Raw genomic sequence first — 115343 nt, 5'->3', positions numbered from 1 at the left:
CCATAAACGAAAAAAGGGTGCGTTCGCACCCTTTTTTATTCTCTACTAAACAAAGCCTATCTACAGGCTTTTCCGTCTATTTCATATTTGCTTTTAGAACCAGTCACTTCAAAAGAAAACGTCTGGCTGATTACTTCCATCACCTCGTTGATCGGTTTACCATCAAAAGTAGCAGTCAATCGGCAATCACCAATATCCTTATTTGCCAGCCTGATATCAGCTTTGTAAACTTCGTTGAGCGTATTCACTACCTCCTTCATGCTTGTCTGCTTAAACACCATCTTATTGGTCTTCCATGCCAGGTAGTTTTGGTTCATGTTCTTCGACTTCGACACGCCCTGGCCTTCCCTTCTAACCACACCTGTTTCGCCCGGAAACAGTTCGACCTTTACCGGCCTCTCGGCTACATTAGGCTGTGGTTTCTTAGTCAGGCTCACTACGCCAGTTTCAACAATCACCTCCGAATACTTCGCTTCACTTTCGGTCTTCACCTGAAACGATGTACCTACAACAGTTACCAGCGCCTCTACAGTTTCCACTTTGAAAGCATGGTCAGGATCAGGCGTTATGTCAAAAAATGCCTTCCCATTGAATACCACTCTTCTTTCATCTGCAAATTGAGTGGGGTAACTAAGCCGTGACATCTCGCTCATAGCAACCACAGACCCATCAGACAGCTTAACATCCTTAGACTCACCAGCATCGGTTTCTACTACCACCCATCCGTCAACGGTTATTTCGTCACTGGTGTTAGCACCGCTACCTACAAAAAGAAAGTATCCTATACCCAGCAGCACAACAATAGATGCTGCTACAGCCCATATCTTCCCGGAGAAGCCGCTAGCTGGCTCTCTTACCTGAGCAAAATTCTTTTGGGTGGAAATTCTCCCCATAACGGAGCCCCTTGCCTTCTCAACATCAAAGGACTTTACATCGGTAGCAGACCATGCTTCTGAGAACGAAAGAAACTCCTCTTGATTTTCGTTTCTCCATTCTTCAACTTGCTGCTGCTCTTCTAAACTGGCATTACCTGAGAGGTATTTAGCCAACAATTCTATCATTTTCGACCTATTAGAAATATCTAGTCTTGTAACACTATCTGCTTACCCGACCCTTATTCAATAATACAACAAAGGTGCAAAGATACACAGAAAACTTATTTGCGAGGTCGGGTTTCGGGCTCATATTCAATCGGCAGACTCTCCGCCAACCTTTCCCATGACCAGTACCCCAAAGTTGTAACGGCCAATGGGTCGTAAATAAAGCCTCGTCTATCTACCGACACCGTTGGAATGTTCAACTGCAAGTAGGACACCTGCCTGCTTCCTCCTGACTCTCCAGCCATCCTGTAATTAAGTCCTGCCGGTGAGGCCAGGTTATTACTAAGAAGCTTCTGCTTTTCCTCAAGGTACGACATTGGCTCTGTTTCCCGAAGGTACATTACCTGGAGGTAGTCCTTAAACGACAACTTTTTCTCATATGAATGTGATCCATTTTTCAGTATGCTATTGATAGTAACCTCGTAAAATGGCACAGGATCGGAAGTCGGCAAATCGTATACTTTATAAACAAGAAACCCTTCTTTTCGCAACCTGTTAGCCGTTAGGGATCGGATAAAGTGTTCTAGCGAACCACGGTAGGCTCGCAAACGGTTCTTGTTCCACCGCTTTAGCTCTCCCTCGTCAGAAGGGGTCAGCTCTTCAAACCGGGATTTTCCTACATACCTCGTCGTTCCTCCCCGTTGCTCAAACAACTCCAGCACATAGTAAATCCTATAACCCAGGGCCCAGTTCTCTATGATCAATGGCTCACTGGCGTAGCCTATGAGCAGGTCGTCGTTTCCGTAGTATTGAAAGTCCAGCACATGGTCGTTTGTTATCACACAGCGGGAAGCATTAGGTGTAGAGCCCAGAAAGGCTGTTTGAAAAGCTCGCAAGTGCCTCTCCCAGCTTTTGTCTCTGGTGGAGATAACCTCAATGCTTTCAAGTTGACCCAGCTTCGAAATCAAAGCTATCCGCAGCGCAATGTCTGTAGTATCCTGAATGTTGATTTTCTTTACTCCCAGCTGATAGGCCACATGTGAAAAAGTGACCTCATAGGTACCCAAAGGCAGATGGTCAATACTAAAAAAGCCATTCTGATCAGTGCCGTCTCCCAACATTGACTTTGCAACAAAAACATTCACCCCTTCAATAGGAAGGCCGGTGGCGTCGTCGGTTACCGTACCAAAAAGCATCACATGCTCCTTAAACTTGGCCTCCTCAACAGTTACCTGAGGCTTGAATATAATGACCTGATCGCCGATGAGCTTGTATTCCAGGCCCGTGCCGGTAAGAAGCTTGCTCAGCACATACTTGACTGACTTATTGGACTCAGCTAATGTGAACTTCTGTTTGACTGGAACTATATCAGCGTTGTAAGAGAAAAAAATGCCCGAGACCTCTGACACCCTGATAATTGCTGAGTCCAGATTTACCTCCCATACCTGAACGTCAATTACCCTGTCCAACACAGACTTCTGACTTTGCGCACTCACAGTACAGCAATAGCCTAACAGCAGTATTGAAAACAAAAAATGAAATCTATGCGATTTCATATGTGCATGCGGTTCATTAGCAGTGGATCAAGCTATGTATCAATAGCTTCCTAAGTTCTGAAATTTGGCGGGCTAATTCAAAAAAACAACTGTCAATTGTCTTTCAAAAAATCTTTCAGCTTTTCACGCAGCAGTCTAAGTGCCTTACCCATCTGCACTTCAACGGTCTTCACGGAAATACCAATATGGTCGGCTATTTCCTGGTACTTCAGCCCGTCAAACCTGCTCATTCTAAAAATTCGCTGACATTGTGGGGGCAGCGAGCTTATTGCCAACTCAATTTTCTGTTCCAAATCCGGCTCTTCGTGAATCCCATAGGCGTAGGTTGATTCTTTTTCGAGGTAGTTGACAACATATTGCTTATAGGCATCCCTTACCTTCAAATGCTTCAGGTGATTAAGGCAAGTGTTGTGTACTGACCTGAACAAGTAAGATTTAACTGATGAGTCGGGCGCCAGTGACTCACACTTCTCCCAAAACTTAACAAATACATCCTGCACAATTTCCTCTGCCGACTCCGGGTCATTCAGGTATTTGTTAGCATAGCTGCAAAGAATCGAGTAGAACGAGTTGAAAACAATCTCAAATGCCCCTTCTTCCTTATTGCGTAACCGCTCAACCAGTAAAAAATCAGACTCTGCCAAGTTCTAGTATTGTTATCAACTTATATTTGATGGAAAATCAAAAATATAAATTCAGTCCAACAAATCTATTATTTGCCCTCATTTGATCATTAACATTAAATACTGTCCACTGATTGACCTACAATAGCACCATCTGGTTAAACGACAAAAATGTTGATTTGACGTCAGCTAACAACCTGAGTACATTCGACAACTACGAACAGGGAATTCTCCTATTCATCAAACAATGGCTGTCAGGCGCAAATAGTTTCACCCTCCACACATCTGGATCCACTGGCATTCCAAAGGAAATTCAAGTGACCAGAAACCAGATGATTGCCAGCGCCAAGGCAACTATAAATTTTCTGAAGATTGCACCGGGAACGCCGGTCACGGTTTGCATAGATGCCCGATATATAGGAGGAAAAATGCAACTGGTGCGAGCGCTTATCCATGACCTGCCCTTGCAGATCATTAGCCCAACAACACAATTAATGAATCACCTTGAGGCGCTGCCTTCTTTGGGCTTAATGTCGTTGGTTCCCCTTCAATTGTACAGTTCACTCGACAACAGTCCAGAAATGCTGGACAAAGCCAGTGCCATCCTCATTGGGGGAGCGCCTGTTCAGCTAAGCTATCTACCCAAGTTAAAATCGATTGCTCCGCCAGTGTACCATACTTATGGCATGACAGAGACTATCTCGCACGTAGCTTTGAGGAAACTAAATCATGAAGACACCCCGGATGAGTTTACACTGCTGCCCGGCATTGAAATATCAACTGACGAGCGTGAATGCCTTGTAGTTAGTGGGGAGGTGACGGGCAACCAACCCGTGACCACCAACGACATTGTGGAGCTAACAAGCGCTACCACCTTCATTTGGAAAGGCCGCTACGACAACGTCGTGAATTCAGGGGGCGTTAAAATATTCCCTGAAGAAGTGGACAAACTCATCGCCCCCGAACTCGAAACCATGTTTCCTGGTGCACAGTTCTTCACTTCCGGAATGCCAGACGAAAAATTGGGACAAAGGTTGATTCTCTGTATTGAATCAGCTCAAAGCATAGAAATTAGTGGCTTAATCGAAAGCCTAAGGGCTGCCCTCCCGCCCTATCATGCCCCAAAGCACATTTACTTTTTGGAGCACTTTATAAAAACATCGTCGGGCAAAGTCGATAAATTGAAAACAGTTGAATCAGTTTTATCTTAAATTTGCACTTTGAAGCGCAACTACATGACCAACACGATCTCCATTGACTATTTCACACAGAACATTCCTGCTCCATATTCTTTTCATATTCATGCAGAGCTAGTGCCCTCCGACAGTGTAGCTATTTCTTTTAGCCTCACATATACAGACAGAGAAGCGCTTGAGGAAGATGAAATACTAAACGAAGGATTCACCGGAGATGATGACATCAACTGGTCGGGCTCACTTCCTGGTGTGTGGAACGAGTCGTTGGAAGACCTAATCAAAAAAACTACCTGGAGTGGCAAGGCTGACAAGTTGAGCCGGTGCAAAATAAAAGTGACCCTTGCGGGAGATGAGGCAAAATACCCCGCCAACACAGGCAGCTGGGAGTATTGGCTTCAGGAGTTGCAGCAAGCCTGTATTGAAACTGCTAAGGTTGAAAAGCCACTTGAGATGGACTTTGTGAAGGGCGAAAGAAAGCTTTCATTGAAGGGGTCGTTTGAAAAAAGAGAGGCCTTCATTGAAGAGCGGCTTGGTGGATTGGTTGTCAATAAAAAAATCCCCTGGGAAAAGCTTGGAAAGGTGTTAAAGCAAATTTACATCGCCGAATACTATCCAGAGGACGTGCAACCAAACTATAATACCAAGGGAGATACCTTCCTGAATATTGGGGGTGGTCAATGGTTTAACCTGTCAAAGACCAACCTCCATATCAGCAAAAAGAAAGAGTGGCTCAGCAAATTGGAAGCCTCATTTGAAGACCTTATTACCGGTCCTTCAGCTTAACAACTTCCTGTTGTAACTCCAATACTATTTGGGTAAGCTTTTCCAGGCTCAGCTCTGATGACTTTCCATCATCAGGAAACTTGAAGCTAATAAAAGCCTTCGCCTCCCAAATCTCCAGCACATCACTTCCCTGAATTTCATAAGGTGTGTAAACGGCATTGTCGGACACCAGGTATAGCTTGCCGTTGTCCTTCAGGTAATTAAATACCCTTTTGTATACAACGCCCTCTTTGCTAGTTACAAGCACATAGGTTTTCCCATTCTTTATGTGATCGGAACTCTCCAGGTATTGGCCTATGATAATCGTGCCGCTTTCAAGGGGCAACATGGAATCACCGCTAATCTCAAATGCCCTGTAAGTAGCATTTTTTGGAAGCACCGGCAATTGAAAACGTGGCAGTTCTTCGATATACTCCGGATCAGCAAATCCATTCAGATAGCCGGCAGAAGCTTTTTGTGGCACGAGTTCTATGTTCTCATTGTCATCTTTGTCCACAGTAATGGACAACACCTTGAACTGTGGTGAACTTCCACCAGTTCCAATTGGCGATGCCGTCTCTCCCTTACTCAGGTTTTTGCTGATAAAATCGTCCGCTGTGATTTGAAAAAGCTCAGCCATCTTAAGCAACGTTTCAAGTGGTGGCGATGCCCTCCCCTCCTCGTACGCTCCTACCACAGACCGCTTGATACCTACTTTCTCAGCAAACTGTTCTTGTGTCAGCCCTTTCTGCTTTCTCAAAAACCGTATGTTCTCGTTTATATTAACCATGTCAATAGCGTTATCAGGCGTCAAAAATAATAAAGTTAAGATCGTCAGCATCCTTTTTGCCGATGCTGTACAAATTAATGTGGTGAAATGAATCACTGGTATTCATCCGATCAAGCCGCATACGGATTCTCTCCATCACTTTCTTCAGTGTTTCCTCAGCATTCACCAGCACATAGCCATACAGTTGTTTGCGATCAGCAATACTTGCATAAAATTTAACCTGGCATCTTCCCGAATGAAGCTTCTTCGAAGTGATCTTTATCTTATATTGGTCATCAAAATGGCTCGAATCATAAGAAGAGACACTGCTCATACTAACATTATTGTCGATTAAAGCTCTTAACTCCATAATATTTAGCTTTTATGACAATAAATTTAGTAAAAAGTATTTTTACGTGAAAGGGATATTAAAAAAATTTAAATAATGATAATTTCAGGGAATTCTATGAACCACTTAAACTACACTACACATGTCTGAAACAGATAACAAGAACAGGCTATTTTATGGCAGTTGCTTTGCGCTGATCACTACTGCCTTCACCTTTTCGATTCGGGCTGGAATTTTGCCCCAGCTGGGCCAGGAATTCAACCTGACTGCCGAACAACTTGGCTTCATCAATTCAATGTGGTTTTTGGGCTTTCCCATCTCCATGATCATTGGTGGGCTGGTTTACTACTCAGTAGGCCCTAAAGTTATCATGCAGGTGGCCCTCTTGTCACATGCCATAGGTATTCTGCTCACCATCTATGCAGGTGGTTACTGGACCCTGATCATCTCGACACTTTTCATTGGCTTTGGTAACGGCTGTACTGAAGCAGCGTGTAACCCGATGATTGCTGACTCTTATTCGGGTACAACCATGAATAAAATGCTAAACAGGTTCCATATGTGGTTCCCTGGTGGCATTGTGATTGGTAGCCTTATTTCAAAGTTCATGACCGACGCAGGCATGACCTGGCAGTCTCAAATTTGGGTGCTTATCATCCCTACCCTTGTGTATGCCTATTTGTTCTGGGGACAAACATTCCCTAAGCCTAAGATAGAAGGTCAGTCTTCATTGGCTGAAAACTTCAAGGCGATGATCTCACCAGTTTACATTTTCCTCTTTGTATTCATGGCCTTTACAGCCATTTCAGAATTTGGCCCTCAGCAGTGGGTAAACATTGTACTCAATAGCAGTGGTGTTAGCGGAATGGTACTATTGGCGTTAACCACAGGTGTAATGGCAGTAGGCCGATTCTTCGCCGGTCCGGTTGTTAAAGCTCTCGGCCAAACTGGTGTTTTACTCGGAGGAGCTATTTTTACTTTCATTGGAATCTATCTATTCAGCACAGTTACCGGCCCTATGGCCTACGCTGCAGCCGTTATATTTGCCATTGGCGTTTGCTACTTCTGGCCAGTTATGGTTGGAGCCGTTGCGCAAAGAGCTCCCCTTAGTGGTGCTCTCGGTATGTCTATCGTCGGTGGTGTGGGTATGTTTTCTACTTCTATCTGGCAGCCAATTATTGGCGGATGGATTGACGATGCCAGAGCTGAAGCGCTGTCGCAGGGACTTACCGGAGATGCACTGGAATTAGCTGCAGGACAAGAGACGTTGACTACCATGTTATTCTTCCCAGGCATCCTGATAGTGGCATTCACCATCTTCTTCTTCTGGCAGAAAGGCAAGAAGCCTGCCGTTGAGGCCGCACACTAACAAAGTCAAAACCGAATTTATAAAAGCCACTTCCAACGAGGTGGCTTTTTTTGTTATCCATTGAATCGTAATTTCATGTGTATATAGTTTATTTCTCAGCGGCCACCGGTTCGCCGGTGCGATGGAATAGCTTTTACCAATGAGAATGAATATTTAGCTTTTCGATCCACTTATTCATTTCCGTTGGGTATGGTATTCCCTATGACTATTTCATCTATCCAAAGAAAATTTAGTGCCATGGAGCCTATCAATATCATGCACGAATATGTGCTGCCAAAGCAATTCAGGTTCTTTGGCATTCTTGCTTTAATCTTTGCCATTATATTTTTCACACAACACATCAACCTGTTTGGCTTTCTGGTTTCTTCTGCTTCTGTTTTTTTAGGAGCACTTATGCTTACTGCCAGATATGGGCTGTCTCTTGACACCTCTCAAAAGCAATACAAAGAATTCGTATCGCTGCTTTGGTTTCAAAGCGGTACCTGGAAGAACTATACTGGCATCGAGAAGATTTTCATCAACAAAATATTGGAGTCAGAAAGGATGGTGAGCCGGAGCGGAGCAAAATTTGATTTCCAGTCGCAGAGCTGCCAGGCGTACATCAAGTTTGACGATGGTCAAAAAATAGAGCTGGACAGCGACAAATCGAAAGAAAGACTGCTCTCCCGACTAAACGAGTATAACGAGCAACTTCAGACTATCATTCAAGACAATACCATATGAAGGCCAGGTCGGCTTCCTTTCACACGATAAGGTTGGTGCCCGGGCAAAAGCTTAGAGAATCGCTTGCGGCCTGGGCTCAAACACATGCGATTGATGCTGCCGCAATCACTACCTGTGTTGGAAGCCTTAAAAAAGCAGCGATACGGTATGCCAATAGCAATGCAGCCACAATTACCGAAGGCAAATACGAAATAGTATCGCTGACGGGCACGCTCTCCCGGCATGGCATTCATTTGCACATCTCCTTGTCGGATGGCGATGGGAAAACCACCGGCGGCCACCTGATGGACGGCTGCGAAATTTACACGACCGCTGAAATTGTTTTGGCAGAGCTCGAAGGAGTCGTTTTCAGGCGACTCCCCGATGCCGGTACCGGCTACCTTGAACTCAATGTAGAAAAGAAAAGCTGACCTAAAAAAGGCTGGCATTCTCAATCATGTCCCTCGTTACCCGGTAAAACTCTTTATGGATGTTGAAGATCGGTTCATTTTCTCCGGGCTGCACCGCTTCATAGCTGCCATCTTCCTGCATCACATATTTGTTGTAGTTATCCTTCTGGTTGAATTTCAAAATATTGATTGCCTGCTTCTTAAGGAACGGGTCATTAATCAGAAAAAGTGATTCCAGGCGGCGATCAAAACTCCTTACCATGATGTCGGCGCTTCCGGCGTACACTTTTGGCTCCCCATTGTTGTGGAAGTAGAAGATACGTGAATGCTCCAGGTACTCACCCACAATCGAGCCTACTGTGATATTCTCACTCAGTCCGGCTCTGCCAGGGCGAAGACAACAAATACCTCTCACTGTAAGCTTAATCTGAACACCAGCCTGCGAAGCCTGGTAAAGCGCATTGATGACATCGATGTCTTGCAACGAATTGATTTTGATAACTATGCCACTGGGTAACCCTGAGGTGGCATTCTTCGCTTCATTGAGAATGAGTTCGATCAATGAGTTTCTCATTTCCCTGGGTGCTGTGATCAGGTTCTCGTATTTCTCAGGATAAGAATGTCCGGTGATTGCGTTAAAGAACTCCGACACATCGCTGGCGTACACCTCGTTGGTGCTTAGGATACCTACATCAGTATATAGTCTTGCAGTTGCCTCATTGTAGTTGCCGCTGGCGAGGTGAACATAGCGGGTAACCTTCTCGCCCTCCTTGCGCACGATCAGCATCAGCTTTGTATGGGTCTTGAGTAACCCAACGCCGTAGATGACAAAGCACCCAGCCTTTTGCAGCCGCTTGGCCTCCCGCATGTTGTTCTCTTCGTCAAATCGGGCCTTCACCTCAAAAAGCACCGAAACGTGCTTCCCGTTTTCAGCAGCATTTAACAGAGCTTCTATAATCCGGCTATTTTTGGCCAACCGGTAAATGGTAAGCTTGATTGACAAAACATGGGGATCCTCTGCTGCCTTTTCAAGCAGGTTCATCAGCGGCTCAAACGAATTGTAAGGGTGATGAAGCATGATATCCCTGCGCTTCAGTATCTTAAAGATGTTTTCGTCAGCATCCTGACTAATACTGACCGGCTGAACCGGAGCAGGAATAGGCGTGCAAAGATGGGAGAACTCTGAATGCTTAACAATCTGCCAGAGGCCTGTGTAATCCATCAAACCAGGTTTGTGCACGGTGATGACGTTTTCTTCGTCCAGTTCCCATCTCAGCTTGAGCTGCTTTATGAGCCACTTATCGTACTTGTCTTCCACCTCAATCCGGACCACTCGTCCGGTCTTTCTTGTCCTCAGTTTACTCTTGAGCTCATCTATAAAGTTGGCTTCCAGGTCTTCCGACTCCTCCAAAGTAAAATCACCATTTCTTGTTACCCGGAACAAAGTCTCAGAAATAATTTCGACGTTCTTGAAAAATGAGTCGATATATGTTCTAACAATGTCTTCTATCGGCACGAAATAAAAAGTGTCGTTTCGCTCGATCTCATAAAACCTGGGTAGGTTGGTGGGGATCTGAATAAAAGACATCTTCCTTTTCTCCTCATGCTCTTCCCTGCTCCTGGTTACCACGCCGAAAATAAGCACGTTGTTGACCAGGATAGGAAACGTGTGAAAGGAGTCAAATACCATTGGAGTGAGCATGGGGTGTACCACTTTTTGAAAGTAGTTTCTCACTCTTTCCTGCTCCTTTTTCTGTAGGCTTTCTACCTGGGTAATCTTTATCCCATTCTTTGGGAGCTCTGGTAAAAGGTGCTCAACAAAATAGTCGGTCTGCTCTTTGGTAAATATCTTGAACTCACTCAGAAGCCTGCGTTTGAACGGAATTGCCTTTAGCCCGGAGAGGTCAACCCTTTCCTTGCCATAGTCAAGGTAGTTATAGAGCGACCCCATTCTGATCATAAAAAATTCATCAGCATTGGAAGCCGTAATGGCAAGGAACTTCAGCCTATCTAGCAAGGGTCTTCCCTCCTTTTTGGCCTGATCAAGCACCCGATGATTAAACTTCAGCCAGCTCAAATCCCGGCTAATGTATTGACTATTGTCTATTTGCGTTGAATAGCGGTCTTTAAGGATCAGGTCGCTCATGTAAGTATATATTTGTAAACAAAAAAGGGTTCGACAATGTCGAACCCTAAATTAGCTTTTCCGATTCGATTATTTAAACATCTACCTTAGCATACTTGGCATTCTTTTCAATGAATTCACGCCTTGGAGCCACTTCATCGCCCATAAGCATGCTGAAAAGGTGATCGGCCTCCGCAGCCGACTCTATGGTCACCTGTTTCAAGCTCCTGAACTCAGGATTCATCGTAGTAGACCATAGCTGCTCAGGGTTCATTTCACCGAGACCTTTGTAACGCTGCAAGCCAATAGAATCTTCTTTGCCATCACCTGCCATTTCCTTGGCTGTTCTTATCCTGTCGTCTTCCGACCAGGCATAACGCTCTTCCTTGCCCTTTTTCAAAAGGTACAAAGGCGGTAGTGCGATGTAGAGGTAGCCCTTTTCAATCAAGGCTCTCATGTAACGGAAGAAGAATGTCAGGATCAGCGTGCGTATATGACTTCCGTCAATGTCCGCATCCGTCATAATGATCACCTTGTGATAGCGAAGCTTCTCCATGTTGAGGCCTTTCTCATCGTCCTCAGTGCCAAAGCTCACGCCAAGCGCTGTGATCATATTTTTGATCTCCTCGTTGTCGTATATCCTATGCTCTTGTGCTTTTTCAACGTTTAGAATCTTACCTCTTAAAGGCAAAATGGCTTGGAATTTCCTGTCTCTGCCTTGCTTGGCCGAACCACCGGCAGAGTCACCTTCCACTAGATACAGCTCACATGCTGCGGGATCTTTGTCCGAGCAGTCGGCCAGCTTGCCAGGAAGGCCTGTTCCTGACAATACATTCTTGCGCTGCACCATTTCACGGGCCTTGCGAGCTGCGTGACGTGCCTGAGCAGCAAGAATCACCTTAGAAACGATCATTTTCGCTTCCTTCGGATGCTCTTCGAGGTAATATTGAAGCATCTCCGAAACAGTGGTATCAACAGCGCCCATTACGTCGGAGTTGCCAAGTTTAGTCTTGGTTTGTCCTTCAAACTGAGGCTCAGCTACTTTCACTGAAATGACGGCCGTAAGTCCTTCTCTGAAGTCATCACCAGCAATTTCCATCTTCACCTTGTCAAGAAGCCCTGACTTGTCGGCATAAGCCTTCAATGTACGTGTCAGTGCCCTTCTGAAGCCGGCCACATGGGTACCTCCTTCAATGGTATTGATGTTGTTCACGTACGACACCACATTCTCAGAATAAGAGGTATTATAGTTCATTGCCACCTGAACAGGGATATCTCCCTTTTCACCATCGATATAGATAGGTGCTGGAATGAGCTTCTCCCGGGTGGAATCAAGGTATTCAACAAATTCGGCAAGCCCTCCTTCCGAATGAAAATCGTCAGTGGTGGGAAGACCATTGTCGTCGAGGTTCCGCTTGTCTGTCAACGTGATGTGTATACCGGCGTTGAGGTAAGACAGCTCCCTTAACCGGCTGGCAACTGTCTCATAGTTGTACTCCAGCGAAGTGAAGATACTTCCGTCGGGTTTGAAATGAATCGTAGTACCACGCTGATCGGTTTCGCCAATTTCGCTTACCTTGGTTTGAGGTATACCCTTAGCGAACTCCTGCTGATAAATCTTACCATTTCTATGAACAGTGGCAATCAATTGCGTCGATAACGCATTCACACAAGAAACACCCACTCCGTGGAGACCTCCCGATACTTTGTAAGTGTCTTTGTCAAACTTACCGCCGGCATGAAGTACAGTCATTACTACCTCCAGGGCAGACTTCTGTTCTTTCTCCATGATATCGGTGGGAATACCCCTACCGTTGTCTTCGACAAGAATGGAATTATCAGTTTCAATTGTCACCTTGATAAGGTCACAATAGCCTGCCAGCGCTTCGTCAATGGAGTTGTCTACTACTTCCCAAACCATGTGGTGAAGGCCTCTGATGCCCACGTCACCTATATACATGGCCGGCCTCTTTCTTACGGCCTCTAGTCCTTCAAGGACCTGGATATTTTGTGCTGAATAATTGTTGCTTTTGCTACTTCCTTTTTCGTCACTCATCTTTCAGTTTTAAGCTCGTCAAAAATAGTATAATTATCACTCTTATACATGTTTAACAGTAGGAAATAATTAACTAAGTTCTTAGTTTTAAGGTATGAAAAGCAAATATGCAGCGTTATCGTTTTTAATCATTATTTTCCCTGTTTTTTTGTTGGCTCAACAGTCATCTGAAGTAAAAAGGGGCAACGAAATGAGGAGCAAGTTCTCCATTGAAATGGGGGAATTTAATTGGCGAAACGCTGTTGCTAACAGTCGAAAAGACACAATTAAATTTCTCAATCTTTCGCACTGTAGAACAGATAGTTTAGGCATCATCCTGAATAGCTATCCTCATATTACCAGTTTAAGTCTAAACAGCACGCTTTTTAATCCCGATGAGCTGGCTGGTATTCAGCTCGATTCTCTGAAAAGACTTGATTTGTCAGGCAATAGTCTGCGGGAAATACCGGCTTTTGTTTTCCGGTTAAAGCAACTAGAGTCTCTTGACCTGAGAAGCAACTATATCTTCAAGCTCCCTGGTAAATTGCGAAAGCTCAAACAACTGGAGGTAGTGGACCTCTCGTCCAATCGGTTGGACAGCCTGGGATTGACCACAGGATGGAACTGGCAGATCAGTAAGGTTTATTTGAATCGAAACAACCTTACTGAAGTGCCGAAGCAGATAAACAGGCTTCGGAGAATTGAAGAACTGGTAATGATGAACAATGAATTAACGAGCCTCCCATCGAGAACCGGCCGCATCAGAACACTTAGGGCCCTGAAGCTGGAGAACAACTGCATTCAGACAGACGGACAGAACCTGCGCCCCCTCCGACGTCTGCAGCTATTAAATTTGGACAACAACGACATCAACTACCTCACACCAAATCTGCTGGCACTGAAAGAACTTAATAACCTGCAGTTCAATAATAATGCGATTCTTGATATTCCAGACTGGATCGATGGCTTTGAACAACTGGAGGCTTTTTCAATGTACAAAAACAGGATCAGCCAACTACCTGCAAGTTTCTACAACCTGAAAAAGCTCAAGGTGATCGACATTTATCACAATGAGCTTGAGGTGATTGATCCCGCTATCAACAATTTTAGTGAGTTGGAAATACTGTATACTTCTTACAACAAGCTCTATTCTGTTCCTGCCGAAATTGCAGACCTGGCTCATCTAAAAGCCCTGTACCTTCACCACAACCGGCTTAGCTACCTGCCGGAAGAATTTGGGAAACTGAATAATCTGGAAATATTCCACGTCAACAACAATTATCTCAGTGCGTTTCCTTTGTTTGTTCTGACTTTGAAAAAATTAAGAGAGCTAAAAGTATCTAACAACGACATCAGGGATTTTCCCAGGGAGGTGACAAAACTCGATAAGCTCAAGGTTTTCTTTTTTAACAATGAGCTCATAAGGGATTTCACAGGTAAAGAAGCGGACACGGTGGAATTCCTAAAAAACTACATGACGGCCAATGACATCCTTATTGATTATAAAGCAATGGCCAACTAGATGGTGCGCTTCAACGCTCGAACAACAGCCAGCTAAGGGGTTAGCTGCATAATACGCACCGATCAGTCAATTACTACGTCGAATTGCTCGTCGTAGTCGCCAATATCAAACTTCACTGAGTATTGACCCGGAGCGAGAGACGAGACATCAAAGAGAACTCCGTTTGATTCTTGCGTCATACTAAATTCAACGGGAGCGCCATTGTGATCAAGCACAGTTGTTGCGTATCCCAGATCGTACAAAGGATCTTCCAGCCTGATTTCGAATGCTTTTTGTTCTTTGGCTTTGTGAACGGCAGGTTTGTGGTCAGCAAAATCAACTGTTACTTTTCGCACGTCAAACATTTCCCTTACTCCCTCACTGCTTGTCTGCGACAGTCGATAATAAGTATCAACCGGCAATGGGTTTTTATCCTCAAACTTGTATTGCGTTTCACTGGATTTTGTACAAGCTGCCTTTACGATGCCTAAAACAGTCCAGTTACGAGCATCAGCCGACTTTTCTATGGTAAAGTACTTGTTGTTGTTTTCGCTGGTTGTTACCCACGAAAGCTCCACCTGCTCATTCGTTGCATTGGCTGTCCAGCCACGTAAGCTCAATTTAGAGACCTCTGGAAATAAGGCATGGGCACCTTTGCTAATGTTATCACCCACAATGGCCTCTGTCTCATCGTCTGCAATTGGCCAATGCTCCGGGCTAACTTCGAACATAATATCCAGCAATTCACCCTCAAAATCCAACCGCCAATTGTCTTGAGACCCGCCATGATTGATGGCCTCCAGATTGAGAACCTCAGTCTCGTTATTAACTATTTTCGTTCCATCAGTAGTGGCTTTTCCTTCGGCACTTAGAAGTGCTACAGATAAAAAGGCGAGAACAATTAGCGTTGACTTCATGGCACTGTTATTTAGGTGAAATGAATGTAGGTATCAATAAGATGTGAAATGGAAAGTGTCGACTAACTCCCGGAAAAATTCGTCGAACATTATCATTTCTCAGACCAAATTTTAGCGGCTGCCCGTCGTGCCCGGTACGATCCAACCAGCGGCCGGTAACGGGAATCGAGAGCCAACTTGCATACAGTCCAGAATTTCGATCGTTGGTAAGACACCTTACTTTTAAACTTTCCATCGTAGCAACCACCGAACAAGTAGAGCTTTTATAATCAGGCATAACTAGCTGATATTCAAATATAACTAAGCTATCAATCGATAATTACTTTGATGTTTTGGATATAGCTGCCGACGGCCACTTTTACAAAGTAGTATCCAGTTGACAACGAGGTTGCGTCCACAACAACTTCTCCCCACTCCTGGCTTACGTTGGCCTCAACCGCCCTTCCATTCACATCAAACATCTGTATGGCATAGTCGGCCTCCAGCAATACGTCGGGTAGCTTGATTTTGAACAATCCGTTGCTTGGATTGGGGTATAGCAGCAAGTTCGTAGCAAAAAGGTCGAGCTTCACCGACACTATTTCAAACACTTCTGTGGTTCCATCATAGTCAGTTTGCGACAGCCTGTAATAGTTGGTTGAAGGCATTGGCTCTTCATCCATCAGGTCGTAATACATTTTGCGGTCAGTGGTGCCTGCGCCTTCAACTATTTCAAAGACTTCCCAATTTTTGGCATCAGAAGATCTTTCAATAGTGAAGTAATGATTGTTCTTTTCAGCGGCGGTAGTCCAGGTTAGTAAAACCTGATTGTCAACTTCCTTTCCATTCCAGTTAAGCAGCTCAACCGGCAACACACCTGAAGAAGACTCCATAACACCATCAGCATCGGCCGATGCACTCGAAGGAGTTGTGCCTCCGGCAACGGCAGTTCCAGCGCCTCCGTTGGTTCCATTGGCACCACCAATACCCTGCGAATTGCTTGTAGAAAAATTGGTTGCCGGCACTGTTCCGGAGAAAATAATCACTCCCTTACCACCACCGCCACCACCGCCGTGCGTATTACCGTCGTTGACAGAACTTCCGTTTCCTCCTTTGGCCTCTGTAGCAACAGCACAGCTCAGGCTCCAGTTGTTTACCTGGAAGACGATCGATCCTCCGGCACCAGCACCAGCGCCTCCGTCGTTTCCGGTAAGACCTTTACTTGCACCGTTTGCCGTGATTGACAAGCCGCCACAGCCTCCATTGGTTTGAATGGTTGAAGCCCTGATGATGATGATTCCTCCGCCTGCTCCACCTGTGAGAGACACACCGTTGTTTTGCTGACCACCGCCACCGCCACCGCCCATAAACACTCTTGAGGCAGAGATATAAGAGCTAAGATCCAACCCACCAAGACCACCGGATGTAGGGGTGCACCCACCTGTAGAACCGTCCCAACCCGGGCCGCCGGCACCACCTGTGGTGTAGTTGCCTCCACCGCCGCCGCCGGCATTGTGGAAGTTGCCGCCTCCGCCGCCGTTGGCAACCTTTCCTCTTGCAGCACGATAGTTAGTAGATGTTACTTTATAAATACTCTCGCCCTTTCTGGCGTAGCTATTCGAGTTAGTAATATAAGTAGCCGCATCGCAGCCACTTCCATCGCCTGTTGGGTTTGGAAGCCCACCGGTGAAACCCTGAGCGTTCACAGAAATGTTATTTGCAAGGGTCAGGGTATTATTAACGTCAATGGCAAAAACACCGCCTACGTTTCCATCCCATGGAAGGGCGGTAAGATTGGCAGTTGTGGTGTAGTTGACATACTCAGGGAATGAGATAATCTGCAGGGAAGAATTAGCACCTGTGTTGTAAGTATTGGCTAGTGACGATGTCAGAGTGATTGAAGAAGGTGTTCCGGGAGTGCCCGTAACCAGTACATCATCGAACCCACCGAAGTCGTTGGTGGCGTTGTTCATAATGTATACGAATAGTTGCAGCGTTGAGCCTGAGACACCAGAGGCAGTAGCACTTACAGCACCAAAATTGCCAGACCTGTTCCCGTTTGTCAGGATTTGCTCAGCCGAGCCATCTACAGAATAATATGCTCTTACATAATCACTTCCATTATCGTATCCGGCCTGAGCGAGAAGCATTGAAATGCTTACACTTGTGTACCTGGAAATATCCAACACTTCTGAACTCCACTTAACAGGGTTAGAGACGTTGTTTCCAACTATAAGTCTTGAGTAGCCTGCTCCAGAGCCGTCGTAAACATTGGCTGACCTTCCTCCGCCGGCAGGAACACCACAAGGTGTCGCTCCGCTACAACCCAATGACCAGGCCGTAATGCCGTTATCGGTCGTCGTGCCATAAGCCTGATCCTCGAAAGTCTCCGACCAAATGGTTTGCAAAGCACCAGCAGTTTCTGTCACGCTTTGTATGGTAGCTTCTTCGTAAAGCCCGGCACTACCTATTGTTGATATGTTTCCGAAGTTTGCATTGTTACCAGTGTTAGAGCCTATAACATTGTCCTGCATTTGCATAATGAGAACTTTTTCACCCGCTTCGAACGTGGCGTAAGTCTCATTTACATTGGATAGTGAAAGATTGGCACCAGAAACGTTGCTGACTTTAGCATAGGCATTGATTACTGACTGGCCCTGCGCTGCGGTAAATATTCCCGATAAAATGGTAAAATAAACTAATACATTCTTCATAGCTGTACTCTTAGAAATTCTTAAATCTTCCTAAAAGTACGGCACCAAATCACGCAGGTGTTGAAGACTCGACTAAGCAGGAGACGGTTTCGCCCAACTATGCGTATCCTTGGACGAACCGAAATCCCGGAAATCCGAAATCAGCCTTTTTCAGTATTGATTGGTGGAAAGCATAACGAGTGTACATCCTTCAACTACCTCTACTCCTTCACTACGAAGCAACTCCTCAAGCTCAGGGTTCTCACTGCCAGGGTTGAACACCACTCTTTTTGGGTGCAGTTGGGTAATATAGTCGTAAAGGCTCTTCTGATGCTGAGGGCCGACGTACATTGTAATTGTGTCTAGCTCATCTACCATTGGCGAGGATGTCACATCTAAAATTTTATGGCCAAAGACCTGTCCCTTTTTGATGCCTACGGGAACAATTTCGTGGCCTGCCTTCAAAAGTCTGTCAGCTGCGATATAGGCATACCGCTCAGGATTGGTGGTAGCGCCTAGTATTACTGTCTTTTTACTCATTTAGTTAACAAAAAAACCGGGGCCATTTTTGGGCCCAACTAAGAACCCAATATTCACCCCAATAATTATTGGAAATGAAATATTGCTCTGGTTTAAATCAGAAAACACATTATTTCGTTCCGCCGTCTCCTGATAATTCTTTCTCAGGAGCCTATAGCCGATGCCCGCTCCAATATAAGCATCCACGGTGAACCCACTGCCTCCCGGGTCGCTCAGCCACCGGTTGCCAATAAATAGTCCGTATTCAATTTTCTGCTCCTGTGTGCCTATTGTCATGCGGCGGTTGTTCACTCCCGTCGAATCGATGATATGCGCCCGGTGGTCAATAGAGGTAAATGCCACCTCCTGGCCAAAGTAGAACATCCCAAACAGGTTATCGCTATCGTAGAACTTTTGGCGCAGCTTAATTCTGCTTCCTTGCAGAAAGAGTTTATTGTCTCGCACAGAGGAGAATCCTTTGAAAAATGGTTGCTTCAGATAAATAAACTGAAATTCGTAGCCCAGCCGCTCCTGTGAATAGTGTTCGACGGACACCGGCAAGCCACCAAGCAGGGGTGCCAGTGGGTTTGTGGCAAATATCCACCCTTTGTATTCGCCGACTCTTGGCGTAAAATACCGGGAGTTTCGGTTCTTAAATTTATACTCTGGCTTGTTATAAGGCACCCTGTCTGGCACCAGGTCTTCGGTTTCGGAGAGCCTGAAGACCGGCTTATCATCCTCGTAAATAGGTCGGTAAAGTCCTGCCAGGCTGCCATCCTCGTGGTAAAGCTTCCACTCGCCCACCCTATCACCATTTCGAACTTCTCCTTCCATTTTCAGGGTGCCATTTTCATAATAGCCCCGAAAGACACCTACACCGTCGATGAAAAAGCATTCCCCCTCCAGTACCCCGCTTTCAAAATAATAGTACCACTGTCCAACTTTCACATCATCCTTCAGGTCGCCTTTCACTTTAATTTTACCGCTTTCAAAGTACTCTGTGTATGTACCAAAGCCGTCACGGTAAAGAACACTTCCCTTCGTCTGCCCATCTCTTTCGAACAGCTTCCAAGAGCCATCCTTTTTGCCATCTGCCAAGTTGCCCTCAGCACTGACAGTACCATCCTCATGATAATACTTCCAGTTGCCTTCCTTAGTCCCAGCTTCAAACGCCCCCTCTGCTGAAATCTCACCATTGGTGTGGAAATACTTCCAACCTCCTATCCGTTCACCCTCCCTGAACATGCCTTCAGCCTGCTTGCTTCCGTCTTCAAAATAGTACACCCACTTGCCTTCGCTTTTACCACCTTTGTTCAAGCCCTGTGCCTTTAGCTGCCCCGACGGGTAAAACTCTTTATAGATACCTGTCCCGTTTTCATAGAACGCCTGAGCTTTCAATGTTCCATCTTCGTAGAAGTAATTCCAAATTCCCTGGCGCTCGCCATTATTGAACGCCCCCTCACTCTTTATGTCTCCATGCTCAAAATAAAACGTCCAGTTGCCTCCCCGCACTTCGCCATAGAGGCTCCCCTGCATGCTCTTTTTGCCACTTTCGTAGAAGTATTCCCATTTCCCGAAGGGGATTCCATTTTCAAGGTATCCCTTCATTTTTATCCCACCACTCTCATAATAGTACTCCCACAGCCCTGATGCTGTGCCCCGGCTGTAGTTGCCCATCATTTGCTTGTTGCCAGTCACGTAGTAGGATTCGTAAAGCCCCTGCAACTCTCTGGGGTTGGCATAAGAAACGTGGTATTTTTCCTTCAGGTACTTTTTTTCCTGGTCATAGTAAACAGATTTCTCCTCCTGCGCCTTCAACGACTGAACGACACATAAAAGGCCAAAGGCCAGCAAGAACACCTGTTTAAAGACCGTCGCTACCATTTAGTTATTGACTTGGCGCTGCAACTACATCGGTTGACTTCCCCCATTGATGCAGCTCGGTTTCACTCCAAAGACCGGGAAAGAATGTAACCATTTGAAAGCGTGGCGGCAAGTATTTTTGCCAGTTGGTACCACCTGTGGCAGCAATTACGTCAGGCTCTCTTTGCAGGTATCTGGTGGCGGACTTAAAGTGAGACAGCGGCCATTTGACGTTGGCCTCCATATCTAATGCCCTCATTAGTTCAATAAGTTCCTCTTCCCCGTGCTTTTCGTACCGTTGTCGATATACATCCCAAATCGTCCGATGTTTTATCTCTTCGCCAAATTGAATAAACTCACGATGATATTTATCCTCAAACTGGCGAAGTGTCAGCGTCTTTTTCGACGTAGCCAGCTCCGTTGCCCCTCTTTTCCAATACAGGTTGTCGATCAGAAATTCCACTGAAGGTTCTCCGTGCACACTCTCCCGGTAGGCCTTATCGGTCAGGTTGATCAATGGTGTTGACCCGATTTCTATCAGTCGGTATTGGGCAGACTGAAAGCCGCTGGCAGGCAGCAGTGCCATTCTGAACTTCAGAAACTGCGAAGGCTCCATGCCGTCGATCATTACTTCAAAGGAATCCACCAGGTGTTTCCAGTAGCGATGGATCCTTTTGATCCTCATTTTAAAAAGGCCAATATCATCAGCGTCGTCGAACGACAGCTGCTTCATTTCGTTTCTTATCAGCTGAAAATAGAGTTCCGTGATTTGGTGATAAAGGATAAATATCTTTTCGTCAGGAAAACCGGTTCTCGGCGTCTGCAGACTCAGCAGGGTATCGAGGTGAATATAGTCCCAGTAGGTAAGGTAGTCAGCATGCAAAAGACCATCGAGATAGGATGACAAATCTTGCCCCATCGCCTCATACTTCTCCTCCAATTTTCTAATCTGAGACACGATCTTCTGATCTTTTTCCGAATTGCTCATCAAACAAAGGAATTAATTGTTTTAGTTGTAAATTTGAACGTTTAAAGGGATTTAACCAAAAAATAGCATGTCCGTAAATACATTAACCCCAGGCACCCAAGCCATTAAAAATCAAAAACAAGATCTATTCGAATCTCCCGACTTTTATGAAATAGATGACCTGCTAACTGAGGAGCATCTACTGATCAGGAGTTCAGTGAGGGATTTTGTTAAGAAAGAAATCACTCCCTATATCGAACATTGGGCCGAAAATAACCATTTTCCCTATGAGATCGTTCGGAAATTCGGAGAAGTTGGCGCCTTTGGCCCCACCATTCCCGCAGAGTATGGCGGAGGTGGGCTGGATTACATTTCTTATGGCCTGATTATGCAGGAGATAGAAAGAGGTGACTCGGGCATGCGCTCTACTGCCTCTGTACAAGGCTCCCTGGTGATGTATCCCATTTACAGTTATGGCAATGAGGAGCAAAAAATGAAGTATTTGCCCAAACTGGCGAGTGGCGAAATGCTCGGTTGTTTTGGTCTGACGGAACCTGATTTTGGCTCGAATCCTTCCGGCATGACAACCAATTTCAAAGACATGGGCGACCACTACCTCCTCAATGGAGCCAAGATGTGGATTTCGAATGCACCGAAAGCAGACATCGCCGTGGTGTGGGCCAAAAACGAAGAAGGCCGCATCCATGGCCTGGTAGTAGAGCGGGGCATGGAAGGCTTTTCCACACCGGAAACTCACGGAAAATGGTCGTTGCGAGCCAGCTGCACAGGCGAACTGGTTTTTGACAACGTAAAAGTGCCCAAGGACAACTTGCTGCCTGGTAAAAGCGGTCTTGGTGCTCCCATGAAATGCCTAGACAGCGCACGCTACGGCATTGCCTGGGGAGCGATTGGCGCAGCAATGGACTGCTACGATGCAGCCCGCCGGTACTCATTGGAGCGTATTCAGTTCGATAAGCCAATCGGAAGCTTCCAGCTTATTCAGAAAAAACTGGCCGAAATGCTTACGGAAATCACAAAAGCACAACTGGTTAACTGGAAGCTTGGTAAAATGATGAACGAAGGCAAGGCCACCACACCACAGATTTCGATGGCCAAGAGAAACAGCGTAGCGACGGCCCTGGACATCGCAAGAGAAGCCAGACAAATACACGGCGGCATGGGCATTACCGGAGAGTACCCTATGATGCGCCACATGATGAACCTCGAGTCGGTTTTGACTTATGAGGGTACGCATGATATTCACCTGTTGATTTTGGGCAATCACATCACAGGTATTCCTGCCTTCAAGTAACAGTCAGCCTGAGTGACTTTACAAAAGGAGGTTCCTGGTGATGGAACCTCCTTTTTTTATTCCCGGGCGTCGTTTGCAATGCTGTCGAAATCATCATCAAACCGCTGTGCACAAACCAAAGTCACTGCCCGGCCAATTTCTCTCTTTCAAGTTGGAGCAGGGGGATTTTTAGCAGAAATGAGCTGCGTATTTCCTTCTTGACCAAATTTTCATTAACCTTTGCGCTCGCTTAGATAAACATTCAATTAACAGACGCTTTATGAAGATTTCGATAATAGGTGGTGGCAACCTTGGGGTGGCAATTGCCGAAGGGATAATTAAAAAGAAGTACGCCAAAGCGGAAGACATTACCGTTACCCGTCGAAACGTCCAGTTGCTGGATCACCTGGCCGAAAAGGGTGTGAACATCAGCGCCGACAATGTGCAGGCCACCGAATCGGCCGACATGGTGATTCTTGCCATCAAGCCCAAGCAAACCAAAGAGGTGTTGCAGCAAATCAAGTTCGCAGTAGAAAAGAAGGGGCCTATCGTTGTGTCGGTGGTTACTGGTGTACTTATTCAGGACATGAAGGCCATACTGGGAGCACAGGCCTTGGTTTACAGGGCCATGCCCAATACCGCCATCGCCATTTGTGAGTCGATGACCTGCCTGGCCGGAGACGAGAGCAACAAAGACGCCTCGGAGGCAGTTTTGAAGCTTTTTTCGCAGCTTGGCTCTGCTATCTATATTCAGGAGGAGCTGATGAATGCATCTACTATCCTTGGTGCCTGCGGCATTGCCTATGCGCTCAGGTTCATCAGAGCAGCTTCTCAGGGCGGCATCGAAATTGGATTTAGTGCCAAAGTAGCGCAGCTAATTGCCACGCAAACAGTAAAGGGAGCGGCTAGTTTATTGCTTGAAGGCGGGCGGCATCCCGAATATGAGATTGACAAAGTAACTACACCGCAGGGATGTACTATTGCTGGCTTGAATGAAATGGAACATCAGGGCTTCAGTTCGGCGCTGATCAAAGGAATCATAACGTCGTACAACAAAATTTAAAGCTTGAGTGCCCACATGCCAAACGGATGTGGGCCATTCTCCCTTATCTCATCAATACCCCAACGGCCTCGAAGGATAATTCCTGAACGGGCTCAATGATAGCGGCGATTTCTTCGGCTGTCTTTCCGGCATCTTTGGCATAGTGTTGCAGTTCTTCAACAGGCGTCAGCGATTTCAATGCCACTCCTTCTATTACTACCTCCCTGCCTTTGGCGTCTTTTGGTACAAAGAAGCCATAGTCTTTAAATGTTACCCTCATGGTTTCGTTGTTGCCAAGATCCAGCTTCATCCAACATCCCTTAGCCTGGCACACCTCAACAATAGTCCCTCTCACTTTGGTGTAAGCTGAATCACCCGGCATCGCTGTAAGTTCGGCTACCGGTGCGGCCTGATCGTCGGATATAGTGGCACCAAAGCTTTCGTAGACCGCCTCTTCAGCAACAACAGCTTGCTCATTTTTCACTTCCTTTTGCTGGCAGGCAGTCAGCAGCAATGCTGAAATACCTATATAGAATAGTTTACGCATGATTGTCTATTTTTCGCATGAAGATACGAAACACGAGGTTAGGTTATCAACAAAATTCTGATCGGATTGTGGAAAACTTCTGATTAACAATCGTCTATGAAAGGTGAAGAATTGTTAATATTGAAATAGAAACCTACTTCCCCTAAGTTCAATGAAAATTGGAAAGACCTGGAGCAAAGTCCTTTTAATCGTTGAGGTAACATTGTTTTTCTCCCTCCTGGTGGTTATCGTCATCAATAAATTTTTCATCTCTATTTTTTGAGGTACGCATAACATTTCGTTTATCACATTTTTTCTAAAAACGCCGCTTCTTTTTTGCAAATTGTGTAAATGAAGGGTTGGACAAACTACCACAGCCATACGCACTACTGCGACGGCAAGGGCACAGCAGAAGAGTATATCAGCCGGGCGGTTGGGCTTGGCATGATTTCTTATGGCATTTCATCGCACGCACCCACGCCATTTACCTGGCCGTGGACGATGAAAAAGGAGGCCATGTCCGACTATTTCACTGAGATACAAGACTGCAAAGCGAAATACCTTGGGATTATTGATGTATACAGCAGTCTTGAGGTTGACTTTATACCTGGCGTTGTGTCGGTAAACAGCGACTGGATCATAGACGCCGATCTGGACTACAGCATAGGCTCGGTTCATTTTGTCGATTCCTTTGAGGATGGCACGCCGTGGGAGATAGATGGTGCATCGAAAGTTTTTGAAAAGGGCCTACAGGCCATTTTTGGTGGTGATGCAAAAGGTGCCATTCAAAGGTACTTCGCACTAACAAGACAAATGATTGCAGAAGCCCCTCCTACCATTGTTGGCCACCTCGATAAAATCAAAATGCAGAATGCCAACGGGCTTCTCTTCAATGAAAACGACAGGTGGTACCAAAAGGAGATTGTTGAAACACTTGAATCTGTGAAAGAGAAAGGCCTGATGTTGGAAATCAACACCCGGGGTTTATATAAAAAGAAGGCCAGCGAAAGCTACCCGTCGCCTTGGGTCTTCCGCTATCTGAAGGACATGTCGATTCCCATCATGATGAACTCCGACAGCCATCATACGCAAGAAATGACAGGATTTTTCAGCGAAACAGCCGAGCAGTTGATCGGTGCCGGCCTTACGCAAGTGATGGTCCTTCTCAACAATGACTGGCAGGAAGGTCGCCTTACTGTCGACGGGATTGAGATTTGATCTGTTGAGAATATGCGTCTTTTGCATTAGATTGATGTGACGCTAGTTTGATTTTTTAATAGCTATGCTGAACGCCCGAAGAGCAAATGGTTTGATGGGCATTTTGCATAACAACAACACACACATGAGCGAAGCAATGGATGCCCTCAGCTGGCAAAAGAAGATTTACCTTGACGGTATGGCTGGTATTTTACCGAAGGTACCTGTCGACTTCGCTAAACTTCAGAAGAAGGCCAAAAAGAACATGAGCAAAGAGGCCTGGGCCTACATCGCTGGCGGAGCAGGCCAGGAAACGACTATGCAGCACAATGTTTCCGGGTTCGACCGCTGGAAGATCGTTCCCCGCATGCTCAACGACGTTTCGGTAAGAGACACTTCTACTACCCTCTTTGGCCAAAAGCTTCCGCTACCACTGCTGCTCTCCCCAGTCGGCGTGCTTGAAATGGTGCACAAAAAGGCCGACCTGGCGGTGGGGAAGGCCGCCGCTAAAGCGGGCATCCCTTTTATCTTTTCCAATCAGGCATCGATACAAATGGAAAAAGTAGCGACGACCATGGGAGACAGCCCCAGGTGGTTTCAACTGTATTGGAGTAAATCGAATGAGCTGGTAGAAAGCCTGGTAAAAAGGGCCGAGAACTGTGGCTGTTCAGCTATCGTGGTGACGCTAGACACGTCGATGCTGGGCTGGAGAACCAGGGACCTGGATTTGGCCTTTCTCCCCTTCCTGAAAGGAAAGGGCATTGCACAATACACCAGTGATCCGGTGTTTATGCGCCTACTGAAAGAGAAAGCCATTGGTGAGGAAACGCCAGTTGAAAGAAAAATCAGGCCGACCACCTTTCTTTCACTGATCCAACTGCTCAACAACTACCCGGGCAGTTTCTTTAAAAACGCATTTTCGGGTGAACCCCTGGCAGCGGTCAGACAGTTTATTAACATCTATTCGAGGCCGTCGCTTACCTGGAAGGATCTTGAATTTCTCAGAAAAAGAACCAAACTACCCATCCTGCTAAAGGGCATTCTGCATCCTGACGATGCGAAAATGGCTATGGAGCATGGCATGGATGGTATCATCCTGTCAAACCACGGAGGCCGCCAGGTGGACGGCTCTGTCAGCACCATTGAGATGCTGCCAGAGGTAAAAAAAGCCGTTGGCAACGATTTCCCGATTCTGCTGGACTCCGGTGTCCGCTCCGGGGCGGACATGATGAAGGCGCTGGCGCTGGGCGCTTCAACCGTGTGCATTGCCAGAAGTTACGCTTTCGGGCTGGCCATTGCCGGAGAACAGGGTGTGTATGATGTGATACGAAACATGGCGGCCGATTTTGAACTCAATATGAGGTTGGCTGGTTGCAAAAATATTGAGGAAGTTAAAGCGCTGAAGCTGAGAGGATAGCGCTTTTCACGTGACCAAAACCCGAGCAGCAAATCTGAAAGAACAAATAGCAAGCGCCAAAAGGCAAATAAATATCAAATTCGAATAAGAGAAATTCGAAACTTGGAGCTCTGCCTGATATGCCTCCCCCAGGGCTGTCCCCTGACAGCCCAAACGCATCGCAAAAGACTTTCGTCAAGGTCTGTCGGGGGACCATAGCCGTCAACCTAAGACAAATTTTGATAGGAAAAGAAACGAAAATTCATTTTGGAGCGAAAAATCAAGGATTTTTCAGCTTACGTTAGTCAGTTTCTTTCTAGTGAAAGTCTTGACTTAGTTGCCAGGCAGACGGGTTTTAAGCAAAGATCCTCCACCATTACTCCGGATTCCTTCCTCAATACGGTCTTCTTTTCAAATGCCCAAAGCTGCCCAAGTCTGAGTGAATACAGTGTAGGATTAGCCTATGACGCTTCGATAAACGTCTCAAAGCAAGCTATCGACAAGAGGTTTAATCATAAGACTGAAGCGCTGTTGTCACAAATTCTGAAGCATATCATTTCAAAGCAACTGAAAAGGACTTCTACGCTCAAACACAACTTTTTCAGTGAGATAAGGATACAAGACAGCTCAAAATTCATAGCTCCTAAGAACCTTGCAGGTACTTTTCCTGGCTATGGAGGAGCCGGAAGGGAGGCTATTGCGCAGATACAATTGGAATATGAGCTTCTTGGCGGGAAAGTGACAGAATTATCCTTTGGCTCAGCCCTGGATACTGATGCGAAAGAAGGTATGGAAAACATCGAGCACATCCCCAGAAAGGCCTTACTTATCAGAGATTTAGGCTATTCGTCACCAAAAGCCTTCGAGGAAATCAGAAAACGAGACCTCTACTTCGTTAGCAGAGCTAAACCTCAGTGGTCAATGTATACAAAGCATAATGGAGAACTGGTAGTACTTACCATAGAGGATATTAAGGAAAAACTGCTGGCACAGAAAGAGCCATTTATTGATTTGGATATTTATATAGGCAGTAAGTTCCTTTCACCAGTCAGATTGATTGCCAGCTTAATATCAGAGGAACAAGCACAAAAACGGATCAAAAGGAAAACGGACAATAAGGCAAAAGTATCCAAACTGACTAAGGAAAGTGCCTGTTTGAACCTGTTCGTCACCAATGTGGGAAGAGAAGTGTGTGATGCAATTCAAGTCTACAAATTATATACGCTACGCTGGCAGATAGAACTTGTTTTTAAAACCTGGAAAAGCATTATGCGACTGCATAAAATACATGCGATGAATGCAACAAGATTCAAATGTGTGCTACTCATTAAACTCATATGGGTGATGCTGAATTGGACTTTATTGCGGCTGGTTGAGGAGAAGGAAGCCTGTGAAATGAGTCTTCATAGGCTAAGCAGAACCATGGTTAGTCCGTCTCAGAAACTAACATTAAAGCTCATCCAGGACAAAGAATCCTTCTACCATTGGCTAGAGCAACTAATCCAAATAAGCCGAAGACATCATCAAAAAGAGTATAAAAAAGGAGACGAGAGTACACAAGACATACTTTCCAGAAAATTCATTTAATTAATTTGTAATCAGTATATTATCACAACAAAACAAGGTCAGGCCTCCTCTAAAAAGGCCTTTCAAAAAAACATGGAAAATAAAACTTGGCCATGCAGAATGGCCTTGCCATGTTCAGCAATTATTTCTTAGGTTGACGGCTATGGTCGGGGGACAGACCATGGAGTTGGAGGTTGGTTTTTGGCATTTCAACAGATGTCTGGCAACACCACCCGTCATTTTACATCAAGCATCCAATGGAAATTCAAACGTAAAAACGGCTCCTTTACCCGGAGCTGTGTCAACGGTGAACTGCCCTCCGAACTTCTTCACCCGGTTTTCAATATTCTGTAAGCCAATACCGCCTCTTCTTCTGGTTTCTTTGTAGTCGAAGCCTATTCCGTCGTCCTCCGCAGTCAGTATCACGCTGTTCTCTGTCTTATTCAGCTGAACGATGAACTCGCTGGCATGCGCATGCTTGAGCACATTGGCCAGCATTTCCTGGGTGATACGGTAGATGCCTGTTTCCATTTCTACAGGCAGCCGTTCTTCCAGGTTAAAGTGCATCACTTTCATGGCCACGCTGTCCGACTGATTGATCCTGGCGGCCAGGTCATCCATGGAGCTGACCAGCCCATAGCGAGACACCTGTCCGGTAGATAGGTTATGGGAAATGCGCCTCACTTCGGTCACCGCCTCATCCAGCATTTGGGTGGTTTTGACTGTCTCGTTTTCAGTGCTTTTTTGTTCTACGTCTTTTTTGACAGTGCTGCCAATGAAATTGAGTTTAATCGCCGACAGCATACTTCCCAGCCTGTCGTGCAGCTCCTCGGCAATACGCATGCGTTCTTTTTCCTGTCCTTCTATCAGGGCATTCAGTGAGCTCACCTCTTGTTCCTTCAAAAGGGCGTCGATACGGACATTGCGTTCTGTTAGCGCATGTTGACTTCTTAGCTGGCTTGCCTTTTGCCGTTGCGCAAAAAAGGCAGAGACTGCAATGGCCAAGGCGACTGCCAACACAATGCCCACCCGGTAGGCGTTCTTTTCTGACGTGGCCAGCAGCACTTCCTGCTCCTGCGCCTTCTTTTCTGATGTGAGCTTCTCAATTTCCTTTTCCTTGAGCTCGGTTTCGTACTTGATGGTGAGTTCCTTTACCACCTTTTCCTTTTCGATATTCTGCAGCGAGTCGGAGAGTTTATGGAAGAGCTGAAGGCTTGTGTAGGCTTTGGATAAATCTCCTTGGGCATCATATACTTGTCGAAAAAGAACTTGGGCATCTATGCTAAACCTAAGAACTCCAACATCATTAGCCACTCTCTCCATCTTTTCTGCATAGTCCAACGCCGACCTATAATTCTTAAGCCTGTATTCTGTGCGTGACAAGGACGCTAGATTATAACAGTAACTGTAGGCGCTACTTGCTGTTGAGAGCTCCTGCTCTGCCTTTAAATAGTAACTTTTGGCTTTAACAAATTTTCCCTGGACATAAAAGTTGTACCCAATAGCTGTCCAGACTTTTGGATAACTGGCTTCGTCGCCGAGTGCTTGATATAAACTAAGAGACTTTTCATAGAAACCTGAAGACTCATCTATCCTTTTTTTAACCACAGATAGAACTCCCATGTTGAAGTACATGTCGGCGAGTTTACCAGGGGAATCCGCACCTTCAAGAATCGTTAAAGCTTCTAAATAATAAGCCTCGCACTTATCGTACTCCTTAGTTTCCATATAGTAATTACCCAATGCATAGAGAGAGGTTGCATAATCAGTCGGTTTTCCATATTGTTTCATTAATTCAACCGAATGTAAGTTGTATTCAAGGGCCTCTTTTCTATGTCCCAGATATTTATGAGCGCTGCCCAGAGTGGTGTAATTATCAGCAACCCGTAAGGAATCCCCTAATTCCCGAAAGATCTCTATCGACTTGACCCCATAGTCAATAACATTTAAATACTCATTCTTATAAAAATACGCTGTTGACATATTCCAGTATAGTTCCCCAAGTTGACTATCTCCGTCAATGTTCTCAAGCAATGGTAAGAGATGTTTCGCTGCTACTAGTGAAGAATCAGGGCTTCTTATTCGGTGTTTAATGACTAGCGAAAAAAGGCTGTCGATTTTCGAATCTTCTTTTGACACTTGACTAAAAGCAAATTGAGAAAAAAAGAAAGTGATTGTAAGAACTAAATACTTCAGGTTCATTTAAATCAATTGGTTTCCTGCTGGAGCATATGCACCATTTATATACTCTGTTTTAACAGAAATAACTGGCAACACTAAAACTAGTAAAAATAGTGATAGTTAGAACTGAGAACGACAAATCGCAAGTTCCATACCGGAGTTTCGTCAGGTCTGTCGGGGGACAGGCCACGGAGTTGGGAGTCCTTTTTGAGCTTTCTCCTTTTGTACCTTGGTGCTTATTTGAGATTTGTCTTTTGCTATTTGGGATTTCCTTGCTTCAGCCTTGGAGCTTATTTGAGATTTGCTTTTTGTTGTTTGGAGTTTCAACCCCCTAGTTCTGCAAATCAAAGTACCCATTCTCGTAAGCATAACGAATCAGGCCGGCGGTATTTTTCACCCCCAGCTTGTTGATGATATTACGGCGGTGGGTGTCTACCGTAAAGTGGCTGAGGAACAGCTTGTCGGCAATTTCCTGTGAGGTGAGCTCCTGGGCGATTAGCTTGATAATCTCAATTTCCCGGGTAGTGAGGAAGGTATTTTCATCTTTCTCCTTCCGGAAACTATCGTAAAAAATACCGGAAACCTCTTTACTGAAAAATTTCTCACCATTATTCACGGTTTTGATGCCCTCTACCAACTCCTCCTTGCCGGTGTTTTTCAGCACATAGCCATCCACGCCCGACTCCAGCAGCTCACGGATAAAGCCAGGCTTGTCGTACATGGTCAGCACAAGAATCCGAATTTTCGGGTACTTCTTTTTGATCTGTTCTGCCACCTGAAAGCCATTCATCTTTGGCATTTGCAGATCGAGCAATATTACATCGACTGGCTTTCTGGAAACAAACACCATGGTTTCCTCTCCATCGTTGGCCACACCAACAATCTCCAGCCCCTCTACATCGTCCAGCAACGACTTGATGCCATCTACCATCAAATGATGGTCATCTGCTATCAACACCTTAATATCACTCATGCCTCTAATGGAAATTCAAATGTGAAAATTGTCCCTTTTCCCGGTGAGGAGTCCACGCTGAACTGCCCGCCGAATTTCTTTACCCTATTGTCAATATTATGAAGGCCAATGCCTCCCCGCTTTCTGGCTTCCTTGTAGTCAAATCCTTTGCCATCATCCTCGGCTGTCAGGATAACGCTATTATCTGTCTTACTCAACTGAACGGTGAATTCTTTGGCGTTAGCATGCTTCAGCACGTTAGCCAGCATTTCCTGAACAATGCGGTAGATGCCAGTCTCCAGCTCAATGGGCAGGCGCTCGCCAAGGTTGAAATGCAATACTTTCATTTTGATGCTATCCGAGCGATTGACAGTGGCCGCCAGGTCTTCCATGGATCCGACCAGGCCGTAACGAGACACCTGCCCGGTGGAGAGGTTGTGCGACACCCGCCTTACCTCCGTAACGGCTTCATCGAGCAGACCGCTGGTTTTGGCAGAGTAGTCCTCCACCTCGTCCTGACTTAGGTCCCGCTTCCCTATCCAGCCGTTAAAGTTGAGCTTAATGGCCGAAAGCAGGCTCCCCAGCCTGTCGTGCAGTTCTTCGGCAATGCGCAGGCGTTCTTTCTCCTGCCCCTCCAGCAAGGCGTTCAATGTGCTGACCTCCTGCTCCCGAAGTAGGGTGTTGATCTGTGTGTTTCGTTCCGACAGGGCCTTCTCACTCCGTAGCTGTATGGCCTTCTGCCGCTGTGTAAAAAAAGCCAGGATGGCCAACGCCAGGGCAATGGCAAACACCACGGCAATCATGTAGGCATTCTTTTCTGTGGTGGCGAGAAGTATTTCTTTTTCCTGAAGCTCCTTCTCGGAGGAGAGCTTTTCTATTTCTTGCTCTTTGAGTTCGGTTTCGTATTTGATAGTGAGCTCCTTTATGGTTTTCTCCTTTTCCAGACTATAAAGAGAGTCAGAAAGATCATCATACCGATCAAGGCTAGCAAACGCCATTTCAAAATCACCTTTTGCAAGATAAATTAGTTTGAAAAGGAGCTGGGCTTCCATACTGTATCTAAGAGCACCAATTTCATTTGCCAATTGATTCACTTTCTCCGCATATATTAGAGCTACATCATAATTCTCAAGATTGTATTCTGTTCTAGAAAGTAAAGCTTGATTATGACAATAGTTGAATTTATCTTCAAATTCCTCAAAACCCTTTTCCGCTTTCAAAAAATAGGTTTTTGCTTTGGACATATCACCACGGTTGTAAAAATTCCGTCCAATAGTGCCCCATATTCTTGGAAACATATATTCATCACCCAGGCTCTCATAGTATATCAAGGATTTCTCATAAAAATCTAGTGACCTGTCCAACTCATTTTTGACATTCAACAAGTTCCCCATATTGAAATACATATCAGCGAGTCTACTTGTGTCTTTATCCTGTTCAAAGAAACTGAGTGCTTGGAGGTAATACGACTCGCATTTAGCGTAATCTGCTAGCTCATAATAAGAATTCCCAAGAGCGTAGAGAGCTGTTGCATAATCAGATGAAGTCCCAAACTTCTTTCTGAGCTCTGCAGACTTAATATAGAATTCTAATGATTCCTTCTTTTTTCCAATAAATTTGTATGCATTGCCAAGGGTTGTAAAATTGAGAGCGACTCCCATCGAGTCTCCGAGCGGTCTAAAAAGCTTAATCGATTTCTGGCTATATTCAATAACCTTGTCATAGTTAGCCTTTTGTTCAAAAGTCTGGGCAACATATCGATAAAGCGTTGCTAATCCTCTGCTGTTTTCACCCAATAACAGAATGCTCTCCAAAGAAGATGCAGCTACCAAGCCAGAGTCCGGGCGGTTGTTTATTGAATTGTAAACAACAGAAAAAAGGCTGTCAATCTCAGCCTTTTCTTGTAGTGTCTGACTATTTGCATTAAAGGTAAAAATTAATAACGATAGTATAAGTAAAACTCTAAATCTCATCTAAATTCATTTTTCTTGAGGGTTTTTGGGAGGATCTGGTGGCGGTGGCGGCGGGTCATTTGGTGGATCTCCTTGTCGAAATTCAGCATTGTAAACAAATGAATCATTGATCGGCAGCTTTTTCATAATAATAAGGGTTAGTAAGTGAAAAATTCATCTACGCTTAAATATACCGGTTTACCGTCACCACGACATACCGACTTTTAGGTATTTTCAACAAACTTCGCCAGCAAACTATGGAAATGATGCACGCCTTTCTCTCGTGTTGGTGAGAACCGGCCTCCCGGGTAAAACCGGGATCGAATGCCCTTCTGCACTGCTTCCACTACAAACTCATCTTCCCGTTCTACCTTGTCGGTCATCACGTCCGCTCCCTGCTTGTAGCGCTCCTCATCCAATATATAGGTAAGGAAACTCACCCTGGTTCTGCCTATTGCGAGTGGCTTCACTATGTTGACAGACAGCCCCCATGGATAAAAGTTAAACATCATATTGGGGAAAACCCAGTAGTACCATGCTGAAACGATCTTGCCTGCGTCGGGGTGGCCATTGGGCAGTTCAAAGCAGTCGCTGCCGGGCTTACCATAGCCAATCTGTAGGTTACAGTGGTCGTAAACCACGGTCTTGTATGTGCCGTAGTCGAGCACAGCATTCAGGTCTTTGTGCACAAACGGGATGTGAAAGCCTTCGAGGTAGTTGTCGCAATACAGGGCCCAGTGGCTATTGACCAGGTAGTCCCGGCTGAATTCCGGCGCAAAGCGAAACTTCGTGTGGTCAAGAAACCCTACCCGCTCTTGCATCACATCAATCACCTGCTGAAAATCAAAAGCCGGAGCCAGCGAGGTGAAAAGGAAGCCGAACCACTTCCTCACATCTAAGGCAGGCAGGTTATCGCAGTCTCTGGGAAAATTTTCTGCTTCACCAAACTCCGGCATGTGCTCAAACTTGCCATCGAGGGCAAACCTCCGACCATGGTACTGGCAAACGAGTTTTTTTGCCCTACCGGGGTTCATGCAAAGCAACGCCCCCCGGTGGGTACACACATTGCTCAGGCAGCGTACTTGCTCATCGCTGTCTTTTGTTAGCAATAGCGGCTCATCCAGGTAACCGTCGAGCAAAGTAAGCGGGTAGACACTCTCCGAAAGGCTTACCTGACTCTCCTGCCCTATCCACTGCCACGACCGGGCAAAAACTTTCTCCCTGAGGCTTTCGAACACATCGCTGTCTCGGTAAAAGGAAGCGGGAAGCGTTGTAGCTCTTTTGATATTTGGGTCAATGTTCAATGGGCTCATGATAGGTTTCGATGGATAAACGACCAAGATAAGGATAACCCCAAATGAATGCATGAAACGCATTGAAATTCTGGCACCCGCCGAGCCGCTCTACTCGCTTTCCATCGCCATAGCCCCGGGTTTAAACCCGGGGCTATGGCGATGGAAAGCCAATGACCCCGTTTCTCAATCGTAAAAAAATGTCATCATTGTGCTACCTTAGTTCGAAACTTGCGTATCTCCCAATTGACATCGCTCTATGAGGACATCTTTTGCTAAAATATCATTTATCCTGGTGCTGGTCATTGTGCTGCCCATCAGTGTGCTGGTGATATTCGAAGTCCGCAGCCTCAATCAGAGCGTGGCCATGATGCAGGCCATTTACGACAAGCAGATCGACACCTTCCTGTTCTCCATCAATCAATATTCAGACGACGTGGTCAACAGCATGACCACCCGCATTGATGATGCCTGGGCAAGAAAAGGGGCCGGCGAGTTCCCAAAAGAGATCCTTGAAGGTTACCCGGGGGTGTCGGCTATCTTTTTCTTTCCGTTGGAAAAAAACCAAAAGCTGGCCTTTTACGCCAAAGACGAAATCCCACAACAACAACTCATAACCCTGCTTGAAAACCATATCCGGGAGGACTCAGCGCTGGTTAAAAAAATGACTGGCTACCGGTCGGCTGGCTTTCGGAAAATTGAGCCCTACAAGGTGCTGGCTGCAGAAGGTGAACGATTCAACACCCTGCTGATGGTGCTCGGCGAAAGTCCTGACACTTATTCGCTCTGCGTGATGATCATTCGCCCCTCCGACTTCATCGAAGAGCTGATTGCGCCAAAAATGGAGCAGGTAGCTGGCGAAGAGTTTGTGCTGGCGGCATCCAACAAGGTAACCGGCGAGCTTATTTACACCACCGACTCACTGATGAATAACAAGGCACGCTCCAAAACCATCTGGTTGCTGCCTGAGTACGAGCTGGAGATCTACATTCCCGGCAACTCCATTGAGATGGTGATGCAGGAGCGATCCAACACCAACATGATCATGATAGGCATGGTGTCGCTGGTGCTGCTATTGGGTTTTGCGATGGTTTTCAGGAACATCAGGGCAGAAATGCAGCTGGCGCAAACCAAGTCGGACTTTGTCAGCAACGTGTCTCATGAAATCAGAACGCCCCTATCGCTCATCAGCATGTTTGCCGAAACCCTGCTGCTGGGGCGGGTAACTACTGAGACAAGAAAGAAAGAGTACTACGAGATCATTGTAAAGGAAACCGGCAGGCTGACCAATATTGTGAATAAGATCCTGAATTTCTCTCAGATAGAGGCCAATAAAAAGACGTATCACCTGGAGTCGGTTTTGCTCAACGACATTGTGAGAGAGGTGCTCCACACCTATTCGTTTCATTTGGAAAACAAGGGATTTACCTACAAGGTCCACTTCACGGATGACTTACCCAACATGATGGCGGACACGGAGTCGGTGATGGAAGCCATTATTAACCTGCTGGACAATGCCATCAAATACAGCCCCGACACCAAACACCTTGACATATCTACGGAAAAGATGGATCAATGGGTCGTGGTGGCCGTCAAAGACCAGGGCGTGGGCATTGAAGAAAAAAAGTTAAAACAGATCTTCGACAAGTTTTACCGGGTGACGCAGGGCGATATCTACAACACGCAGGGAGCGGGACTCGGTCTGTCGATAGTGAAACACATTATGGAAGCCCACGGAGGGCAGATTATCGTGGAAAGCAAGCCCGGAAAAGGCAGCACCTTTAAACTGATGTTTCCTATTTTAGCAAAGAAATAACAACACCATGGCCAAGATATTGATAGTAGAAGATGAACTGCACATGCGCATGGGGCTGAAGGACAACCTTGAATTTGAGGGCTACGGCGTGGAGCTGGCAGAAGATGGAGAAAAGGGCTTGCAGAAGATTCAGCAGGCTTCGTATGACCTGATTGTGCTTGATGCGATGATGCCCAAAATGTCGGGATTTGATGTATGCCGACAGACAAGGAAGCTTGGCATCAAAACGCCGATCATCTTCCTCACGGCCAAAGGAGAGGAAATCGACAAAGTATTAGGGCTTGAGATAGGCGCCGACGATTATATGACGAAGCCGTTCAGTCTGAGGGAGCTCATTGCCAGGATAAAGGCCATATTGAGAAGAACCGATGGGCAATCAGGAGCGGGGGCGGCAGGAAACGCAGATACTATTGAGAAAGCCACCATTGGCAGGCTAACTATCGACTTTAAGCACTACCTGGCCCACGAGGGGAGCGAGCAGGTAAAGCTATCGCACAAAGAGTTTGATATCCTGAAGTTTCTTTTGGTCAACAAAAACGACATTGTAAGCCGCTATAAGCTACTGGAAGACGTTTGGGGTTACGAAGCCCAGCCCACTACCCGAACGGTCGACAATTTTATACTGAAGCTCCGCCAGAAGGTGGAAGACAACCCAAATGAACCTAAGATTATCCTGACAGTGCACGGCATAGGGTATAAGATGATTATTGATTGAGGAGTTGAGGAGTTGGTGATTTGAAGATTTGAAGATTTGAAGTTGTTGCGTGTCGGGCCTATGCTGTAGTATCGGGCCTAGAGGCTGCTCCTGTCGTATGCGCCTATAATCAAACAAACTAAGAATCATCGATCATCAGAATGGGGGCTTCACCGCCATCCTTTAGGTATATCACTCCGTCCGGGCCCTTTCAGGGGTGCCCGGCTCAGGGGTGCCCGGCTTAGGGCTTGACCGTAGGTGTCGGTACGGCCACTGACCCCAATGAAAGAGCCGTCAGACACCAGATTGCATAACATCCAACGGTTAAACCTTCCGGCGGCTGACGGCCCCACCGCAGTAAGCCCGCTGGCCGTACCGACGCCCGCTAGCAATCTCCGGTCTCCCGACTTCGGTCTTCAAACTCTTCTCGCCCCCCTTTTTACATCTCTCAACAACTTTATGACATTTCGTGACACCCCTTGACTGGGCCGTGACAAACCCGGCGCAGGTTGCCCGTATTTATGTATAACTAATTCAACAACAAGTCAATTAAATTCAGAAACTCATGAAAAGAACTATCATTTTAAGCGCAATGCTCGTAGCAGCTATGAGCACAGCCACATTGGCAGAAGGCAATGGTGACAAGTCATCCAAAGCCGCTCTTATTCCTTCACAAGTTGAGGGCAGGTACAACCTGATTTACGCTGACGCCACTCCCGGCATGGTCAAAGTAAAAATACTGGACGAAGCAGGTCACGTACTAAGAGTGGATCGCATCGATAATAAAACAGGCTTCAAGCGCCCCTACAACATGAAGGATCTCGGCCCCGGCACTTACCAGGTCGTGGTGTCGGATAAAGATGGTGAATTTACTCTTTTGGCCCGGGTTCAGGAACTTGAAGAGATGGGTGTTAACCAACTTGGCAATAGCAAATACCAGCTAGTGTATAAAGACCCTAAAAGCCACGGAGCCACCATCGGCATATTTGATCAAACCGGAGAGTTGGTGCATAGCGAAAGTATCACCTTCAAAGATGGCTTCAGCAAGGTGTTCGACCTTTCTGGTATTGGCTCCAAGGGCTTCACTTTCGAAGTGTCGTCCAGCAACAGCTCCAAGAGGGTGTCGATGTAACAATTTCTAAAAATTTAGTTTAATAGTTGTTTGGAGAAAGTCCCGCTAGTCTCAAGCGGGATTTTTTAAATGACAAAGTTTTACAACAATCAATTGAAAGCCAGGGTTAATTTCTTTGAAAAAAAGAAAAACGCATAGATATTGCTCGTCCTGGGTGAGAAAAATGAACATCTGGTATGTTCGTGAACCGTAAACAGATCACCTGATGCATAGCGCTAGATACATTTCTACTATTTGCCTTCTGCTATTTTCTGCTTCAGTTTTTTCACAAGGAAGAAACATGCAAAAAGTGGTGTCGCTGAGAGGTAGCTGGAAGTTCCATATTGGCGACAATATGGACTGGGCCAAGTCCAGGTACGATGACAGTCAATGGGAAACTATCTATGCGCCGTCAGAATGGGAGTCGGAAGGCTTTAACGGCTATGATGGCTACGCCTGGTATAGAAAGAAATTCGATGGTACCGAAGTAGCCAAGTTCAACAATATTTACCTCAACCTAGGTTATATCGACGATGTAGATCAGGTATATATCAATGGCCATCTTGTCGGCTTTTTCGGGAGCTTTCCCCCTCATTTCAGCACAGCCTATAATGCCAAACGGTGGTATTGCATTCCATCAGAGTTTTTAAACCTCAAAGGAGACAACGTCATTTCGGTACGGATATTTGACACCATCCATAGTGGCGGCATCGTGGGTGGCGACATTGGCCTTTTTGCGTCGTGGAGTCCGCTCGATCAGGGCATGATGCTGGAAGGAGTATGGAAGTTTGCAGAAGGATACGAGTCGCAATGGAAGTTTGCTAATTTCAATGATGAAAAGTGGGGTGTGATTATGGTACCTGGCTTCCTGCACACCAAAGGCAAAAAACACTGGGAAAGCACCTTCTACTACCGCAAGCACTTCAGAATGGATGCTAAGCTGAAGGGCAAGCCACTGGTGCTGCTGCTTGGCAAAATCGACGACTTCGATAAAGTGTATTTGAATGGAAAGCTGGTTGGCGCAACAAATGACGGCAGGCCATTGGGGCAATCGCACTCATGGGAAACCTACCGGGACTACCCCATCCCACCAGAGTTTATCAACTGGGAAGGCGAGAACGTCATTTCGGTGGAGGTCACTGACATTGGAGGGAACGCTGGCATCTATGAAGGCCCGGTAGGCATCTTCCCGGCGGAGATCATTGATAAGTTTTTGAGATAGCTTAAGCATGAACAGCTAAATCGCACCGATCCCCATATCCATCCTCCTCGAGTCTTAAAACTTTTGCTTAATTTCATAACAACCAATGCTCGTTGCTATGAAATTAAAATACCTCTTCCTGCTCCTCGTTTTCTCATTCTCTGTTGCGAAAGCACAGCCGAAGGTTTCTGACCTTGATAAGTACATCGCCAAAGCACAAAAAGAATGGAACGTACCCGGCATTGCCGTGGCCATTGTTAAGGATGGAAAGGTCGTGCTTTCGAAAGGTTACGGAGTAAAGGAAGCCGGAGGTACCGAAGCGGTAGATAACGAAACACTTTTCGCCATTGCCTCCAATACCAAAGCATTTGTGGCAACGGCCATCGGGCAACTGGTTGCCGAAGGCAAGCTCAATTGGGATGATAAAGTGATTGACCACCTCCCCTACTTTGAATTGTACGACGACTACACCACCCGGCATGCTACAGTAGAAGATCTGCTTTGCCACAGGCTAGGCCTCGGCACATTCAGCGGTGACCTGATGTGGTACAAGTCGAACCTTTCAGCCGAAGATGTGGTCAAAAAGGTAAAATATGTACCGCAGGCTTATGAGTTCCGCAACGGATATGGTTACTCCAACCTGATGTTCATTGCAGCTGGCGAGGTCATCAGAAGCGTTTCAGGTCTACCATGGGATGAGTATGTAAGGAAGCAAATCATTACACCACTGGGCATGAATCGCACTGTAACATCCACCAATGATTTAGAAGCCAAAGGCAACTACGCCTCCCCACATAAACCGGATGCCATGGGGAACAACGAACCTATTCCCTGGGTGAACTGGGACAATATGGGCGCAGCCGGTGGCATCATTTCCAGCGCCGACGACATGGCCAAATGGGTAATTATGAACTTAAATGGGGGCAAAATGAATCAGCAAACCATCATAGCCAAAGAGCAACAAAACAGGCTGTGGACTCCGCACAACAACTTCGTTGTGTCGGAGCAGGCAAAAGCAGCCACACCAGGCAGGCACTTTTCGGCCTATGGCCTTGGTTACGGCGTGAGTGACTACTATGGCCGACAATTGGTAGCCCACAGTGGGGGCTACGATGGCATGTACTCTTACGTGATGATGGTGCCCGATGAAAACCTGGGGGTGGTGGTGCTCACCAACAGCATGAAAAGCATCGCTTCTCCACTGAGCTACTACATCATCAACCAATATATCAAAGAAGAAACAAAGGACTTCTCCGTTGAAGCCCTGGCCGGGAACGACAACAACAAAAGCCATGTTGATGACGTAGCCAAAAGAAGACAAGCCCTGGTGAGCGGCACAAAACCCAGCCTGTCGCTGGAAAAATATGCAGGCACCTACTGGGCGGGCATGCATGGCAATGTGGTAGTGGTAAAACAGGGCGATAAACTCTGGTTTTATGTGGAGGACAACCCGGGTTTAACTGCCGACCTGGTGCACTGGCACTACGACACCTGGGAGATCAAATGGCGGGAGCCACAAGCCTGGTTTGACTTCGGCACACTACAATTCAAGATCGACAACAACATGAAGGTAACCGGCCTACGCTTCGACGTACCCAATGGAGACATTTTCTTTGATGAGGTGGATTTAGTGAGGAAGGAATAAGGGAATGCGTGTATTTTAGGCTTGGTGAGGATTAGCCCTGAGCAATTTAGGAATATGCCTAATGCTATATGATGACGCTTCCTGTAAAAATTATGGACTGATCGGTGCCCGGCATGCCTTAGCGAAAAGGAACATGGGTGACTTTCGAAGGGCGGACGCCTGATATAATTACGCTAATAGGCTCATCAGGATCGGAATCGGTGAAGCGGAAGAACTTACCTAGACTTGAGGTGCGACCATGGCGGTTAAGACAAAATTGGCCGGCGTATCATCTGTTGGAATGGCAAAAAGTTTCGGTGGTGTCAGCAGTGGGGATTGAAATGTGCCTAATCCACCGTTTTTAGATATAACCTGGATGATATATGCAGTAATTGCTGGCGTTGGCTTTGTTATCAGAATACCAGCAATAAAAGAAAAATTGATTGCATTTCGAAAAGAAAGAAGCGCAAGCAAAGCTTAGCTAATTTATAAAATGAAAAAAAATAAAATGAAAATAGCAGTAACATCGGCCAGCGGCCAATTGGGGTCAGCCATCGTGAAACAACTGATAAAAGAAATTGGGGGAAAAAATGTAGTTGGCATCGCACGAACTCCTGAGAAGGCCAAACACCTTGGGGTTGACATCCGAAAAGGAGATTACAACAGTCGCCAGCAATTTGATGAGGCGTTGCAAGGCATGGATGCGGTTCTTCTACTTTCTGGCATGGACGATCCTCAAAAAAGAATTCAGCAACATCGAAATGTCATTGAAGCAGCGAAAGCCAATGGTGTCAAAAAGATCGTTTACACCAGCATTGTTGGAGATGAGACTAAAACGGCCTTTAGTCCTGTTGTTCAAAGCAATCGCCAAACCGAGGCTGATGTTCGGGAATCCGGACTTCAATGGGCAATTGGCCGCAACGGCATCTACATTGAGCCGGATCTGGAGTATTTAGACCATTACTTCGAAGCGGGAGAGATCAGAAATTGCGCAAGTGATGGGAGTTGTGCCTACACAAGCAGAGAAGAGCTGGCTTATGCTTACGCTCAAATGATAACAGGTGAACAGCATAATGGAAAGACGTATAATTTGGTAGGCGAGCCGATTACCCAAACGGAGTTGGTAAATTTGATCAATCAAGTATATGGAACCGACCTCAAATACAATGCTGTATCAGTTGACGACTATGCCAGGGAAAGAAAAGCAGAACTAGGAGAGTTTATCGGAACCATCATCGCCGGGATCTACGAAGGGATTAAAAATGGTGCAAATGCGGTACCCTCCGATTTTGAAAAGGCTACTGGCCGACCCCATATGACACCACTGGCGATGATTGCGGCTTTTAAGAATGAAGACTGAAACCCGGGGAAGGCGGTAAAACGAACGACAACGGAAATCCGAAAACTACCACATGGGTATTATTGAAAATTTGTTAAAAAAGGTGGTGCTTCAAGAGGCAACCATAGAGGAGAAAACGAAGCTTTCATCAGCTGTCTATAAGATTCGTTTAAAAAGTGAAAGTATAGCTAAAGCCAATTTTACCCCGGGTTACTTTTTACGTTTGGGAATTGGTATCGATAATGAAGACATCGCTATCAAGGACAAGGTACGAAGTTACAGTGTTTGGGATATCAACAAACCTAAAGGATACCTGGATGTTGCCATAGCCACCCATAGCACCGGCATTGGAACCGCATGGGCAGCACAGTGTAAATCAGGTGACAAAGTTTACTTCAAGTGGAAAAAAGGCAACTTCCTGGTGGATGAATCGGCAGATAGTTATTTGATGATTGGCGATTTATCGGCATTGTCTCATCTGTACATGATCAATAGAAGTCTCACAAAACAACAGCAAGTAGCAGGCATTGTATATAGTCAGGCCGTAAACGAGCTTTTTCCAGATGTGGATGGTGCCACGCCTTTTACTTTTTATGAGATGCCTCCAAATCCCGTCCCTGAAATTGTGGAGAAGGTCAAAAAACTTGTCCCTGAAATGAAGGGTAGAACGATGGTTTATCTGGCTGGAGATAGCCGGGTATGTGTTGCACTCAATCAATATTTTAGAAAAGAGCTAGATTGGAGCGCCAAACAGGTGAAAACCAAGCCGTTTTGGAACCCGACAAAAAAAGGACTAGAATGAAGGACGACAAGCTGGCAGTACTCATTGACGCAGACAATGTGCCCTATGCGCATATCAAAGAGATGCTCGACGAAATTGCCAAATACGGCAACCCCACTATCAAGCGTATCTATGCCGACTGGACAAAACCCACGGTATCGGGTTGGAAAAATGTCTTGCTGGAGAATGCCATCACTCCCATCCAGCAGTACAGCTATACCCAGGGCAAAAATTCGAGTGATAGTGCCCTGATCATCGATGCCATGGATTTGCTTTACTCTCAAAAAGTCAATGGGTTTTGCATCGTGTCCAGCGACAGCGACTTCACTAGGCTCGCCACACGTTTGCGGGAAGCCGGCATGTTCGTGATCGGCATTGGTGAGAAGAAAACGCCCCGGCCATTCATCACGGCTTGCGACAAATTCATTTACATAGAGATATTGAGAAAAGAGCAGGAAGCCGAATCACATGAAAAGCCCAATCAAAAGACTCAACCAAAAGCTAAACCCTCTTCTGTAAGCAACATTGATAAAGAGTTGATAAAGCTGATCAAAGAAAGTGTTGACGAGATTTCTGACGATGATGGCTGGGCCTTCCTGGGGTCACTGGGAAGTTACTTAATCAAAAAGAAAACAGATTTTGATCCCAGAAATTATGGGTTTTCAAAGCTATCTCCCCTTATCAAAAGCACCAACGCCTTCATCATCGAAGCAAGAGAATCAGGCGAGAAAAACATTAGGCATATCTATTTGAAAAACAAGTAACGAGCGCCTCTTAGGTGAAACACAGCAAGCAGAATTGTAGTTACCTGGGTACTCTCACAAGCAAGGAGCATACGCTGCCAACAGATAGGCTATTTTGAAAGAGTTTAATGGGCTGTTTTGAGGCTCGCATTAAAAATAGTAATGGGCGGTATATGCTCAAAAGCCGAATTCAATTGTTAAACGAACCCATTGCCCCAAAACACGAACCCCTGCAACTCCGTCGAAAAACCTCAAAGAAACGGTTCAAATACAGTTTCTCTTCCGCTCTCCATTGCAGCCTCAATGAACTCCCGATGAAGCTTCAACGCCCATCGCTGAAGTTTTTGCTGCACTTGTCTGCCGAAACTGCTATCTTTCTATCCGTGTATCGGGCCATTTTTTCTTCCTTTAAAGTCTTTTCTGTTTTTCAGGAGATACTACCTGGCGTATAGCTTCGAAAAAGACGTAGAACATTGTAGCAACCATTATGAATCGTAAAATCCTCACCTCTTTTGCCTGGGTTGTCTTGTGTGGCATAGCGCTATCGGGGTGCAATCAACCATCTCACCAGAACCCACTCAATGTCCTTCTCATCTGCGTCGACGACCTGCGGCCGGAGCTAAAAAGCTTCGGTGCCTCCTATATTAGCTCGCCCCATATCGACGAGCTGGCCAGGTCGGGCGTATCGTTTCAAAGACATTATGTGAATGCCCCTAGCTGTGGCCCCTCCCGCTATACTTTGCTCACTGGAAAATATGGCCCAGCCGGCAACAATGCACTTTTCCTTCGGGCCGAAAAAATCAAACAAGCCAACGAGGCAGTGGATCCCAGTATGCCTGAATGGTTCAAAACCCACGGCTACACCACCGTGTCGGTGGGGAAAGTATCCCACCACCCGGGTGGCAGGGGCGGCAACGACTGGAACGATTCCACCGTCATTGAAATGCCCCGGGCCTGGGACCAGCACCTGATGCCCGTGGCGGAATGGGAGCACCCCCGTGGGGCCATGCATGGCCTCGCCCACGGAGAAATCCGAGTGAAGTCGGGCGACATGGATGTTTTTCAGTCGGCAGAAGGGGACGATGCCAGCTATCCGGACGCCGCCATTGCCAATGAGGCATTGAAGCAACTGAGGGCACTTTCGGCCGATAACCAAAAGCCCTTCTTTCTGGCCGTGGGCATCATCAAGCCCCACCTGCCCTTTGGTGCCCCAAAGGCCTATTACGATCAGTACGAAGGCGTTGCTTTACCACCCATTGTCCACCCTGAAAAACCAGAAGGACAAACCACCTGGCATGCTTCCGGTGAATTCAATCAGTACAACCTGTGGGGGAAAAACCCCAATGAGGACGCTGCCTTTGCGGAGGAAGTGCGTCGGCACTATGCGGCCTGCGTGAGTTATGCCGATGCGCAAGTGGGCAAAATAATGGATGAACTGAAACGCACTGGTGCCGACAAAAACACCATCGTTGTACTGTGGGGCGACCATGGCTGGCACCTGGGCGAGCATGCCATTTGGGGCAAGCACAGCTTGTTCGAGGAGTCGCTGCGCTCGCCTTTGATCGTCCACTATCCGGGCATGAAAAATACAAATACCTCCACCCAGGCCATAGTCGAAACCCTCGACATCTTCCCCACCTTGTGTGAATTAACGGGCATTGACACTCCTCCATTTGCGCAGGGAGTATCCCTGCAACCCCTGCTCGAAAACCCGGAGAGTGAAGGGCACGATGCAGTGGGTTATTTTAACAGCGCTTCTACCTTAAGAACCAAGACCCATCGGCTCACACTGCACAAAGATGGTTTTGTGGAGTTGTATGACCATACTTCGCCGGAGAAGGAGTCTAAAAATGTAGCCGACAGTGATCCAGCTTTGGTGGAAGAGTTGAAGAGATTATTGTTGAATAGGCTACCTGAAAATGACGCCCCTTCCCAATGATCGATCAAGTATTAATCCATCAGGCAGTGTCGGCAAGGGAGAATAAGTCGGCACCTAAGCTAATTGTAAAATAATGTAATGTAGCATGAATTTCATTGCCTGCTGTTCCATCAGCAGGCAATTTTGGCTATATTTATTGCCATTACCCGAGCGGTAGCTTTTGTGCAACGTCCATTTTTTAAGCGATGACAAGTAAATTTTTCTATCTGGCGCTCTTTGCAGCGCTCTGCTTTTCCTGTACCACGCAGCAGCCATCGGTGCCACATCAAGATCCAAAAGAGCTAAAAACACAGGTCAGTCAGCTGAATGAACGTTTGGTGGAGGCCGCCAAAGACAAGAATATCAATGCCGTGATCGACCGATATGCCGCCGATGCCGTGCTTATGGCAGAATACCAGCCGGTAATCAAAGGAAGAAAAAGTATTGCAGCCTATTATACCGCTCTCTTCGCACAGCAGCAGGTGACTAGCTATCGAAAAGTGACCACAGAACTCCTTGACTTCGACTCTACGGTGCTTGAAATGGGCACGTTCACGAAAAAACTTGCCAACGAGCGTGGTTTTCAGGGTAAATACTGGAATGTTTGGCGCAAGACGGCAGAAGGTGACTTGTTGTTGCAAGCGGAAACGTTTGGGTTCTTTCATCCAGTGGACGACCCCTCGGAGTGGGTAGTAGAAGGCTTACCCATGGAACCCAGCAGCGTAAGAACTACAGTTGAACTGGATGCCTATAATGCCTTGATGGAGAATATCGTCAGAGACCGGGACACCGAAACTATCATTGGCCTGTTTTCAGAAGATGCCGCCTACTACCCTTTTGCTGACACCACCAAAACCGGCCGAACCGGCCTTCATCAGCACTACACCGACTACCACCGTCCGCCAGTCACCATCGACAGTATAGAGGTTTGGTCGTACGACTACCTGGAGGTGGCAGAGGGCATTATCGAATTATCGCAATTTTATGTCGAGTGGAGTGTACCTAACCTGTCGGGCCATACACAGGGCACTGGCATGAGATATTGGAAACGCCAACCCGATCACTCGCTCAGGCTGCACAGGATGATTGGATTGCATGAATACGCAGGCAATTGATAGTCGCTAGATGAAGATTTTTAGAGAAAGATTCGTCGAAACCAACAGAACTTCCTTTCCTTTGTCTCGATTCAGTACGCAACCTTTCTAAATGAAAATAGAACACATCGCCCTGTGGACAACAAAGCTTGAGGCTCTGAAAGACTTTTACGCTACCTATTTTGGTGCGACGGCCGGAGAAAAATACCACAATCCCACCAAGCAATTCACTTCTTATTTCCTCAGTTTTGACTCAGGTGCCCGGCTCGAGATCATGGCGAGGCCGGAGGTGGAGCAACACCCCGGAGATGCCTACCGAAAGGGTTTGATACACTGGGCCATGAGTGTAGGGTCGAAGGAAAAGGTGGATCAACTCACTGAACAACTGAGAACCGACGGCTTCGAAATCATTGGCGAGCCCCGCACCACTGGCGATGGGTATTACGAAAGTGTGGTAGCCGACCCTGATGGCAATTTGGTAGAAATTACGACGTAAGATGGGCGGGAAGATGCTGCCCGAGTCATTACCAGGTGTGAAGTTACCTGGCGACAACTGGTTTTTCGTCGCCGTGACGGCCGAAAGTCATAGGCCGTAAAATCTTTCTGTTATTTCACATCCTGAATGCATCGCTAAAAGCAACCACTGGTCTTTAGACAAAAACAGATCGAATGACCAAAACGCTCACAACTATTGCCCTCCTTTTTTCCCTCCAACTATCGGCACAGTCAAAAAAAGACTACCTGAAGGAAAATCGGTTTGACCTAATGACCAATGAAGTCAATTTCCCACAAACCGACTTCAAAATCCTAGGCTTTGGTGCTTACCATGGAAGCGCAAAGACAGAAACCGCTGAAATGGCCCTGCTTCAGTCGCTCACAAATACCGGCACCATTAGCTACTACCTGCCCGAAACCGACTTCGCTATTGCCCACTATTTCAACAGCTACCTGACCTCGGGCGACACCGTTTTACTGAAGGATTTGGTCAATCACTACGGCGTGAGAGTGCCGCAGGACAAAACGGTGGAAACTTACAACAAGTGGAAAGCCCTAAAGCAGCTCAACGACCAACTCCCGGCAGAAGACAAACTGACCGTGGTGGGTGTCGATTTGCTGGTCACCTACAAATACACCTGCCAACTCCTGCTGGAAATCATTGACCGGCAGGCTGTCGAAAGCCCCGCTCTGGATCGGGTAGCTGACATGCTGGCGGCCGACACCACCGACTACTCTCCCTATTATGACAGCGACTCGAAGGCAGTCCTGAGGGAGCTCGTTGCAGCCTATGAAGCAGCCCCGGACGATTTCAGCAAGGGTATCAATGATCCATTCATTTTCAACCACCTGATCAGCAACCTGAAGGTGACTTTTGAGGTCTTTTCATCAAAGAGAGAAGAAACGATCTACAACAACTATGTCGGGCTAAGCGAGTTGTACAACTTCAAAAACAAGCCGCAATTCCTGCGTTTTGGTTTCTTTCATCTGGAAAAAGAACGGGAAGACGGCAATGCCTCATTTTTCACTATGCTTATCGAAAACGGCATTTATCCACGTGAACAAGTTATTGCTGTTATCGGGTACCTAACCAAAAGCCGGGTGCTTTGGGATGTGGTGTATGACGATAACAACCAGTATAAAAGCCACACCACAGAAGGCGGCTTTGGCATTGGCGACTACAAAAAAGAGTACTTCCTGGGGATAGCCAACCTCAAAAAAACGAAAGTGTCGGACATCACCCTTTTCAGGCTCAACAACACCAACACTCCCTATGCCGACGGCGAACCCGATTTGATAGAAGTGGTGATGAAGGACGAACCCTCCAGTGGAGAGGCGGTAAAAGGAAAATCTACTACCGACTTTGTCGACTATGCTGTGCTGATCTCGCATTCAAAAGCCAGTAGGCCCATTGAGGAAATGAGGTGAATTGCAGCTCCCAATAGCTGATGAAGATCAGTTCTTTAGCTGACATCAGCACAACTCGTTTAGCCTACTGAAGTGTACCTTGGATCAACCAACAGGCCCATGAAGGGCTTGAATTGAAGTTGTTTCCAAAACACACTCCTATGAGAACGATAATACTCATGGTCATTGTCGCAACGGCGATGGTGGCCTGCAACCAACCCGACAATTCCTCCACCTCTTCGTCAAAACCTTCCAGCGCAGTAGACCAGCGAGTCGATAGCCTGATGGCGCTAATGACCCTGGAAGAGAAAATAGGGCAAATGAACCAGTACAATGGCTTTTGGGACGTCACTGGGCCAGTGCCCGCCCAAGGCGACGCCGCCATGAAATACGAGAATCTCAGAAAAGGTCTAGTCGGTTCCATGCTGAATGTGCGTGGCGTGGCGGAAGTGAGGAAAGTGCAAAAGATAGCAGTGGAAGAAACCCGGCTGGGCATTCCACTCATCATCGGCTTCGACATGATTCACGGCTACAAAACCATGAGCCCCATACCACTGGCTGAGGCTGCGAGCTGGGACTTAGCGGCCATCGAAAAAGCGGCCCACATCGGCGCCGTAGAGGCAGCGGCGGCTGGTATTAACTGGACTTTCGCACCGATGGTGGACGTCGGCAGAGATGCCCGTTGGGGTAGGGTGATGGAAGGTGCAGGCGAAGACCCCTACCTGGGGAGCAAAATAGCGGTGGCACGTGTCAATGGTTTCCAGGGTAATGACCTGGCCGATCCGCTCACGATAGCGGCGTGCGTAAAGCACTTTGCCGGCTATGGTTTCTCCGAAAGCGGCCGTGACTACAACACGGTTGACATTGGCACCTCCACGCTCTACAACATGGTGCTACCGCCGTTCAAGGCAGCTTCCGATGCGGGGGCACGCACTTTCATGAATGCCTTCAACGTACTCAACGGCGTTCCGGCTACCGGCAACAGCCTGCTTCAGAGAGACATCCTCAAAGGCAAGTGGGGCTTCGACGGCTTTGTTGTCTCCGACTGGGGCTCCATTGGCGAAATGATCGTTCACGGCTATGCCGCCAACGGCACGGAAGCGGCCAGGCTGGCTGTCACGGCCGGATCCGACATGGACATGGAGTCGTACCTGTATGTTAAAGAATTGAAAGGGTTGGTTGATGCCGGCAAAGTAGATGCGGCACTGATCAACGATGCGGCACGGAGGATATTGAAAGTGAAATTTGAATTGGGACTGTTCGACAATCCTTACCTGTATTGCGATGAGCAAAGAGAAAAAGACCTGACGGGCCACCCCGACCATGTGGCCGGCGTGCTCGACATGGCCAAAAAATCCATCGTGATGCTCAAAAATGAAAGCAACCTGCTGCCCCTGAAAAAGACTGGTCAAAAAATCGCCGTGATTGGGGCACTGGCAACCGACAAAGACAGCCCTATTGGTAGCTGGAGAGGTGGTGCCGATGCCAACACCGCTGTGTCGGTGCTGGAAGGCCTGCAGCAATATGCCGGCAACCAGTACAACTACAGCAAAGGCGCAGACCTGGTGACCGAGCCAGCCACCTTTCTACTAGAGGTCAAAATCAACGAGACAGACAAAAGTGGATTTCCGGCCGCAGTGCAGGCAGCCAAAACTGCCGACGTGGTGATTATCGTACTAGGCGAAAATGGCTTTCAAACAGGTGAAGGCCGCAGCCGGACAGACATTACCCTGCCTGGAGTACAAACCGAGCTACTGGAAGCGGTTGTAAAAGCAAATAAGAACGTAGTGCTCGTTTCCATGAGCGGCCGCCCTCTCGACCTCAGCAGAGAATCGAAGTTAGTGCCCTCACTTGTACAGGCATGGCACCTGGGCAGCCAAAGCGGCAATGCCATCGCTCAGGTGCTTTATGGCGACTACAACCCCAGCGGAAAATTGCCCATGTCATTCCCCCGCAGCGTGGGGCAGGTACCCATTTACTATAATCACAAGAGTACCGGCCGACCCAATGATGCCGGTAATGGCATCGTATTCTGGTCGCATTATTCCGATGAAGCCAATGATCCGCTTTACCCATTCGGCCATGGTTTGAGCTACACCACCTTTGACTATGCCGATCTCACTGTGACTGTGGAGGGAAAAGAGAAAGTAACGGCCAGTGTGAAAGTAACCAACATTGGCGCTTTGGATGGCGAAGAAGTGGTGCAACTCTATCTCCACGACGTGGCTGCCAGTGTAACACGTCCGGTAAATGAGTTGAAAGGTTTCGAGAAAATAATGCTCAAGGCTGGCGAAAGCCGCAGTATAAGTTTTACTCTTATGGTAGAAGAATTAGGCTTCTACGACAATGAAGGGAACCTGATAGTGGAGTCTGGCGACTTCGAGGTGATGGTAGGCGGAAGCTCGGTAGGTGGGCTGTCTGCAAAGTTCACTATGAAGTAGCCAACTCCCTCTCTCTGTTACCCAGCCGGGATGCCTTCTTGTTCAGTAACAGGCATTCCGGCTTCTTTTTTGGTACTCAACATTTCTTTTACCTGGTAAGTGCCAAACTATTTAAGGTAGCTGGAAGGACTAGCCAATAAATTATGCCTATCTTTCAGGGTATCATTTATTAAAAAGGCAGTCGGCTAATAGTTGCCACCGCTCAACCCCATCTATCAACTCAAATGCCTGTTCAACTACTCATTACCATTGGTGTTATCATTGTAGGCCTCTGGTTAGTTCTATACATCTTTCCGATAAGCTTGTGGATCACTGCACAGTTTTCGGGTGTCAGAGTTAATCTGATGACGCTTGTTTTCATGAGATTCCGGAAGGTGCCGCCGGGGCTTATCGTCAAGTCGATGATATTGGCAGCCAAGGCAGGCATTCCTGATATTTCAGTCGAAATGCTCGAAACCCACTACCTGGCCAAAGGCAATCTGGTGGCTGTTATAAAAGCGCTTATCATGGCCGACAAAGCCAACCTCAAACTCGACTTTAAGCAAGCTACTGCCATCGACCTGGCCGGCAGAGACGTGCTGGATGCGGTAAAGGTATCCGTAACGCCCTATATGGTGCTAGTGCCGGCCATCACTGCCGTTTCAATGGATGGTATCCAGCTGATTGCCGTGGCCCGTGTGACCGTGCGAAGCAATCTGCAGCAACTCGTGGGTGGGGCTGGTGAAGAAACCATTAAGGCAAGAGTGGCCCAGGGAATTATCTCAAGAATTGGTATGGCCACCAGCTATAAGTTCATTCTTGAAAACCCAGAAAGCATATCCAGACAAGTACTGGAAAACGGTCTTGACGCTGGCACAGCCTTCCAAATCCTTTCCATCGACATTGCCGATATTGATATCGGGCAAAACATCGGTTCTATGCTGCAAATCGACCAGGCCTCGGCTGACCTTAGCATTGCCAAGGCCAAGGCTGAAGAGCGCAGGGCCATGGCTGTGGCCAACGAGCAGGAAATGATTGCCCGCATACAGGAAGCCCGTGCAAAGGTGATTTTGGCAGAAGCACAAATTCCGGCAGCCCTTTCAGGAGCATTTAGAACCGGAAACCTTGTGGCTGGAATTGACTTTAAGAAAGACGCCCCTGCAAAGAAGACCACGGCAGCTAAGAAATAGAACGTCAGTATTGGTGTTCTATTAATCTAATCATCAGTGTCCCTTTCAGGAGACACTGATGCTATTAAGTTAAGAGCATTTCACCCTTAATCCCTAAAGGGTCGTGCTAATGGTAATCCATACGCCCTTTAGGGTTTGGGGTAAAAATAGAATTGAGACAATCTAACCTCTTAACTTAATAGCATTGCAAAAGACAGTGATGGGCCAAAAAAAGAGGTGCAACCCGCACCTCTTTCTAAAATCAATTTTCTATTAAAAAAAGCTAATACTTCAAGCTCTTCAGATAAGCAATGCTTTGAGGCACTTGCAACATTGGATTGGGACTCTCATCTTCAATGAACATATGCTTGATGCCTATTTTGTTAGCTTCTTTGAGTATTCCCGGAATATCGAGTTCTCCTTGTCCAAGAGTTACGTCATTCTCCTGACCCGTACCACCTGTCAAGTCTTTCGGCGTTCCTTTTTTCAGGTCCTTCACGTGGAGCAGCTTCCAGCGGTCGCCGTATTTCTTCAGCAGCTTCACCGGATCGCCCCCGCCAAAATGCGTCCACATAATGTCCATTTCGAAAGACACGTACTCAGGATTAGTGTTCTCAATGATGTAGTTCATCAAAGTTCCTTTGCCGTAAGGCTGAAACTCATAGCCATGCACATGGTAGCAGAAAGTAAGCCCATTTTCCTTCAACACCTTACCGGCTTTGTTAAAGTCCTCGACAGCCTTTTGGGCATTTTCAAGATTGAATTCAGCCCTTTTGTGAGGGATCCAGGCACACATCACAAACTTGGCGCCCAGCGCCTTGGCATTGTCGGCCACGGCCTGTGGGTCTTTCACCAGCTGATCGTACCCAGTGCCAGTGCCCGGAATGCTAATACCCCTCGCTTCGCACAACTTTCTATACTGCTCGCCTGTCATGCCCTGGGGCGCACCGCCCTCCAGTTCAGTAAACCCAAGCGAAGCAATGGTGTCCAGCGTAGCCTCCACGCCTTTAGGGAAGCTCTTGCGAAACGTGTAAGCCTGCACGCCGAGCGGAGCTGTGTACAATGGGTCGCCTTTTTTCTGGGCTTGCGTTGGGTGCGGCAGTTGCCAGGCCACAAACAGAATAATGAATGCTATCAGGTGTTTTTTCATTTCAAGGTTGTTTTTAGTGTGTTGTAAGTTTTTTTCTAATTGAGATGTGGTGCCACCACCTGCCAGTGTGTACCAGCAATTGATGAATTTATGCGACCTACTCAATCCCTTGGCTCATCCAGCGTAAACAAGTATGGTGTGGGCACCACGAGAACCACAAATGTTTTGAATCTTATTCTATGCCTTGTGGTGCCACCACCTGCCGCTGCGCTTTCTGTTGAAAACCTCCGTGGGCAGCGTTTGCTCTAACGTCTTCGGCCGCATAGCCACGGTGTGGGCACCACTACCAGCTTTGCTACAAATTCAGCTTGTTCAGTTCATCTACTGCATGGTTAGCAGCACGGGCGGTTAGCATCATGAAAGTCAGTGTGGGGTTCTGCGTTCCTGTAGAGGTCATGCAGGCGCCGTCTGACACAAACACGTTCTTGCATTCATGCAGCTGATTCCACTCATTCAGCAGCGATGTTTTGGGGTCACGTCCCATGCGCACGCCGCCCACTTCATGAATATCGGAACCGGGAAGTGAATGGCTGTCATTCACCCTCACGTTGATAAATCCAGCTTTCTCAAACATCTCCTGCTGCTGCTCCAGATAGTCCAGAACCATCTTTTCGTCATTTTCCTGCCATTCACAAGACACAATGAGCTGCGGAATGCCATATTTGTCTTTCATGTCCGGGCTTAGCCGTACGTGGTTGCTTTCAACGGGCACTGTCTCACCCATCATCCAGCTGCTGATGTTCCAGTTGCCATATTCCCGGTCGAGCAGGTTGTCCCGCAGCTCATCGCCAATCATGCTGGTGTCGGAACGCTGGCCTCTGCCACCACCAATGCCGATGGCATAACCACGAAGGAAGTCGGTTTCTTGTTTGAGCACGTTCCTGAACCTCGGGATGTAAGAGTGATCGGGATTCCGTCCGTCGGTACGCTTGTCCTGAAAACCTTCATACTCAGCATTGCCCTTGCCCCGGTAATTGTGCCATGCAATGTGTGTGCCCATCAGCCCGTTGTCGTTGCCCAGCCCCGTCGGAAACCTCGACGATGTAGAGTTCAGCAGAATAGCATTGCTGTTTAATGTGGAAGCATTCACAAAAATGATACGGGCGTAAAATTCTATAATGTCCTTCGATTCAGCGTCGATCACACGCACACCTGTGGCCTTGCCCTGAGCTTCGTCGTAAATAACTGAGTGCACCACAGCATTGGGCCTCATGGTCATGTTGCCGGTTTTCATCGCCCAGGGAATAGTGGACGCATTGCTGCTAAAGTAGCCTCCATAAATGCAGCCCCTGTTGCACATGGTTTGGTTTTGGCACTTGCCCCTACCCTGATCAATATGAATTTGCTGAGGATCGGTGAGATGAGCACATCGTCCCTGGATCATCACCCTGTCGCTATAGTTTTTCTTAATGCTTTCCTGAAAGTACTGCTCTATGCAGCTTTGCTCGAAAGCTGGCATCACCTCACTATCGGGCAGCACGGCCAGGCCATCTCTATTGCCGGAAACACCTGCAAATTTCTCCACATAGGTATACCACTCCTCCACGTCCTTGTACCTAATGGGCCAGTCGACCGCAAAGCCATCCCGGGCCGGCCCTTCATAGTCATAGTCGCTCCAGCGCTGGGTTTGGCGGGCCCATAGCAGCGACTTACCACCGACATGATACCCCCTGAACCAACGGAAAGGCTTTTCCTGAATAAAAGGTTGCTCGTCCTCCTTCAGGGCAAATGGCAGTGATGATTCTCTGAGGAAACGTGAATTACCATAGCCGATTCGCTTCTCAATCGGTACACTGTCACGGAATTCGAAGTCCCAGGGGGCTTTGGAAGCTGTGGGATAGTCTTTGATGTGTTTTACGTCACGGCCTCTTTCGAGCACCAGTGTCTTTAGTCCTTTTTCACATAGCTCTTTAGCCGCCCAGCCTCCGCTGGCTCCTGAGCCAATCACTATGGCGTCGTAGGTACGTTTATCTTTAGAATCCTGTAGCATAACTCTTTATTAAATCACAATAGACAAATCACAAAATTCAAATAAGCACCAAATACGAAAGCCCTAAATCTCAATCAGCTGCGCCCCTGGTGTTTGCGATTTCCCTATTGGATATTGTTTGTCTTTTGTTGTTTGATTTTTGGTGCTTGCGTCATCAGACGCTGGCGCATCCATAGAAGTGACCAGGCGCTACCTGATAGTCCCTGTAGTTGGTCATTACTACCTGAGTGGTGGTAAAGCCCCGAACTGTTTGGTCTTTCATAAAGTCGAAAAACGCTTTCTCTTCTTCCACTTCCGAATGAGCCCTTGCCATCAGCAGTTCAACCCGTTGCTGCTGTGTGCAGTCAGCGAACGATTCTCCATAGGTCTCTTCAGCTGACTTTTCGAGCGCTGCCATCTGAAGCCGCAGCTTGTCCTGCTCCTCTTTCTCATAGCACTTTTCGAGAAGCTTCATAAGGAATTTATCGGTGCCGGTTGAAAGCGCCCCAATGGGCTCGGTTGGGCCACCTGGTACTGAAGGAGGGGCACCGGCTGGGATGATGGTATCGGCAATTGAGCTAAAAAGCTCCTCCTCTTTGCGGGTGTAGAACCTGGGGTGGAGGGCGTCCTCCACAATGTGCCACTTCCATTCCACAAGAGAAAGGCCTGCAATAGCACCGCCAGCAGCAAGCAGACCCTTGAGGGTGCTTCGTCTGTTCATAAGTAGGTATCTTAAAGGGAAATACAATAAACCATACAATTTCAAAAACCGCACATAAGTGCTACTCAGGCGAGCAAGTTGTCTGCTCCCGGAAAAGACCTAACTCTTCCGGGAACAGCAACAGCATTTTTGAAAAACCATAAATCAAGTAAGCTAATCTACCCAGATATTATCTCTTTGAAGAATTTTTGTCCGTCAAATATTCGAAAGGTAGATAGTGGCTGATAAAAGGTCTCAAAGCAAGCGCAAGCCTCCACAGAAAGAAAACTGGTCATCGGCACTCACCATGGTCGTAGGTTCGGAAATAGCGATAGCCATTCAGGTAGGTCTTGGTTTCTTTGTATTCCAGTTCAAAGTCCGACACATCACCATTATCGTATTGAAGGTGCAGTAGCGGCACTCCGGAAGCGTTGGTAGTTACCGTCCAGTTACCAGCGTTATTACTTTTGTCCAAACTACTAGCGTAAGCGCCACCTGTATCGATGGACATTCTGCTGTTTTTATAAAATGTGAATCTTGTGCCACATAGCAAAATCTCCTCATGATCGCTGTAGCCGCCGTAAGAGTCGAAGCCGCTGCTTGAATAGGAGTCAAGGTAAGTGAGTTTGGCACCCTGGAGCGTTTGTCGCCACTCTTCAGTGACGGGGGGCTCTTTGGGCTGAGAAAATTGCAGGCTTCCCGCAACTTCCATTGCCAGTTGCTTGTAAAGAGAAGAATAGTTGGGCACATCAGTAGCAGCCACCACCGTCACCCCCGTACCAAAAGGATTGACCACAGCAGCAATATAGGCCTTGGCCTGAGTGCCCTGAATATTGCCGGAAAACTCCGCTCCTATTCCTTCCGAACCTACTTTTTCAAAGTCTCCTGATTTCTGTAGACTGATGCCGTCATCTACCAGGCCGGCTTCGGCTTGCGTCTTAAGGTTTTGAATTTGCGACTCCTGATGGGTCATCAGTATGATGAGGCCCGGCTGCGTATCCGACCCCATGAGAAAAACCTCTCCTGATTCCGCTCCCTTCCAGCCATCAGGAATGGTAAACCTGATGCCGAGTGTTGGGTAGTCGACCACGCCCGTTTGCTGGGCACACGCACAATAGGATGCAAGCACCAGACAAGGGGTTATTAAGATGAACTTAAGGCGTTCCATACTTCTAAAATAGCCGCAGGTTGCCTAAAGTAAAAATTTTTATCGAACGAATTGTGATTGAGCGAGTTACTGCTAAACAGCTGGCAAGTAGTTTTTCAAGTTGAAGCATTGCCAAACTTATCCTTATTAAACTCTTCCGATCTATTTTTGGCAATAGAAAGGCTTGTCCATTTACCGCCTGCCTGCATCCTGGCCAGGTAAACAATTTGTCCCACGTGGTAAGGATAATGCGCCAACTGCCTGTTGATGGCTTCCATCACAGTATGCGCCTCTGCTCTGATGTATACAGTACGACTAAGGTCTTCCTCCTTCAATGCATCCAGAGCTGCAAAAAGGCAGGCCCAGCCTTCCTCCCACCTGGCCAGCACCTCGGCCCTGGTGGTTTTGTCCTCTTCGAACTCCTGATCACGCTGCCGCCACTCCTTTTCTCCGTCTTCGGTTAAGAAGTTCGTCCAGCGGGAAAGCATGTTGCCTGATATATGCTTCACTGTGGTGGCAATGCTATTGCTTTCTTCGTTGTATTGCCAATGCAGCGCTTCGTCGGGCACCTGGGCCAAGGCTTTGTCGCCGAGGCTTTTGTAGCGAAGGAATTCCTTTCTTACGGAAACTAAGTAGCTCATAATGAGTAAAGTTTAAGTGGCATTGGCCAGGCTAAGCCTTCCAAAAATAGTGATAAACCCCCTCTTCTTTCTTAAACCCGGTGCTGTCATACAGCCGCTGTGCCGACAGGTTGCTATCCTGCGTCTCCAGCGTAAGTCCTTTGGCCCTCGTTTCTTTGGCGAAGACCTGAGCGGCTTTTAGCAGCCCCTCGCCTATGCCCATGCGCCGGAATTTCTTATCTACGTACAAATCGTTGAGCAGCCATAGGCGCTCCATAGTGACTGAGCTAAACAACGGGTAAAGCTGTGTAAACCCTGCACATATGCCTTCCACATAGGCTATGAAAATAACGCTTTCCCCATTCAGTAATCGTTCTTCCAGGAAGTGCCCCGCTCCTTCAAGGGCAGCCTCCTGTCCATACCACTGGCGGTAGCCATCAAAAAGTGGAGTGAGATGCTGAAGGTCGTTCAGTTTCGCTTTTCTTATTTCCATATCGGTGTGTTCTCTTTGTCTCAAAGTAGCAAATTAATCAACCTGAGATTCTTTTCCAGCCGAAGTGACGATTTGACCTACTACCCTAAGTGGCCGCTGGTTTTGAAAGCGCTTTGTATGCCTTTACTTTATAGCCTTTGTTCACCATAAAAATGCCAACAACTGTTATCACGAACGCCAAAGCAATAAGGGCATTCAGCTTTTCATCCAATATCCACCAGCCAAGCAATACGGCCACTAGTGGATTGACGTACGCATAGATGGAAGCCAGGCCAACGGGAAGATGTTGTAACACATAGAGGTAACAGACAAAAGCACCAAGCGACCCAAATACTGTCGCATACAAAAGGGCTGACATGCCCTGCCAATCGACAGTGGCAAATCGGGCATAGTCGTCGAACAGGAAGCTAAGCAGCCAAATACCAATTCCGCCGAAAAACAATTGGAAACCAGCGTTCATCAGGGGGCTTTCAGGTTTGCCATACCGCCTGATAGTCACGCTTCCATAAGACCAGCCAATGATGGCTGCAAATGTCAGCAAAATACCCATCCGATAGTCAGGGTTCACGAGGTCGGCGACATGCTCTCTGAAAACGAGCATCAGCCCCGCCACACCAAATGCCAGGCCGGCATAAATCAGTGCATTGGGCTTTTCTTCCGCCTTGCTGGCCAGGTTGATCAGCACCACGCACACCGGCATCATGGCGCAAATAAGTGCCGCCAGGCCGCTGGGAATAAACATTTCGGCCCAGCCCACCAGACCGTTGCCAATGGTGATCATCATCAATCCGATAAATGCGTGCTTCTTTAGGTAAGCAGCATTGATAGTGCCGCCTTTGCCTGACAACCAGACAAACAGCAGTAATCCGCCACCAGCAATGGTTTGCCTGATGGCTGAGAAAGCAAACGCTGGAAATTGTGACACACCCACCCGCATGGCCAGGTAGGTAGTGCCCCATACGATGCAGATAAAGGCAAGGGCCAGGTATGCTTTGGTCTGTGTTTTCATTAGTGTGGCTACAGCCTGAAAAAATAAGAGAGCGATTTACGAATAATCGGCAAATAAAAGAGAGAATGCAGATAGGTAATTTCAAGAGCCAGTCGATAATCCGCTACTGCCGCCCTCACAACAAAAAGGCATGAAGTGCAGCTAAGTACCCCCGGGATTACATCTCGTTCGTCAAGCTGGTGCAAAAAGCCTTTGCGGTGCAGTGTAGTACCACGGGATTTTATCCCGGGCAAAAGGCTGCTAAGAAAAAGTGATTTCCATCCAGTGTAGTACCCCGGGTTACATCCCGGCCCTCAGGTTACAAACCTGGTGAACGGCGCTACATAGTACAAGCCATTGGAGCGCAGCCTCAATGCACAGGCGCTCCCTTGCCATCCCTTAACACCGGCAGCCACACCTTGTCCCGCTCACTCTTGAAGGGCTCCTGCGAACCATTGCGATCCTGGTGCCCAGAGGTGGGCAGGATCATCACCTGCCTGGGTGTGGTGAGCTGATTGACGCCAGCCAGAATCCCCTCCGGCGGACAGGTTTCGTCAAGCAGCCCGATCCCCACCAGCACCGGGCATTTGATATTCGTTACGAAGTTGGCCACATCGTAGTAGCGGCTGGCTTCGTGCACTTTTGCCGCATCCTTGCCTTCGGTGCTGCCATACCACTGAGGCCATCCCCCTTTTCTTCCAACCTCCGGGCCCAGCATATCGAAGCCAGCAGGCACCAATGCAATGGCAGCGGTAACAGCAGGATGGAACCCGGCCGTCATTAGTGTTTGCTGCCCTCCCTGACTGTCGCCCATCACCACCAGCGTTTCTCCGTTCCAGTCGGGGCGCTCGGTGAGGTACTGCGCAGCCCGATAGCAGGAAAGGTACATGCGCAGGAAGTAGCTCGTTTCACGGCTGTCGTTGCCAATGGCTGGGTAGTTTTTTAGCGGCCCGTCGGCCTGCGCTTTGTAAAATTCTTTGGGCTCATCGATGGGCAGGTCATGGGCTTCTATGTTCAACGTTAACCAACCCTCCTTCGCCCGGTTCACTGCCCAGCCTTTGTCGAGCGGATACACACCCGCCCACTGCACAATAAGCAATGCAGGAAACTTCTCTCCTGTCGATGGTTTGGCTAGCTGCCCCTGGATATGGCTGCCGTTGATGTTGTCCATCGAAATCTTCCAATAGTCGACATTCTCAATGCCACTCTCTCCTTTTTCAAGCGCAGGGTTTGCAGGCACCTTTTTAAGTTCTTTCACCTTTTTCTTCCAGAAACTATCGAAGTCCTTTGGCTTTTGTGCCGACAGGGCAATTTGATCCGGATTGGCCACAGCCCCTCCCACGCTCTTGTTTCCCCAGCCGCCTTTTCCCCAGCTTACTTCCAGCAGCATGGTGCCTGGCGCATCAAAAGTATAGCTCACCTGCGGAGTTCCCTTATCAAAGGAGACATCGTCATGCTGGATATCGGTCAGGCCTCCCTTTTTCAGCACGTATCGAACGGAGTCACAATCCTCGGCGCAGCCAAGATTCCAGGTAACGGTTTCACCAACCTTGTAAACACCGTCAGCTCTATCGGGCGTAATGACAACCTTCTGTGCTATGGCGGCGGTGCCCCACAAAAATATCAGGCCGGTAAGGCCAATACGAAGCTGCTTGAAAAGTGACATAGGATGTGTTTTAGGTCAGGGCAAACGCATTTAAAACAAATTAGATAAATTCTTCTCAAAGCTGTTTTTCTACCCCAGCCCAGGCACCCTTAATGCTATTAAGTTAAGAGGTTCAGTCTCCCAATTTCGTTTTCACCCCTTACCCTAAGCCGGGCGCCCCTAAAGGGCGTATGGATTACCATTAGTAGGCCCCTTTAGGGATTAAGGGTGAAATGCTCTTAACTAATAGCATTACCCCAGCTCCTAAGGGTGAGCCCGACCGGCCGTAACAGCTTTAAAATTCCCCTTTTCCACCAATCGGCTGATCAGGGTAAAAAAGAAGAATTCAAAGTTAAATAGTTCTAAGTGCCTTTGCCCCGCTTTTTATGTGAAGAAACGGTAAAAACAGAAAGTTTGCAACCTGACTTCTTTGAGACAAACCTTGCAGTTGCGGCTCACCAATGCTGGGCAAAATCGAAGAGCGCAAGAATCGGATTGCCGCATGCACCCGGCCCCGGTAGTTTTGAATCGTAAAAACGAACTAACTTTTTTATCCGATTTCGTATGCCCGTGATGAATTTAGCTGACAATGCCGAAAACCTACAGGCTACCCTGCTTTCGCAGGGATTTGTACACCTCGAAAGTGTGCTAACCCAGGAGCAGTGTGAGGCAATAATGGCCTGGTACACCGAGCCAAGTCTTTTCAGAACCACCATCAACATGGCCCGCTACAGGTTTGGAGAGGGCGAGTACAAGTATTTCAACTATCCTTTGCCTGACCAGCTACAGTCACTTCGGCAACAGCTCTACGAAATACTGGTACCTGCGGCCAACCTGTGGAGCAAAGCTTTGCGACTCAACCTGATATTCCCTGACTCGCATGCCGACTTCCTAAAGCTTTGTCACGACAAAGGGCAGCGCCGCCCCACTCCCCTGCTGCTCACTTACGGCGATGGCGGCTACAACACCCTTCATCAGGACTTGTATGGCGATGTGTACTTCCCCTTTCAGCCTGTCTTTTTCCTGAAGCAGCCCGGCTGGGACTATGAGGGAGGTGAGTTCATTTTGGCGGAGCAAAGGCCCAGGGCGCAATCGAAAGCCGTGTCGCTCACGCCAAAGCAGGGCGACCTAATCATATTTGCGACCAGCCAGCGACCGGTGATGGGCAGCAAAGGCTACTACAGGGTGCAGATGCGGCACGGGGTGAGCACGGTGCACTCCGGCCACCGCATGACGTTGGGTATTCCCTTGCACGACGCCAAATGATCCGGCATACAGACCTGGGCAGCACCCGCTTTGCCCGGAGCCGGCGGCTTTTCGCCCTCCTCAGCGCCAGCAAAGTCACCCTGGGTGGCAATGCCCGGCTGAAAATCTACGGACGCCTCAACTGCTCCTCCGGCAAAAGGATGAAACCGGAAAACAGAGTATTCTTTGCGGATGAAACGGAAGCCATCCTTCACGGCTTCCGCCCCTGCGGGCATTGTATGCGGGAGGAGTATGGGAGGTGGGAGGGGAATGGCAAGTGCAGAAATCCATTAATAATGTCCAAAAACCCCAGGTAGGGCCCAAGTATTGCATCACCGTTCTGCGCTGGGACTGGCCGGGAAAACCTTTCCAAATTAGGAATTGAGATGCCTCAAGAATTAATCAAGCTACTCAAAGAAAATATTAGTCCTAAGGCTTTGATTCAGCGGTTCTTTAAAAATAAAGACAAGGACGAGTTGTAGAACTATCGAATATATTTGTCGTATGTTACCTCGAAGACCTCATTTTCTATACCTGTTAGCCTTGTGAAGGATACATTAGCCGTTAGCCTGTTTATTAGTCTTCGGCTGCCGTCTAGACCTATATCAATATCAATAAATTTGTCATTTAGGTATTTGACAAAAAAAACTTCGTTTTTTTTGTAGTTAAAATGATAGTGCTCGATAGAACCGGCTTTTTGTGGGGACGAGTTTTTTGAAATGCTAAGCTCTTTTCCTGAAATGAAAATATGGTACCGTTCGTATTTCGAAGAAGCAACGTGTTTCCGAGTTAACGTCCAATCCCCTTGCATCATAGAGCTATCAAATGGGTCGGGTCTAGTTAAAACCTCTGGGGAAAGCATTTCTTGAATCTTTTTCGTTTCAGCCTCCCTAAACTTGATAACCTTACCTAGGTTTGATACCTGCTCTGTAAGCTTTCTGTTTTTTAATTCAAGTTCATTTGATAGTATCTGGAATTTGGAAAGGTCAGTTTGAACTTCGGACAGTTTTATACTCAATTTGGTATTTGTATCTGTCGTTTCGGCTAGTTGCTCTTGTGTTACATTTTCTGCATTGATGATTTTTTCAAGGTTTTGAAGGCTCGTATCAAGGCGTTCCCTGTCACGCAAGTACTTATTCATTTTTACGCTTCGCTCTTTGGAAATGCTGATATTTAAGTTGTCACTATGTTTATCAAACCAAGTAACTATTGCACTTGCAACTAGCTTGAAAAACAGATATACAAAGGCTGACATAACCGGGAGCAAAAATGAATGAACCCAATCCGTATTACATCCGATATATTCAAGCAAGCTAAACAAACCTCCTTCCCAATAAAAAAGGGCCAGTGTGATTTCCCAGTTCCAAAGAAACCAAGACAAGATAAATGAGAAAAAGAAAGGGTTGTTTAGTCGTTCTTTGGCGTTGCCGAAAAACTCTTTGATTTGATCCATTCTAGGCAGATTAGTTATTACAATATAGATCTTTTTGAAATCCACCTTCCAATTCTTTTAAAGTTTCGCTCAAATTTGGCCTGAGCCGAGCAATAATTGAATCTTGGTAAACTAGGTCTTCTTCTCTTGCGTTCGCCTACGGGCTTCTATTGTGGCTTAAATGAAAAAAAACATTTAGTTGACGGGGCTTTCAATGTAGATATTGAATCAGTATCTATTGTCTGAATTTAAAAAGTCTGTCTATGCTTCCTTTCTTCTCTGCTTCTTCCATATCCAACGAGATATAACTTTCAAGCGCTGTCAATGAAGGTTGGGTGAACTTAATAATATGATTAATGGGAACCCCTTGATTGAAGACCACCCGTCCTTGTTCGGGATTTCAATTCGCTAAGCGAGAAGCCCGCCCCATGTCGTAGGATCAGTCACCCGCCACTGCGTCTATGTGCTAAGCCCCTATCCGGCTACCTGTTAACCGCTTATCCAGGTGGTAGACAAGCGCTTATACCCATAGCTGACAAGCGCTTACCACATGGGTAGTAAAGGCGTTATTTCGTTCGAGATAAGCGCTATACCGGAGTGAGATAACAGCTTAACAGGAGGCTATGGTGCGCACCATAGGTAGTCAGTGGTGGGCAGCGTAGGTAGTGAGTGCCGGGCACCATGAGGGGGTTTGGTGCGCACCAAACTGAAGAGTTTGGCGTGAAAGAGGCGAAAAATGGGGTAAATGCCCCTATATGTATGAATATACGAAAATCAGGCCAGTTTTGGGGAGGAGGGGCGTGTTTTTTACCCTGTCAGGCAGGCAACCCCGGCGATGCACAGACTACAAAAGTTTTGTCTGCTAATAGTAAAGCTGATCGGCTGGCAGTCGCTCTGGGAAAGTGTGCATTGGCTGAGGTGCCAAACTTTTGCAGTCTCGCCCTCGTGGCTAACTCAGCCTGCTGCTAGTGGCTGTTCTTTCCTGGCAATAAAGTGAGCGAAGCCAATAAATATCACTACGAGATACCAGAGGGCAAAAACGCTGACAGTGTTTAAGGTGCCTGCTCCCATAAAAACCAAATAGCCCATGGCGACACCAGCAGTGAAAAATGCGGCTAATTTCAGGGTTCCCTGTCCATCCAGCGCATGGGAATAGAGCAAAAAGCGCAAGAGCAAAGCCACCGTAAATGCCAAAACGATAAATGTTAAGCCACATGAAAGGAAATACAACAAGAAGGTCTCAGTCTTCGATGCATGACCGAAAGTCAACCCGGTAACGACTGATAGCACAGCGGCAAGCAGCAAGAGCGCCCCTCCTGCTACAAGGGCTTTGTTTGTCAGTGACTTTACCCTAATAAAAAGACTGGGAATGATCGCCAGTAAAGCGACGGGGAAAATAAATCGGTTGAAGTCCGATGCCTCGCCTGGGCTTTCATACATGATGTGAAGAGCACTTTGGAAAAGAAGGAAGATCAGTGACGCCGATATTCCAGCAACTAAAATCAATATTGAATGCAGTCTGTAGTTGGGATTCATATCCTTTCGCCATTATTCCAGTTATCAATCTACCAAAAAGGCGAGTATAAAACAAAAAACAGGCTACGCCTAGGGCAAACGCATTTAAAACAAATTGGACAAATTATTATCAAAGCTGTTTTTCTACCCCTGCCCTTAAGGGTGAAACAGCTTTGAAATTCTCTTTCCCTTTAGGGTCAGGGTAAAAAAGAAGAATTTCAAAGCTAAATAGTTTTAAATGCGTTTGCCCTGGCTACGCCAGCGACCTCCAGATATAGAAGACGATGTAAGCTTCCCACCCTGGAAATCGCCGGAAAAAATCTTCCAGCTCTTTTCTTGTTGGCTTTCTATCGAGACCTTTCAGCTGCTTGTACCCATTGAGCAGTCCGGCATCGCCATAGGTGATGGCGTCGGGCCTGCGCAGGCACTTCATGGCTACGTAATTGGCTGTCCACTCGCCTACACCTTTCAGGTTCATCAGGCTTTTCAGCATTTCCGGCGTGCTCTCCATCAAAGAAAGCTTTTCAACGGAGATCTCTCCTGCCAAAAAGGCCTCGGCCACAATGTGCAGGTACCTGGCCTTCTGGGTAGAGTACTGCATGGCCTTCAGGTCTTCGAAAGAAAGCCGGAGCACTTGCTCAGGGGTCGGGAAAACATGGTAGGTGTCTCCCTCGTAAGTTTCGCTTTCTCCTACCGCCTCCACAAGTGCTCGCTTCAGCTTGTAGGCAAATGTCAGGTTGATCTGCTGGCCAATGATGCTCCAGCAAAGCACTTCAAAAAGATCGGGGATGGAGATCAAACGAAGCCCCCAGTACTTTTCAACAAGCTGATGGAGGTGCGGATCCCGGCTGGCGATGGTCTTCAATGGGCCTACATTTCTTCCAAAATCAAACCATTCGGTGATGTAGTTGACAATCTCAGGCTCGCTGGCCTCTCCTCTTAGCAAATCAACCCGAAGAGCTCCAACCGTTTCACTAATTCTTAAAAGAGAATGCCCATGACTTCCAATTCTCAAAAGCTTGGTCACCGATCCGCCCTGCACCTTGTGCAGGCAGTCGTCGAAGCCCCTGTCGAGAAACCACAGGCATTCTTTAAAACTAAAATTATCGGGTGTTGGGATAGAAAGGCTAAGCGGCATGCATCTCCTCTTCCTCCATGGTTCGCACTTTTTCCCAGGCAATCAGGCTCAACTTGCGGTCGTTGCCCCAATGGTAGCCGCCAATGCCACCGTCTCTTCTGATCACACGGTGGCAGGGTATCAGCACGGCCACAGGGTTACTGCCAATAGCCGACCCCACCGCTCTGGAAGCTTTGGGATGGCCGATATAGTCGGCAATTTGCTGGTAGGTACTTAGCTGTCCTTCGGGAATTCGCAGCAGCGCCTCCCATACTTTGACCTGAAAGGGTGTGCCCTTCAAATTCAGCTGAATGGGTTGCTGGCTTGCCTCACCCACTCCGAAAATTTGCTCCACAGCCGCCTGGTTAGCATCGGCATTTTCCGTCAACACGGCCTCGGGCCACTCTGCTTGCAGCAATGCCCGCCCCTCTTCAATGGAGGCGACAAACTCCAGCTTGCAGATGCCCAGGTCGGTGGAAGCAATCACCACACCTCCGAACGGAGTCTCGTGAAAGCTGTAGTTGATCTTCAGGCTGTTTCCTTTGCTTTTGTAAGCGCCTGGCGTCATGGCTTCGATGGTAACGAAGAGGTCGTGCAATCGGCTGGAACCCGAAAAACCAGCCTCATACGCCACTTCACTCAGGGACACATCGCCCGTTTTCATCAATTCCTTCGACAGGTTGAGGCTGAGAAACTGCTGAAACTTTTTGGGGCTGATGCCAGCCCAGCTGGTAAACATGCGTTGAAAATGAAAGGGACTCAAATGCACGGCGTCTGCTACTGCTTCGAGCTTAGGCTGCTCTTTGAAATGCTCACTGATGAACTCAATGGCTTTGGCAATTCTTTGGTAATCGTTCATGGCTTCAAAATTTACTCAAAAAAACGGCAAAGCCATATGTATTGAAACCCGAAACTTGCTGAATTAAAATTGGATGCCCGATTCAAGGTTTTCTATTGAAAAATCGATTTCCACTTTTGTTCCCTTTCCATATTCACTGCTGAGTTTGATGTCGCCACCCAGCTTAGTCACCATCTGCTTCACGATGTAGAGGCCCAGTCCTGAGCCCTCCACCCTATCGGTGGCCCGCTGAAACATTTGGAACATTTTTGGCAGATATTCCTTCTTAATTCCAATACCGTTGTCTTCAAAAATAATTCTAAGAAAGCCTCCTCCCGATAAAACTGAAATTATCAGATAGTTGTCTTCCAATTGCGTGTTCTGAAATTTAACAGCATTGTTCAGTAGATTTTGAAAAATTTGACTGATCCTCAATTTGTCAAGTATCACCACGGGATTTTCCAATGAAAAATGCTTCTCAATCCGCAAATTTCTATAAAGCGGATCACCTTTCAGACTAACCAAACATTCCTCCACAAGCTCAGCGACCTCTACTTTTTCGGCCTGCACCGGCGTTCGGTCGTTTCTGGTAAACATGATCATTTGGTGGATAAATTTATCCAGCCGCTTACCCCTGTTTTCGATAACCGTGATGTATTCCTTCATTTTCTCGCCATCACTTTCGGTCATGGCAATGCTGGCAATACCTAAAATGCTTGCCAAAGGTGCTCTTATATCATGCGAAGTATGGTAAGTGAAAAGATCAAGCTCTTTGTTGCGGATATACAACCTCTCCACGGTGCGCACCAACTCTTCATTTTTCTGTTTTAATTGATTTTGCGCCTCGTTTAGTGCCTGGTTTAGGATCTGAAGATCGTCATTGACCTTTTCCTTTTCATAAAGCAATGCCTGGTTGGCAACATCAAATTGCTCAATTACCCGAGCCTTCCTAAATAGAAACCAGGTAGTAAAAATGGACGAAAAAGCAGCAAGCAAGACAAAGGCAAAACCAAGGTCGTAATACCCTAAGGCAGTGCCTGTGATAAGTATTCCACTGACAATTGCTGGTGTCAAAACAGTAAAAAGCCAACGTCTCAAAATTATTCTGCCACCCATATTGTCCGAGTGCACCAAATTAAACACACTGTAACGGCTTTTGATCAGAGTAAGAAATAAGTTGGAAAAAAGTACGGCAAAGCAAAAAGCTGTATGAAGGGCCATTGAAGAAAAAAACGAAATACTATTGAAGGACTTGTAGTCGAGCAGGAAGCCCAAAAGAGCCGTAAAACAAACGAATAACGCCCCTATGACGATTATCTCCAGCATTCGCACCTGGGCTCTGGTGACGTGCCCCTTTGAGAGTCCGATTGTGACAGAGATAGCTACAAACAAAAAAACCGTAGCGCCCGACATTCTTAGCGTAAGACTGGAGCTTTCAGGAAAAAAAAGCTGGCCTGTCAGGGTTTCGTACACATGCATGAGGGAAACAATTAAGACGACCCCAAGTCCCGCAGCGGACACAAAACCTGAATAGTGAATTGCCCCCACACACAAAAGAAAGCAAAGTGCTGTAGCAGGCTTCATCGTCTCAAGCCCCGGAAGCACACTTTGGAAAACCTCCAGGTCAAAGACCCACCCTGAAAGCACGAGGGCTGTTACGGCAACAACTATCAGGTAAGACCGCTTTAAAAGAATCAAATTGTATGGGGTTAGTAGACCAATTTACTGCACAAATAACTGGTTCAGGCAAGAGCTCTTTTGTCAGATTAGTATCAACTATCCAAATAAAATGGTATAATAATCAACCCTAATTAGTAATAATATAGCAAAAAACCATGCCTGTCCTGTAAAATAAGACCCATAGAAAAGTATTGCTGGCAAAAAACTGCTGCTGATCTGATCAGGACAACCGGCTCACGTCCACCGTCACTACCATCTTTTGACCACCATTGCTGTAGACAATTCCTTTCAACGGCACCACGTCGGCAAAGTCACGACCAAAGGCTACCCGGATATGCTGATCTTTCACCAGTAGGTTATTTGTGGCATCGAACTCCACCCATCCGATGCTGGGGATATAAATAGCATTCCAGGCGTGAGAGGCGTCGGCGCCCACCATCTTTGGTTTGCCCGGAGGGGGTATCGTTTCTATGTAGCCGCTTACATATTTGGCCGCCAGGCCGAGCGACCTGACACAGGCAAGGGAAAAATGGGCGAAATCCTGACAAACACCTTTTCTGTGTTTGAATACTTCTTCCAAAGGTGTGCTGATATCAGTAAAGCCCGGCGTGAATTTGAAATCTTTATTGATCCGCTTGTTGAGGTCAAGCATGGCATCCATCACAGGCCTGCCCGGCGTAAACGACTCAAGCGTATATTCCTTTACCCCAGGAATAAAGCTCACGTACGTCGACTCCAGGTAAAACTGGCGAATGTCGTTCATAGCGTCCGTGGTTTGCAACCAGCTTACAACGTCCTCCCAGGGCTCTGTTTGCTTTGGGTCAAGGTTCGCCCAATCAGGCAGCCCTATTTCTACTTCACTTTTCGACTCTACCAGCAGCTTCTGATGAGTTTTTTGCACCGAAAAATAGATGAACTCATTGTCAAAAAAGTCCTTTCGTGTGGCCAGATAATTCGGCTCCGGGAATATATTATACTTATACGATTTTACCTGCTGAAAAGGAAGCCGGGCCGGCGTTTGCACCACAATATTGTGGCACAATGCTGTGGGCGTTTGGTAGTCGTATTTCGTAATATGGGTGACTCTGTATTTCATGTGTATAAAATTTGTTTTTCAGCGGCCACCGGTTCGCCGGTGCGATGGAATAGCCCCAGTTCCTTTGAAAATGAAAATCGATTGCTCTACGACGTTATTCATTCTCGTTGGGTGTGGCTCTCCTTATGGCTATTTCATGTGTATAAAATTTGTTTTTCAGCGGCCACATGGAATAGCCTGTACCATTACGGAATAGATCGTAGTCTGTTGACTGGTTATTCATCGTTCCACGCCGGTCCGTTGGGTAGGGTATTCCTTATGGCTATTTCATCTCAGTAGTTGGAAATGTGCTGCCTTAAATCTCAGGCAATCTGTTGGCCTTTACAAAACCATACTGGCTTTGCGTGTGGCTGAAATAGCTTTCGTATATCAGCGTGGAAGCTTGCTGCAAGAGCTGAATGATATCGCCCAGGAACTGTTTTAATTCCTTGCGTGTGTCAGCGTCAGGCTTCAGCTCGGCCAACTCATTGAGGTCAACAAGTCTGACCTTAGAAAGGGCCTCCAACAGCTTTTTCCGGGCTGGGCTCAAGCCAGTGCCTATACCCAAAGACGGCAATTGCTTCAAGTGATCGTCGATGCGCTCGATCATGTAAACGATAGCCCGGGGGTTTCTGTCGTCGGCAAGTAAAAGGTTCAGGACACCCAGCACTTCCAGGTTGGAACGATAGCGGTACCGGTAGGTCACCAGGCTTTCGTTGCTCATCAGAATCAGCTCGATGAGCGATTTTTCCTGGTCAGAAGTGGATTTGGCCGACAAAGTGGCCTGCAGCATCAGGCAAGTGCCAATAGACGACTCAATGAAACGCCCAATGTTCAGCAGCCTCCAGGTCGACTCCCTCGTCATGTTGTCGATATTCAGCCCGTTGAACGCCATCATATGCACAATCAAATGATCCAAACGATGGTAGATCCCTCTCAGGTTGGTGCCGTTCATTTTCATGATTTCCCATTCTTCGGAAATCAAGTCAAGGATACGCCAGGTATCCAGGCTAAGTCGGTCCCTGATGGCATAGCCGTTAGACAAGAAAGACTTGAGCGAATGACCGAGCGACCCAAAGCGATTTTGATCGATGGCCAATGAATAAAGCTCCTTTTCAGGATCTTTGAGTACCCTCTTGTCGTGAAAGCCCGGCTGAGTGCTTGTAAGGGAAGTTAGCCCCTTCAGCAGCGTCACCAGGGTTTGATCATGCTCAATATTGATCTCATCATCCGTTTCATTGAACTTCCGCAGCACAATCCGCATCAGCCTGATGGTGCTTACCGTTCGCTCCAAATAGCGCCCCAGCCAAAATAGGTTTTCCCCGGTTCGGCTTGGAAGTATATTCTCGGTTTGCTGCACAATGACCGGTGGTCTATTCACTTGCACCTGCTCTTTGGCATGGCCCAGCACCCAGGTGTCTTTGCTGATGCCGCCGGATTGGTTAGACACTATAAACACTCCTTTTTTGGGAGAACTGCGGGATAGCCCTCCGGGCATCACGTGGTAGGTTTCGTTTTCAGAATCGGCCACCACATAGCTCCTGAATACAGCATTCCTGGCTTCCAGCTTTCCGTCTATCAGTGAAGGTGTCGTCGAAAAGTCGACCATCTCCTGTCCAACAAAAAGATAAGGTCTGACATTAATTTCCGCTTTCAACTGCTTTATTTCTTCCTTGCTCAGCTCTCCACCATACACCGATTTGTTTTTATCATTTCGGTAGATCATCCTGATGATCAGCTTTTCAATATTTTCGAGGACGTACTTCTTTTCCTTTTCCTGCCCACACCACCAGGTGGCCACCGACGGCAGTATCAACTCCTGTTGCAATACGTGCCTGCTTAGCTTAGGTAAAAATGCCATCAAGCCTGGGTTTTCGAGAATGCGGCACCCAAGGGGGTTGATTACCATTACGTTTTTCTGTCTCACCGCCTCCATAAGGCCGACGACTCCCAGGTGAGAGTCAGCCCTGAATTCAAGCGGGTCACAAAAGACGTCGTCTACCCTTCTTACAATCACATCCACTTTTTCAAGGCCTTTGAGTGTTTTCAGCCAGATATAGCCATCGCTCATGGTTAAGTCCTGGGCAAAAACGAGGGTAAAGCCCATGAAAGAGGAAAGGTAGGCGTGTTCAAAGAAAGTCTCATTCGACGGCCCGGGAGAAATCATCACAATCCTCGGATTCTCTTTGTTCTTCCATGAAAGCGTTGAAAGGGTGTTCTTAAGGGTTTGATAGTAGGAAGAGATTTTCCTGACTTGATTTTCCCTTATCATGTCGGGGAACACCCTGGTCATGGCAGCCCTGTTCTCCAGCGAGTAGCCCGCTCCGGATGGAGCGTCGGTTCTGTCGTGCAACACCCACATTTTACCGTTGGGGCCACGGGCAAGGTCGGCAGAATATTGCACCAACTGCTGCGGACCTGGTATGCGAATTTTGTCGGCCTGGCGGAGAAAGCCCTGATGATTATAGATCATTTCGAAGGGAATCAGGCCCTCTCTGATCAGTTTTCTTTCGCCATAGATATCCGAAAGGATAATATTGAGTAGCTCGGTCCTTTGAGAAAGGCCCTTTTCTATGACCTCCCATTCGCTCTGACTGAAGACCATCGGAACCGGATCGAGGTTCCACGGGCGGTTCATTCCGTTGGGGTCGCCATATACGTTGTAGGTCACCCCGTTTTCCCTGAGCTGCTGCCCCACCTCCTTGTTCCGCTGCTCCATTCTCTCAATGCCCAGCTTTTCATAGGCATTGGCCAGTTTTTCCCAGTGAGGCCACACCTTACCGTCCGGAGTGGTCATCTCATCAAAGAACGGCTCATTGGAATTCGTTCTGTCTGCCAGGTACGATTTAATCATCGCCAAATCTCACTAATTTTTTGTGATTCCATCATTGAATCGACAAGATATTATAGCGGTGGATAGCAGGGTTCTACTTTCGCCCCTTGTACCTCCTGAGGTCCATGGTGTTAGGATAATCCTGATTAACTTCCTCTATTTTAATGTCATAAGTGGGCAGGATATTGATTTTGGTTACAAACCGACCAGCTGCCTGAGGCTGCATCACTGTCGGCTCCACCATGTTGATGGAATGGCCAAAGTCGAAGAAGCGTGAAACCCGCCTGGCTTCTGCTTCATAGCTATTGACCGGGAAGGTCGCATAGTTTCTGCCACCAGGATGAGCCACGTGGTACTGACAAGCAGCTACCGATTTTTTCGTCCATGTGTCGTAGATGTCAATCACTAAAGGTGTATCCACTCCCAAAGTGGGGTGCAATGCCGATGGAGGAGCCCAGGCACGATAGCGGATACCTGCTACATATTCACCCTGAGTACCCGTGTTTTTCAACGGAATGGCAAAGCCGTTGCAAAGCAGTTTGTAGCGAGACTCAGTCAATCCGGTAATTTTCACCTGAAGGCGTTCAAGCGAAGAATCGACAAAGCGGGCCGTGCCGGAGCTTGACATTTCCTCACCCAGGACGTGCCAGGGTTCAATACCCATTTTCAACTCCACATGGATGTCGTCCACCTGTAGCTCGCCAAGGAAAGGGAAACGGAAAGCAAAAAACGGATCGAACCAGGCTACATCAAAAGCGTAGCCGGCATTCTTTAAGTCACTCACCACCTCGGTCATGTCTTTATAACAATAGTGAGGTAGCATGAACTTGTCGTGCAGCGATGTGCCCCAGCGCACCAGCTTGTGGTTGTACGGCGTTTTCCAGAACCAGCTCAGCAGCGTTCTGATTAACAGAAACTGCACCATGCTCATGCGGTAGTGGGGTGGCATATCGAAGCCACGGAATTCCAGGATGCCCAGGCGACCTGTGGACGAGTCGGGAGAGTAGAGCTTGTCGATGCAGAACTCCGCCCGGTGGGTATTGCCGGTAATGTCCACCAAAAGATTGCGGAAGATGCGGTCGACCAACCAGTAGGGCACGTCATTTTCTTTCATGTCGGGCACTTGTTGGAAGGCGAGTTCCAGCTCATAAAGAATCTCGTCTCTGCCTTCATCTACCCTCGGTGCCTGGCTGGTAGGGCCAATAAACTGCGTAGAAAACAAATAAGAAAGCGCCGGATGGTGCTGCCAATAAGCAATAAAGCTCTTCAGTACATCAGGCCTGCGAAGCAATGGGCTGTCTGCGGGTGTGACACCACCAAGGGTGACGTGGTTGCCCCCGCCGGTACCGGTATGGCGGCCATCCAAATTGAATTTCTCTGTAACCAGCTTGGTTTCGGCGGCCTTTTGGTACAGGATGTCGTAATTGTCTTTGAGCTCCTTCCACGAAGCCGCTGGATGAATATTCACTTCGATTACTCCCGGATCGGGCGTAATCATCAGCTTTTGAATTCGATTGTCGGACGGTGGGTCGTATCCCTCGATCAGCACCGGTAGCTGCAACTTTTCCGCCGTCTGCTCTATGGCCGACACCAGCAGCATGTAATGTTCAAAATGCGTCACCGGAGGCAGAAACACAAACAGTTTTCCCTGCCTGATTTCAACACCCAGTGCTGTCTTGAATATTATGTTGTCATTATTAAAACCCTTTCCTTCTTTTACAAATTCAGCCTTCACATCGCCTATGGCCGGTAGCGCATTTACTTCCTCGAAAAGGCTTCTTTCAGGTCTCACTTCCAGCTTGTCCTCATCGAAATGCTGAATCGATTTTAGCGGCAGCCGCAGCCCTGCGGGCGAATTGCCCGGGATAAGGAACAAATGCTTTCTTCTGAACTCCCAGCGGCAACTCTGCCAGTTTTCACTCTCAAAGTCCCACTGAAGCGGCACGGTGAAGGCCACTGGACTGTCCATGCCCTGGCTAAGCAGCTCAGCCAGCTTCTGTCTTTCCAGCGAAGACTTCAGGTCTTTTTTCAACGGATCCACATTCACAGGCACCTGGCTTTCTTCCCATGCGAAGTAAAAGGGATCCTCATAGCCCGGATGAATATTCTCAGGATCGAGGTGGAGCGACTCCGTCAGGGTATTCATGAATTTGGCGGCATCCTCGTGGGTGAGCTTATAGTCCTTGCTAAGGTCAGCCATGAGTTTGTCGTTGTGCCAGAGCGGAAGCCCATCCTTCCTCCAGAAGCAAGCCAGCTTCCAGCGGGGCAAAGGTTCGCCAGGGTACCACTTGCCCTGGCCATACTGCATAAGCGCACCATTGCCAAACTGGTCTTTGAGCTTATGGAAAAGTTCGTTGGACAGCTTGCGCTTGTGCTCCCCATCGGCATCGGTGTTCCACTCAGGTGCCTCGTTGTTGCCCATGGCCACAAAGGTGGGCTCCCCTCCCATGGTCAGCCGCACGTCATTGGCTACAAATTCCGCATCTACCTGATCGCCAATGGCCAGTATTTGGCTCCACTGCTCATCGGAATATGGCTTGGTCACCCTGGGGCTTTCGTGAATACGTGTAACCTTGTTTTCGAAGTAAAACTCCGTTTTTACCGACTCAGCTGCCCCGGAAATAGGTGCTGCACTCTGTGGGTCGGGAGTGCAGGCAAGCGGAATATGACCTTCACCAGCAAACAGGCCGGAAGTAGGATCGAGCCCTACCCAGCCAGCACCGGGTATGTACACTTCTGTCCATGCATGTAAATCGGTAAAATCCTCCTCAGGCCCGGACGGCCCCTCCAACGATTTCTGATCAGCCTTCAACTGCACCAGATAACCCGACGCAAAACGTGAAGCCAGCCCCAGGTGGCGTAAAATCTGAACCAGTAGCCAGGCGGAATCCCTGCAGGAACCAGACTTCAGCGTAAGGGTTTGCTGGCAGCTTTGCACGCCGGGCTCCATCCTGATCCGGTAGGCTATGTCCTGGCTAAGCATTTGGTTGAGCATCACCAGCACGTCCACGGTGATCATGTCCTTGGTGATCTTCTGCCTGGCCCTCTCAATCCATTCATTCAGGATAGCGTCGTTCTCAGTCACTTCCAGGTAAGGTTGAAGCTGCTTTTGAAGCGACGCCTCATATTGAAAAGGAAACTTCTCAGCATATTCTTCAACAAAGAAATCGAAAGGATTAATGACGACCATCTCGGCGATCACCTCCACGTCGACAATGAAATGATCGACCTTTTCAGGAAAAACAATCCTGGCCAGGTAGTTGCCAAAAGGGTCTTGCTGCCAGTTGATAAAGTGGTTTTTGGGCTCAATGTTCAGGGAGTACCCTTTGATCATTGTGCGGGAATGAGGAGCAGGCCTAAGCCTGATCACCTGTGCGGAAAGTTCGATCTCTCTTTCGTACTTATAACTAGTATAGTGGCGGATGGCTACTCTTACGGACATATTTTACACCTAAGTTTGGCTCAATTTAGTGGCTGAAACCATTAATAAAAGGCAAATCTCTCATTTAATGTTTTGCTGAGCACCTGCGTATTTACAGGCCCTGGCAGAAGAAGAAAAAGGGGATTGCAAATTTTTAAATTTATCACTAAAAATAGTCATATAATACGACAATAAATAGCCATAATATGATTTTATTGAAAACTTCATAAACATGGACGTGCTTAAGTGCGAGCAATCACAATTGATGCTCATCACAATATTTTGCTATCGCTTACCATATTTTACCATCCTTAAAATTTCGTAACAAACTGGCACCAATTTCTCGTCTATTTGTGTTCAAGTTGTTTTAATCGGGGTAATGAAGAAAATTCTAATAATCGCAGTTATTGTAGTGGCCGGAGGGTTGGTATTCTTTCTCACACGCAACGGAAATGGAGAGGCACCAGCGCCTGTTACCGCCACCTCGCCAGGCAAAGGATTGGTAGCTGAGGTAATTCTTGTGAAAGACACCACGCTGGAAGAAATGGTCAACGTGTTGGGAACCATATATGCCAATGAAGAAGTAGAGGTTGCCAGTGAAGTGGCTGGTCGGTTGGTGAGGATCAACTTTTCAGAAGGCCAGTTGGTCAGAAAAGGACAACTCCTTTTCAAACTCGACGACTCGGAGTTACAGGGGCGTTTGAAAATACTGGAAGCTCGTAAGAACTTTGTAAGCTCATCTGTAAAGCGGATGGAAGCGCTTTACGAAGCAGAAGCAGTGAGCCGTGAGGAATACGAAAACGAATTGAACTCCCAGGAAGTGCTTGATGCTGAAATTGATCTGATTCAAATTCAAATTAGCAAAACAGGCATTCTGGCACCTTTTGACGGCAAAACAGGGATAAGAAGAATTAGCCCGGGCGCCTACGTGAACCCAAACACAACACTCGTTCACCTGGGGGATATGGGAAAAGTGAAAATAGAGTTTCCGCTTCCTGAAAAATATGCAAGCAAGATCAAATCGGGCGATAAGGTCACATTTACTGTGGAGAATGATAGCCGTACATACGAGGCCACCGTCAACGTGGTCGATCCAAAAATTGACCAGACGACCAGAAGTTTGTTTGTAAGAGCGCTTTCCGACAACAAGGATTTCAAACTGGTGCCTGGCTCGTCAGCTTCGGTGACCGTGCCTATTGGCGGCGAAGAAAACACACTTTTGGTGCCTTCTCAGGCGCTTATCCCAGATTTATCGGGGTATACGGTGTATACAGTTAGAAACGGGAAATCGGTTCAAACCACAGTTACTGTCGGTTTGAGAACCAGCAATTCGGTGCAAATCACTTCCGGCCTCAGCAAAGGAGACACTGTGATGACAACCAACTTGCTAAGAGTGAAAGAAGGTTTAGTGATTGATCCTGTTGTTGCTAACGACTAAGTAAATGAGCAGTATTTCTGAAACCAGTATTCGTAAACCCGTACTAGCGGTAGTGCTCTCCATCCTGCTTTTGCTCTTTGGAGTAGTTGGCTTCTCATTTTTGGGCACAAGGGAATTTCCCGCAGTCGATCCGCCGATTGTGACCGTTACCAGCACCTACGCAGGTGCCAGCCCTGACGTGATTGAATCTCAAATTACCGAGCCCCTGGAGCAAGCCATCAATGGTATCGCAGGTGTACGCACTATTTCATCGGTTTCAAGAGAGCAGGCAAGTATTATCACGGTTGAGTTCAACCTCGATGTAGACATAGAAGCAGCGGCCAACGACGTCCGCAGCAAGGTATCGAGGGCTGTAAGGAGTCTTCCGCCGGAAGCCGATCCTCCGATTATAGACAAAGCCGACGCCAACTCACAGTCGGTGATGTTTCTTACCATCATCAGCAACAGCCGCAACATGCTGGAGCTGACCGATTTTGCAGAGAATGTACTGAAAGAAAGAATCCAGACCGTTCCGGGCGTGAGTGGCGCCTATGTGAGGGGTGCCAGAAAGTACTCTATGCGGCTTTGGATTGATCCGGTAAAAATGTCGGCCTACCGAATTGTGCCTCAGGACATTGAGTTGGCATTGAAAAGGGAAAATATTGACTTGCCTACTGGCCGGATTGAGGGAGATAAAACAGAGCTCACCATCCGCACCGACAGCAGGCTGGTGACACCGGAAGAGTTCAACAACATGATCGTCAAATCGGAAGGTGGCCGACAGATCAGGTTCAGAGACCTTGGGTTTGCTGAGCTTGGTAGCGAGGATGACCGCACCAACTTCCGGGGCAATGGAGCCAAGGGCTTGCTTTTGAGTATTCAGCCGCAACCAAATGCCAACGAAATTGAGATCGCTGACGAAATCTACCGCAGGCTTGATGCCATGAAAGATGAGGTGCCCGCCGACATAGAAATTAGAGTAGCCAACGACTATACCAAACCCATCAGAAAGTCCATCGAAGAGGTCGAAGAAACCTTGCTGATCGCCTTCATACTGGTGACCATGGTGATCTTTGCCTTTCTGCGTGACTGGCGATCCACCTTCATCCCTGTCATTGCCATCCCTATCTCGATTATTTCGTCGTTCTTCATCATGTACATTGCAGGGTTCTCTATCAATGTACTTACGTTGGTAGCCATCGTGCTGGCCATAGGCCTTGTGTGCGACGACGCCATTGTGGTACTGGAGAACATCTTTGCAAAGGTAGAACAAGGCATCCCTCCTTTCCAGGCGGCCATACAGGGTTCTAAAGAAATCTACTTCGCCATCATTTCCACCACTATCACGCTGGTATCCGTGTTCATCCCCATCATTTTCATGCAGGGTTTAACAGGCCGTTTGTTCCTGGAATTTGGCGTGGTGCTGGCTGGTTCCATTCTGGTGTCGGCACTGGTGGCACTCACACTGTCGCCGATGATGTGTGCCGTTTTACTGAAAAAGCACACAAAGCCTTCCCGCTTCTATGCTGTTACTGAGAAATTTTATGAGGGCTTGGGTGCTGGTTATGCCAAAAGTCTGGCTGCATTTATGAAGTATCGCTGGCTATCGTTCGTCGTTGTGGCGTTGATGTTTGGAATGATCGCATTCTTTGGGACACAACTAAAGTCAGAGTTGGCTCCTTTGGAAGACAGGGGTATCATTCGTGCCTCGGTGAAGGCGCCTGAGGGGGTTTCGTTTGAGTACATGGACAAGTACATGGAAGAGCTGGATGCCTGGGTGCTGGACAACGTGCCGGAAGTGAGAACTACTGTGGCGTTGACGGCCGTGATCCCTGGTGGTGGTGCGTTCAGTCCGGTAAATAGCGGCGCTGAAAACATCTTCCTCGTTGATGCCAGCGAAAGAGAGCGGTCGCAAGACGAAATCTTCAAACAGATATCGAAGGGATTTGAGCAGTTCACAGCCGTAAGGGCGTTTCCGGCTCAGCCTCCTACCATCGGAGCACGTTTCGGGGGGCTTCCGGTGCAATATGTCATTCAGGCACCTGACGTAGAAAGCCTGATTGATATACTACCCAAATTCCTTAATGTTGCCCAGGAACATCCTGACTTGAAGTTTGTGGACAGCGACTTCAAAGTAAACAAGCCTGAGTTGAAGCTCCGCATCAACCGTGAGAAGGCCAATGAGCTGCATGTGCCTGTGTTTGATATTGCCAGAGCCATCCAATTGGCCTATAGCGGGCAGCGCTATGGCTACTTCATCATGGGAGGCAAGCAATACCAGGTGATCGGGCAGCTCTCAAGAGAGAACAGAAACGAGCCGGTCGACCTAAAGGCTATCAATGTACGAAACAGCCTGGGCGAAATGGTATCGCTCGACAACCTGATTTACTACGAAGAGTCGGTGAGTTCTGCCGCCATTTACCGGTACAACCGTTATGTGTCTGCCACTGTATCGGCCGGCATCATCGACGGAAAAACGCTTGGCGATGGCATAAAAGCCATGGATGAAGTGGCCGCTGAAATATTACCAGCCAACTTCAAAACAGAGCTTGCCGGGCAATCGAAAGAATATGCCGATAGCTCATCAAGCTTGCTATTCGCCTTCATGCTGGCACTGGTGCTTATTTATCTCGTACTTTCTGCACAATTCGAAAGCTTTGTTGATCCACTGATCATCCTTTTCACTGTGCCCATGTCCATGGCGGGGGCCTTGCTCAGCCTTTACATCATGGATCTTACCCTGAACATCTTCAGCCAGATTGGCATCATTATGCTGGTGGGACTGGTGACCAAAAACGGCATCCTGATTGTGGAGTTCGCTAACCAGCGAAAAGCTGAGGGCGTCACCAGGCTCGATTCGGTGATAGAGGCGGCTCATGCCCGTTTCAGGCCCATTCTGATGACAACGTTTGCCACCATCCTCGGCATTCTACCCATCGCTCTTTCTATCGGATCAGCTGCGGGCAGCCGCCAGAGTCTGGGGGTGGCCGTGGTAGGGGGAATGATTATTTCCAGCTTCCTTACGTTATATATTATCCCGGCCATCTACTCCTATATTTCCAGCAAACGGACATTTGACCCCGAGGTAAAAGCTGCCGAAAGAATGGAGAGACATCGCAAGGTTGCGGCTAATTTATAATGTAAAGTTTGCCCTCTCCGATGGCTCTTTTCTCAATGAAGAGCCACCTACTTAATTGAGTAAAAGTCATAGTAGGATGAGTAATTCCCGCAGTTAGTTGAATACCCATAGGTGTGGGCAATGGAACTGTGTTTCAAAGCGTATAAAGTTCAAGTCATTTAAAGAACCATACGCCATGAAAAAGCTCTTATTCTATTCAATCCAAATCTTTTCTTTGTTCGCCATCGCCGGCTGTTCCAAAGACGATGACCTTATCAGCACCAGCACAGAAATAGCTGACACCACCAGCGTCGCCTCTGAATCCTATTCTATGGTGAATGACTGGATATCGGAAAACATGAGTTTGTATTACTACTGGAACACCTCATTGCCGGCCTCCGCCGACATCAACGACTATCCGGAAGATTTCTTCTATAACCTTCTGCATTCCTCCGATTATTTCTCTTTCATCACCGACGATGCAGCTAGCTTGATCGACGAGTTGAGTGGCACCACCCTGGCGCTGGGCTTTTCGCCTGCTTTTGGAAAGTTCAATGACTCGGATCAGGTGTTCATGATTGTGGAATACGTATACAATGGCTCTTCTGCTTTTGAGCAAGGGCTCAAACGAGGCGATATTATCCTGAAAATCAACGGCGAACACCTGGATACCGACAACTACTATGACCTTTACAGCCAAAGTGGTGGTTATAGCGTAACTCTTGGCTCCTACATCGACGGGGCGATTTATGAAACCAGTACCACCTACGACATTACGGCCACCTACCTGGTGCTCGACCCAATTATTGATTACGAGATAAAGGAGATAAACGGGATTAAGATCGGGTACATGGTGTATGTAGAGTTTATTGCCGGAGACAATGACCAGTTTTTGAGTAGCATGGATCAGGTAATAGGCGAGTTGAAAAGCCAGGGCATTACGGAACTTGTGGTAGACCTGAGGTACAATCCGGGTGGTGAGCTAACAGCGGCACAGCACCTCGCAAGCCTGCTGGCGCCGGCCAGTGCTGCATCTTCCGGAGAGGCGTTCGTGACCTTCAACTACAACGATGACCTTCAGAATTACTTTCTCAGAACGGAAGGCAGTAATTCTGACAACCTAAAAATGACGCTGGAAACCAATAGCAATAATCTCAACTTAAGCAGAATTTTCTTCCTTACGACTAATGGCTCTGCATCGGCCAGCGAGTTGATCATCAACGGGTTGGAACCTTACATGAACGTAGTGGTTATTGGTGAACCCACATATGGCAAGTATTATGGCTCTTATGTGATCTATAACACCGACACCCCACCCACACACAACTGGGCCATTGTTCCGGTAGTAATGAAGTATGCAAATTCACTGGGAGTAACGGACTTTGTTAACGGACTAACGCCCGATGTTTATATCGAAGATGACCTTTTCTCTGCAAAGGAATTTGGAAACATTACAGACCCGATGCTGGCCAGCGCCATCGAACAAATAACCGGTTTATCAGTCGGCAACGCAAGAGCGCTTTCACCACAAAAGAGCTACAGCACGCTCCACAACAAGGCAAAAATGACAAAGGGAAATGTAATGGGCGTGCTTAGCCCAGCCGATATTTTGAACTGACATTAATAATAAGATTGTAAGTAGGTAGTAGAATCCTTTGGATGATAGGCCGGCCTGGTAAGTTATTTTACCCAGTTGCCGGCCTTTCTCTTTCTTACCGTTATGCCCCATTGTTTGTGAAGCTGTAGAAGAATATCCTATCTTCATATTTTGGAACCTACCTACATAAAATGAAACAAGTTAAACTACTTCTACTGGCAGTAATTGCCCTTTCCTGCTCTCAGGAACCCCCTGTGCTTGAATTGACGCCCCTGTTCTCCGACCACATGGTCTTGCAACAGGAGAAGGAAAACGCCATTTGGGGCATAGCCAATCCAGCGTCAGAAGTAGAGGTATCCGGTAGCTGGGGAGCAAAAGCTACTGCCATGGCAGACATGGATGGAAAATGGATGGCCAAGCTGGCTACTCCAAAAGCCGGTGGTCCGTTTCAGCTTACCATCTCCAGAGGAGATTCAGTGATTACCCTGAACGATGTTTACTCAGGCGAGGTTTGGGTGGCATCCGGGCAGTCCAATATGGAAATGCCGTTAAAGGGTTGGACAAACAACCCTATAGACAACAGTGAAGCCGAAATTGCAGCGGCAGATTACCCGGAAATAAGAATGTTCACTGTGAAGAGAAACGTGTCATTTACACCTCTTGATACTGTGTCAGGCTCCTGGAAAATTGCCACGCCAAAGAATTCTGGCGACTTTTCAGCCACTGCCTGGTTCTTCGCCAAAAAGCTTTACCAGGAAACCAAGGTTCCCATTGGCATCATCCACACCAGCTGGGGCGGCACACCCGCTCAAGCCTGGACTACAGCGGCTTACCTCGACAAGGTGCCAACCTATGAAGGCACATCGAAAACGCTGCAAGGTTATGCTGCTTACTATGATTCTGTAAAAACGGCATACGACAAGCTGGAAAAGACAAGTGTTGACCTTACGGCTGGCAAACCATTTGCGAACGTGTCATTTGATGACAGTGGATTTGAAACGGCCGACTTCGATGACAGTGCATGGAAGAGTCTCCAGGTGCCGGGCCTCTGGGAGAGCCAGTGGATGGGTAACTTTGATGGCGTGGCCTGGCTGAGAAAGTCGTTTGTGCTAACAGCAGAGCAAGCTTCAAGCAAGTCGCTTGAACTCTACCTTGGGAGCATTGACGACATGGACATTACGTATGTCAATGGCACTAAGGTTGGAGCGATTGAAGAAACTGGCAAGTACCAGGAAGCAAGAGTCTACGCCATCCCGGATGGCCTTTTGAAAGAGGGAACAAACGTAGTGGCTGTAAAAGTGTTTGACACAGCAGGCGGCGGCGGTATATATGGTTCTGACGACATTGGTGTAAGGCCAACAGTATCCGACAAGTTGCTGGTTAGTTTGAAAGGTGAATGGAAAGCCAAGCCCGTGGCTGAGAGCATTTTTAGTGGCAGTGTTATCCCGATTGCCAAAGACGTACTCACTCCGTCAGAAAAACCTAAAATGCAGCTGACGGCCTACTCTCCTACTACCCTCTACAATGCCATGATCAATCCGCTGGTCCCATATGGCATCAAAGGAGCTATTTGGTACCAGGGGGAATCGAACGTAGGTGCAGCGGAAGTATATCGTACCCTCTTCCCTACTATGATCAAAAACTGGCGGGATGCCTGGGGACTGGGCAACTTTCCTTTCTATTTCGTGCAAATTGCTCCCTACAAATACGGCAGAAATGATGACATGGCAGCTCAACTCAGAGATGCACAAACCAGTACACTTTCACTGGAAAATACCGGTATGGCGGTCATTATGGATGTGGGCAACCCTACAGACATCCACCCAGCGAACAAAAAGGATGTTGGGGAGCGGCTGGCTCTATGGGCATTGGCCAAAGACTATGGCGTGGACACTGAATATTCCGGTCCAATGTATGAGTCGATGACAATTGAAGGAAACAAAGTGAGTGTGAGTTTCACCCATGTCGACGGTCTTCAGTTTAAAGGAGAGCCGGGGTTTGTAGAGGTAGCAGGCTCAGATGGTAATTTCGTTGAAGCAAAGGCCGAAATTTCAGAAGGTAAACTAGTTGCCTCGAGTGCCAAAGTTACCAGTCCAACAGCCATTCGTTACGGTTGGTGCGAGGCTTGCGAACCGAATTTATTCAATGGAGCAGGTCTGCCTGCCGTTCCCTTTAACTCTAAAACAAAGTAACGTGAAGTTGAAAAAAGAAATTTACCTACTGCTGACGTTTGTACTGGTGAGCTTCGCAGGGCAAGCCGAAGACGGCTACGATTTGTGGCTGCGATACAAAACCATAGAGAACCAAGCTGTGCTGGACAAGTACCGGGCACAAATCAGCGGCTATGTAGTGGAGGGCTACTCCCCCACCCTTGAAGCCATCAAAACCGAACTCAACAACGGGCTATCGGGACTTCTCGATAAGCCAATCGCTTTTGGTAGTCCCTTTGGAAAAACAGGCTGGATCATCGCTGGCACACCAGAAGGTTCCAGCATTGTGGCTGGGCTCAACCTGACCGGGGAGCTGAAAGACCTGGGTAAGGAAGGCTACCTGATCTCTAACAGGAAGGTTAGAGGGGTTAATGCGCTGGTGATCGCTGCCAACACAGAAGTCGGGGTACTCTACGGTACGTTTCACTTACTAAGGTTGATCCAGACTCATCAGCCGCTTGACAATGATTTCACGATCACTGACTCGCCAAAAATCCAGCACCGCATTCTCAATCATTGGGACAATCTGGATCAGACTGTGGAACGTGGCTATGCCGGGTTTTCGCTCTGGAAATGGCATCTGTTGCCTGGTTACATCGACCCGAGATACGTTGACTACGCCCGTGCTTGTGCTTCTATTGGCATCAATGGCACAGCCATTACCAACGTCAACGCCAAAGCACTGGTGCTCACCCCTATGTACCTCGAAAAGGTAAAGGCGCTGGCAGATGTATTTCGACCATACGGGCTAAAGGTTTATCTCACGGCCCGCTTCAGTGCCCCCATAGAAATTGGTGGGCTCGAAACTGCCGATCCGCTGGACCCTAAAGTGCAGCAGTGGTGGAAGGACAAGGTAACAGAAATTATGACCTATGTCCCCGACTTTGGTGGTTTTACAGTGAAAGCCAATTCCGAAGGGCAGCCAGGACCTCAAAATTATGGTCGCAGCCATGCAGACGGCGCCAATATGCTGGCGGATGCGGTGGCACCTCATGGTGGCATTGTGATGTGGCGGGCGTTTGTTTACAGCAATGAGCAGCCAGTGGATCGGGCCAAGCAGGCGTACGACGAGTTCAAGCCACTGGATGGTACTTTCAGAAAGAACGTAATGGTGCAGGTGAAAAATGGTGCTATCGACTTTCAGCCAAGAGAGCCATTCCATCCCTTGTTTGGTGCCATGCCCAAAACCCCTATCATGGCTGAGTTTCAAATCACTCAGGAATACCTTGGTCAGGCTACTAACCTCTGCTACCTCGCCCCCCTTTTTAAAGAAACACTAGATGCAGACACCTACGCCAGGGGTGCCAATCCAACCCAGCCCCGTGCATTGAATAACCCTGACCTGAGAAACCCTAGTCCCACTGAGAGACCCCCTGTTCCACAAAGCCCACTCCCAATCAACCGATTGGCCACAGTAGCCAAAGTGGTAGATGGCTCGCTTGACGGGCAGCCTATCTCAGGCATTGCCGGCGTCACCAATATTGGTAACGACCGCAACTGGACAGGACATCCTTTCGGGCAGGCCAACTGGTTTGCCTTTGGCCGCCTTGCCTGGAACCACGAGCTTAGTTCGGCCCACATTGCCAACGAGTGGCTCAAAATGACATTCACCAATGACCCTACATTCGTAGAGCCCATGAGAGAAATGATGTTGACTTCAAGAGAGACCGTGGTTAACTACAGCACACCGCTTGGACTTCACCATATTATGGGTGCTGGTCATCACTATGGCCCTGGCCCCTGGGTAAGCAAAATGTCCCGTGCCGACTGGACGTCTGTTTATTACCATAAGGCCGACTCAGCAGGCATCGGCTTCGACCGTACGGCTACCGGCAGCAATGCGCTGGAGCAGTATGCGCCTTTAGCAGCCAGGCTTTGGGCGGATGCAAAGACATGCCCCGACATAGACCTCCTTTGGTTTCATCATTTACCCTGGGACTTCAAAATGAAGTCGGGTAAAACGTTGTGGGACGAAATTGCTCTTCACTATCAGCAAGGTGTTGACGAGGTGCGTGCCATGCAGCAAAAGTGGAAAGAGCAGCAGGCTATTGTCGATAAAGAACGCTGGGAGCATGTAAATATGCTGCTGTCCATTCAGGAACAAGAAGCGGTGTGGTGGAGAAATTCCTGCCTGCTGTACTTTCAGACATTCTCGAAAAGGCCTTTGCCAAAAGGTGTTGAAAAAAGTGACAAAACGCTGGAATACTACATGGATCTAAAGTTTCCTTATGCGCCAGGGAGGGGGTAAATAGTAAATCGCAAAATACAAATATTAAATAACAGCTTATGTGTTAACATCAGAAAGCGCCAACGTCTCAAAAAAAAGGTCGGCACCCTCCGACGAGATCAGGTTACCTGTTTGAAATTTGTGTTTTGATTTTGGATTTTCTTCTTTTTTGGAGCTTGTTATTTGTTATTTTATCATCTTCACACCCTAATACATTTGAACTCTAAAATACTGTTATGGCCTACTTAATGGAACAAACGATGCGCTGGTACGGGCCCAAAGATCCGGTTAGCTTATCAGATATCAGACAATCCGGATGTACCGGCGTAGTGACAGCCCTGCATCATATACCGGTTGGGGATATCTGGACTGTAGAAGAAATTACCAAGCGCCGCAAAGAAGTAGAATCGGCCGGGCTTACCTGGACGGTGATTGAAAGTCTGCCTGTTTCAGAAGACATAAAAAAACAGACCGGAGATTTCAAACAACACATCGAGAACTACAAAGTAAGCCTTAAGAACGTTGCCAAATGCGGGCTGAAAGTTGTCACTTACAACTTCATGCCCATTCTGGACTGGATGCGCACCGACCTGGCCTATACTATGCCAGATGGCAGCAAGGCACTAAGGTTCGAGAAATCAGCCTTCATCGCTTTCGATCTTTGTATGCTGAAAAGACCAAACGCTGAAAAAGACTACACCACTGACGAGATAAGCAAAGCTAAAAAGCGCTTCAGCTCCATGACCGAGAGTGAAAAAGACATGCTTTTCAGCAATGCACTTCAGGGTTTGCCAGGTAGTGAGGAAAGCTTCACGGTTCCACAGATTCTGAATGCGCTCAAAACCTACGAGGGAATTGACAGGGCAAAACTCAAGCAGCACCTGTTCTATTTCCTGCAGCAGGTAGTTCCTGTGGCCGAAGCCGAAGGATTAAAAATGGCCATTCATCCCGATGATCCCCCATACCCAATTTTGAGCCTGCCAAGGATTGTGAGCACGGAACAAGATGCCAAAGACCTGATCGCCGCTGCTCCTTCTCCTGCGAACGGACTATGCTTCTGCACCGGCTCGTATGGTGTGCGCCCCGACAATGACCTGCCCGGCATGGTGCAACGACTTGGCGACCATATTCACTTCCTGCACCTGCGTAGTACCAGAAGAGATGCCGAAGGCAACTTCTTTGAAGCAGATCACCTCGATGGCGATGTGGACATGTATGCTGTGGTGAAGGAAATCGTTCAGGTGATGAGAAAACGCAAGGTATCCATCCCGATGCGCCCTGACCACGGTCACCAGATGCTGGATGATCTTCATAAAAGAACCAACCCTGGTTATACAGGCATTGGTAGGTTAAGAGGATTGGCGGAGCTGAGGGGGTTGGAATTGGGCATCGACAGAGCCATGTAAGTAAGAAAACAAAAAGTATCAACTAATAGCCCTCATGAGTAGAAAGGAGACGGATTACCGTCTCCTTTTTTAAACTAAAGCCTATTGCGCCAGGTAGCCGCCATCAACGGCGTAATATGATCCATTGATAAAGGAAGCATTGTCACTTACCAGAAACAGGACGAGTTGCGCCACCTCTTCAGGCTCACCCAGCCTTCCTATGGGATGTTTAGTTTTGAGGAACTCCAGCACCTCCGGCGTAAGGTTATTGTCCAATAGCGGCGTTTTAATAAACCCGGGGCCAACAGCATTAACTCTGATTCCCATGGCCGCATACTCAAGTGCACCGTTTTTGGTAAGCCCCACAACACCATGTTTGGCAGCTACATAAGCTGGACTGGTAGCAAAACCGACCTGACCAAGAATAGACGCCATATTCACAATGGCTCCGCCGCCGCTTTTAAGCATGGCAGGCACCTGATACCGCATGCCATAAAAGACACCGGAAAGGTTCACGGCAATCACCTTGTTCCATCCCTCAATATCATACTCGCCAATGGGAGCGGCGGGCCCGCCAATGCCGGCATTGTTGACGGCAATATCGAGTTTGCCAAATGCTTTCACCGCCTCATCTACACTCTTCCTGGCATCAGCGGGATTGGATGCGTCAACATTTACAAATATTGCCTTTCCTCCTCTTTGCTTGATCTCGTCGGCTACTTGCTTACCGTGGGCCTCATTGATGTCGGCAACCACTATGCTTGCGCCATTTTCGGCGAACAGAAAAGCGGTGCTCTTCCCTATACCAGACCCTGCGCCGGTAATTAGCGCTACCTTATTTTTTAGTGACTTATCCATAACTTTAGGTGTTTAGTTCATTATTCCTTCTACCTAATAAACAGAAAAGACGGCCTATCGTTGGCGATATGGTGGTGAGCTTTATCAAGCCGGAACATGATTTTTGGCATCAACGAATTGGTCGAAAAAACCATTTCGTTCAGCGACATAGTAGCAAATGAGATAAGAACAACATAGAAAGTTATGCTGCGAAAAAACATCGTTCAGTTGGTGGGAAAACGCAAAGCATACATACCCATGCGGACGGAGTATGGTCTCCAAATATCCGATGGCCTGGATAGGAGAACGAACCCTGGCTATACTTGTGTTGGTAGACTCACAGGATTGGAATTGCGAGTTTGCAGAAATAGAAGTCCGTTTTGACCACGCAGAGGAAACTGGCGAGAAAGCTAGTTTCCATTTCTACGCCACTTTAAGTTCTTTCAAATCCAACTCAAACCCAGGCAATACCTCTCCCCCACTTACACTTTGATCAAAACCCTTCACTACTTCCGGTTCCCTGGCGGGAGAGTAGATTGTCACCGTATCATTAAAGGGATCAATCAGCCAACCAAGGCGGCAGCCATTGTTTATCCACTCCTTCATCTTGGCGTCGAGGTTCTTCGGATAATCACTCTTTGACACCAGCTCTATGATAAAATCTGGCACGAGGTGAGGAAATTTCTCCAGTTCAGCTTTGGGAATTGACTTCAATCGATCATTGCTTGTCCAAGCCGCATCCGGGTTTCTCATTGCACCATTAGGCAAATAAAAACCCGTGTCAGAATCGCTAACTATTCCTAAACGCCGCTCTTTGTTCCAAATACCAAGCTGCATGATGATTTCGGAATTCCGATCTCCGGTGTTGAATCCTGTAGGTGACATAATAACAATTTGGCCATCGGGCTCACGCTCAAATTTAATATTCTCGTTTTCCACACAGAAGGTATAAAACTCATCGTCTGTCATGGATTCAACCCATCTTCCCCCTATGATATACTCGCTTAGCATAAAGCCATATCTGATTTATATTGTAAGTTAACAAAAAGCAGGAAAACTTCATTCAACAAGTAAAGTCCAGGCTTCCTCGTTTTTTCTTTACGATCTTGTAATGATCAAACCTTTCGCTCGTCTTTAATTACGAATGACCCGGGAAGAATTTAAATCAGCTATTGTCCCACTACAGCAGCCCTTTTACAGGCTTGCCAGGTGGCTTATGAATAACGATGAAGATGCCGAGGACATTTCGCAGGAAATCATTCTGCGACTATGGAAAATGCGTGATCGAGTCTCCGACTACAACAACATAAAAGCTTTTGGGTTGAAGATGACCCGCAATTTGTGTCTGGATCACTTGAAAAAAAAGAGTCGCAACTCGGTGGAGTTTCAGGCGTCTCACGACAACGGACATTCCACTGATGAAAATCGAATAGAGGCCTCCGATCATCTGAATCTTGTGAAACAACTTATCCGGCAGCTACCTGAGAGCCAGCAGCTTGTGCTTCAGCTAAGGGGTGTGGAAGAGTTGGAAATTGACGAAATTGCCGAGGTAGCCGACATGACTCCCAACAATGTGCGTGTGGTGCTTTCCAGGGCAAGGAAAAAACTGAAAGAGCAGTATGAAAAATATCAATAAAACCGACCAGAAAGAATTGCTCGACAAATTCTACAACGGCGAGACTTCGCTGGATGAAGAAAAGTTGCTGGAAACTGGCGATGATCAGTTAAGTCCCGAAAAGGATTTATTTAGGTTCTTTGAGTCCGAAAGAAAAGTGGCGCCTCCCTCCTTTCCTCTGGAAAAGCTGGAGGGAAGGCACTCCTTTCTTTTTGCCGCCAAAATTGCGGCCTCACTGGCTCTGCTTGTGTTGTTCGGCTACATGTTTTTCAACTACTTTTCGAAAGACGCTGAACCTGTTCGGTGGGTAGAAGTCAAAACTGAAACTGATCAAAAAATTATCAACCTCAGCGACGGCAGCATTGTCACACTGAACAAAAACGGCAGTCTGAAATATCAGGGGGGGTTTGCAGACCGATTAGTCTACCTCGAAGGAGAAGCTTTTTTTGACGTAAAACGGGATGAAGCACGTCCCTTCAAAGTGCTTACCGGTAAGGCAACCACAGAAGTGCTGGGCACGTCTTTTTACCTCAGGTGGCTACCTGGCTCAGCCAAAGTCGAGCTGGAAGTGAGCGAAGGGAAAGTCGCCTTCTCATCTCATGACCGCAATTTGAATGAAAGGGTTTTTGTAGTGGCTGGGGAAAGGGCTGTATACGATGAGCAGTCAAATACCATTCGGCGATTTGAGTCGTTTGACCCCAACCTGATCGCCTGGAAAACGAAGCAACTCCAGTTCGAAGATGCACCTTTGAAAAAGCTTTTGGAGGATGCAGAAGGATACTTTGGTGTTGAGTTTGCCTTCGAAGAGGCAGTCATCTCCAATTGCCGGTTTAGCGGCACATTTGACGACCCAACCCTGGAACAGCTGCTGGATGCTTTAAAATACGTGTTTAAGATTACCCATGAAATGCAAAATAGTAAAGTGATTCTTAAAGGCAGTGGTTGCTAAAAGGCTAATCGACTGGGCTCTCATTTTTCTCGCTCTGATGCTATTTCAATTCAGAGCCATGGCGCAGTCTGTCCCAATAGATTCCGCACTTACGCACATCAGCCAGAGGTTTCATGTGCATTTCCTCTACAGCAAAAACTTCCTGCCCACCCGCCAAATAAGCACCGTAGAAACAGCAGGCACCCTCACAGAAGCACTGGACAAATTGAGCGTTGAAACTTCCCTGGAATACACAATAAGTGGCAGCACTGTGCTGCTAAGGCCAAAGTCGGAGAACAAGGCGAAAGCTGTGACAGCGGGCAAACCAAAAACGCAACCAGCTCCGAGTCCTTATAATTGGCCATTTGGCTACAAAAAGCTCAACTTCAGAAAAAAGAGCATCCCCTCCCACTCACTGTTTGACAAGCACACATATTCAGTACTTAGGTTAAGCCCCGATTCCTTTCCAATCGAAAAACCAAGTGAATCCAATGAAAGCATTACCGACGAAAGAAGACCAATGCAACTGACTCCGGTTTATGCGGACGAACCAATGCCCTACGCTTTTATGGGACAACCGGAAGCTTCCAAAGACTCAACTAATACGCTGCTGGCCAGTGGTGAGCCGTCGCAGCAATTGGAAAGTGAAGCCTTGTTTAAATACCGGCTTTTCAACGTGTCGTTAGCACCAGGGCTCGGCACCAATGGGCTCAATCCTGGAAATTCTTACAACGGCATTTCCATCAACCTGACCGTCGACTATTCTGCCGGTAGTAATATTTTCGGATTGGCAGGATTCTCCAACTTCAGCAAGCGCAACACCTATGGCTTTCAAATGGCTGGCGTGCTAAATGTGGTAGGTGGCGACATGCAGCAGCAAAAACGCTATACCAGGGCAGAGCTCGAAGCACTTAAGTCCCCGTTTCTTGGCATACAAGCGGCAGGACTTGCCAACCTGGTTACCGGGTCAGTCACCGGCTTCCAGGCATCCTCTCTCATCAACATGGCTGGCAGTGGCACCGTTGGCTGGCAGCTAAGTGGTGTGGCGAATATGACAGCTAACAATTTGCACGGGCTGCAAATAGCAGGCTTTTTCAATTACACAGGCCGCTTCGTCACCGGCGTGCAGTTGGCAGGAGTTAATTATGCCAGAGGCGACCTTTTCGGAGCGCAGATTGGCGTGGTGAACAGGAACAAAAGCATGAATGGCCCCAATTCAGTGGACTCCGAAACCCATGGGCTACAGTTGGGTGCTGTTAATTTTTCAAACAGAATGGGCGGCTACCAAATCGGGCTTTTTAACAAGGCTCAAAACTCCAATGGCTTGCAGTTTGGTCTCGTCAATATGTCGAAAGAATCAAGTGGCCATCAATTTGCGTTAGTCAACGTTTTTAGACAAAATAGCGGATGGGCCCTTGGACTGGTCAATATTGGCCCACGCTTGTCAGGTAGGGTCTGGGCTAACGAAACCTTTCAAACAAACGTGGGAATCACGACCGGCTCTGATCAAATAGCCAACACCGTTTTCTATAGCCGCAACTTATTTATTCCAGACAACCAGTCGATTTGGCCGAAGCAAGCCTGGGGTTATGGCGTGAGCAAAGGTTCCTTGTTCGACCCACACGACTTTCAGCAATTGGCATTTAAAGACTACCGGATCAATGTGTCGTGGGTTAACTTCGATGGAGTAGACAAACAGCCTTTCAATCTGATGCTAAACCCTCACATGGTATATGGGCGTCGAATGGATTGGTCGATGTACTTTGTGATTGGTGCAGGCGTGAATGCCTGGTGGACGCCCAACTATAATAGCTACAAACTCTCCTACCTGGAAGTGGCCACCATCAGCGAGCCTAACTATGTGTGGAAATTCTGGCCGAGCTTGACGATGAGTTTGGAGTTTTATTAAAGGTATTGCCTCCCGACAAATGCTGGAGGCAATACCTATACATTCTAAGCCGGTACCGGCACCATTCCCAGCCCTTCCTCAGGTGCTTGCTTCTTCTCCACCACAATACTCGGTGGCAGCAATTTGTAGAGCACTGGCGTTACTATTCTTGACAAGATCGTTGAGCTGATCAATCCGCCTATCAATACAATGGCCAATGGCGAGTACAAGGGATTACCTTCCAATGCCAGCGGAGTCAAGCCACCAATGGCTGTGAGTGACGTCAGCACTATGGGCACAAACCTCACTTCTCCCGCCTCCCGAATCGCCTTATTTAGCTCCATGCCTTCTCGCCTCAGCTGATTGGTGAAATCCACCAACAGTATTGAGTTTTTTACCTCGATGCCAACCAGGGCTATCAACCCAACGGTAGCGGTAAAAGAGAAAGTGTATCCGGTGATCAGTAGCATCAAAATGGCTCCGATAATTCCCAAAGGAATTACTGACAGCACAATCAGTGAGCTTTTGAAGGTACCAAACTCCAGCACCAAAATGCCCATAAAGCCGAAGGCTGTGATAAGAATAATGGTACCGAGCCCTCCAAAGCTTTCCTCTTTGCTCTCCTGCTCACCGGCGGCTTTGTAAGAGTAGCCTTGAGGAAAATCAAACTGATCCATATCGGCAACCACCTTCTGCGTTACGGCCTCCACCAGGTAGTTGCTTTCCACAAAGGCTGTCACGGTGGCAAACCGCTCCTTGTCATAGTGTTTCACCAGGTTGGTGCTCGTTTCAAACTCCAGCGAAGCCAGCTGACTGAGCGGCACCGATGCTCCCTTGTAGCTATTGACATACACCTTGTCGAACACCGACATATCAGTGATGCTCCCTTTCGGCACGGTCACCAGCAAGTTATATTCCTTGCCATTGGCGTCCGTAAAGTCACCAATAGTCAGGCCAGCTACCGCCATCCGGATAGCCTTGTCCACTTCGGCCAGGGGCACTCCCAGCATGCCTGCCTTGTCTTTGTTAATACGGAAGCGCAGGTCAGTTTTCAGCGTGGCCAGAGGATTATTGACATAAATGGTACCCGGAGTGTCTTTGAGAATTTTCTCCACCTGTAGCGTCAGGCTCCTTAAGGTATCCAGGTTTTCTCCAAATACCCTGATGGCAATGGGCGCCTCTATTGGAGGGCCTTGTTCGAAGTCCTTCACTTCAATTTTAGCATTGGGGTAGTACAGAAAGCGTTCTCTCAATTCGTCGATGGTTTTGATTTTCTCTTCGGGCCTGATATCGCTTTCAAGCTGTATATAAAACTGTGCGAAATTGGAAGCTTCGGCCTTTGGCACCACATTGTAGTAGATCATAGGATTACCCTTGCCCACATTGGTGGTGTAGTAGGTAATGGTCGGCTCCTCAGCCAATGCCTTTTCTACATACTTTGCCACGTTGTCAGTTTCCTGCAAGCTGGTACCCACCGGTGTCTCAATGTTCACGAGGAACTGAGGTTTCTCTGACGCCGGGAATAAGCTAAAGCCAACTGACGGCACCAAAGCCAACGCACCCAAAAAGATAAGAAATGCGATACCCAGGGTAGCCCATGGTCGGATTAGTGCTTTGTCCAGCAACTTTGAGTAAGAGCCGCTGATCAATCTTTTTAAAGCACGGAAAAAGATGTTTCCTTCTGACGAAGTGTGTGTTTTTAGAACCCGGCTGGATAGGAAGGGCACAATGGTGAGCGAAACGAAAAGGGATGCAATCACCGTAGTAACCACGGCCATGGGCAGGTTACGGATAAAGTCGCCAGCAGCTTCCGGCAAAAACAGCAATGGCAAAAAGGCAAAAATCAATGTAGCTGTACAGCCAACCACAGCCAGACCGATCTGTTTGGTGGCTTCAATAGCAGCCTCTTTCTTACCATATCCTTCACGAAGATACCGTTCGATGTTTTCCACCACCACAATACTGTCGTCAACCAAAATGCCCAAAGCCACAATCAGTCCGACGATGCTCAGCTGATTGATGGTGTAGCCCAGCATATCGAGCATGAAAAGGCCAATGGCGAGAGAAAGAGGAATAGAAACCATCACCACTATGGCCGCTCTGTAACCAAGTGGCAGCAAAGTGATTGATACCAAAAGAATAGCAATGATGAAGTCCTTCACAAACCGACTGAGACGACGATCAACACTGCTTGCCTGGTCAAAGTTTTGCACCAGCTCCATGTTGGATGGAAGTTCCGCTTTGAACTGATCCACCACAGGCTGGTAGACCTCCTGCACTTTGAAAATGTTTTGTCCCTCCTTCTGGGCCGCCGTCACCAGCACTGCCCTCTTGCCGTTCAGGCGGGTCAGGTGGTTTTCTTCTTCATAGTCAAAAGCCACGTCGGCGATGTCCTTCAGGTACACCACCTTGTCGGCCGCAGAGTACACAATGGTGTTTTGCACCTCCTCCAGGCTGGTATAGCTCCCGCTTGTTTTGATATTGAACCTTCTCGTACCAGCATTGACGCTCCCTCCAGGCATGTTCACATTTTCACTTTGAATGGCTCCGAGGACAGCATTCAATGGAATATGAGCTGCTGCCATTTTCTCCAAATTCAACGATATCTTCACTGCTGTTTCGGGGAAACCCCAATCTTCGACCTTCTTCAGGGCTTTCACCTCCTCTAGCCGCTCCTTTAATTCGTCAGCCTGGGTTTCCAGTTGTCGGTATGTAGCCGTTTCGGATACCAAAGCGATCTGCAGAATATTAACATCTGTAGGCGTAAACCTGCGAATTTCTATGCTGAATATGTCTGCTGGCAACTCCTGCTGCACGGTGTTCATCTCCCTGATTACTTCCTGATAGGCATCGTCGGGGTCAATTTCGTACTTGTAGTCGATACGCATCACTACCAGGCCATCGTCTACATTACTGACGATTTTCTTCACATCCTCCAGCTCGCTTATCTTCTTTTCGATGGGGTCAACCACCAGCTCCTCCATATCCACAGGGCTTGTGCCAGGATAAACCACTACTACTGCGAAACTAGGCGACTCAAACTCGGGGTCCTCACCTCTGGGCATGTTGAACAGGGAGTTCAGGCCCAACCCGATGACCATGGCAAACACGATAAGAGTGAACTGGTAATTCTTTACTGAAAATTCTGATATCTTCATCTTCGTTGTTCTTTTTTATTCAGTAAAAAATTATTGCACTACCATGATGGTTGACTCCTCATTGAGGTAGGCAGACCCAGCCGAAACTACCTGAGCAGTATGCTCCAGACCGCTGCTGATAGCCACATCCTTTTCAGTAAAATAGGCGACGCTCACTGGTTGCTTTTTCACAGTATTTCCCTTAGCAGGCACATAAACAAAAGCCTGGCTGCCGTTGCCCTCAATAATCGATTCGATAGGTATCAGATTTACCTGACGGGTTTTTGAAGGCGAAATAACAACACTACCTACAAGCCCATTGGCTAGTAGCTGATCTTTCCCAATCTCCAGTTGGAGCTCCGCCTGGTAGGTGCCATTCATAGGATCGGCCCCTTGTGCCAACCTGATGACAACAGCATCAATGACCTGCTCTCCGAGATGGTCGAAATGCACAACGGCTTTATCTCCGATATTTAGTCTGGCCCAATCCCTGTCGGCCACGCCTGCCTTTAGCACCCACGTTGATTGGTTTCGAGCGCTCAGCGAAAAGACTGGATTGCCGCCACTGATCATCTCGCCTTCGTTGGCCCATTTTTTTAGCACTACGCCATCAAAGCCAGCCCTGATTTGGGAGTTAGTAAGGTTGTAAGAGGCGATGCTGTAGCTCTCCTTTGCATTTTCATAAACCGTGGTGATGTTTTGGAATTGCTCCAGCGTTGCCGCTGAGCCCGCTAAAAGTCCTTTGAAACGCTCAAGGTCTCTGGTGGCTTTGTCCAGACCATTTTTAGCCTGCACCACCTGGGCCTGGATTTCAGTGAGGTTAAGTGAAGCCAGAAGCTGGTCCTTTTTTACCCGATCACCCACTTTTACATAGGTTCTCTGAATGATGCCTCCTGTTTTAAATGACAACGTGCTTTCCGTTTCGGAGGAAACCAAACCACTGGTGCGAACCGGCTTGGCCACCTTCTCTGACTTAACACTGTCGAGGCGAACCGCCACCACATTTTTGTCTATCTGCATCTCAGATGCTTTGTTCTGCGTGCAGGCAGACAGCACCCATGCAGACAGAATAATGATTGTTGGAGTAATGAAATTCTTCATGGTATTGATGATTGAGTCTCTTTCTTAAAAAATGGATTGACTATAAGCTGTTAATTACTTTATCGACTTCATTGACGCTCTTGAGCAGGTTGTATTTGGCGATGCTGTAGCTCAAGCGAGCGTTTGTGTAGTTCAGTTGCGATTGCTGGAACTCCAGCGGCAGCACCTGGTTCTGCTGAAACCTCGACTGTGTGATTTTAAAAGCGCTTTCCGAGGTCTTCAATGCGTATTCAGCACTGGAAAGGTTGTTAGCTGCCGAGCGGGCCTCCTCGTAGGCTTGAATCACCTGTAGTTCTATTTGCTTTTTTAGCTGCTCTTCCTGGGTTTCGAGCGTTGTTTTCTGCAACACTGCCGACTGGTATTTTGCCTTGCGGGCTCCCCCCTTAAAAAGATCCCACTGCAGGCTGAAAATTAGCATACTGAACTGCTGGTCGCCGTTGAATTTGTAGTCAAATCCCTGGTAGCCCAAGTCGCCAATCACTGCAAGGTTGGGCATGATCCGGTTGGCTTCGTTCAGCTTGATGAGGTAACTAGTCGCCTCCTGGGCCTGCTGTACCTGCTGCAGTTCGTTTCGCTGTTGCAAAGCGAGCTCTGTAAGATTGCCGGTATTGTCGGCTATTGCCTGAGGTAATGCAAAATCGCCGGAAAATTGAGGGTCAACTTCAATCGCTGCATCAAGCTCTTTGTTGAGTAAAAAATTGAAGTAGGCCCTTGCCAAATGCTCATTTTTTCGGGCATCGTTTAACTGAGTGTCCATTTTGCTTCTTTCCAGCTGGGCATTGTAAACCGCATCTTTGGTCACAAGCTGTGCATCAAAAAAGCTTTGCGTTACACGCACCTGTTCATCGAGTAGGTTCATTGAGCTTTCATAAATCCTGATTGCCTCCATCGACTGCAGGTAGCTGAAGTAGGCCTCTCTGACCATGCCCTTTAACTGTGTTTCATAGGCCTGTCTTTTGGCCTGCTGCACGGTGACCATTTGCTGCTGCGCCTTGTAACCATACCAGATGTCGGAATTGAAAAGCGGCTGAACCACCCGTAGCTTGGTTTCATGAAAGCGGTTGGGCAGGAACTGAATCTCCTCATTGTTCACCTGCGGAAACTGCTGCGAATCGGTCAACTGGTTCAGCGTTGTGTAGACTGGGTTCAGCAGGTCTCCAATGGGAAAGCTGATCTTCCTACCCCCTTGTGCCAGCGAATAAGTAGCACTTATGCCGGCAGAAGGCATAAAAAGTGCCTTCGACTGGGCCAGACTCTGAAGGCTCTGCTCATACGCCAGGTTCTCCTGTTTCAATGTCAGATTGGCGGCCAGGGCTTCAGCCACATACTGATCCAGGACTCCCCCTGAAGCAGTCGCTTCGATCTGACGTGCATAACTACCTATGCCCGAAAAAAGTAGAAAAACGGTTAATAGTGTCACTTTGGTGTACATACATTATTTAATTAACAGTGTTAACTTACAGTTCAAAAAAAGGTCAGGACAAGGCCTGACCGTCATCTTTTATATTTAAGTCGTCTATTTTTCGACTGACTTAAAATTTCTTATCATTAATTGAAAAGCTTCAAAAGCATCGGTGACGTACTGTTCACGGTCAACCTCCTGATAAAGTTTCATTCTATCGCAAATTTGTAACGACACAAGGCCATGGACAAAACTCCAGATCATAAGTGCGGCTGATCGCATGCTTACACCCTCCAGGTACCCTTCCGCCTGGCAGTCCATAACCACCTTTTCCAAAAAAGCATGGGCATTGTGACCTGCTTCCCAAGTGTCGTCCGTTTCGGAGGTGCACAAAGGATCCTTCACCAGAAACATAAGCCTGTAATAGTCAGGATTCTCGAAAGCAAACCTTATGTAGCGGAGCCCCATTTGGTACATTCGTTCCATGGGATCACTCACGTCCAGCAGTGGTCTGAACTCTTCCGCCAGCATCCGGAACCCTTCCAGGTGCAATGCATAAAACAACTCATTCTTGTCTTTGAAATAGAGGTAAATCGTAGTTGGGCTGTATTCTATTTCGTCGGCAATATTCCTCATGCTTACCTTCTCAAAGCCGTTCTCTGCAAAGAGCTTATTGGCTGTTTTGAGGATCAACTCCTTCATCTCTTCTTTCTCTCGTTCTCTGCGCTCTGATATACCCATGATACTTTTCAAATAACGGAACAAACATACTTAACGGTGTTAAGTAAAACAAGTTTCACTAATTTTTTCCTTCAAAAAAACTTACTTTCAAGACCTAAAGATCAATATATCAAACTCAATGACCAGAACCATTGTGATATACGGCCTGAGCATGGCAGCCTTGCTATTCCTGCTGAAAATGCTGGAATACAGGTTCTTCGTGCGGGATTTGTCATTAGAGATTTACGTTGGCGCTGTAGCCTTGCTTTTTGTGCTGATCGGAGTTTGGGCTGGAGGAAAAATAATAGGCAAACGACGACCCACCGTTATTGTACAGCGAAAGTTTCACCTTAACGAGGACGAACTCAGGAGACTGGAAATCAGCCAGCGTGAGTTGCAAGTATTACAGTTAATGGCTGAAGGCTTCTCGAACCAGGAAATTGCAGACAAACTATTCATTTCCCTCAGCACAGTAAAAACTCATACCGCCAATCTATTTTCCAAACTAGACTCAAGGCGCCGGACGCAGGCTGTTCAAAAAGCAAAGGAGCTCAGCCTCATCCAGTAGCAAACTGCCGGTACTTTAGTACTATTATCGGCTGAACTCATAAATTCATACCAAAGTATGAGTGGAAAAATGCCTTTGAACGCTTGTTTTGAGACATCACAAATGACAGAACTATGAGAAAAGTAATTATTACCTACGGATTGATTGCAGGTGCCATTGTAGTGGTGCTTATGTACCTCACCATGCCTATTGGCAAGGAGAACGGAAACTACGACCTCGGTATGGTCCTCGGCTATGTGTCGATGATTGCGGCCTTGTCGATGATTTTCTTTGGTGTGAAGGCGTTTAGAGACAAATACCTGGACGGAAGTATCACCTTTGGAAAAGCCCTGTTAACAGGGCTGGCGATCACTCTCGTGGCAGGAATTGTCTATTGCATAGGCTGGGAAATATATTACAACACCGTTGCCCCCGACTTCATGACAGACTACACCAATTTCTACATCGAAAAAATGAAGGATGAAGGCGCCTCGCAGGCTGAAATTGATGAAATGACAGCTTCGATGGATGCTATGGCTGAAAACTACAAAAATCCAGTCGTTCGGTTTGGCATGACGTTATTGGAAATCTTCCCGGTAGGCCTGGTCATATCACTCGTATGCGCTGCGCTGTTTCGAAGTAAAAACTTCCTTCCTGTTACTGACTAACTTAAAAACCAATTAATAGAAACGATCATGCAAGAGCAAAAAATTGGACATATCGTACACTTTGACCTGACTGTGGAAGACCACGAAGGTGTTAGCGAATTCTACAAAGAAGTAGTGGGCTGGGAAAAACAGGGGCTGTCCATGGGTGACTACGACGACTATGTAATGAAAGACAAAGAAGGCAACTTCCTGAGCGGCGTTTGCAAAAAGGCCGGAGGAAATGCCAACCTACCCCCCTACTGGCTGATTTACGTAAAAGTAGAAAACCTGGATGCCAGCCTGGCAAAATGTGAGGAGCTGGGCGGCAAAGTCATAGGTGAAAAACGAAAATATGGAGAGAAAACCTCTTATTGCCTGATCCAGGATCCTGCGGGGGCTTATATGATGTTGATGAATTGATCAGTCAAGTCGTGCCACCAGCTACCGCTGTGGGCACGACTCCTTTCAGATTACAAAAGTTTAATAAAATGCAGAAGCATCAGACACTCTTAGAAGCCTCAATTAGCAGCTAGCGGCGGCATTTACTCCAAAACTTTTGTAGTCTTCATTTCAAATCAACCTCGTCTAACTGTCAGATTTTTTGAATATTCATTTGTCTAATTCAAGCAGAAACGGAGAAGCAGGAAGTCCGGCTTTATTAATGATATAGTATTCAGGGTTGTTGCTCCAGCCAAACCTAATTGCTTTCGGCAGGCTGACCTCAGTTGATGAAATGTGCAGACTGCTTCCCTTCACCTTACCTGTCGCTTTCACAAACTTTCCGTCCTCACCCGCTACTTCAAAGCTCGCCCCAAAGCCAACTTTGTTTTTCTTCAGTTCAACAGCTTCACTAAAATGGACCACAACGGTGTTTCCGTTTACCGAGAATGATTCGTACGACGGGCCATCGGCCACCACAGGCTTGTCATAAGCTATATCCAGGGCTTGTAGAGCAAGTCTGTAGCCAAAATCCTGTTTGTTGGCAGGATGGATATTGTATGGATTTCCTATATCGAGCGAAACAGCCATCCCTGTGTTAGGCAGTGCAAGCGTGTTTTGCTGTTCGGCCCTAAGGTTCGACCAGGAGCTATTCATTTTGTGAAACTCATGGGTCAACTCGAGGTTACTTAGCTGAACAAACAAGAATGGGAGGTCACCAAGGCCCCAATGTGTTCTCCAATTGCGAATCAGTTCGGGGAACATCTGGGCATACAATTCTGGCCGACTGGCATTTGATTCGCCCTGATACCAAATGAATCCCTTTATCGCATACGGCGTAGCTGGCGCCACCATGCCGTTGAACAGGCTTGAGGGAGAGTTGTGAAAGTTTTTAGCTGGTCCAAAGTCATCATCAAAATCATTCTTCAAAAGCCATTCCCTGGCAAGATTGATGGAAAACGAGCAATTGCTATTCTCAATAAAGAAGCTCCTTTCCTCACCAAAAAACTTCGGCGCACCGAAAGGTTGGGCAAGACGAACCGTCAACACATTTTCGCCAGCTTTGACCAAATCCGCTGGTATATCGACCAAAACTGGTTGAGGGTACGAAAAAAGGTCAAGTTCCACTCCATTGAGAAAAATACGGCTTTCCCTGCCTAAAAACCCCAAAGAGAGTCTCAATGGATGTCCAACCAACTTTTCAGGAACCTGAAACCCTTTCCTCAACCAAACTACATTTCCGAATACAATGTCAGTGTCCAACGGGTTGATGGAGCTCCAGGAGCTTGCATCGTAACCCACGCTGGCATACGCTTCGACTTCACCGGCCCTGGGAAAGCTAATCGCCATCCTTCTGGCCAGATTGTTCGTCATAGACTCCGTCACTTTTCCCATCCACTCGTCTTTATCAAAAGCGGTCGCCGCCGGAGGTATGTCAATGGAGTCCTTAAATATTACCATTGACTCCGGGCTCATCCACGACCTGATAGGCGTCCCGCCCCAAGAACTATGGATGATACCTATCGGAACATCCAACTCCCGATTCAGCTCTTTAGCAAAAAACCATGCAGTGGAAGAAAAGCGGGCAACTGATTCGACCGAAGGCATCTCCCATGCAGACGCCTCAAAGTCGGCTGCCGCTACGGGCATTGGCATTTTTGGCACATTAAAAAGGCGGATATTCGAGTAGTCAATATCTGCTATCTCTTTCTCGTAATCTTTTACTTCCGAACGTGGAATCCACGACCAGCCAGCCATAGGATGCTCCATGTTCGACTGACCTGAAGCAAACCAAACATCGCCCATGAGGACATTACTAAACGTAAGCTTTTCGCTTGCTCCTTCCACTTCCAGTTGATAGGGCCCGCCAGCCTCATGAGCAGGTAGTTTTACCTTCCATTTCCCATTTTCGTCGGCGAATGCAGACGATACAGAGCCATCCAGCTTCACAATGACCTTCTCGCCATTGGCGGAAGTGCCCCAAACGTTCATTTCAATTCCTCTTTGCAACACCATGTTGTCAGAGAACAGCTGAGCACAACTCAGCTGAGCCATTGCCTGGCCTGCTATAACCATGCAAGCAGCAAGACAAACCGCTACTATGATCCTATGGCGATGGCGTTCAGTCATACCTTCATTTTGAAAGGCCAATGGTAACTACCTGAACAGGGCCGAGTAAACCAGACTTTTTCAGCGGCACATCCTTCCACGGCGTCAGGTTTTTGTTGGCGTTTGTGATATTTGTATTCGTAAACTGTTCCCCAGTGACGGCATCACCTGTTAATCTGTTGGACCAGGTATTTGCCACCCGTACACTTAGCGTATTCGCCCCCTCTTTGATCATGTCAGTGACATCAAGCCGATAAGGCTTCGTCCACACAATTCCTACAGGCTGATCATTCAGTGTTACCTCCGCCATTTCAGCAAGGTCACCCAGGTCAAGGTACACTCGGTTCGCCTCACCACCTGAGCCTGCAAACTCAAACGTCTTATCATACGTGCCGATTCCGGAGTAGTACCTAATGCCATCGACCTCTGATTGCCCCCAAGAAGTAAGATCGGGGAAAACAGCCGTAGCGGGTGCTCCCCACTCCTCGCTGAAGGAAACGTTCCATTCTCCTTCGATGGTTGTCGCCTTTGCCTGCCCACCTGCCGACCTTGAGTAGAAACCATGCGGCGTATACATAATGTCGGTATTTTCGATGCTTCCTTTAGGTTTCGCAGGCTGATTAGTGAACACCACGAAGTAGCTCCCATATGGCGCAATCGACAGTGGCAACAGTGTTGTGTTGCCTTTCTCTTCGAAAATCGGAATAGGCATCATTTCTCCTGTTTTAGGATCCCATAACTCAGGCGCCCTGTTCTTCTGGCGAAAAGTCAGGCTTTCCGACACCCAGCTATCTGTCGTATTGCGGATGAGGTAAAAATCTGCATCGCCTTTGGCGTAGTGGATGAAATCCAGCTTTCCACTGGCCTGATCGGGATAGCTGAAATCCGGCACTAACCCCAATCCTCTAAGGGCTTCCTCCGGCGATTGACTTGACCTTATCTTGCCACTCTCCGTTCCGCCCGTCCACAAATCGCCTGATCCACTCACAATTTGTTGAGTTGCCTCAGGCTGACGAGCCAATCCGTTTGCCCGGCTGGGCTTTCCTCCCACGATCACCGCCCCTGATGCAGCCAAATGTCTCACTTTGGTCAGCGCAACAGGGCTCATTTCCGTATTATTGCCAAGTGCCAGCACTTTGTATCTGCCAACGCCCGGCAGTACAAATTCACCATTTTCAACAATCAATTCGCTCAGCTTATCGGTATTGATTACTTCGTAGTCGTAACCAGGGCCAGCCGTGAATCTTGTGTTCTTAGGTGGCACCAGGTTGGGCACGTCGTCGCCGTAGTAGTACAAGACATCGGCTACAAATTTGGCTTGCTGAAGTATGTAAGAGTTGCGGGCCAGGTAATCATTAAAAGCTTTGGCCATGGGCCACCAAACCCGTTTATCGTTATAGTGAGTGCCCGCCAGGTAAACAATGCCGGGATGGCCAAACTCAGATGGATTGTGCGTAAACCCATGGATCACCAGTCGGTTCATGCCTTCACAAAACGCCCGATCTGCTATAATTTTCAAGTCTTTCGGACTCTCCTGCCAGTCCCAATAGCTGGTAAAAGCTTCTTCCTCAACGATATTTCGCTGATAGATGTGGGATGCAGCGGCAATTTCTTTGACCAGCCAGATATAATCTACTACGCTGTCTTCTTTGTAATACTCCCGATTGTACCAGAATTCACCCCGGGGAACGTCCAACGCACCCAATGCTTTCAAAGTCTCAACGGGTATGTGGTGCATGTGCCCAGGCCCGCCGGATTCCGATATGATCTCAAGTCCATGGGCGTTACAAACCTCTTTTGATTTGGCGTAATGATTTTGAATCATTAGCTCCGAGAATGTCTTTCTAATGTCGAATTGAAAGTCATCATTTACCTTCTCCTCGTATAGCTGCTCGTCGTAAATAGCAGGAATAAACTTATTGATCTCATACCCGTGCAGTTTCTTGAACATCTGAGGCAAAGTGGGCGTCCAGGCAAACTCCTTCGCTTCGTAGCTGGCCAGGTAGAGGTTTTTGAGCGCACTTTGCTTAAAATCTCCCACGAGAGGCTTCAGTTTGTTGATGAAATACATCATGTGCATGCGGGTAGCGGCTGAGTCGAAATGATCGATAATGGGACCATCAGAATTGGGAGACGGCACAATCAACCGCTCGCCTGAATTGGAACAAATGTATCGGTAAATGTCCCACTCTCCTTCAGGAGCCTGCCAGGTTAGCTCTTCTGCAGCGGCATCAAATTGAGCGGAGAGGTCAAAGATTCGGGAGGTGTCTCCTAAATTTTTGGCGTCTTTTGGAACAGCGACCACTGCGATTTCCTCACTGTACACTGGTCTTCCGCTTGGCAGATAATCAATCTTTCTGGGCTTCCCGTTTCTGTCGGGCGTAATTTCCGGAAAGGAAAGTTTTACTTTCACTTCATTCCCGCCTCTCACCTGCGTTTTGGATGCATAAAGTGTTTTTGAAGCATGTTCTGGTTCTACCCAGGTGCCTCCAGCGTTCCAACTGCTGGCTACACCCAGCCCGACTTCCAGATCAAGCTTCTTCGCTTCATCCAGGGCCATTTTTATCAAATGAAGCGATTCATCGCCCATAAACGGAGGTCCAGCAGGAATGATCCCTTTTTCATCACTTGCTAGTCGCAGCCCAATTTCAAAAATATCTACGCCGCCAAGACCAGCGTCCTTGATGGCTCTCAGTTCGGTTTTAAGCCTTACCGAGTCAACATAGCCATTGAGCCACCACCAGTACACTTTGGCCCTGGCTTTGACTGGCGGGTTCTTAAAACCTTCCCGTAGTTCTGTGAGTCCGTCATCAGTTTTTGGAACCTCACAAGCAGAGAGCAGAAGCACTCCTGCAAACAGCGTCGCAGAGGCAATGTGGAATATATTTTTCATGGTAGTTTACTTTTTAGGCAGGTGGTTACTCTATCGGACTGACAGTGATCAATTGGACAGGGCCCAGCAAGCCCGACTTGATCAGTGGCACATCCACCCATGGAGTCTTGATTTTATTCAACCCGAAGATATCTGTGATCTCAACATTTGTGAAGGTGTAGTCTTTGCCTTCCGTCAGGGCATCGCCGGTGATCCTGTTCGACCATGTGTTGGCAATTTCTATCTCCAACACATTGTCGGCTGGTTTCAAAAGATCAGTCACATCGAACCTGTAAGGCTTTGTCCACGCAATGCCGAGTGATGTGCCGTTCAACCATACCTCCCCTATTTTTGACAGGTCGCCCAGATCAAGCAACACTCGTTGGTTTTTCATAGATGATGCGTTGATATCGTACTGAAAGGTCTTCTTGTATTTTGCATTGCCAGAATAGTATTTGACACCTTCGATGTCGGATTCAGTCCACGAGACTAATTCGGGATATATTATCCGCTCAGGACCTCCCCATTCCTGTGAGAAAAATACCTCCCAGGCCCCGCTGATCGGTTGATGTTTCGTGATATTTGTTACCGGGATAGACTGCCCTGCTTTGGTAGCCTCGAATATGCCATCCTCCATCACCAAAATACCGTTGGCTGTATAATCCAGTAAGGGAGGGAAAAGTCCCCGGCTATTCAACTGCTCAAATTTGGCAGTGCTTTTTCCTTGTTTGAAAGTGATGAACGCTGAACCGTAGGGCGCAAGCGACAATGGCAGCCTGATGTAGCTCCCTTCTTGCTGATAAATAGTAACGGGCAACACCGAGCCAGATACCGGATCCCAAATCTCGGGCGCTTTGCCCTGCTGTCTGAACCCTATCTCTCTCGACACCCATTGATCGGTGGTATTTCTTACAAAGTAGAAATCCAGCCCCGCTTTGTTGTAGTGAATATAGTCGAGCGTATTAGCCATCCTGTCCACATAATCTATGTCCGGCCCCAAACCAAGCGTCTCCAGCACGGTCACTGGCTGCTGGTCGAGCACTTTTTGGCTCCCGGCACCCCACAATTTATTAAGGGTAGCATTCATCGCCTCGGTGCGGCCAGGAATGTCGGATACTTTCTTAGGCTTAGCTCCGGTCACCCTGGCTCCGGCACGAACCAGCTCGTCAATCTTTTGCAGTACCTGGGGATTGATCTCTCCCTCGTCCTCCAGTGCCAACACGCTAAACGCAGCACCGGTTGGCAGCACCACTTTTCCATTTTTGACCGATGCCTGTAGCAGTATCTCGGTATTGGTTATCTCATAGTCATAGCCAGGAGCAACCATGAAACGGCTGTTTTTGTGCCCTGCATAGTTGGGAATGGCGTCGCCATAGTAGTACAGCACGTCTGCAAAGAAGTCGGTCTGCTGCAACACAAATGAAATGCGGCCAAGGTAGTCGTTGAAAGGCCTTACTTTGGAGAACCACACCCTTCTGTCGTTGAAATGAGTGCCGGCATGGTACACAATGCCCGGGTAACCGTAGCCGGCCGGGTTATGACTAAAGCCGTGCACCACAACCCTGTTCATTCCTTCTGCAAAGGCCCTGTCGCCGGAGGGCTTCATGTCTAACGGCCCTTCCTGCCAATGTTTGAAGGAGGTAAAAGCCTCTTCTTCCACAATACCTCGCCCATAAATGTGCGATGCGGCCGAAACTTCTTTCACCATTCTCAAAATATCAATTCCCTGCTCATTGAACCGATCGTGATGGATCCAATACTCCCCTCTCGGCAAGTCCAAAGCTCCCAGCGATTTAAGTGGCTCGACTGGCACGTTGTGCAAAGGCAAGCCTGGGCCGCCTGATTCAGAATTGATTTTCAGTCCGTACTTATTCGATATCTCCTTTGCCTTCTTGTAGAAATTAGTGATCATCAGCTCTGACAAAGTGCGCTGGCGATCCTTTTTGAACTTACTCACCACCTCTTCGCTGAAATTTTCCTCATTGAAAAGTACCGGCAGGTATTTATTGACCTCATATCCATTGAGCTCCTTGAAAACCTGAGGTAGTGTAGTTGTCCAAACAAAGCCTGTGGCCTCGTAGCTCGCCAGGTAAAGGCTTTTCAGGGCTGTCTTGCTGAGGTCATTGCCCATAGCTTGCTGAATACGGCCAATGATGTACATGAAATGGGCTTCGGTGGCCTGTGCATCAAAGTGATCGATGATAGGGCCAACAGAATTCTTGCTGGGCAGCTTCAATTGCTCGCCGGAATTGGAACAGATGTAACGGTGCACCAGCCAGTCACCCGACAAGTCCCAGGTGAGCTTGTCACTTTTGGCATCAAACTTTGACGTTAGATCCACAAACCTCGCCGGATCCCAAACGGGTTGTCCATTTTCCATCGGAATACCCACTACAGCCACCTCGGTATAAAAAACAGGCCTGCCGTTCTTCTGAAATTCAATGGCTTTTGCTCTGCCTCTTGCATCTTTGGCAGGAACTTCCGGGAACGGGACTTTAACTGTTCCACCGGATTTCCCTTTTACATCCAGGCTTGAAAAATATATCGACTTGGCCGAATTCTCCGGCGTCGTCCAGGCACCGCCCGCATTCCAGCTGCTGGCCAAATTCAGGCCAACATCCATGTTGCGTTTTTTGGCTTCCAGCAAGGCCACCCGTATTGACTTCAGCGATTCATCACTCAGGAAAGCTGGCCCGGGAGCCACCATGTCGTCAGTTTGACGAACACCAATCTCAAAAATATCGAAGCCAGAAATACCTCCACGATCCATCGCAGCAATTTCTTCCTTGACCCGAACGGTGTCGACATTGCCATTTAGCCACCAGAAATACACTTTTGGCCTGGCCCCCGGAGGAGGCGACTTGAACCCTTCCTTTAGTTGGTCGTAAGAGGGTGCATTTTGGGCAATGGCCTGATCAAAAGAAAGGCAAATCAAAGCACCAAAAGCAATAAGTAGAGAAAAGAGTGTCTTCATGATATAGCGTATGTTAGATTCCTGAATCGGGTTAATATTTCAATCAATTGCTTCAATTTTCACCACTTGTTACAGCGGACTCACAGTAATCAATCGCACCGGCCCCAGCAAGCCTGATTCTACCAACGGGGTTTCTTCCCAGGAAAATCGCTGCCTGCCAAACCCTACTACTGTTGTTGTTAGCACGTTGGAATAAGTATAGTCTTTTCCTTCTGTCCTGGCGTCGCCTATGATGCGATTGGCCCAAACGTTGGCAATTTCTACTTCCACCAGGTTGTTGCCTGCTTTAAGTTTGTCGGTAATATCGAACCGGTAGGGCTTTGCCCAGGTGATTCCCAGCGGTTCTCCGTTGAGCCACACTTCACCTACTTTTGAAAGGTCTCCAAGATCGAGAAACACCCGTTGGTCTTTCATGAGTGTTGCATTGACATCGTGATAGAATGGTTTTTTATACCTGGCCATCCCCGAATAATACTTGATATTCTCCTCGTCAGAGTCTGTCCAGGAGCTCAACTCCGGGAACAGCCTCCTTTCAGGCCCACCCCATTCCGGAGAAAAGAATACTTCCCAGGCTCCGGTTAAGGTTTTAACATGTACATTATTAACAAGGGATGAAGATTGGTCTTGCTTTTTTACTTCAAAGGCACCTGCTTCCATCACAAACACTCCTTCGGGCGTGTAGTTGAGCATAGGTGGATACTGTTGAGTTCCCGTAATTTTTGAGAACTTCACCTCTTGCTTTCCTGGCTTGAAAACAACAAAAGTCGAGCCCATTGGTGGTAATGAAACTGGCAGTTGAATGTATTTGCCGTTCTGATAATAGATGGTGGCCGGCGAAATTGACCCATTTATTGGATCCCATATCTCGGGCACCCTGGCCTGCTGCCTGAAGCTGATCTCCCTCGACACCCATTCATCAGTGGTGTTTCTCACGAAGTAAAAATCCAGGCCATTCCTGTTGTAGTGAATGTAGTCGAGTGTGTTGAGCGCTATGTCCGAATAGTTGATATCGGGGCCAATATTGTTGGCCTGCAACACTTCGGAAGGCTGCTTTCCGGCCACTACTTTCGCATTTGAATTTTGATTCCAAACCTTATCAATCAAAGCAGCCATGGCCGACGTTCCGCCTGGCCTGTCCGATACTTTTTTCGGCTTGGCTCCGGTGATAGTAGCTCCTGCACTCACCAGCTCGTCTATTTTCAGCAACACTGCCGGGTTAATGTCTCCCTCATCCTCCAGCGCCAATAGGTTATACTGACCTCCCGTAGGTAATACAAGCTTTCCGTCCTTCACTTTCAGCTGCAAAAGAATCTCAGTATTGATGACATCATAGTCGTAGCCCAGGCCAGCCATGAAACGACCATTTTTCGGCCCTGCATAGTTCGGCACCGCATCCCCATAGTAGTATAGCACATCGGCGACAAAATCGGTCTGCTGGAACACCGCAGAAACCCTGGCCAGATAATCAGTGAAGGGGCGTATTTTCGGGTGCCATATTCTTTTATCGTTGAAATGTGTGCCTGCATGATAAACGATGCCTGGATAACCGATGCCTGAAGGGTTGTGGCTAAATCCGTGAATCACCACCCGGTTCATGCCCTCGCAAAACGCCCGGTCACCGGTTGGCTTCATATCAAACGGGCCTTCCTGCCAGTTCAAAGATGAGGTGAAGGCTTCCTCCTCCACGATTCCCCTACCGTAGATATGAGACGCAGAGGACACTTCCTTCACGACCCGCAGAAAGTCTACTCCCTGGTCATTGTAAGCATTGTAGTTGATCCAAAATTCACCACGGGGAAGGTCGAGTGCACCGAGCGCCTTGAGAGGCTCAGCGGGAACATTGTGCATTGGCATACCAGGCCCTCCTGCTTCAGAGTTGATTTTCAGACCATGTGCGTTGGCCACCTCCCTCGCTTTTTTATAAAAATTGGTGATCATCAACTCCGACAATGTGCGCTGATAATCTTTCATAAACTTCTCAACGACTCCTTTCTCGAAGGATGACTGATTAAGGAGCACGGGCAGGAATGTATTTATTTCGTAGCCAGTGAGTGCCTTGAACACAGCTGGCAATGTGGTCGTCCATGTAAAGCCGGTGGCCTCATAGCTAGCCAGGTAAAGACTTTTCAACGCAGTGTTCCTCAAGTCGCCCATTTCCCCTGTCAGCACATTGATAATATGAAGAAAATGGGCTTCAGTGGCCTGTGCATCGAAGTGGTCGATGATAGGGCCGGAGGAGTACTTACTTGGTCGCTTCAACTGCTCGCCTGAGTTGGAGCAGATGTAGCGGTGCACCTCCCAGTCGCCTGTTAACGTCCAGTTCAGTTTTTCGCTTTCAGGATCAAATTGACTGGAAACATCAACGATCTTTGCCGGATCCCAGTCAGGTTTTCCATTTTTCAACGGTATAGCTACAACGGCTACTTCCTGATAGAACACCGGCTTCCCGTTGCGCTGGTACTGAATTACTCTCGTTTTACCAGCTGCATCTATTTTTGAAATCTCAGGGAATGGGAGCTTTATATTGCCTCCTGACTTGCCCTTTACCTCTATTCTCGAATCATAAATCGACTTAGCGGAATTTTCGGGAGTTACCCAGGTTCCGCCAGCGTTCCAGCTGCTGGCCATATTGAAGCCCACCTCCATATTCCTTTTCTTAGCTTCATCCAAAGCCGCCTTGATAACCTTCAGAGATTCTTTGCTCAGAAATGCCGGGCCTGCTTCAACCATAGTATCTACCGGAGGTACACCCGTTTCAAAGAGATCGAAGCCCGAAAGCCCCGCCCTGTCCATGGCGGCAATTTCTTCTTTCACCCTAACACTGTCCACGTTTCCGTTGAGCCACCACCAGTAAACCTTGGGTCGGGCACCTTGTGGCGGCGTTTGAAACGCTGACTTGACCTGCTCATAAGCAGATGCACTTTGCCCAACGGCAAAATTGCATTGCAGGCAAACGAATAGTCCAAGGGCAATAAATGTCAAAAAGCGTGTTTTCATAGTAGTGTATGTGTATAATTCAAACCGAATCTGTTTAGGAAGCCGTAATTATTTCTTAAGACAAATTGTATCTATATATCCGCTCAACCGCCACTGACACACCTTTGGTCTCACTTCCGCCGGCGGTTGAATTAGTACTGGCTGCCCACGAAAGGCTCACGATGAGGAGCTAATAGTTTACTCTTTAAAAGCCGCCATTATCCATGGCTACCGGATCATAGCTGAAAGGGATCTTTTGTCTCCGCTAGTCTCTTCTTTAACTGTCCTTTCAATTCTGTCTTCACTGCCAAATACTCCTCATCCCCTGACAGATTATTCATTTCCAGCGGATCGTTTACCATGTCAAACAGTTCCTCATTTCGCTCTCCCTTCGAATAATAATTGTATTTGTAGCGGTTGTTGCGAATCATCCGGCCGGTGAGTGATTTATCAAATGGATCGACGGCCAGCTCGGTCACTACAAAGTCTGCAGAGTCATATTTATTAGAGTCTATATAGGGTCTGCGGCTGACTCCATCGAATGCTATGTTGCTGGTTACACCAATGTAATCGAGAATGGTTGGCACCACGTCTGCACCCGACACTACCAACTGATTGTCAACACCAGTCGCCTTTACCTTGTCTTTGTAGTACACCACAAACGGCACTTTGGCAGGCCCGTCGTACAACGACAACTTAGCTGCCCATTTCTTCTCCGTCATGCCATCTCCATGATCGGCGCTGACAACAATGATAGTGTTCTCATCCATTCCCTTGGCTCTAAGGGCATCAAGCACCTTTCCTATTTCAGCATCCACCATTTCGGTGTTGCGATAGTAGTACCACAGGTAGTTCCTCCAACGGGTTTCGTCATTGTCTTGCGAAAGCAAGAGTTCGTCTCCGTAATGGTCACGGAACCTGCTGTTCGCTATCATTTCAGGCTCATTCGGATCGATCTCATGATTAGCAGGCAGAGGTGGGAGTTCTACATCCGGCCCAACATTGGGGTAGTTCTCCGGCTTCCTTGGAAAATGACAGATGTCGTGAGGGTTGTGAAACTGTACGTACATCAGCAATGGTTTCTCTCCGTTAAATTGCTGGATGTATTCCACCGTAGCATCTGCCAAAGGGCCGTCAGTATCGGCACCCAAATCCCAGGGCTTATCATTTTCATAAAAGTCGATAACCTTGAACCCAGTGAGCGTATCAATATCTTTCCGTTGAGGATAAGAACCCGGGATATGCCATTTCCCGGCCCATACTGTTTCATACCCTTCGGCGCTAAGGATTTCACCCAGGTTTTTGACTCCGTCCTTCATTGAATCACCGTTGTAATCGACGCCTGTGTTATGAGGCATCAAACCGGTGATAAGACTGCTGCGAGATGGGCCACAAACAGGCGTTGTGCAATAGGAGTTCGCAAAGCTGATCCCATTGTTGACCAGGTAGTCGAGATTTGGTGTGCTCAAGTACTTATTGCCATGGGCACTTGTCGCATTCGGGTTGTGCTGATCGGTGAGAATAACAATAACGTTCGGGCGCTTCGTAGTTTCATCCCTTTTTTCCGGTTGAGTACAACCACTCACTGCGAAAGTGAAAAGCAGTAACAGCGCAAAGGATACAAGCAGGCCAGCTATTGTTTCCAGTAGCGCTAAGTAATATTTGTATAAATTGTTTTCTACCATGACACAACCAGTTGACCAGTTACATTTTCATACAGATAGTAATCTCCACCAAACTTTCCTTCACTCTGTCCCGCCAGCTGTCCTTTACCAAATGGGTAACTGGAGTTCAAAACCACTTTCACCGATTCGCCTTCAACTCCTGTGGGTGGATAAAACCGAACCTTCGCATTTTTCAACCCAGTCAATTGAATCCGACGCTTAGTGCCTTTCGTCGCCAGCGGAATATCAAAGCACGAAATCACGCCATCTTCCTGCTCCACAAAGAATCTGCTCTCTTCGAAAAATGACTTTGGAAACCTGTAGGTAGATGCTCCATTTTTCAGTTCTGTTTCCCAACCGATGATGATGGGAGCACCTTGAGGAAACTTGAATGCCTGTTCCACAGTCAGATTAGGAAGGAAGCCAGAGAAGAAGAAGGAATTGTTGTGCCTTGAAATGCAGTTGATAGGGTCCTTTATGCCTCCGCTACTTTTGTCGTAGGTGATTGAGTAACCCAATTTACCCAGACCAAATCGCATCAAAGAGGGCCCTGAAAACCATTTCTCGGAATCATCCGGAGTCAACAAGTGACCTCCTTTGTATGACACTGAATTGGTTCCACGGACATAGCACACGGCTCCGCCCTTCCAGTCCGGGTTTTGCCGGTATACTACAGCATCCCGCTTCTGTCCGTTCTGAACCACCTGTGCCAGTACCTTTGTAGAATTATCCCTGGCAGCGACCATCGTTTCTATCCCTCCGCCAGACAGGTCAGCCGGATGTTGCATCACCATAGGTGATTTAGCTTGTATGTTATCCCCGTTCATGGCCATTTGCACCGCAAATTGACCGGCCAGCGGCTCTTCAGCCTTTATATTCATAAAGTCGAGGAATTCCTTACTGCCATTTCCCACTGGCCCGTAGATCATCAGCTGTCCTCCTGCTTTCACAAAGGCCATCAATTGCTGCTCCAATTCACTTCCTGCATCGGGGACAATTGTCACCAGCACGGATTCATCAAAAGTTGGTTTTCCATCTTTTCTGATCTGGCTGAAGTTTCGGGTAGACACAACCGTGTTCATAG

The 115343-nt window shown here is 47.5% G+C and carries 88 protein-coding genes (2 of these 88 running past the window's edge); 42 read left to right on the top strand and 46 right to left on the bottom strand.

Translation table 11 applies throughout. The features are described 5' to 3' along the window. On the top strand, positions 1–6 hold the final stretch of the coding sequence (gene menB, locus RIF36_RS12245; RefSeq protein ID WP_317491317.1) for a 1,4-dihydroxy-2-naphthoyl-CoA synthase. The gene continues 819 nt to the left of window position 1, outside the view; 6 of the gene's 825 nt are visible here — the last part of the coding sequence; the start codon falls outside the window, past its left edge; it ends in the stop codon at positions 4–6. 50 nt (positions 7–56) lie between these two features. On the opposite strand, the gene RIF36_RS12240 is transcribed toward menB, so the two are convergent. The 3 genes from RIF36_RS12240 to RIF36_RS12230 form a co-directional block, all read right to left on the bottom strand. Continuing rightward, a complete protein-coding gene (locus RIF36_RS12240) occupies positions 57–1061 on the bottom strand; it encodes a FecR family protein (protein ID WP_350123671.1) in 1005 nt (334 codons plus the stop codon). 95 nt (positions 1062–1156) lie between these two features. Then, positions 1157–2596, bottom strand: coding sequence for a carboxypeptidase-like regulatory domain-containing protein (locus RIF36_RS12235; RefSeq protein WP_350123669.1), 1440 nt, complete (start codon positions 2594–2596; stop codon positions 1157–1159). 92 nt (positions 2597–2688) lie between these two features. Then, positions 2689–3240: an RNA polymerase sigma-70 factor gene (locus tag RIF36_RS12230; RefSeq protein ID WP_350123666.1), complete on the bottom strand. Its 552-nt coding sequence runs from the start codon at positions 3238–3240 to the stop codon at positions 2689–2691. A gap of 113 nt (positions 3241–3353) precedes the next feature. Here RIF36_RS12230 and RIF36_RS12225 point away from each other — a divergent pair, with 113 nt between their 5' ends. Together RIF36_RS12225 and RIF36_RS12220 are read left to right on the top strand one after the other, a co-directional pair. Continuing rightward, the gene (locus RIF36_RS12225; protein ID WP_350123663.1) at positions 3354–4430 is read left to right on the top strand and encodes an AMP-binding protein; all 1077 of its coding nucleotides are present in this window, start codon (positions 3354–3356) and stop codon (positions 4428–4430) included. A gap of 9 nt (positions 4431–4439) precedes the next feature. Further along, a complete protein-coding gene (locus tag RIF36_RS12220; RefSeq protein ID WP_350123660.1) occupies positions 4440–5198 on the top strand; it encodes a hypothetical protein in 759 nt (252 codons plus the stop codon). Here the strand turns inward: RIF36_RS12220 and RIF36_RS12215 are convergent. Together RIF36_RS12215 and RIF36_RS12210 are read right to left on the bottom strand one after the other, a co-directional pair. Continuing rightward, the gene (locus RIF36_RS12215; protein WP_152000901.1) at positions 5179–5967 is read right to left on the bottom strand and encodes an XRE family transcriptional regulator; all 789 of its coding nucleotides are present in this window, start codon (positions 5965–5967) and stop codon (positions 5179–5181) included. The two genes, RIF36_RS12220 and RIF36_RS12215, sit on opposite strands and share 20 nt — an antisense overlap. 13 nt (positions 5968–5980) lie before the next feature. Beyond that, positions 5981–6316, bottom strand: a complete 336-nt coding sequence (locus tag RIF36_RS12210) for a hypothetical protein (protein WP_350123657.1) — start codon at positions 6314–6316, stop codon at positions 5981–5983. Between the two features lie 121 nt (positions 6317–6437). Here RIF36_RS12210 and RIF36_RS12205 point away from each other — a divergent pair, with 121 nt between their 5' ends. From RIF36_RS12205 to RIF36_RS12195, 3 genes are all read left to right on the top strand, one after another. Beyond that, positions 6438–7664, top strand: a complete 1227-nt coding sequence (locus RIF36_RS12205; RefSeq protein WP_152000903.1) for an MFS transporter — start codon at positions 6438–6440, stop codon at positions 7662–7664. 237 nt (positions 7665–7901) lie between these two features. Beyond that, positions 7902–8387 carry a hypothetical protein gene (locus tag RIF36_RS12200; RefSeq protein WP_350149354.1) on the top strand — a complete coding sequence of 162 codons (486 nt, stop codon included), beginning with the start codon at positions 7902–7904 and terminating at the stop codon, positions 8385–8387. Then, positions 8384–8797 (top strand): PPC domain-containing DNA-binding protein, encoded by a 414-nt coding sequence (locus tag RIF36_RS12195; RefSeq protein ID WP_350127334.1) that lies wholly within the window; start codon positions 8384–8386, stop codon positions 8795–8797. The genes RIF36_RS12200 and RIF36_RS12195 overlap by 4 nt, the downstream gene beginning before the upstream one ends. Position 8798: 1 nt before the next feature. On the opposite strand, the gene ppk1 is transcribed toward RIF36_RS12195, so the two are convergent. Both ppk1 and gyrB read right to left on the bottom strand, forming a co-directional pair. Further along, complete coding sequence (gene ppk1, locus RIF36_RS12190; protein ID WP_350127336.1) at positions 8799–10922, bottom strand: polyphosphate kinase 1; 2124 nt, start codon at positions 10920–10922, stop codon at positions 8799–8801. Positions 10923–10995: 73 nt separating this feature from the next. Further along, a complete protein-coding gene (gene gyrB, locus RIF36_RS12185) occupies positions 10996–12957 on the bottom strand; it encodes a DNA topoisomerase (ATP-hydrolyzing) subunit B (RefSeq protein WP_350074695.1) in 1962 nt (653 codons plus the stop codon). A gap of 94 nt (positions 12958–13051) precedes the next feature. Here gyrB and RIF36_RS12180 point away from each other — a divergent pair, with 94 nt between their 5' ends. Then, positions 13052–14458, top strand: a complete 1407-nt coding sequence (locus RIF36_RS12180) for a leucine-rich repeat domain-containing protein (RefSeq protein ID WP_350127339.1) — start codon at positions 13052–13054, stop codon at positions 14456–14458. A gap of 62 nt (positions 14459–14520) precedes the next feature. Here RIF36_RS12180 and RIF36_RS12175 read toward each other — a convergent pair whose 3' ends face one another. From RIF36_RS12175 to RIF36_RS12155, 5 genes are all read right to left on the bottom strand, one after another. Then, positions 14521–15354: a hypothetical protein gene (locus RIF36_RS12175; protein ID WP_350127342.1), complete on the bottom strand. Its 834-nt coding sequence runs from the start codon at positions 15352–15354 to the stop codon at positions 14521–14523. A 308-nt stretch (positions 15355–15662) separates the two neighbouring features. Next, a complete protein-coding gene (locus RIF36_RS12170; RefSeq protein ID WP_350127345.1) occupies positions 15663–18047 on the bottom strand; it encodes a T9SS type A sorting domain-containing protein in 2385 nt (794 codons plus the stop codon). Positions 18048–18197: 150 nt separating this feature from the next. Further along, a complete protein-coding gene (locus RIF36_RS12165; protein WP_350127348.1) occupies positions 18198–18566 on the bottom strand; it encodes a CoA-binding protein in 369 nt (122 codons plus the stop codon). Continuing rightward, complete coding sequence (locus tag RIF36_RS12160) at positions 18567–20429, bottom strand: toxin-antitoxin system YwqK family antitoxin (RefSeq protein WP_350127351.1); 1863 nt, start codon at positions 20427–20429, stop codon at positions 18567–18569. It abuts the gene before it with no gap. A gap of 4 nt (positions 20430–20433) precedes the next feature. Continuing rightward, positions 20434–21396, bottom strand: coding sequence for a tryptophan 2,3-dioxygenase family protein (locus RIF36_RS12155; RefSeq protein WP_350127354.1), 963 nt, complete (start codon positions 21394–21396; stop codon positions 20434–20436). Positions 21397–21463: 67 nt separating this feature from the next. Here RIF36_RS12155 and RIF36_RS12150 point away from each other — a divergent pair, with 67 nt between their 5' ends. Together RIF36_RS12150 and proC are read left to right on the top strand one after the other, a co-directional pair. Further along, positions 21464–22687: an acyl-CoA dehydrogenase family protein gene (locus tag RIF36_RS12150; protein WP_350127357.1), complete on the top strand. Its 1224-nt coding sequence runs from the start codon at positions 21464–21466 to the stop codon at positions 22685–22687. Positions 22688–22946: 259 nt separating this feature from the next. After that, positions 22947–23729, top strand: a complete 783-nt coding sequence (gene proC, locus RIF36_RS12145) for a pyrroline-5-carboxylate reductase (RefSeq protein WP_152000914.1) — start codon at positions 22947–22949, stop codon at positions 23727–23729. A 43-nt stretch (positions 23730–23772) separates the two neighbouring features. On the opposite strand, the gene RIF36_RS12140 is transcribed toward proC, so the two are convergent. Continuing rightward, complete coding sequence (locus RIF36_RS12140) at positions 23773–24255, bottom strand: DUF4920 domain-containing protein (RefSeq protein ID WP_350127360.1); 483 nt, start codon at positions 24253–24255, stop codon at positions 23773–23775. Positions 24256–24585: 330 nt separating this feature from the next. On the opposite strand from RIF36_RS12140, the gene RIF36_RS12135 reads away from it, so the two are divergent. The 3 genes from RIF36_RS12135 (at position 24586) to RIF36_RS12125 (ending at position 28414) form a co-directional block, all read left to right on the top strand. Beyond that, positions 24586–25452, top strand: a complete 867-nt coding sequence (locus tag RIF36_RS12135) for a histidinol-phosphatase (protein ID WP_350127363.1) — start codon at positions 24586–24588, stop codon at positions 25450–25452. Between the two features lie 64 nt (positions 25453–25516). Further along, on the top strand, positions 25517–26848 hold the full coding sequence (locus tag RIF36_RS12130; protein ID WP_350149353.1) for an alpha-hydroxy-acid oxidizing protein: 1332 nt from the start codon (positions 25517–25519) through the stop codon (positions 26846–26848). A 246-nt stretch (positions 26849–27094) separates the two neighbouring features. Next, complete coding sequence (locus tag RIF36_RS12125) at positions 27095–28414, top strand: IS4 family transposase (RefSeq protein WP_350127369.1); 1320 nt, start codon at positions 27095–27097, stop codon at positions 28412–28414. 225 nt (positions 28415–28639) lie between these two features. Here RIF36_RS12125 and RIF36_RS12120 read toward each other — a convergent pair whose 3' ends face one another. The 4 genes from RIF36_RS12120 to RIF36_RS12105 form a co-directional block, all read right to left on the bottom strand. Continuing rightward, positions 28640–30427: a tetratricopeptide repeat-containing sensor histidine kinase gene (locus RIF36_RS12120; RefSeq protein WP_350127372.1), complete on the bottom strand. Its 1788-nt coding sequence runs from the start codon at positions 30425–30427 to the stop codon at positions 28640–28642. A gap of 478 nt (positions 30428–30905) precedes the next feature. Further along, the gene (locus tag RIF36_RS12115; protein WP_152000421.1) at positions 30906–31547 is read right to left on the bottom strand and encodes a response regulator transcription factor; all 642 of its coding nucleotides are present in this window, start codon (positions 31545–31547) and stop codon (positions 30906–30908) included. Continuing rightward, complete coding sequence (locus tag RIF36_RS12110) at positions 31544–33499, bottom strand: tetratricopeptide repeat-containing sensor histidine kinase (protein WP_350127375.1); 1956 nt, start codon at positions 33497–33499, stop codon at positions 31544–31546. The genes RIF36_RS12115 and RIF36_RS12110 overlap by 4 nt, the downstream gene beginning before the upstream one ends. 203 nt (positions 33500–33702) lie before the next feature. After that, on the bottom strand, positions 33703–34791 hold the full coding sequence (locus RIF36_RS12105; RefSeq protein ID WP_350127378.1) for an aromatic ring-hydroxylating oxygenase subunit alpha: 1089 nt from the start codon (positions 34789–34791) through the stop codon (positions 33703–33705). Positions 34792–34843: 52 nt separating this feature from the next. On the opposite strand from RIF36_RS12105, the gene RIF36_RS12100 reads away from it, so the two are divergent. The 6 genes from RIF36_RS12100 to RIF36_RS12075 all read left to right on the top strand — a co-directional run bounded on the left by RIF36_RS12100 (position 34844) and on the right by RIF36_RS12075 (position 41237). Beyond that, positions 34844–34966, top strand: a complete 123-nt coding sequence (locus tag RIF36_RS12100) for a hypothetical protein (protein ID WP_350127381.1) — start codon at positions 34844–34846, stop codon at positions 34964–34966. Positions 34967–35029: 63 nt separating this feature from the next. Further along, a complete protein-coding gene (locus RIF36_RS12095; protein WP_350127384.1) occupies positions 35030–36586 on the top strand; it encodes a sensor histidine kinase in 1557 nt (518 codons plus the stop codon). A gap of 7 nt (positions 36587–36593) precedes the next feature. After that, on the top strand, positions 36594–37301 hold the full coding sequence (locus tag RIF36_RS12090) for a response regulator transcription factor (RefSeq protein ID WP_350127387.1): 708 nt from the start codon (positions 36594–36596) through the stop codon (positions 37299–37301). 544 nt (positions 37302–37845) lie between these two features. Then, the gene (locus tag RIF36_RS12085; protein WP_350074727.1) at positions 37846–38412 is read left to right on the top strand and encodes a hypothetical protein; all 567 of its coding nucleotides are present in this window, start codon (positions 37846–37848) and stop codon (positions 38410–38412) included. A gap of 205 nt (positions 38413–38617) precedes the next feature. Further along, on the top strand, positions 38618–39613 hold the full coding sequence (locus tag RIF36_RS12080) for a beta galactosidase jelly roll domain-containing protein (protein WP_350085782.1): 996 nt from the start codon (positions 38618–38620) through the stop codon (positions 39611–39613). 97 nt (positions 39614–39710) lie between these two features. Next, positions 39711–41237, top strand: coding sequence for a serine hydrolase (locus RIF36_RS12075; RefSeq protein WP_350074731.1), 1527 nt, complete (start codon positions 39711–39713; stop codon positions 41235–41237). Positions 41238–41456: 219 nt separating this feature from the next. Here RIF36_RS12075 and RIF36_RS12070 read toward each other — a convergent pair whose 3' ends face one another. Further along, on the bottom strand, positions 41457–41690 hold the full coding sequence (locus RIF36_RS12070; RefSeq protein WP_350127390.1) for a hypothetical protein: 234 nt from the start codon (positions 41688–41690) through the stop codon (positions 41457–41459). 34 nt (positions 41691–41724) lie between these two features. Here RIF36_RS12070 and RIF36_RS12065 point away from each other — a divergent pair, with 34 nt between their 5' ends. The 9 genes from RIF36_RS12065 to floA all read left to right on the top strand — a co-directional run bounded on the left by RIF36_RS12065 (position 41725) and on the right by floA (position 52603). Next, entirely contained in the window at positions 41725–42576 is an 852-nt protein-coding gene (locus RIF36_RS12065) for an SDR family oxidoreductase (RefSeq protein WP_350127392.1), read from the top strand. 52 nt (positions 42577–42628) lie between these two features. Continuing rightward, positions 42629–43357 (top strand): siderophore-interacting protein, encoded by a 729-nt coding sequence (locus RIF36_RS12060; protein ID WP_350127395.1) that lies wholly within the window; start codon positions 42629–42631, stop codon positions 43355–43357. Next, on the top strand, positions 43354–44100 hold the full coding sequence (locus RIF36_RS12055) for an NYN domain-containing protein (RefSeq protein ID WP_350085794.1): 747 nt from the start codon (positions 43354–43356) through the stop codon (positions 44098–44100). The genes RIF36_RS12060 and RIF36_RS12055 overlap by 4 nt, the downstream gene beginning before the upstream one ends. Positions 44101–44566: 466 nt before the next feature. Next, positions 44567–46018: a sulfatase gene (locus tag RIF36_RS12050; protein WP_350127398.1), complete on the top strand. Its 1452-nt coding sequence runs from the start codon at positions 44567–44569 to the stop codon at positions 46016–46018. Between the two features lie 185 nt (positions 46019–46203). Then, complete coding sequence (locus tag RIF36_RS12045; RefSeq protein ID WP_350127401.1) at positions 46204–47112, top strand: hypothetical protein; 909 nt, start codon at positions 46204–46206, stop codon at positions 47110–47112. A 91-nt stretch (positions 47113–47203) separates the two neighbouring features. Beyond that, complete coding sequence (locus RIF36_RS12040; RefSeq protein ID WP_350074744.1) at positions 47204–47587, top strand: VOC family protein; 384 nt, start codon at positions 47204–47206, stop codon at positions 47585–47587. A gap of 173 nt (positions 47588–47760) precedes the next feature. Then, positions 47761–49014, top strand: coding sequence for a hypothetical protein (locus RIF36_RS12035; RefSeq protein ID WP_350127404.1), 1254 nt, complete (start codon positions 47761–47763; stop codon positions 49012–49014). A gap of 140 nt (positions 49015–49154) precedes the next feature. Continuing rightward, positions 49155–51434 carry a beta-glucosidase BglX gene (bglX, locus tag RIF36_RS12030; protein WP_350127407.1) on the top strand — a complete coding sequence of 760 codons (2280 nt, stop codon included), beginning with the start codon at positions 49155–49157 and terminating at the stop codon, positions 51432–51434. Between the two features lie 224 nt (positions 51435–51658). Continuing rightward, a complete protein-coding gene (gene floA, locus RIF36_RS12025; RefSeq protein WP_350127410.1) occupies positions 51659–52603 on the top strand; it encodes a flotillin-like protein FloA in 945 nt (314 codons plus the stop codon). A 262-nt stretch (positions 52604–52865) separates the two neighbouring features. On the opposite strand, the gene RIF36_RS12020 is transcribed toward floA, so the two are convergent. Then, a complete protein-coding gene (locus tag RIF36_RS12020) occupies positions 52866–53732 on the bottom strand; it encodes a sugar phosphate isomerase/epimerase family protein (protein WP_350127413.1) in 867 nt (288 codons plus the stop codon). Between the two features lie 90 nt (positions 53733–53822). On the opposite strand from RIF36_RS12020, the gene RIF36_RS12015 reads away from it, so the two are divergent. Continuing rightward, complete coding sequence (locus tag RIF36_RS12015) at positions 53823–53981, top strand: hypothetical protein (RefSeq protein WP_350127416.1); 159 nt, start codon at positions 53823–53825, stop codon at positions 53979–53981. 46 nt (positions 53982–54027) lie between these two features. Here RIF36_RS12015 and RIF36_RS12010 read toward each other — a convergent pair whose 3' ends face one another. From RIF36_RS12010 to RIF36_RS11980, 7 genes are all read right to left on the bottom strand, one after another. Next, complete coding sequence (locus RIF36_RS12010; RefSeq protein ID WP_350127419.1) at positions 54028–55722, bottom strand: GMC oxidoreductase; 1695 nt, start codon at positions 55720–55722, stop codon at positions 54028–54030. Positions 55723–55876: 154 nt separating this feature from the next. Next, the gene (locus RIF36_RS12005; RefSeq protein WP_350120334.1) at positions 55877–56422 is read right to left on the bottom strand and encodes a gluconate 2-dehydrogenase subunit 3 family protein; all 546 of its coding nucleotides are present in this window, start codon (positions 56420–56422) and stop codon (positions 55877–55879) included. A gap of 271 nt (positions 56423–56693) precedes the next feature. Further along, positions 56694–57530 (bottom strand): hypothetical protein, encoded by an 837-nt coding sequence (locus tag RIF36_RS12000; protein ID WP_350127422.1) that lies wholly within the window; start codon positions 57528–57530, stop codon positions 56694–56696. Between the two features lie 134 nt (positions 57531–57664). After that, positions 57665–58189 (bottom strand): DUF1572 domain-containing protein, encoded by a 525-nt coding sequence (locus RIF36_RS11995; protein WP_350127425.1) that lies wholly within the window; start codon positions 58187–58189, stop codon positions 57665–57667. A 31-nt stretch (positions 58190–58220) separates the two neighbouring features. Then, on the bottom strand, positions 58221–58661 hold the full coding sequence (locus RIF36_RS11990; RefSeq protein WP_350127428.1) for a GNAT family N-acetyltransferase: 441 nt from the start codon (positions 58659–58661) through the stop codon (positions 58221–58223). An 85-nt stretch (positions 58662–58746) separates the two neighbouring features. Beyond that, positions 58747–59670 (bottom strand): DMT family transporter, encoded by a 924-nt coding sequence (locus tag RIF36_RS11985; RefSeq protein ID WP_350127431.1) that lies wholly within the window; start codon positions 59668–59670, stop codon positions 58747–58749. A gap of 349 nt (positions 59671–60019) precedes the next feature. Then, on the bottom strand, positions 60020–61315 hold the full coding sequence (locus tag RIF36_RS11980; RefSeq protein ID WP_350127434.1) for an acetylxylan esterase: 1296 nt from the start codon (positions 61313–61315) through the stop codon (positions 60020–60022). Positions 61316–61858: 543 nt separating this feature from the next. Between RIF36_RS11980 and RIF36_RS11975 the strand changes: the two genes are divergently transcribed. Together RIF36_RS11975 and RIF36_RS11970 are read left to right on the top strand one after the other, a co-directional pair. Next, on the top strand, positions 61859–62560 hold the full coding sequence (locus RIF36_RS11975) for a 2OG-Fe(II) oxygenase (protein WP_350127437.1): 702 nt from the start codon (positions 61859–61861) through the stop codon (positions 62558–62560). Further along, positions 62557–62856, top strand: coding sequence for an Ada metal-binding domain-containing protein (locus RIF36_RS11970; protein WP_350127440.1), 300 nt, complete (start codon positions 62557–62559; stop codon positions 62854–62856). Before RIF36_RS11975 ends, RIF36_RS11970 begins: the two co-directional genes overlap by 4 nt. Before the next feature lie 167 nt (positions 62857–63023). Here the strand turns inward: RIF36_RS11970 and RIF36_RS11965 are convergent, their stop codons facing one another. From RIF36_RS11965 to RIF36_RS11930, 8 genes are all read right to left on the bottom strand, one after another. Then, positions 63024–63992: a hypothetical protein gene (locus RIF36_RS11965; protein WP_350127443.1), complete on the bottom strand. Its 969-nt coding sequence runs from the start codon at positions 63990–63992 to the stop codon at positions 63024–63026. Between the two features lie 933 nt (positions 63993–64925). Beyond that, complete coding sequence (locus RIF36_RS11960) at positions 64926–65507, bottom strand: hypothetical protein (RefSeq protein ID WP_350127446.1); 582 nt, start codon at positions 65505–65507, stop codon at positions 64926–64928. Positions 65508–65739: 232 nt separating this feature from the next. Continuing rightward, entirely contained in the window at positions 65740–66624 is an 885-nt protein-coding gene (locus tag RIF36_RS11955; protein ID WP_350127449.1) for a DNA-3-methyladenine glycosylase family protein, read from the bottom strand. Next, positions 66614–67462 (bottom strand): bifunctional transcriptional activator/DNA repair enzyme AdaA, encoded by an 849-nt coding sequence (locus tag RIF36_RS11950; RefSeq protein WP_350127452.1) that lies wholly within the window; start codon positions 67460–67462, stop codon positions 66614–66616. Before RIF36_RS11950 ends, RIF36_RS11955 begins: the two co-directional genes overlap by 11 nt. Positions 67463–67525: 63 nt before the next feature. Then, a complete protein-coding gene (locus RIF36_RS11945; RefSeq protein WP_350127455.1) occupies positions 67526–69139 on the bottom strand; it encodes a sensor histidine kinase in 1614 nt (537 codons plus the stop codon). A gap of 202 nt (positions 69140–69341) precedes the next feature. Continuing rightward, positions 69342–70217, bottom strand: coding sequence for a transglutaminase family protein (locus tag RIF36_RS11940; protein WP_350074793.1), 876 nt, complete (start codon positions 70215–70217; stop codon positions 69342–69344). A 295-nt stretch (positions 70218–70512) separates the two neighbouring features. Beyond that, entirely contained in the window at positions 70513–73050 is a 2538-nt protein-coding gene (locus tag RIF36_RS11935; protein ID WP_350127720.1) for a circularly permuted type 2 ATP-grasp protein, read from the bottom strand. A gap of 73 nt (positions 73051–73123) precedes the next feature. Further along, a complete protein-coding gene (locus tag RIF36_RS11930) occupies positions 73124–76471 on the bottom strand; it encodes a transglutaminase family protein (protein WP_350127457.1) in 3348 nt (1115 codons plus the stop codon). 358 nt (positions 76472–76829) lie between these two features. Between RIF36_RS11930 and RIF36_RS11925 the strand changes: the two genes are divergently transcribed. The 6 genes from RIF36_RS11925 (at position 76830) to uxuA (ending at position 88425) form a co-directional block, all read left to right on the top strand. Next, on the top strand, positions 76830–77888 hold the full coding sequence (locus tag RIF36_RS11925; RefSeq protein WP_350127460.1) for an efflux RND transporter periplasmic adaptor subunit: 1059 nt from the start codon (positions 76830–76832) through the stop codon (positions 77886–77888). Between the two features lie 4 nt (positions 77889–77892). Then, on the top strand, positions 77893–81006 hold the full coding sequence (locus tag RIF36_RS11920) for an efflux RND transporter permease subunit (RefSeq protein WP_350127463.1): 3114 nt from the start codon (positions 77893–77895) through the stop codon (positions 81004–81006). A gap of 175 nt (positions 81007–81181) precedes the next feature. Next, the gene (locus RIF36_RS11915) at positions 81182–82603 is read left to right on the top strand and encodes a S41 family peptidase (RefSeq protein WP_350127466.1); all 1422 of its coding nucleotides are present in this window, start codon (positions 81182–81184) and stop codon (positions 82601–82603) included. A gap of 170 nt (positions 82604–82773) precedes the next feature. Then, positions 82774–84774: a sialate O-acetylesterase gene (locus tag RIF36_RS11910; protein ID WP_350127469.1), complete on the top strand. Its 2001-nt coding sequence runs from the start codon at positions 82774–82776 to the stop codon at positions 84772–84774. Position 84775: 1 nt separating this feature from the next. Further along, positions 84776–87040: an alpha-glucuronidase family glycosyl hydrolase gene (locus RIF36_RS11905; RefSeq protein ID WP_350127472.1), complete on the top strand. Its 2265-nt coding sequence runs from the start codon at positions 84776–84778 to the stop codon at positions 87038–87040. Positions 87041–87255: 215 nt separating this feature from the next. After that, positions 87256–88425 carry a mannonate dehydratase gene (gene uxuA, locus RIF36_RS11900; protein ID WP_350090120.1) on the top strand — a complete coding sequence of 390 codons (1170 nt, stop codon included), beginning with the start codon at positions 87256–87258 and terminating at the stop codon, positions 88423–88425. An 81-nt stretch (positions 88426–88506) separates the two neighbouring features. Here the strand turns inward: uxuA and RIF36_RS11895 are convergent, their stop codons facing one another. Beyond that, on the bottom strand, positions 88507–89262 hold the full coding sequence (locus tag RIF36_RS11895) for an SDR family NAD(P)-dependent oxidoreductase (protein ID WP_350127475.1): 756 nt from the start codon (positions 89260–89262) through the stop codon (positions 88507–88509). Between the two features lie 402 nt (positions 89263–89664). Then, complete coding sequence (locus RIF36_RS11890) at positions 89665–90252, bottom strand: Uma2 family endonuclease (RefSeq protein WP_350127478.1); 588 nt, start codon at positions 90250–90252, stop codon at positions 89665–89667. 133 nt (positions 90253–90385) lie between these two features. On the opposite strand from RIF36_RS11890, the gene RIF36_RS11885 reads away from it, so the two are divergent. From RIF36_RS11885 to RIF36_RS11875, 3 genes are read left to right on the top strand one after another with little or no spacing between them, the layout of a single operon-like run. Further along, the gene (locus tag RIF36_RS11885; protein WP_350074813.1) at positions 90386–90877 is read left to right on the top strand and encodes a GFO_1088 family ECF-type sigma factor; all 492 of its coding nucleotides are present in this window, start codon (positions 90386–90388) and stop codon (positions 90875–90877) included. Continuing rightward, the gene (locus RIF36_RS11880) at positions 90861–91805 is read left to right on the top strand and encodes a FecR family protein (protein ID WP_350127480.1); all 945 of its coding nucleotides are present in this window, start codon (positions 90861–90863) and stop codon (positions 91803–91805) included. The genes RIF36_RS11885 and RIF36_RS11880 overlap by 17 nt, the downstream gene beginning before the upstream one ends. A gap of 58 nt (positions 91806–91863) precedes the next feature. After that, a complete protein-coding gene (locus RIF36_RS11875) occupies positions 91864–93693 on the top strand; it encodes an LA_2272 family surface repeat-containing protein (protein WP_350127483.1) in 1830 nt (609 codons plus the stop codon). A gap of 44 nt (positions 93694–93737) precedes the next feature. On the opposite strand, the gene RIF36_RS11870 is transcribed toward RIF36_RS11875, so the two are convergent. The 4 genes from RIF36_RS11870 to RIF36_RS11855 form a co-directional block, all read right to left on the bottom strand. Continuing rightward, a complete protein-coding gene (locus RIF36_RS11870) occupies positions 93738–96830 on the bottom strand; it encodes an efflux RND transporter permease subunit (protein WP_350127486.1) in 3093 nt (1030 codons plus the stop codon). Between the two features lie 30 nt (positions 96831–96860). Then, complete coding sequence (locus tag RIF36_RS11865; protein WP_350127489.1) at positions 96861–97910, bottom strand: efflux RND transporter periplasmic adaptor subunit; 1050 nt, start codon at positions 97908–97910, stop codon at positions 96861–96863. Positions 97911–97950: 40 nt separating this feature from the next. After that, positions 97951–99342: a TolC family protein gene (locus RIF36_RS11860; RefSeq protein WP_350127492.1), complete on the bottom strand. Its 1392-nt coding sequence runs from the start codon at positions 99340–99342 to the stop codon at positions 97951–97953. Positions 99343–99426: 84 nt separating this feature from the next. Continuing rightward, positions 99427–100053, bottom strand: a complete 627-nt coding sequence (locus RIF36_RS11855) for a TetR/AcrR family transcriptional regulator (protein WP_350087058.1) — start codon at positions 100051–100053, stop codon at positions 99427–99429. A gap of 118 nt (positions 100054–100171) precedes the next feature. Between RIF36_RS11855 and RIF36_RS11850 the strand changes: the two genes are divergently transcribed. The 3 genes from RIF36_RS11850 to RIF36_RS11840 all read left to right on the top strand — a co-directional run bounded on the left by RIF36_RS11850 (position 100172) and on the right by RIF36_RS11840 (position 101646). Then, positions 100172–100600, top strand: a complete 429-nt coding sequence (locus RIF36_RS11850) for a response regulator transcription factor (protein WP_350127495.1) — start codon at positions 100172–100174, stop codon at positions 100598–100600. Between the two features lie 113 nt (positions 100601–100713). Next, on the top strand, positions 100714–101247 hold the full coding sequence (locus RIF36_RS11845; RefSeq protein ID WP_350074826.1) for a DUF4199 domain-containing protein: 534 nt from the start codon (positions 100714–100716) through the stop codon (positions 101245–101247). A gap of 27 nt (positions 101248–101274) precedes the next feature. Continuing rightward, on the top strand, positions 101275–101646 hold the full coding sequence (locus RIF36_RS11840; protein WP_350120443.1) for a VOC family protein: 372 nt from the start codon (positions 101275–101277) through the stop codon (positions 101644–101646). Between the two features lie 189 nt (positions 101647–101835). Here RIF36_RS11840 and RIF36_RS11835 read toward each other — a convergent pair whose 3' ends face one another. From RIF36_RS11835 to RIF36_RS11810, 6 genes are all read right to left on the bottom strand, one after another. Then, complete coding sequence (locus tag RIF36_RS11835; RefSeq protein ID WP_350127498.1) at positions 101836–103794, bottom strand: sialate O-acetylesterase; 1959 nt, start codon at positions 103792–103794, stop codon at positions 101836–101838. Positions 103795–103798: 4 nt separating this feature from the next. Then, positions 103799–106666 (bottom strand): glycosyl hydrolase, encoded by a 2868-nt coding sequence (locus RIF36_RS11830; protein ID WP_350127501.1) that lies wholly within the window; start codon positions 106664–106666, stop codon positions 103799–103801. A 25-nt stretch (positions 106667–106691) separates the two neighbouring features. Further along, positions 106692–109619 carry a glycosyl hydrolase gene (locus tag RIF36_RS11825; RefSeq protein ID WP_350127504.1) on the bottom strand — a complete coding sequence of 976 codons (2928 nt, stop codon included), beginning with the start codon at positions 109617–109619 and terminating at the stop codon, positions 106692–106694. 69 nt (positions 109620–109688) lie between these two features. Further along, positions 109689–112616: a glycosyl hydrolase gene (locus RIF36_RS11820; protein WP_350127507.1), complete on the bottom strand. Its 2928-nt coding sequence runs from the start codon at positions 112614–112616 to the stop codon at positions 109689–109691. Positions 112617–112831: 215 nt separating this feature from the next. Further along, positions 112832–114280 carry a sulfatase family protein gene (locus tag RIF36_RS11815; protein WP_350074837.1) on the bottom strand — a complete coding sequence of 483 codons (1449 nt, stop codon included), beginning with the start codon at positions 114278–114280 and terminating at the stop codon, positions 112832–112834. Then, positions 114274–115343 carry the 3' portion of a hypothetical protein gene (locus tag RIF36_RS11810; protein ID WP_350074839.1) on the bottom strand. 1471 nt of this gene lie beyond the right edge of the window, so the window shows 1070 of its 2541 coding nt (coding positions 1472–2541); its start codon lies beyond the right edge, outside the window; its stop codon occupies positions 114274–114276. Before RIF36_RS11810 ends, RIF36_RS11815 begins: the two co-directional genes overlap by 7 nt.

The organism is Imperialibacter sp. (assembly GCF_040222815.1).
Classification (GTDB): domain Bacteria; phylum Bacteroidota; class Bacteroidia; order Cytophagales; family Cyclobacteriaceae; genus Imperialibacter.
This window is presented reverse-complemented; position numbering and strand designations above follow the sequence as displayed.

What these genes read in the sequence shown, in the direction of transcription:
- RIF36_RS11985 (WP_350127431.1), bottom strand. Translation starts at nt 59,670, where the DNA reads ATGAAAACACAGACCAAAGCATACCTGGCCCTTGCCTTTATCTGCATC.
- RIF36_RS11930 (WP_350127457.1), bottom strand. Translation starts at nt 76,471, where the DNA reads ATGTCCGTAAGAGTAGCCATCCGCCACTATACTAGTTATAAGTACGAA.
- RIF36_RS12075 (WP_350074731.1), top strand. Translation starts at nt 39,711, where the DNA reads ATGAAATTAAAATACCTCTTCCTGCTCCTCGTTTTCTCATTCTCTGTT.
- RIF36_RS11850 (WP_350127495.1), top strand. Translation starts at nt 100,172, where the DNA reads ATGACCAGAACCATTGTGATATACGGCCTGAGCATGGCAGCCTTGCTA.
- RIF36_RS11820 (WP_350127507.1), bottom strand. Translation starts at nt 112,616, where the DNA reads ATGAAAACACGCTTTTTGACATTTATTGCCCTTGGACTATTCGTTTGC.
- RIF36_RS11895 (WP_350127475.1), bottom strand. Translation starts at nt 89,262, where the DNA reads ATGGATAAGTCACTAAAAAATAAGGTAGCGCTAATTACCGGCGCAGGG.
- RIF36_RS12090 (WP_350127387.1), top strand. Translation starts at nt 36,594, where the DNA reads ATGGCCAAGATATTGATAGTAGAAGATGAACTGCACATGCGCATGGGG.
- RIF36_RS11995 (WP_350127425.1), bottom strand. Translation starts at nt 58,189, where the DNA reads ATGAGCTACTTAGTTTCCGTAAGAAAGGAATTCCTTCGCTACAAAAGC.
- RIF36_RS11970 (WP_350127440.1), top strand. Translation starts at nt 62,557, where the DNA reads ATGATCCGGCATACAGACCTGGGCAGCACCCGCTTTGCCCGGAGCCGG.
- RIF36_RS12240 (WP_350123671.1), bottom strand. Translation starts at nt 1,061, where the DNA reads ATGATAGAATTGTTGGCTAAATACCTCTCAGGTAATGCCAGTTTAGAA.
- RIF36_RS12065 (WP_350127392.1), top strand. Translation starts at nt 41,725, where the DNA reads ATGAAAATAGCAGTAACATCGGCCAGCGGCCAATTGGGGTCAGCCATC.
- ppk1 (WP_350127336.1), bottom strand. Translation starts at nt 10,922, where the DNA reads ATGAGCGACCTGATCCTTAAAGACCGCTATTCAACGCAAATAGACAAT.
- RIF36_RS11955 (WP_350127449.1), bottom strand. Translation starts at nt 66,624, where the DNA reads ATGCCGCTTAGCCTTTCTATCCCAACACCCGATAATTTTAGTTTTAAA.
- RIF36_RS12205 (WP_152000903.1), top strand. Translation starts at nt 6,438, where the DNA reads ATGTCTGAAACAGATAACAAGAACAGGCTATTTTATGGCAGTTGCTTT.
- RIF36_RS12080 (WP_350085782.1), top strand. Translation starts at nt 38,618, where the DNA reads ATGCATAGCGCTAGATACATTTCTACTATTTGCCTTCTGCTATTTTCT.
- RIF36_RS11860 (WP_350127492.1), bottom strand. Translation starts at nt 99,342, where the DNA reads ATGTACACCAAAGTGACACTATTAACCGTTTTTCTACTTTTTTCGGGC.
- RIF36_RS11975 (WP_350127437.1), top strand. Translation starts at nt 61,859, where the DNA reads ATGCCCGTGATGAATTTAGCTGACAATGCCGAAAACCTACAGGCTACC.
- RIF36_RS12055 (WP_350085794.1), top strand. Translation starts at nt 43,354, where the DNA reads ATGAAGGACGACAAGCTGGCAGTACTCATTGACGCAGACAATGTGCCC.
- RIF36_RS12135 (WP_350127363.1), top strand. Translation starts at nt 24,586, where the DNA reads ATGAAGGGTTGGACAAACTACCACAGCCATACGCACTACTGCGACGGC.
- RIF36_RS12215 (WP_152000901.1), bottom strand. Translation starts at nt 5,967, where the DNA reads ATGGTTAATATAAACGAGAACATACGGTTTTTGAGAAAGCAGAAAGGG.
- RIF36_RS12200 (WP_350149354.1), top strand. Translation starts at nt 7,902, where the DNA reads ATGGAGCCTATCAATATCATGCACGAATATGTGCTGCCAAAGCAATTC.
- RIF36_RS12170 (WP_350127345.1), bottom strand. Translation starts at nt 18,047, where the DNA reads ATGAAGAATGTATTAGTTTATTTTACCATTTTATCGGGAATATTTACC.
- RIF36_RS11825 (WP_350127504.1), bottom strand. Translation starts at nt 109,619, where the DNA reads ATGAAGACACTCTTTTCTCTACTTATTGCTTTTGGTGCTTTGATTTGC.
- RIF36_RS11960 (WP_350127446.1), bottom strand. Translation starts at nt 65,507, where the DNA reads ATGAATCCCAACTACAGACTGCATTCAATATTGATTTTAGTTGCTGGA.
- RIF36_RS12035 (WP_350127404.1), top strand. Translation starts at nt 47,761, where the DNA reads ATGACCAAAACGCTCACAACTATTGCCCTCCTTTTTTCCCTCCAACTA.
- RIF36_RS12105 (WP_350127378.1), bottom strand. Translation starts at nt 34,791, where the DNA reads ATGAGCCCATTGAACATTGACCCAAATATCAAAAGAGCTACAACGCTT.
- floA (WP_350127410.1), top strand. Translation starts at nt 51,659, where the DNA reads ATGCCTGTTCAACTACTCATTACCATTGGTGTTATCATTGTAGGCCTC.
- proC (WP_152000914.1), top strand. Translation starts at nt 22,947, where the DNA reads ATGAAGATTTCGATAATAGGTGGTGGCAACCTTGGGGTGGCAATTGCC.
- RIF36_RS12095 (WP_350127384.1), top strand. Translation starts at nt 35,030, where the DNA reads ATGAGGACATCTTTTGCTAAAATATCATTTATCCTGGTGCTGGTCATT.
- RIF36_RS11830 (WP_350127501.1), bottom strand. Translation starts at nt 106,666, where the DNA reads ATGAAAAATATATTCCACATTGCCTCTGCGACGCTGTTTGCAGGAGTG.
- RIF36_RS12160 (WP_350127351.1), bottom strand. Translation starts at nt 20,429, where the DNA reads ATGGTAGCGACGGTCTTTAAACAGGTGTTCTTGCTGGCCTTTGGCCTT.
- RIF36_RS11845 (WP_350074826.1), top strand. Translation starts at nt 100,714, where the DNA reads ATGAGAAAAGTAATTATTACCTACGGATTGATTGCAGGTGCCATTGTA.
- RIF36_RS12175 (WP_350127342.1), bottom strand. Translation starts at nt 15,354, where the DNA reads ATGAAGTCAACGCTAATTGTTCTCGCCTTTTTATCTGTAGCACTTCTA.
- RIF36_RS12165 (WP_350127348.1), bottom strand. Translation starts at nt 18,566, where the DNA reads ATGAGTAAAAAGACAGTAATACTAGGCGCTACCACCAATCCTGAGCGG.
- RIF36_RS11885 (WP_350074813.1), top strand. Translation starts at nt 90,386, where the DNA reads ATGACCCGGGAAGAATTTAAATCAGCTATTGTCCCACTACAGCAGCCC.
- RIF36_RS12210 (WP_350123657.1), bottom strand. Translation starts at nt 6,316, where the DNA reads ATGGAGTTAAGAGCTTTAATCGACAATAATGTTAGTATGAGCAGTGTC.
- RIF36_RS11870 (WP_350127486.1), bottom strand. Translation starts at nt 96,830, where the DNA reads ATGAAGATATCAGAATTTTCAGTAAAGAATTACCAGTTCACTCTTATC.
- RIF36_RS12130 (WP_350149353.1), top strand. Translation starts at nt 25,517, where the DNA reads ATGCTGAACGCCCGAAGAGCAAATGGTTTGATGGGCATTTTGCATAAC.
- RIF36_RS11855 (WP_350087058.1), bottom strand. Translation starts at nt 100,053, where the DNA reads ATGGGTATATCAGAGCGCAGAGAACGAGAGAAAGAAGAGATGAAGGAG.
- RIF36_RS11840 (WP_350120443.1), top strand. Translation starts at nt 101,275, where the DNA reads ATGCAAGAGCAAAAAATTGGACATATCGTACACTTTGACCTGACTGTG.
- RIF36_RS12045 (WP_350127401.1), top strand. Translation starts at nt 46,204, where the DNA reads ATGACAAGTAAATTTTTCTATCTGGCGCTCTTTGCAGCGCTCTGCTTT.
- RIF36_RS12150 (WP_350127357.1), top strand. Translation starts at nt 21,464, where the DNA reads ATGTCCGTAAATACATTAACCCCAGGCACCCAAGCCATTAAAAATCAA.
- RIF36_RS12115 (WP_152000421.1), bottom strand. Translation starts at nt 31,547, where the DNA reads ATGAGTGATATTAAGGTGTTGATAGCAGATGACCATCATTTGATGGTA.
- RIF36_RS11925 (WP_350127460.1), top strand. Translation starts at nt 76,830, where the DNA reads ATGAAGAAAATTCTAATAATCGCAGTTATTGTAGTGGCCGGAGGGTTG.
- RIF36_RS11950 (WP_350127452.1), bottom strand. Translation starts at nt 67,462, where the DNA reads ATGAACGATTACCAAAGAATTGCCAAAGCCATTGAGTTCATCAGTGAG.
- RIF36_RS11880 (WP_350127480.1), top strand. Translation starts at nt 90,861, where the DNA reads ATGAAAAATATCAATAAAACCGACCAGAAAGAATTGCTCGACAAATTC.
- RIF36_RS11835 (WP_350127498.1), bottom strand. Translation starts at nt 103,794, where the DNA reads ATGACTGAACGCCATCGCCATAGGATCATAGTAGCGGTTTGTCTTGCT.
- RIF36_RS12085 (WP_350074727.1), top strand. Translation starts at nt 37,846, where the DNA reads ATGAAAAGAACTATCATTTTAAGCGCAATGCTCGTAGCAGCTATGAGC.
- RIF36_RS12140 (WP_350127360.1), bottom strand. Translation starts at nt 24,255, where the DNA reads ATGCGTAAACTATTCTATATAGGTATTTCAGCATTGCTGCTGACTGCC.
- RIF36_RS12060 (WP_350127395.1), top strand. Translation starts at nt 42,629, where the DNA reads ATGGGTATTATTGAAAATTTGTTAAAAAAGGTGGTGCTTCAAGAGGCA.
- RIF36_RS11990 (WP_350127428.1), bottom strand. Translation starts at nt 58,661, where the DNA reads ATGGAAATAAGAAAAGCGAAACTGAACGACCTTCAGCATCTCACTCCA.
- bglX (WP_350127407.1), top strand. Translation starts at nt 49,155, where the DNA reads ATGAGAACGATAATACTCATGGTCATTGTCGCAACGGCGATGGTGGCC.
- RIF36_RS11875 (WP_350127483.1), top strand. Translation starts at nt 91,864, where the DNA reads ATGGCGCAGTCTGTCCCAATAGATTCCGCACTTACGCACATCAGCCAG.
- uxuA (WP_350090120.1), top strand. Translation starts at nt 87,256, where the DNA reads ATGGCCTACTTAATGGAACAAACGATGCGCTGGTACGGGCCCAAAGAT.
- RIF36_RS12040 (WP_350074744.1), top strand. Translation starts at nt 47,204, where the DNA reads ATGAAAATAGAACACATCGCCCTGTGGACAACAAAGCTTGAGGCTCTG.
- RIF36_RS12110 (WP_350127375.1), bottom strand. Translation starts at nt 33,499, where the DNA reads ATGAGATTTAGAGTTTTACTTATACTATCGTTATTAATTTTTACCTTT.
- RIF36_RS11815 (WP_350074837.1), bottom strand. Translation starts at nt 114,280, where the DNA reads ATGGTAGAAAACAATTTATACAAATATTACTTAGCGCTACTGGAAACA.
- RIF36_RS11890 (WP_350127478.1), bottom strand. Translation starts at nt 90,252, where the DNA reads ATGCTAAGCGAGTATATCATAGGGGGAAGATGGGTTGAATCCATGACA.
- RIF36_RS12020 (WP_350127413.1), bottom strand. Translation starts at nt 53,732, where the DNA reads ATGAAAAAACACCTGATAGCATTCATTATTCTGTTTGTGGCCTGGCAA.
- RIF36_RS11865 (WP_350127489.1), bottom strand. Translation starts at nt 97,910, where the DNA reads ATGAAGAATTTCATTACTCCAACAATCATTATTCTGTCTGCATGGGTG.
- RIF36_RS12010 (WP_350127419.1), bottom strand. Translation starts at nt 55,722, where the DNA reads ATGCTACAGGATTCTAAAGATAAACGTACCTACGACGCCATAGTGATT.
- RIF36_RS11920 (WP_350127463.1), top strand. Translation starts at nt 77,893, where the DNA reads ATGAGCAGTATTTCTGAAACCAGTATTCGTAAACCCGTACTAGCGGTA.
- gyrB (WP_350074695.1), bottom strand. Translation starts at nt 12,957, where the DNA reads ATGAGTGACGAAAAAGGAAGTAGCAAAAGCAACAATTATTCAGCACAA.
- RIF36_RS11935 (WP_350127720.1), bottom strand. Translation starts at nt 73,050, where the DNA reads ATGATTAAATCGTACCTGGCAGACAGAACGAATTCCAATGAGCCGTTC.
- RIF36_RS12100 (WP_350127381.1), top strand. Translation starts at nt 34,844, where the DNA reads ATGAAACGCATTGAAATTCTGGCACCCGCCGAGCCGCTCTACTCGCTT.
- RIF36_RS12180 (WP_350127339.1), top strand. Translation starts at nt 13,052, where the DNA reads ATGAAAAGCAAATATGCAGCGTTATCGTTTTTAATCATTATTTTCCCT.
- RIF36_RS11915 (WP_350127466.1), top strand. Translation starts at nt 81,182, where the DNA reads ATGAAAAAGCTCTTATTCTATTCAATCCAAATCTTTTCTTTGTTCGCC.
- RIF36_RS11965 (WP_350127443.1), bottom strand. Translation starts at nt 63,992, where the DNA reads ATGGATCAAATCAAAGAGTTTTTCGGCAACGCCAAAGAACGACTAAAC.
- RIF36_RS12050 (WP_350127398.1), top strand. Translation starts at nt 44,567, where the DNA reads ATGAATCGTAAAATCCTCACCTCTTTTGCCTGGGTTGTCTTGTGTGGC.
- RIF36_RS12235 (WP_350123669.1), bottom strand. Translation starts at nt 2,596, where the DNA reads ATGAAATCGCATAGATTTCATTTTTTGTTTTCAATACTGCTGTTAGGC.
- RIF36_RS11980 (WP_350127434.1), bottom strand. Translation starts at nt 61,315, where the DNA reads ATGTCACTTTTCAAGCAGCTTCGTATTGGCCTTACCGGCCTGATATTT.
- RIF36_RS11910 (WP_350127469.1), top strand. Translation starts at nt 82,774, where the DNA reads ATGAAACAAGTTAAACTACTTCTACTGGCAGTAATTGCCCTTTCCTGC.
- RIF36_RS12195 (WP_350127334.1), top strand. Translation starts at nt 8,384, where the DNA reads ATGAAGGCCAGGTCGGCTTCCTTTCACACGATAAGGTTGGTGCCCGGG.
- RIF36_RS12155 (WP_350127354.1), bottom strand. Translation starts at nt 21,396, where the DNA reads ATGAGCAATTCGGAAAAAGATCAGAAGATCGTGTCTCAGATTAGAAAA.
- RIF36_RS12005 (WP_350120334.1), bottom strand. Translation starts at nt 56,422, where the DNA reads ATGAACAGACGAAGCACCCTCAAGGGTCTGCTTGCTGCTGGCGGTGCT.
- RIF36_RS12015 (WP_350127416.1), top strand. Translation starts at nt 53,823, where the DNA reads ATGCGACCTACTCAATCCCTTGGCTCATCCAGCGTAAACAAGTATGGT.
- RIF36_RS11940 (WP_350074793.1), bottom strand. Translation starts at nt 70,217, where the DNA reads ATGAAATACAGAGTCACCCATATTACGAAATACGACTACCAAACGCCC.